Genomic DNA, 113,605 nt, shown 5'->3' with positions numbered 1-113,605 from the left:
CTCGGATGATGTCCGAGACCGCATATTGGCGGCGCCGCGAACGGCCGAGGCGCACCGCGCCCTGATGGCGCAGACACCGGCGATGAACGCGGTGCAACTGGGCGGAAACGCAACCCGGGACGTTCTGGGTGCACGTTTCTCGGCTGCGGCTTGGAATGTGGAACGTTGCCTGTTCCCCGAAGAAAGCGCAGCCCACCTGGCGGCTGTGACCCCGGACATCGTTCTGCTGTCCGAGGTGGACCACGGTATGTCCCGTACCGGTCAACGTCACACGACGGCAGAAATGGCCGACAAGCTGGGTATGGCCTACGCCTTTGGGGTCGAGTTCCACGAACTGGATCTGGGCGGCCCGACCGAGCGCGCTTTTTGCAAGGATGATTTCAACACCCTCGGGTGGCATGGGAACGCGATTCTGTCCTCGGTTCCGTTCAAACGCGTGGCCATGATCCGTCTTGACGACCATGGCCACTGGTTTGCGGCCGAGTCCGGGGCGTCGGATCCGCAACAACCGCGGCTGGGTGGCCGAATGGCAATTGCAGCAGAAGTCGCGACCGAGAACGGGCCTGTATGCGTGGTTTCCACCCATCTGGAAAGCAATGCTGCGGCGGCGCATCGCCATACGCAGTTTCAGCTTCTGCTGGATGCGCTCGATGAGTTTGCGCCTGGGATGCCGGTGCTGATCGGTGGCGATCTGAATACCGGCAACCACCTGCCACCGGATTTCGACTGGCGCCGGGAAACCCTGTTTGCTCTCGCCGAGCAGCGCGGATTTTCCTGGGAGTTCACGACCGAAGGCCACACTACCCGGCCCAGCCTGATCACGCCGCACCCGGACCGGGTGATGAAGCTGGACTGGTTCGCCGGCAAGGGGCTGATCTGCCGCGACCGGGGTCTGCTGTCGTCGCTGACCGCCGACGCCAAGCCGCTCTCGGATCATGACTGCGTCTGGTGCGCGGTTGAGGTGCCTGACGCCGGGTGACTCCGGCCTGTCCGCGATATTTGGTCACGTGGCCCAACGTCCCGTTGAGTTTCGGGGCGTTTTTTCGCGGTTCGACTGTGGAAAACGGTTTGGAAACCCCATAAGAACGAGGCCACCTATTCAACAGGCGGAAAACCAGTCCAGTGTTTGACCTCCCCGCGCAGCGCGCGCATCTTGCCGAGAAATTCGATCTGACCCCGTCGCCCGAGCTGGCCGCCAGCATGAGCGACATCTACGCCCGCATGTCGCGAGTCGTCACGCCAGCGGATTGGGCGATCTACGCGCCCTATGTCAAGGCGATCAACGATCTGAAAGCCGAACGCAACGCGGTGATCCTGGGCCACAACTACATGACGCCCGAAATCTATCACGGCATTTCGGACTTCGTCGGCGACAGCCTGCAGCTGGCCATCAAGGCGACCGAGGTCGAGGCCGACGTGATCGTGCAATGCGGTGTGCATTTCATGGCCGAGACCTCGAAGATCCTCAGCCCCGAAAAGACGGTTCTGATGCCAGACATGGAGGCCGGCTGTTCGCTGGCCGAGTCGATCACCGCCGAAGGCATTGCCGAGATGCGCCGCCGCTATCCCGGCGCGCCGGTCGTGACCTATGTGAACACCACGGCCGAGGTGAAGGCGGCATCCGACATCTGCTGCACCTCGTCCAACGCGGCGCAGATCGTGGCGGCGATGGACAGCGACACGGTCATCATGACCCCCGACCAGTACCTGGCGCAGAACGTGGCCCGCGACGTGCCGCAGAAGAACGTGGTCTGGTGGGAAGGCTCGTGCATCGTGCACGAACAGTATACGGCGCAGGACCTGCGCGAGTTCCGCGAATGGAACCCGGGCACCCGCCTGATCGCGCATCCTGAATGCCCGCCCGACGTGGTGGCCGAGGCCGACTTCTCGGGTTCGACCAGCGGCATCATCAAATACGTCACCGACGAACAGCCCGAAAAGGCGATGCTGATCACCGAGTGTTCGATGGCGTCGAACATCGCCGACGCGCTGCCGCAGGTCGATTTCGTCGGCCCCTGCAACATGTGCCCCTACATGAAGAAGATCACGCTGGAAAAGGTGCTGTATGCGTTGGACACCATGACCGGTCAGGTCGAGGTTGACCCCGACGTGGCGGAAAAAGCGCGCCTTTCGGTTCAGCGGATGATCGACCTATCGCGCAAGCTGGGAGTTTGATCGGGGCGATGCAGACGGTCTCGACCCCTCGGGTGGTCATCATCGGCGGCGGGCTGGCCGCGGTCTATACCGCGCTCAAGCTCGACCCGCACCCGGTGGTGATGATTTCGCCCGAGCCGCTGGGTTCGGGTGCCAGTTCGGCCTGGGCACAGGGCGGGGTGGCGGCCGCGATGGACCCGTCCGACAGCCCCGAAGCCCATGCCCGGGACACGATGCGCGCCGGCGCGGGGTCGGTCCTGCAGGAGGTGGCCGAGTTCGTCACCCGCGCGGCGCGGGATCACATTCTGGACCTGTCCGATCTGGGCACCGGGTTCGACCGGGACGCCGATGGCGGATTCATCCAATCGCAGGAGGCTGCGCATTCGGTGGCCCGCGTGGTGCGTGTCAAAGGCGACCAGGCCGGTGCCGAGATCATGCGCGCCCTGATCGCCGAGCTGCGGCGTCGCTCTTCGGTCCAGGTGATCGAAGGGGCGCTGGCCGTGGGGCTGGAAAGCGACGGGGCCAAGGTCTCGGGCGTATATCTGGCGCCGACAGATGCGCCGGGGGCCGAACCGGTGTTGCTGCGTGGGGCGGCACATGTACTGGCCACGGGCGGGTCGGCGGGGCTCTATGCTCGCACCACCAACCCGGCGCGCATCCGCGGGCAGGGGATCGGCATGGCCGCACGGGCCGGGGCCCGGATCGCCGATGCCGAGTTCATTCAGTTTCACCCCACCGCGATTGACGTGGGCGAAGACCCGATGCCTCTGGCCACCGAGGCTTTGCGTGGCGAGGGCGCCGTGCTGATCAACCGTCACGGCGAACGGTTCATGCAAGGCGTCCACCCCGATGCCGAGCTGGCCCCACGTGATGTCGTGGCGCGCGCCGTCTATCTGGAAACCAAGGCCGGCAACCGGCCCGCGCTGGATACGCGCGCGGCGATTGGCGTGGCGATCCGCAGTCAGTTTCCGGCGGTGACCGAGGCCTGCCTGCGCAACGGTGTCGACCCCGTAACCCAACCGATTCCGGTGGCGGCGGCGGCGCATTACCACATGGGCGGTGTGGCCACCGACCTGAACGGCCGCAGTTCTCTGACCGGGCTCTGGGCCTGTGGCGAGGCGGCCTCGACCGGGTTGCACGGGGCGAACCGGCTGGCCTCGAACGGTCTGCTCGAGGCGCTGGTCTTTGCCCGCGCCTGCGCCCGTGACATTGCGGGCACCCTGACGGTGGCCGACGCGCCCGAGGTGCGGCTGGGCCTGCCGTCCGGCGGCACCGAACCCGACCCCCAAGCCGTAGCCGAACTGCGCCAGGTCATGACTGATGGCGTGGGGGTGGTGCGCGACGCGGACGGGCTGCGCCGCGCCTTGGGCCGGATCGCCGTGTTGGAGTCGCTGCACGGCCAGTCGCACCTGTTCCGAAACATGACAGCAACCGCCACGCTGATCGCGGCAGCAGCGCTGATGCGCACCGAAAGCCGCGGCGCGCACTATCGGTCGGATTGTCCGGTTACGGCCGAAGGGCCGGGGCGGCGGTCTGATCTGACATTGGACGAGGCCGTGGCGCTGCGGTCGAAAATCTTCAAGGAAACCGCAAAATGCATCATGCCACTGTCCCCGACCTGATCCTCGAACCGATGGTCCGCGCTGCGCTGTCCGAGGATCTGGGCACCTGCGGCGACATCACCACCCGTACCGTGATCCCAGCGGACGTGACCTACGCCGCGCGGCTGAACGCGCGCGAGGATGCGGTTGTGTCGGGCATGCAGGTGGCGGCCCTGGCGTTCCGGCTGGTGGACCCGACGTTGAAGATCACGCCGCTTGTGGCCGACGGGGACCGTTGCACCAAGGGCCAGACCCTCATGGAGATCACCGGCGGCGCAGCCTCGATCCTGTCCGGCGAACGCGTGGCGCTGAACTTTGCCGGTCGTCTGACCGGGGTGGCGACCCTTACCGCCGGGCTGGTGGCGCAGACCGCCGGGACCAAGGCGCGCATCACCTGCACCCGCAAGACCACACCGGGCCTGCGAATCGTCGAGAAACTGGCCGTGTTGCATGGCGGCGGGTTCAATCACCGCCATTCGCTGTCCGACGCGATCCTGATCAAGGACAACCACATCGCTGCCGCCGGCGGGGTGCGCGCGGTGCTGGACGCGGTCAAGGCGCGTGCGTCGCACATGATGAAGGTCGAGATCGAAGTGGACCGGCTGGACCAGCTGGCCGAGGTTCTGGAAACCGGCGGCGCCGATGTCGTGTTGCTGGACAACATGACGCCCGACATGCTGGCCGAGGCCGTGGCGATGGTGGACGGACGTCTTGTGACCGAGGCGTCAGGCAATGTCACCGTGGGGACGGTGGCCGAGATCGCGGCCACTGGGGTCGATTATATCTCGTCCGGGGCGCTGACCCATTCCTATCGGACAATCGATCTGGGTCTGGATTTCTGATCATAGATCATGACGGTTTCGGCCATTTGATTGGATCCAGCCGGAAGTATTTGGACAGCTGCCCGTAGAATTCGGGCGCGGTATCCCTGAGGGCCTCGGGGCGTTCGAAGAACAGCTCGACCGTGACGGCAAAGAACTCTTCGTGTCCGGTGGCGCCATAGGGGTCGATCACCGTGCGCCGGCCTGTCTCGACCGCGTGCAGATGCGCGTCATACGCGGCCAGAAAAACACGTTCCCACTCGGCATAACTTTGATCCCTGGCCAGTACTGGCACGCCGTTGGTGCCGCCGGACAAGTCATCCAACTGATGTGCGAATTCATGAAACACGACGTTGTGTCCGTCATGATCGTTTGCTGCGCCCTGCCGGCTATGCGCCCAGGACAGGATCACCGGCCCCCGATCCCAGCTTTCGCCGGTACGGATGATCTCCTGTTCGGTCACGACATAGCCGCTGTGCCGCTGTTGGCGGGACTTGAAGGCGTTGGGGTAGATCAGGACCGTCGTCAGATTGTCGTACCATTGGTCCGAGTTGACGACCAGAAGGCAAGCTTGTGCGGCGATCGACAGACGCATCTCGTCCGTGACCTCCAGCCCGTCGCAGCCGATGAAACCGACCTGATTCAGGAACAGGTTGATCTTGCCTTCCAAAGTGGCGCGCAACTTGGCAGGCAACCGCTCGAGGATCGGCACCATCGCATGGATGGTTCGCCGCTCCTCATCGCTCAGCGGTGTTAGCAGCAGCGCGGCCTTGGCCCTGGACTTCGACCAGAAATACCAGACCACCAGACCGGCGATTGCCGCAAAAAGGCTCAGAAACAGCACCATGTGGCGACGGTATCTCTATTGCCCCACCTCGGAAAGCCGATTCATTCGGTCGAGGGTCGCGTGAAGTTCGCCAGCCAAGGCCGTTCGACATCCATGCCCTGATACAGCGCATGCAGCAGCAGATGTGCCGTCACCGGGTCCGGGGCAAGGGGGCGTCGGTCTAGTCGCCCCTCCTTGACCGCCGTATCGGCGTCGAAGATCACCGCATCCTCTTTGATGGTGGTCAGCACCCGAAGCTGGGCCAGCGTTTCGGGGTCGACCGCGGTCGGGTCATCCGAAAGGATCACGAAATCGGCCAGCTTGCCCACTTCGATCGAGCCCTTCTGATCTTCCTCGAAATGCTGCCATGCCGGCCAGATCGTCATGGCCTTGAGCGCCGTCATCACGTCGACCCGCTGGTGCGGGCCAAGGATGTCGCCCGACCTGGTGCGCCGGGTGACCGTTGCGGCCAGAACCCGCATGCTGTCGGGAAACGCCACAGGCGCGTCGTGATGGGTGCCGAACATCATGCCGCGTTCGGTCACCCAGCCGGTCGGCGAGATGTTGTCGGCATTGACCGGCCCGACCGTGTGGTCGCGGTGCCAATCGCCCCAGTAGAAGGTGTGCATCGGAAACAGCGATGGGAACACGCCCAATCGTTTGAGGCTGGCCACCTGATCCTCCCGCAGGAACTGACCATGCACCAGAACCGGCCGGTTGCCCGGATCGCCATAGGTCAGCTGCGCCTCGTCGATGGCAGCGATCAGCTTGTCCGTGGCCCCCTCGCCATTGGAGTGGGTCAGGATCTGGAGATCGTTCTCGAAACACCAGTTCACCGCATCCTGCAACTGCTCGCGCGTGATGGCGGCGTATCCGGCATAGCCGGGCGGGTAATCCCCGACCGGATCGTAGTAGGGCCGATCCCGCAGCGCGGTAAATCCTTGCGGCGAGCCGTCGATTGTCAGCTTGCACCCGCCGACTCGCACCCGGTCGGCATAGGTGCGCGAGGCGTCCGACGCGATGAAATCGCGCGATTCCAGAACGTCGGGAAAGGCCACGACGTCGATCGGAAGGTCGCCGTCCGCGGCCACCCGGCGCAGGGCCTGAACCACCGCGCCCGAGGAGCGTCCCTCTTGCGCGGTGGTGTAGCCAAAGCGCGCCCACATCCGGCTGCCGGCGCGCGCGAAAGTCTGCAGCCCGTCTTCGCCGACAGCGCCAAGCAAGGGCACCAAGGCGCCGAAGAATGCGTATTCCTCCAGCACGCCGTTCGGCTCGCCGGCCTCGTCCTTTCGGATCACACCTCCGGGCGGGTTCTCGGTTTCTCCGGTGATCCCGGCCCGTTCGAGCGCTTTGGAATTGCCGACCCCCAGATGTCCGGATTGGTGGATGATCATGATCGGAACGTCGCGCGATACCGCGTCCAGTTCGGAACGGGTGGGGTGGCGCAGCTCGGCCAGTTGCGCGTTGTCATAGCCAAAGCCGATGATCATCCCCATCGCTTCGACCGTGTCGCTATTGGCCTCGGCCCACGCGGACAACGCCGCCTGCAGGCTGTCAATGTCGGTGACCTTGCCATCCGGTGGGGCCAGCAGGTTCGCCGACAGGGCTTGCAAACCGCCCATGACCACGTGGCCGTGGCTGTCGACAAAGCCGGGCAGCATTGCGCGCCCGTCCAGGTCAAAGATCGTCGTATCGTCGCCCTGATGACTGCGCATCTCGGCCAGTTCACCTATTGCGATGATCCGCCCATCCCTGACCGCGACCGCCTGTACCGTGGGCCGGGCGTCATCGATCGTCAGAATCGGACCACCGGTATAGATCGTGTCCGCGACCTGTTGGGCAAAAGCCATGTTGCCGAAGGTCAGACCGGCAGCAACGCTCACGGCAGACAGGGATGAAAGACGCATTCCGAACCTCCAGCAGCATATGGCAATGCGATGGAGTCTAGCACGAAGTCCGCGTCTGGCCCGTGCAATATTCAGTTGTCGAACCGGCGCGCCGGCGTTTACTTGAGCGCGCGCGCGAGGAATTGCCGTGTGGCGTCCTGCTGCGGGTGGTCGAACAGCTGCTCGGGCGGGCCTTCCTCGACGATGCGGCCGTTCTGCAGGAAACACACCTTGTCTGCGGCCTGCCGGGCAAAGCCCATTTCGTGCGTGGCCATCACCATCGTCATGCCCTGCTGCTTGAGCATCAGCAGAACGTCCAGAACCTCGCCCACCAGTTGCGGGTCCAGGGCCGAGGTGATCTCGTCGAACAGCATCACCTCGGGCTGCATGGCCAATGCCCGCGCGATGGCGACGCGCTGCTGCTGTCCGCCTGACAGCTGGTCGGGATAGTTGTGCATCCGGTCGGCCAGCCCGAAGCGTTCGAACATCTCTTCGATCTGGGGCAGCAGTTCAGCGCGCGTGCGGCCGCGCACGCGGCGCGGCGCCAGCATCACGTTGTCCAGCGCGGTCATGTGCGGGAACAGGTTGAAGCTCTGGAACACGATGCCGATGCGCGCGCGCACCGATTGCGGATCCAGACCCGGCACCGAGATGTCGACCCCGTCCAGCAGGATCTCACCATCCTCGATCGGCTCGAGCAGGTTGATGCAGCGCAGAACGGTGGATTTTCCCGCCCCCGAAGCGCCGATCAGGCAGACCATCTGCCCCTCGTCCACGGTCAGGTCGATGCCGTCGCAGACGGTGCGGTCGCCAAAGCGTTTGATGACGTTGCGCAGGTTCAGTTTCGCCATCAGCGCCGCTCTCGCATTTGTCGGGCCATCAGGTGGTCGGCATAGCGCGTCGCCGGGATGGTCACGATCAGGAAGATGATCGCCGCGCCCACATAGGGCGTGAAATTGGCCAGCAGCGATTTGAACACGCCGGCCTGGCGGAAGATCTCGACCGGGCCGATGAAACTGAGAAGCGACACGTCCTTTTGCAGCGCGATCAGCATGTTCATCTGCGAGGGCACGACGTTGCGGACGGCCTGCGGCAGCACCACGTCGCGCATCACCTGGCCTTCGGTCAGGCCCAGCGACAGGGCGGCGGCGCGCTGGCTGTGATGGACGCTGTCGATGCCCGAGCGGAAAATCTCGGCCACATAGGCCGAGTAGGTCAGGATCAGCGCCAGCGATCCCCAGATATAGGGCGAGTTCCACGGCCGGGTCAGGCCCAGCCCCGGAATGCCGAAACCGATCAGATAGACGGTCAGGATCACAGGCACGCCACGGAAGATGTCGGTGAAAGCCGCGCCGAATATGCGCAACGGGAACAGCGCGGGCGATTTGGTGTCGCGGGCCAGCGCGATCAGCAGCCCCAGCACCGCGATCGCGGGCGCCGACCAGGCAAAGATCATCACGTTGATCTTGAAGGCCTCGAGCAGCTTCGGGAAGGTCTTGACCAGAACCTCGCCGTTGAAAAAGCTCTGCTGGACCTTGACCCAGCCCGGCGCCAGCGGCACCAGCACGATCAGCGCCACGACGACCAGAACGGTGCTGGTCGCGGCGATCCGGATCGACCGCCGCCGCTGCTGCGCCTCAAAAAGTTCGCGGCGGGTCGGGCCCGCCGTTCTGTTCTGTGTCATGTCACTTGATCAGCGGAACGCCCGTCGTGTCCTGCAGCCATTTGGCCTCGATCTCGGCCAGCTTGCCGCTTTCAGTCAGCGCGGCGATGGCCGCATCCACGCAGGATTTCAGCGGGTTGCCTTCCTCCATCAACATGCCGAACTGGTCGGGGTTGTCGCCTTGATCGGCAGGGAACTGGCCAATCACCTTGGACCCTTCGATCATCACCGCGCTCAGGAACAGGGCGGTAGGCAGGTCGAACAGCGCGGCGTCGATCTGGTTCGCGGTCATGGCCGCGTTCACGTCGGCATTGTCGCCATAGAGCAGCGGGTCCGCATCCGGCTGGATCACGCTGGCCAGTTTCGGCACGGCGGTGGTCGACCCGACCGCGCCCCATTGCAGGCCCTTCAGCGCCTCGAGCGTGGGCGGAGTGTCAACGGCGTTTGCGCTGACCAGAACCGCCATCGGCGCGGTGTAGTAAGGGGCCGAGAAATCAACGACCTGATCGCGTTCGGGCGTGATCGAGTATTGCTGGATGTTCACGTCAAAGTTTTTGGCGCCGGGCTGGATCGCCTCGTCAAAGGACGACCGGACCCAGACCACGTCATCTGCGGCAAAGCCCATCTCTTCGGCCACGGCATAGGCGACGGCGGCTTCAAAGCCCTGGCCAGACTCGGGCGCGTCATCCATCACCCATGGGTAATAGGCCGGGTTTCCGGTGGCCACGGTGAACTTGCCCTCGGTCAGGGTCTTGCCCGCGGCGCACTGCCCGTCCGCAAGGGCCGAAGTTGCGGTGAACGCAAGGGTTGCGGCCGCGATCGAAAGCATCTTGGACATGAGTCTGGGTCTCCTGTTGGGAATGTCGGGCCCACGGTAGTGTTGCCCGCCGACCCTGTCCAGTTGGTCGCGGTCTATGCCAAACCCCGCAAGAAGTTCAAGCCGTCACGCGGGTGGAATGTTGTGGTTCACCCGGAACAGGTTGCCGGGATCGTACCGCCCTTTGATGCGCGACAGCTGCGTGGCATTGGCCCCGTAGGCGCCGGACAAATGATCGGCCTCGTCCGCTGGCATGAAATTGACATAGGCACTGCCGGTTGCATGCGGCGTCATGCGGTCATAGAGCGCGCGTGCCCAGGCGATGCAGGTGTCATCCTTGGCCGGATCTTCCCAACGGGTGTGCACGTTCATGATGAAATGGGCCGAGCGTTGCGGATAGGCTGTCGCCGCAGCCTCGACCCGGGCCATCGCACCGCCGACATGGGCAATGAATACCTCGCAGGACGGATCCGGAAGGGTCGAGATACTGTCCAGAAGCCCTGCGATTGCATCCGCGGGCAAGGCATCAAAATCGTGACTTTTCCAATAGTTTCGCGCGCCGGGGGTCAGCAGGGGGTCAAAAGCGGCCTGCCAGTCGACGAAGGCGTGCGGCGAGATTACGTCCACGATCGGGTCCCCGAGGGCGCGCAGCGGCTCCATCGCGGCTTCGCCGTTTTCGATGGGACCTGCATAGCAGGCGGCAAAGATCAGCACCTCGCGCCCGTGCCAGTCTTCGGGAAGGAAGGGCAGGGGAGGGGCCTTGCGCATCACCGTCCAGACCGTCAACTCGTCAGGCGCAGTGTCAGCGATCCGCGCGTATTCGGGCAGCAGAGCGGGGCCCTGCTCGATCGGATGCACCACAAGGCCGGACAACACCTGCGGCCCCAGCGGGTGCAGGCGGAACTCGAACGAGGAGACCACGCCGAAATTGCCGCCACCGCCACGAATGGCCCAGAACAGGTCCGGGTGGCTGTTTTCCGATGCGGTCACGATCGAGCCATCGGCCAGCACCACCTCGGCCGAGATCAGGTTGTCGATGGTCATACCGAACTTGCGCGTGGTCCAGCCAAAGCCGCCGCCCAGTGTCAGCCCGGCGATCCCGGTGGTCGAGTTGATGCCCGTCGGAACCACCAACCCGTGCGCCTGCGTCTCTCGGTCCACGTCACCCAGAACCGCACCCGGCGCCACACGCGCGGTGCGCGCCTTCGGGTCGACATGCACCGATTTCATCTGCGACAGGTCCAGCATCACCGCATCATCGGCCACGGCATGTCCGGCGATTTGGTGCCCGCCCGAGCGGACGGACATGATCAGCCCTGCCTCGCGCACGAAATTCACGGCCTTTTGCACATCGCTGGCCCCGAGCGCCCGGATCACAAAGCCGGGTTTGCGGTTGACGATGCTGTTCCAGGTGGTGCGGGCACTATCGTATTCGGGGCTGCCGGGAAGAAAGACGGATCCACGCAGCGACGCGTCCAAAGCGTCCAGCGCGTCTTGGTCCACGGATTTGGTGCTGCCGTTCAGCGTTATCAGGTCAAACATGATCAGTCCTCCAGATCAGGTGGACAGGTTTCCTGCGGTGCTGCCTCGGGCAATGGGTTGCGCGCCCCATTCGAGAGAAGGGCGCGCAATGCAAATTTGGTCGTGTCAGGCGAAGATGCCGGGATCGATCCGATCAACTGGCGTGATGACGTCAGCCGGAATGTTCAGACGCTTGGCCGCCTTGCGCAGGCTTTCCGCGTCCGGCGCCTCGTACAGGCAATAGGTTTTTCGCTTGTCCGCGCTCAGGAACGAGAAAATCCACTCGATCCCTTCTTCGTCGTTGATTTCCTTGATCTTTACCTTGTCATCGTCGCCAAGCTCAAGCTGTTCGGCGAAGTTCCGTTCGATGATGTACCTTGGCATTATGCACCCCCCTGCGCATGTGCTCGGAGTCTAAGACGCGGATCCTTCAAGTTTTGACCTAAGGGAAACCATACCCAATTCCCGGGCAGTTGCCAACGCTTCGGCCTCAAGCGACAGGGCCGAGCGCAGATCCTGAGCGCGACCGCGACGGCGAAGAGCCCAGGCCCGCGCGGCTTGGCTGTGGGCGATCCACGGCGGCGCGGCCATCGCTGTGTCCACTTGGATCGCGGTTTCGAACAGCTCGTCGGCGGTGTCCCAATCACCCAACACGGCGGACAGAGCTCCCAGCCGCCGGGCCGCGGATCCGGTGCAGACGGTTGTCGCGCCGGCCGTGATCGTCAGGTCCCGGTAGGGCAGCAGCTTGTCGATCAGCGTTTGGGCATGGTGCGTGTTCTCGACCGCGACGCAGATATCCGCCAGATAGGACAGGGTGGTCGAGTACATCGCGTCCTGCGGCAGGTCAAAACCGGTGTCCGCGATCTCATTGAGAATACGCTCGGCGGGCTCGCGAAACCCGAGTTCGGCGGCTATCAGGCCGAAACCGGGTTTCCAGCTGGTTTCGCCGGGACTGTCGGACATGAGCCGTTTGATCACAGAGGCCACTTCATGCAACCGGGCCTGCTCGCGCCGGATGGTGAACATCTGAACGCCGTAGACACCCTCGACATGGGCGCCGTGTGTCTGCCGCCCGATTTTGACGGCTTCGCCTGCATAGGTCTCGGCGCGTTCAAAATCGCCATCCAGTATGGCTACCATTGCACGGGCGTGGATCTGAACCCAGTACAGCTGTCGGTGGTTGTCCTTGTCCGAAATCTCGGTCAGCAGTTTCAACGAGGTGTCGACCAACTGGCGATCCGCCATTTCGGCACCGACAAACAGGCTCAGGGTACGGTCGCGACCCTGATCGATGTTTCCAAGCTTTTCCGCAACTTCGTGCATGGATTCGAGGTTCTTGCGCCAGTTCAGCCGATCTTCGCCCTGGCGCGCCACGAAGGGAGCGCCGAAGCGGGTCATCATGACGGCGAACCGGGATTTGTGATCCCCCAGCCGGGCGGCCAGTTCCATGCATTGCTGGCCATATTTGGTGCCCTCGGCAAAGTCGCCGATGAACATGTAGGCGCGGGCGATCTGGGCCATCAGACGACACCGCCGAACCTCATCTGTCGGCGGCAGGCTGTCCAATGCCTCGAGGCACAGGCTGATCGCCTGGCCGTGCCTTTGGCCGGCCATCATGCATGAATCGGCGAAGTGATGTGCCGCGTCGGCAGCAAGGTCCGTCCGGCCTGAGTGCCGGGCGGCGTCCGAAGCCTCCTTCAGTTTGGCGATGCCTTCCGGCAACCTGCCTGCGCTGTCGTAGCTGCGCCCAAGCAGAAGGTTCCCAACGATCGTCTGAGGACTTTTTTCGTCGCCCAGTTTTTGCGCGGCCTTCAGGGTTTCCGTCGCATTGGCCAGGGCTTCCTGGCTGGCCGACCGTGACAGGGCCATTTCTGTCGCCGCGCGCCACCGGTCATAGGCGGCAGCCCAGTCTTCGGCCTCGGTCAGGTGCCGGGCGGCCAACTCGGGGCGTCGTTCAATCTCGGCCGACCGCAACTGCATCAGCGCGTGGGCGACATTGGCGTGTTGGGCCTTGCGTGTGCTGCTGAGCATGGACTGATAGGCGGTGTCCCTGATCAACGCATGGCGGAATACATAGTGCCCTTTGTGGTGCCCGCTTTCAAAGACCAGACCAGCGCGACACAGCTCAGCCAAACAAGTGTCGAGCTCTGGCGGGGCTTCCGGCATCGACGCGGCAAGCAGAGCCGGTTCGAACTCGCGCCCGATAACCGACGCCGCAAGAGCCGTTTGTTTGGCGTCGGGCGATACGGCGTCCAACCGGGCCATCAACGCTCCGCTCAGGGACGAGGGCACATTCACACCGACCCCGCCGGTTTCGTGTATGGCGCGTGTCAGTTCCTCGACAAAAAGCGGCACGCCGTCGGTTTTTTCGACAATCAGGTCGACCAATTCCGGATCCGGATCGCGTCCCGAGACACGTTGCACCAGATGGGCGACCTGCTCGGCATCAAGTCGCCCCAGATGCAGGGTTTGGACATGGCTGTCCCCTTCGGTCTTCTGCATTTCCCAGCCGGGGCGATGCGTGATCACGATCAGAAGGGGAAGGTCGACGCACAACGCTTTGAAACGGTCCAGCAACGCGTGGGTCGAGGCGTCGATCCAATGGGCATCCTCGACAAACAGGATGACCGGACGTTGGACGGCCCGGGCCTTTACCGTGGTGATCAGCGCTTGGATCGTCAGGTCTCGCTGTTCCTGGGGCGACAGTTGCAGGACCTGCTGGGCCAAGGTGCTGCGCGGGGCGACCAAGGCGGCGAAGGCAGGAAGAACTAGGTCCAGATCCAGTCCTTGCCGCTGGGCCAGCATGTCGTGAACACTCTCCTGCACCCTGTCGTCGTCAAAATCCGGGTCGACGCCCGCATCCTGCGAAATCCGTTCGGCAACCGGGTGAAACGGGCTGCTGGTGAGATAGGGAGAGCAGTTCAGTCTGATGATGTCGGCCTGATGGACCACGCTTTCGTCCTGCAGAAACTCCTCGATCAGGCGCGACTTGCCGATTCCCGCTTCACCTGACAGCAGGACCACTTCGCCTTTGCCGTCCTGCGCGTGTTTCCAGGATTGCAGAAGGATGCCCTTTTCAAAACTGCGGCCGATCAGGAACCCGTGGGCACCATCCCCGCGAACCGCGTGAAACCGGCTTTCGGCGCTGCGCTCAGCCACGACCTGAACCAGGTCGTGCGCGGCATCGAAGCCTTTCAAAGGCACGCTGCCCAAGGATGAAACCTCGAACACGCCATCCAGTGACCCTATCAGGTCTGTACGGGGCATGACGACGGCGTTTGCCGGGGCTTTTTCCTGCAACCTGGCGGCCAAGTTCAACACCGGTCCGGTCATGGCGCCTTCTTCGAACGAGTTTTCACCGATCGCGTCACCGACAACCACGTCGCCGCTGGCGATGCCGATGCGCACGGCGAGCGGGGTTCCGTCGGGCGTCGTCATCTGCCGGACCCTTCGCACGGCTTCGAGACCAGCTTTGACGGCCCGAATGGCGTGATCCTCATAGGCGCGGGGCCACCCGAAAAAGACCAGCAGCCCGTCGCCAAGGTATTTGGCGACATATCCTCCATACCGGCTGACGGCACCTGCGACGGAATCCTGGTATCGCTGCAACAGGATCCGCATGTCTTCGGGGTCGATCCGGTTGGTCAATTCGGTCGAGCCGACGAGATCGGCAAAAAAGACCGTCAGATGGCGCCGCTCGGCCGGAGCGCGCGACGGTTGCCCATCCGTGTCGGGCGGTATTTCGGCTGCGGCTGCTGCGATGTCAGATGTGGGTTGCTCGGGCGCCTGTTCATCAGACAGGACGCGCACGGCAGCCAGAATGACCTTGCGGTGTCCGAGGCTGACTCCAAGCTCTCGGAGATCGTCATTGGTCAGCAGAGGCAATACGCGTGCATCAACGTCATTTTCCGCAAAGGTCTCTGCGTATTGGCCCAGACCAAGATCGTTCAGCCATGTTTTGACCGTGAACCCCATTGACGGATCATGCGTGGTTGCAATTCGTCAATCAAGCGTGAGGAATAAACTTTACATAATCATGATTACGCGGCTCAGGAACCAGAACTCATTCCGCGGCCCACGTGATCCGGTCAGGCGCGGTCAGTCTTTGCCAGGCGTCATATTGCGACAGAAACACCTGACCGTTCAGGTCGTCGAGGAAATGCGACTGCTTCAGTCGGTCCATGACCGGGCCTTTGACCTCGCTCAGGTGCAGGCCGACGCCCATGTCGCGCAGGCGGTGGTTGATCGCCTCAAGGCTTTCGAGCGCCGAGAAGTCGACCTCGTTCACCGCCGAGAACATCAGCACCACGTTGCGGATCTCGCAACCCTCGGTCACGCGCGACTGGATCAGATCCTCGAGGAAGCGGGCATTCACGAAATACAGGCTTTCATCCACCCGCAACGTGACCAGCGTGGGGTCGGTCTGGACCTTGTGGCGCAGGATGTTGCGGAAGTGTTGAGTGCCCGGCACCAGCCCCAGTTCGGCCACATGTGGACGTGAAGTCTTGTAAAGATGCAGAAGGATCGAGATTGCCACGCCGCTGGCAACACCCGCTTCGACACCGGCCATCAGGGTCAGGACGATTGTGGCGGCGACAGCGGTGAAATCGGCCCGTGAATAGCCCCAGGTCTTTTTGAGGATTGAAAAATCCACCAGGCTGAGCACCGCCACGATGATCGTCGCGGCCAGCGTCGCCTTGGGCAAGAAATAGACCAGCGGGGTCAGGAAGAGTGCGGCAACCGCCAGCCCAACGGCGGTGAAGGCACCGGCTGCCGGGGTCTCGGCGCCCGCGTCGAAGTTAACGACCGAACGCGAAAACCCGCCGGTGACCGGAAAGCCCCCGGTGAACGCCGCGCCCAGATTGGCCGCGCCCAGTCCGATCAGTTCCTGATCGGGGTCGACGCGCTGGCGTTTCTTGGCCGCAAGCGTCTGCGCGACCGAGATGCTTTCGACAAAGCCGATGATCGAGATCAGGATCGCGGGCACCAGCAGCGCGCCGATCAGGTCTGAGGACAGCCCCGGCAGGGTCAGCGGCGGCAGGCTCTGGGGCACCTCGCCCACGATCTTGACGCCGCGCGCGTCCAGCCCGAAGGCCCAGACCGACACGGTCGTGACCACCACCGCCGCCACCGGCCCGGCCTTGGTCAGTACATCGGCCAAAAGCGGCGGTACGCCCATGCGCCGCAGTGCGGGTTTGAGGTTCTTGCGCACCCAGAACAGGAACGCCGTGGCCAGCACACCGATCACTACGGTTATTCCGCTGGTCTGGTCCAGATGCGCAAAGATCGAGCCCAACATCTCGGGTAAAGTATGCCCATGCGCGCTGACCCCCAGGATGTGTTTCAGCTGGCTGGTGGCGATCAGGATGCCAGAGGCGGTAATGAAGCCCGCGATCACCGGATGAGACAGGAAGTTGGCCAGAAAGCCCAGCCGGAACACGCCCAGCAACATCAGGAACCCGCCCGACAGGAAAGCCAGCGTCATTGCTGCCACAGCATAACCGGCGGTGCCCTGTTCAGCCACCTGCCCCACCGCGGATGCCGTCAGCAGCGACACCACCGCCACCGGCCCCACCGCCAGCGCCCGGCTGGTGCCGAAGATTGCATAGAGGATGATCGGCACGATCGAGGCATAGATACCCGCCTCGGGCGGCAGCCCCGCCAGCAGCGCATAGGCCAGCGATTGTGGGATCAGCATGATCGTCACGATCACCGCGGCGATCAGGTCATTGGACAGCGCCGCCCGGTCATACCGGCGGCCCCAATCCAGAATTGGCAAGTATCGCAACAGGTTGTGCATCGGTTCCACGTTCAAGAGGGCACAGGGCGGGTGTTGGATGGCGCAGGGCAAGAAGCCCTAGCGACCTATTCGGCCGCCACGTTCAGCGGCTCGGGCTTGGCCATCCATTCCTTGCCCTTCAGCATCGCCGACCAATAGACCGGCGGCAGCAGCTTTTCCTTGAGGACCCAGGCCGCGCGGCTGGGTTTGGTGCCGTCGATCAGGAACTTAGGGAAGCTGGGCTTCAGGACACCGCCATAGCCGAACTCGGCCAGCACGATCTTGCCGCGTTCCACCGTCAGCGGGCACGAGCCGTAACCGTCATAGGCCGCCACCGGGCCGCGGCCCTCGATATCGGCCACGATGTTGTCGGCCACCACCGGCGCCTGCTTGCGGGCAGCTGCCGCGGTTTTCGCGTTCGGCGCGTTCATCACGTCGCCCAGCGACCAGATGTTGTCAAAGCTCTTGTGGCGCAGCGTGGACTGATCCACATCGACCCAACCCGCCGCATCTGCCAGCGGCGATACCCGGATGAAGTCCGGCGCCACCTGCGGCGGGCAGACATGCATCATGTCGAACTCGACCGTCACCTGCTCGGGCTGCTCGTCGGGCTTGGCGACCTTGAACGTGGCGGTTTTCGCCGCCCCGTCCACCGCCACCAGATTGTGGAAGAAGTTCAGCGTGGCGTCGTATTTCCTGACATACTCCATCAGCGCCGGGACATAGTCCTTGACCCCGAACAGCACCCCGCCCGCATTCATGAACTGGATGTCGATATCCTTCAGAACCCCGCGTCGGACCCACGCATCGCCCGACAGGTACATCGCCTTTTGCGGCGCGCCCGCACATTTGATCGGCATCGGCGGCTGGGTGAACAGCGCCCGTCCCACCTTCAGCCCTTCGACCAACTGCCAGGTATAGGGCGCCAGGTCATAGCGATAGTTCGAGGTCACGCCGTTGCGGCCCAGCGTTTCCTCCAGCCCTTCGACCGCACCCCAGTCCAGCTTGAGCCCCGGAGTCACCACCAGACGGTCGTATTTGACCACTCGGCAACCATCCAGAATGACGGCGTTGTTCTGTGGCTCGAACGCGGCCACGGCGGCCTTGATCCATTTGACCCCGCGCGGGATCAGCGCGCCCATGGTCTTGGCCGTCTGTTCCGGCGTGAACACGCCGCCGCCCACCAGGGTCCAGCCGGGTTGATAATAGTGCACATCCGACGGGTCGATGATGGCAATCGACAGGTCGGATTTGCGCGCATGCAAGCTGGCGGCGGTGGCGATGCCCCCGGCCCCGCCGCCCACGATCACCACGTCAAAGGACGCGTCGCCGGTGTCGGTGGGCGTCTTGCCGCCATTGGCGATGCGGCGGGCCACGCCGCTCATGTCATATCCGGCAGCCTTGGTTGAGGTCAGGATGTCAGGCAAGGCTCGGCCCTGCGCGGCTTCGTGCAGCGACCAAAGCGTGGCCGAGCGCGTGCCCGTCCGGCAATAGGCCAGGATCGGACCTGGCAGTTCGGTCAGGGCTTGACCGAAGGCCTGCGCGTCCTCATCCCGAACCAGGCCAGTCTGGACGGGAACGTACCGGGCTTCGATGCCAAGCTTTTCTGCAGCGGCCTCGATTTCCTCGAATGTCGGTTGGTCGGACCCTTCACCGTCGGGGCGATTGCAGATGATGGCGCGGAAGCCCGCGGCCTTGATCGCCGGGATATCGGCAAGCGTTACCTGTGGCGACACCGAGAGTGCGCCCGAAATCTTTCGGATTTCCATTGTTGTCTCCTGCGGTCAGATCTTGTTGACCGGAACCTTGAGCATCTGGTTGCCGTCCTTGTCGGTCGGGATGTCACCCGCCCGGATATTGACCTGGATCGACGGGATGATCAGGGTCGGCATCGCCAGCGTCGCGTCACGCTCGGTGCGCATCTTGATGAACTCGTCCCGCGACTTGCCGCCGCCCACGTGAATGTTGTGCGCCTTTTCCTCGGCCACCGTGGTTTCCCAGCGAATGTCGCGGCCGTTGGGGCCGTAATCGTGGCACATGAACAGCCGGGTTTCGTCCGGCAGGCTCAGCACCTTCTGGATCGAGTCATAAAGCGTTCCCGCATCTCCGCCCGGAAAGTCGGCTCGGGCCGAACCACCATCGGGCATGAACAGCGTGTCACCCACAAACGCCGCATCGCCCATCACATGCACCATGCAGGCCGGTGTATGGCCCGGTGTGTGCATGGTGAAGGCGGTCATGTTGCCGATCTTGTAGGTCATGCCATCGGTGAACAGTGCATCGAACTGGCTGCCGTCACGCTGGAACTCGGTGCCTTCGTTGAAGATCTTGCCGAAGACCTCCTGCACGATCTTGATGTTCTCGCCAATGCCGATCTTGCCGCCCAGCTTTTGCTGGATGTAGGGCGCCGCCGACAGGTGATCGGCATGGGCGTGGGTCTCGATGATCCACTCCAGTTTCAGGCCCTGCTTTTCGATCTCGGCGATCAGCAGGTCGGCATGTTCGAATGTGATCCGGCCAGCGGCATAGTCGATGTCCATCACGCTGTCGATGATCGCGCAGGCGTTGGATGTCGGGTCCGAAACGATGTAGCTGATCGTCGCCGTGGCCTCGTCGTAGAAGCCCTGAACCTTGGGTTTGACGCTCAGATCAACCGGATATGCGGAAATTGGTGTCGCGATTGCGTCAGCCATTTTCTGGTTGTGGGTGTCGATTGCCTTTTGGTCGGTCATGATCGTGCCTCCTCTCTGACGCTCAGGCCTTGGCCGAACGTGTAATCAATGGTTGCCCTTGCAGAATGCGCGCCAGGGCCAGCCCGGCGGCGACCGCGCCCAGAAACAGCAGAACCTCCCACCGTCCGGTGCCCAGGGCCGGAATTGCCGCGCCCGGGCAGAATCCTGCGATGCCCCAGCCCACGCCAAACAAGGCTGAGCCGCCGACAAGCTTCATGTCGATGTGCTTTGCGCCCGGAATCTGGAACCGGTCCGCAAAAAGCGGCGCGGCGCGTCGCCATATCAGGCGATAGCCGATGAATGTCACCACCAGCGCACCGCCCATAACGAAGGCGAGGCTGGGGTCCCAGGTTCCGGCCAGATCGAAGAAGTTCAACACCTTGGCCGGGTTCATCATGCCCGAGATCGCGATGCCTGTGCCGAAGACAAGGCCGGTCAGGAACGTATGGAACAGTTTCATTGCCTCACCCTCCGAATACGTGGCGGATCACGAAAACCGTGATGGCGGCAGTTACCATGAAGGTCGGAACGGCAACCAGGGACCGGGTCGACAACCGCGACAGGCCGCATACGCCGTGACCCGAGGTGCACCCCGAGCCGAGGCTGGCGCCCAGACCGACGATGACGCCGCCGACCACGATCATCAGCGGGCTGATCGGCACCTCGATGGCCGGCATGGAGCCGGTCAGCACGTAGATCAGACCCGGCGCAACGATCATTCCGGCAACAAGCGCCAGCCGCCAGGAAAACTCGGACCCGCTGTCAGGAAAGACCAGACCGGACATGATCCCGGTGGCACCCATGATGCGGCCGAGGCCCAACATCAACAACACTGCGCCCAAGCCTATCAGCAGGCCGCCGCCAAAGGATGCAAAAGGCGTGAATACGGTTTCCATATTATCTGGTCCTGCAGGTTTTGATGCCCAAAAGCGTGTACACCGGGCAGAATTTCATGGTCGCGGTCAACAGCATGATGATGCCAATGATCACAGCGCCATATTTGAACAGTGGTGCGGCGAACAGGGCCAGCCCGCTGAAGACTGCAAGGTACAGCAGGACCAACCCAAGAGCCGCGCGCAGCGTGCGGTCGATCGTTCCGACGTTGTTGGTCATATCGCCCTCCATATTCAGGTTTCTGAATGGCATATATGACGCCAGGAGCGTCTCTTCAGTGACAATGTCACGAATGCCGAAAAGATTCCCGAAAAATCAGGTGCTGTGGGCCAAAGCCTGCAAAGCCGTTGTGTCGGTGAGCGTAATCTTGCCCCGAGATTGCGAAACCAACTCGCGTTTCTGGAAGTCGTGCAGCACCCGCGAGACAACCTCACGCGCGGTTCCCAGTTCGCTGGCCAGTTGTTGGTGTGTCGCTTGCACCTCGTTCGCGGAATCGGCCAATGCAAGCAGACGTTCCGCCAGCCGGACATCGATCCGGCCGAAGGCGACGTCATCGACCACGCGCAGAAGGTCGATCAATCGGCGGGAATAGGCCTGGAACACGAAATCGCGAAACGCGTCCTCTTCCGCGGCAAGGCGGTCGAAGGCAGGCTTGGGCAGGACGATCGCGGTGACATCTGTTTCAGCAATGCCTTCGGCGTTATAGGCCTCTTCGGCCAGCATGCATGCCGTGGTCAGCACGCAGCTTTCGCCGGCTTCGACCCGATACAAGACGATTTCGCGCCCCGTATCCGAGCTTTGTGAAACGCGGATCCGGCCTTCGTACAGAAACATGAGGCTGTCCGGCACATTGTCGGGCCCGAACACCTGGGCCCCGTTCGGGAACTTCACGATCCGCGCGGCCGCGCGCAACCGGGCGCGTACCGCATCGGGCAGGTGGCTGGTTCCGTGGAACCGCTGGGTCCAGTCAGTGATTGTCATGTGGCTGCTTGCATGGGTGGCCCAAAGCCCTCGTAGATCATTACGGTTCTGCCGTCTTTCGCCCGGCCTAGACGATACGTTCGTAACAACGCGTCCTGTGCACCTGCCGCATGGCCTAGGACAGAACCGTGGTCGCGATCAAGGGAAAGCGCCCGAAGGTGCCTCGGGTCTATCCTGTCAGTCGCGACCCAGATCCTTGAGGATCGGACAATCCGGGCGGTCATCTCCGGCGCATTCCTGGATCAGGTGCGACAGTGTTTCGCGCATGGCTTTCAAACCTTCGATCTTGGCATCGATCTCTTCGAGGTTCTGTTTGGCGATCCGCTTGACGTCCGCGCTGGCGCGGTGCTTGTCCTCGTACAGCGCCAGAAGCGAGCGGCAGTCTTCGATGGTGAACCCCAGCGACCGCGCGCGCCCGATGAACGCCAGCTTGTGCAGTTCTTTCTCGTCGAAATGGCGGTATCCATTGGTCGAGCGTCTGGGTTTGATGAAACCGATATCCTCATAATACCGGATGGTCTTGGCCGGCAAACCCGAGCGTTCGGCGACGTCCCCGATGTTCATGGCGGCTCCTTTCCTATTCGGCGGGTGTGGGTGCGTGTGCAATGGTCTGCGGTTTGCGGTCGGATCCGCTCGGCGGCCGGGCCGCCTTGACCCAACGCAGCCGCAATGCGTTTGACAAGACGAACACGCTGGACAGCGCCATGGCGCCAGCCGCCAAAACCGGGGACAGCAAGGGTCCGCCAAAGGGATAGAGAACTCCCGCGGCCACCGGGATCAGCAGCGTGTTGTAGCCAAAGGCCCAGAACAGGTTCTGCCGGATATTGCGCATGGTGCGCTGGCTGATATCGAAGGCGTTGACCACGCCGATCAGATCGCCCGACATCAGCACCACGTCTGCGGCCTCGATCGCAACGTCGGTCCCGGTGCCGATGGCAATGCCGACATCCGCGGCCGCCAGCGCCGGAGCGTCGTTGATCCCATCACCGACAAAAGCCAACTTGCCGCCGTTCACGCGCAGGTTTTCCAGTGCAGCGACTTTGCCTTCGGGCAGGACTTCGGCGACGACTGTGTCGATCCCAAGCTGTGCTGCGATGGCATCGGCCGTCGCCCTGTTGTCGCCCGTGATCATCGCCACTTTGAGCCCCAGCGCGTGCAAGGCTTCGATGGCCTCCGGTGTGCTGGGCTTGATCGGGTCGGCCACCGCGATTGCGGCGGCAGCGGTTCCGTCGATTGCGGCGTAGAGCGGTGTTCTGCCTTTGGCGGCCAGCGACGCGCCGTGATCTGACAGCGCACTGATGTCGATGCCTTCGCGCTCCATCAGACGATCGGCACCGATGAGGATGCTGTGCCCTTCGATGACCGCTTGAACCCCATAGCCGGTGATCGACTTGAAATCCTCGGGCTTCGGCAGATTCAGGCCGCGTGTCTCGGCCGCGCGCACGATGGCGGTGGCGATCGGATGTTCCGAAGTGGCCTCGACGGCTGCGACCAGGCGCAGGACGGTGTCCTCATCCAGCCCTTGGGCAACCACAAGATCAGTCAGTTCCGGGCGGCCTTCCGTCAGGGTGCCGGTCTTGTCCACCGCTACAACAGTGGTTTCCTGCAACATCTGCAGCGCGTCGCCCTTGCGGAACAGAACGCCCATTTCCGCAGCGCGCCCCGTGCCCACCATGATCGATGTCGGCGTAGCCAGACCCATTGCGCAGGGGCAGGCAATGATAAGCACCGCGACCCCGGCAACCAGAGCCATGCTGAGTGCCGGGTCCGGTCCGAACAGCAACCAAACAAGGACTGTCACGACCGCCACCGCGATCACCGCGGGAACAAACCAAAGGGTGATACGGTCAACCAAGCCCTGAATGGGCAGCTTCGCGCCCTGAGCCTGTTCGACCATCTGAATGATCTGCGCCAGCATCGTATCCGCTCCGATCTTTTCGGCGCGGACGGTCAACGCTCCGGTACCGTTCACGGTGCCGCCTACGACGGTTGCGTCAGAGGATTTCTCGACCGGAACGGGCTCACCCGTGATCATGCTTTCGTCAACATACGAACTGCCGCTCAGCACCGAGCCATCGACCGGGATCTTTTCGCCGGGCCGCACGTGAACCAGATCGCCCACTGCGATCTGATCAATAGGCAGTTCGACGATGCGGTTCTCCCGTTCGACCCGCGCGGTTTTGGCCTGCAGGCCGACCAGCTTGCGGATCGCCTCGCCGGTTCGGCCTTTGGCGCGTGCTTCAAGAAAGCGGCCCAGCAGGATCAGAACCACGATGACCGCGGCCGCCTCGTAATAGACATTGGCCGTGCCGGTCGGAAGGATTTCGGGCGCAAAGGTCGAGATCAGCGAGAACCAATAAGCCGCCGACGTGCCCAAAGCGACCAGCGAATTCATGTCTGGCGCACCCTTGGCAAGTGCTGGAAAGCCCTTGGTGTAGAATTGAAGACCGGGCCCGAACAGGACCAGTGTCGTCAAGACGAACTGAATGTAGTGGCTGGCTTGCAGACCCATGGTGCTTGCAATCAGGTGATGCATGCCGGGAATGACATGCGCGCCCATTTCAAGGATGAAAACCGGCAAGGCCAGGATTGCCGCAAACCCCGTTCGCAGTGCCAGTTTGCGGATTTCGTCAGCTTTGCGATCCTGCGCCGCTGCCTGAGCCGAGTTGCGCGGCGTCGCCGGGTACCCGGCCGCGTTGGCCAGTGCAGCAATCGCTTCGGGTGTCGTGGCGCCCGTTGCAAACTGGACGGTCGCGCTTTCCGAGGCGAGGTTGACCGACGCCGCCAGCACCCCCTGCCCGGCAAGCAAAGCCTTCTCGACCCGGCCGACGCATGAAGCACAGCTCATGCCTTGGATGTTGAGCGTGACGGTCTCGGTCACGGCTGGATAGCCCGCCGCCTCCATCGCCTGTGCGATGGATTTGACATCAGCCGGAGCATCGAAATCCACCTGGACGCTCTCATTCGCCAGGTTTACGGCAGCCGAGTCGACGCCCGGAACCGCGCTGAGCGCACGCTCAACCCGAGCCACGCAAGACGCGCAACTCATCCCCTGAACCTGAAATTTGGCATGTGAAATATTGGCCATGTCGTCACCACGATTATCCGGTCGACCCTGTACATAAGGGTTCCAGCAAGTGGAAGGTCAAGGCCCTCTGCGGAATATCCCCGCGCACCAAGCAAACCATCCCGTCAGGGCAAGAGCAGTTTGCTGCTGTGCTCCGTCGGCAACAGGGCAACGATGGATGGCGGCGGATCCTTGGTGAATTGAAGCGGGATCGCTTGGATGCGAGGGTATCACGCAAAGAGAATCACTTGGGAATCGGAAAGGTGCGGCATGACAACGAGGAAAGCATTGATTGGGCTATGCGCGCTGTCCCTGATTGCCGCCTGCACCGAGACCACGTTGATGTCCGGCGACAAAGCCCCCGGTGACCTTGCCAAAGTGCCCGAGGGCGTGGTCGAGATCGCCGCGCCGGGCCAGGACCTGACCGCCGTTCGCATCATGCCCGAAGACGGTTGTTACTGGTACCGGTACGTGGGCCCGGTCGAAACGACATACCTACCGCTGAGAACCGCCGATGGCCGCCCGATCTGCGCCCGCGCGTGACGGATCAGCTGCTGGCAGTCGCAAATCTTTCGGGTGGGTAAAGATGAGCCGTCGCGCCCGGCTGCACCCGGTCATACAGGCCAATAATATGGGCCATGACCATACGTACACAGCCTGAGCTTGCCCGCCCGCCGATAGACCGGGAATAGGGTGTTCCGTGGATGCGCAGATATGTGTCGCGATTGCCCTGAAACAGGTAGAAAGCGCGTGCGCCCAAGGGGTTGTTGGGTCCGCCGGGCATTCCGTCGGCAAACTGCGCATAGTCCTGCGGATCGCGTTTGATCATGTCTGCGGTCGGGGTCCAACGCGGCCATTTGGCTTTGCGCCGGATCGTGTAGGTCCCGGGTTCGTAGAGATTGCCACGGGCGATCGCCACGCCGTATCGCATCGCGGTTCCGCCCTCTTCGATGAAATACAGGTAGCGCGCGACCGCATCCACGTGAATGTCACCGGGCACCAGCGACCGATTGGTTTCGACCCGTTGCGGCAGAAACCGGGGATTCAACCCCCAAGGGTTCGAGGTGGCCGGGTCATAGTTGGCCGGCGTCACCTGCCTGTCCCAAGCCGCCCATTGAGATGCGGTCGACGCTTCGGCCGATGTCGCGCCAAGAATCGGTTGCGAGAAAACAGCAAGCGAAGTCGCAACAAAATGTCTTCTGGTCAGCATGTCTGCACCTCCAGTCGCCTTGCCGTGGCAGCAAGAAAAAAGATCGGACTAAACGATTCCCTGAAACAGACCCCGAGTCCATTCACTTGTTCGTTTGACGCAAAACCTTGTCGCAACTGGTGTTTTGAGGTCGTGCACAAACGGCTGCCGAAAGCCGCGCATCTGGATCAGACGAGTTTTTGAACCGCCCCGGGTGGGTTGTCATAAAACTGTTACGAAAGCGTTACATAAGCTTCGCACGCCCGGACTACTGCACTCAACAAGGCCGCAGGGGGCGGCCAAAGCTGATTCTCAGGAGTGACCATGACCACCATCAAACTGACCGCTTCGGTTCTGGCAATCACCGCGATCGCCGCGTCCGCTGCCTCGGCGCGCGACGCCATCCGTATCGTCGGATCGTCGACCGTATTCCCGTACACCCAAGCCGTGGCCGAGCAGTTCGCCAACAACACGGGCGCTGCTTCGCCCATCGTCGAATCGACCGGTACCGGCGGCGGCATGAAAATCTTCTGCGAAGGCATCGGCGAAAACACTGCCGACATCACCGGCGCATCGCGTGCCATGAAGGCCTCGGAATACGAGCTGTGCCAAAAGAACGGCGTGACCGACATCTCTGAAGCTCTGATCGGTTTCGACGGCCTGTCGATCGCCATCTCGCGCAGCAATGAACAGGATTGGGACCTGTCGCTGGCCGACATCTACATGGCTCTCGGCGCCCAGGTGCCGGTTGATGGCGAGTGGAAGGACAACCCGTACAAGACCTGGAACGAAATCAACCCCGACCTGCCGGCCGTGGAAATCCTGGCTTATGGACCGCCGCCGACCTCGGGCACCCGCGACGCGTTCGTCGAGCTGGCCATGCATGAAGGCTGCAAAGAGCTGGACTTCGTCAAGAGCGGTGATTTCGACAAGAAATGGGTCAAGGAAAACTGCTCGCGCATGCGTACCGACGGGCCCTTCGTCGAAGCGGGCGAGAATGACAACCTGATCGTTCAGCGCCTTGAGGCGGATCCGAACGCCGTGGGCATCTTCGGCTACTCGTTCCTGTACGAGAACCTGGACAAGCTGAAGCCGGTCACGATCGAAGGCGTCGAGCCGAATGCCGACACCATCGCCGACAAATCCTATCCGGTGTCCCGCCCGCTGTACTTCTATGTAAAGAATGCGCATCGCGGCGTGATCCCGAACCTGGACGAGTTCCTGGAAGAATACATGTCGGATGATGCTTTGGCATCCGACGGCTACCTGGCCGAACGTGGTCTGGTTGGTCTGTCCGACGAGCGCCGTGAAGAGCTGCAGGACGCAATTCTGGACGGCCAGAACATGGAACCCAAGTCGTAAGATTTGCAATTCACAGGGCTGTCCGGCCGCGAAACCGGGCAGCCCATTTTTGTGCCTGGGGGGCAGATGACTACTTTCGTGTTTGCGGCGCTGTTGGGCGTCAGTATCCTTGGATATTTGCTGAACAGACGGGCCGCGGCCGGTCTGCGCGCAGATGGGACGTCCCTGCACTCCCTGCCCGGCTATCACGGGCTGTTTTCTTTTCTGTCCACGCTGGTTCCGGTCTTTGTGCTGATCGTACTGTGGCTGATCTTGCAGGGCCCGATGATCGACCATGTGGTCATGTCGGGCCTGCCTGCGGGCAGCCTTGACGGATTGGACACTGGAGGGCGTCAACTGGTGTTGGCCGAGATCAAGTCGATCTCGCGCGGGCAGATCTTCGGCGAGCCTGAACAGTGGAAGATGGACGCGGCCCAGCGGTATCTTGAGCTGCATCAGATGTCGGGATGGGTGCTGCTGTCTATCGTTGTCATTCTGTCACTGGCCATCGTGGCATTTGCCCGGTCGCGTGTCGGTGTCGAATTCCGCGCCCGCCACAGTGTGGAACGCATCGTTTCCGGCCTGATGATCTTCTGTTCGACCGTCGCCATCTTTACGACCGTCGGCATCATTGCCGCGCTGCTGTTCGAATCCATCCGCTTTTTCGAGATGGTGCCGATCACCGAGTTCTTCTTCGGCCTGAACTGGGAACCGCAGATTCCTCTGCGCGAGGACCAGATTGCCGCCGAAGGTGCTTTCGGCTGGCTTCCGGTCATCCTCGGCACGATCGTCATTACCGTTGTCGCGTTGTTCCTGGCGGTTCCGGTGGGACTGTTGTCGGCCATCTACCTGAATGAATTCGCGCCCCACCGCTTGCGGGCGGTGGCCAAGCCAGTGCTGGAGATCCTGGCCGGCGTGCCGACCGTGGTCTATGGCTTCTTCGCGATCCTGGTCGTGGCCCCGGCCATGCGCAGTTTCGGCGCTTCGCTGGGCATTCCCGTGTCACCCAACACGGCGCTGGCCGCAGGCAGCGTGATGGGCATCATGTTGATCCCGTTCATCTCGTCCTTTACCGACGACGCCCTGTCAGCCGTTCCGAAATCTCTGCGCGACGGAGCGCTGGCTTTGGGGGCGACACGGGCCGAGACGGTTCTGAACGTGCTGTTCCCCGCTGCCATTCCCGGCATCGTCGGTGGCATCCTGTTGGCCGTCAGCCGCGCGATCGGGGAAACCATGATCGTGGTGATGGCGGCCGGTCTGATCGCCTCGCTGACCATCAACCCGCTGGACAGCGTGACCACGGTGACCGTGCAGATCGTCACGCTTCTGATCGGCGACACCTCGTTCGACAACCCCAAGACGCTGGCAGCCTTTGCCTTGGGCATGATGCTGTTCGTCGTCACCCTGATCATCAACGTCTTCGCGCTGCGCATCGTGCGCAAGTACCGCGAAGCCTATGACTGAGGCCAAGAATCATGGCTGACCTGACCGCAGGACAAAACAATTCGCCCAAAGGCGGAGACACCGCCGACGCCGTGCGCGCCAGCCTGGCCCGCCGCAATCGTAAACAGAAGATACTACAGGGCCTTGGCCTGGGCGCCATCGGGTTTGCATTTCTGATGCTGTTCATCTTGGTGGCCTCGCTGGTGTCATCCGGATACCAGGCGTTCACCCAGACCAAGATCACGCTCGAGGTCTATGTCGACCCCGAGGAGATCGAGCCCGAAAAACTGCCGCGGGGCGGTTTCAAGGACGTGTTGCAAGCCTCGCTGTCCGAGTTGCTGCCCGAGGTGGACACCAGCGATCGGGCTACCCGAAAGGCCCTGTCGGGCATTCTGTCCAACGGAGCGCAGTTTGATCTGCGCGACCGGGTGGTGGCCGACCCAGCGCTGATCGGGCAGACCATCACGATGACCGTGCCGGTATCTGACCCATATGACCAGCTGAACAAGGGCACCATCGACCGCGACACGCCCGAGCAGAACCGCCGCTTGAACGATGCCGAGATCGCGTGGTTCGATCAGCTCAAGGCCGAAGGCGTGATCAGCAAGCCGCTGAACACTGGCCTGGTCACCAATGCCGACAGCCGGTTCCCCGAATTGGCGGGCCTAAAGGGCGCGCTGATCGGGTCGTTCTGGGCGCTGTTCGTGTGTTTCGTGATTTCCTTCCCGCTGGGCATCGGCGCGGCGATCTACCTTGAGGAATTCGCGCCCAAGAACAAGGTCAGTGACTTCATCGAGGTCAACATCAACAACCTGGCCGCGGTGCCGTCGGTCGTTTTCGGCCTGTTGGCGCTGGCGGTGTTCATCGGCTGGTTCGGGCTGCCGCGCTCGGCCCCGTTCGTGGGTGGCATGACGCTGGCGCTGATGACCATGCCGACGATCATCATCGCCACCCGCGCGGCGCTGAAGGCCGTGCCGCCGTCGATCCGCGAGGCGGCCCTGGGCATCGGTGCGTCCAAGCACCAGGTGGTGTTCGGTCATGTGCTACCGCTGGCGATGCCCGGCATCCTGACCGGTACGATCATCGGGCTGGCGCAGGCCTTGGGGGAAACTGCTCCGTTGCTGCTGATCGGGATGAACGCGTTCATCACCTCGGCCCCGGCTGGCCCGTTCGACAGTGCCACCGCCCTACCCACGCAGATCTTCATCTGGGCTGACAGCCCCGAGCGCGGCTTCGTCAGCCGGACCTCGGCCGCGATCCTGGTGCTGCTGGGGTTCCTGGTCACGATGAATGCAATCGCGATCTATCTTCGCAACAAATTCGAGCGCAGCTGGTAAGCGCAAAGGGGTCATCATGATGAACGACATGAGCAAGATCGAGCCGAGTGCCGCCGTCGACGCCATCAAAATTCAGGCGAAGGGCGTCCAGGTCTTTTATGGCGACAACCAGGCAATCAAGGACGTATCGGTCGACATTCTCGACAAAACGGTAACCGCTTTCATCGGCCCGTCCGGATGCGGCAAGTCCACGTTCCTGCGCTGCCTGAACCGGATGAACGACACGATTGACGTCTGCCGGGTCGAAGGCGACATCCGGATCGACAACGAAGACATCTACGACAAACGGATCGACCCGGTGCAGCTGCGTGCCAAGGTGGGTATGGTGTTCCAAAAGCCGAACCCGTTCCCCAAGTCGATCTACGACAACGTAGCCTATGGTCCCCGGATCCACGGACTGGCCAGAACAAAAGCCGATCTGGATGAGATCGTTGAGAAATCCCTGCGCCGTGGCGCCATCTGGGATGAGGTGAAGGATCGCCTGCACGAGCCCGGCACCGGCTTGTCCGGCGGTCAGCAGCAGCGCCTTTGCATCGCGCGCGCGGTTGCCACTGAACCCGAGGTCCTGTTGATGGACGAACCGTGCTCGGCTTTGGATCCGATCGCGACCGCCCAGGTCGAGGAACTGATTGACGAGTTGAAGCTGAACTTCTCGGTGGTAATCGTCACGCACTCGATGCAGCAGGCGGCTCGGGTCAGCCAGAAAACGGCGTTCTTCCACCTCGGCAGCTTGGTGGAATACGGGGACACGGGGCACATCTTCACCAATCCCGAAGACCCGCGCACGGAATCCTACATCACCGGGAGAATCGGATGACCCAGGACGCCATGAAGGACAAGCACATCGTCCGATCTTTTGATCAGGAACTCGAGTCTGTTCAGGCGCATCTGATGCGCATGGGTGGGTTGGTCGAGAGCTGCCTGTCGGACGCGATCCGGGCACTGTGCGACAAGGATGTCGAACTCGCCGCGCGCACCGTCAAGGCCGATCGCGCCATCGACGAGTTGGAAGAGATGGTCAAGAACGACAGCGCCAACATCATCGCGCGGCGCGCGCCTACGGCCATCGACCTGCGCGTGGTCCTGGCGACCTTCACCATCGCCAACCAGCTCGAGCGCAGTGGGGACCATGCAAAAAACATCGCCAAGCGTGCCGTGACCCTGGCGGACTCGGCGAGTTTGGACGAAGTCAAATCGGCCATAGCGCGTCAGGCCCAGCTGGTGCAGAGCATGATTGCGGATGCCCTGGATTGCTTCATCCAGCGGGACGCGGACAAGGCCCAGGCCATCCGTGAACGTGACGCTGATGTGGATGCGATGTACAATAACGTGTTTCGCGCTCTGCTGACCCATATGATGGAGAACCCGGGCAATATCACCCCGGGCATGCATCTGCATTTCGTGGCCAAAAACCTCGAGCGGATCGGCGATCATGCTACCGGGATCGCGGAGCAGACCATCTACCTTGTCAGTGGGCAGTTGCCTGATGATGACCGCCCGCGCCTCGACAAGACACCAACGGAAACCACCGAGGTCCTGTGATGCCAACGCCATCGATCCTTGTCGTCGAAGACGAGCCCGCGCAGCGCGAGATCATCTGCTACAACCTCGAGGCCGAAGGCTTTGACGTGCGCCAGGCCGAAACCGGTGACGAGGCGCTGTTGCAGATCAAGGAAGTGCCGCCCGATCTGATCCTGCTGGACTGGATGCTGCCCGGCGTTTCCGGGATCGAAATTTGCCGCCAACTGAAGATGACGGCCGCGACCCGTGCCATTCCGGTGATCATGCTCTCGGCAAAATCCGAAGAGGTCGACAAGGTGCGCGGGCTGGAGACAGGTGCCGACGACTATGTCACCAAGCCCTATTCGGTGATCGAGCTGATGGCCCGAGTCAAATCCCAGTTCCGCCGGACCCGCCCCGCAGCCGTGGGCGAGCGGTTGGAATACGATGACATCGTCCTGGATGCCGAAACGCACCGCGTGACCCGCGCGGACGAGGACATCAAGCTGGGTCCGACCGAGTTTCGGCTGCTGTCGACCTTCATGGAAAAGCCAGGCCGGGTCTGGAGTCGCGAACAATTGCTCGACCGGGTCTGGGGGCGCGACATCTATGTGGATACCCGGACCGTCGACGTGCATATCGGGCGTTTGCGTAAAGCTTTGACGGTGCGTGGGGGGGATGACCCGATCCGCACCGTGCGCGGGGCCGGTTACGCGCTCGGCTGAGCACCGGTCCCTGTCATTTCGCGCAGGTGGCACCCCAGCATCAGCAGCGCAGGCCAGAGCAGATAGGCCTCGATCTCGATATTTTCGCCGAAGGTCAGCAGCAGCAGGGTCATCAGCAGGCCCAGCGGCAAGCGTCCGCGCGCCGAGCGGACCGCGTCGGTGATCACCACGCCGAAATGCACGGCGAAGGGGACAATAAAAGCCACGAAGCCGGTGATGCCCTTGACGAACAGAAGCCCGTACCAAGTGTGGTGGCTTCCGATGGGCATGTACTCGACCAAATGCGCACCGGGCTGAACCGTTCCGTGACCAAATAGCACCGCGTCGGATTGCCAGCGCTCATAGGCGATGCGTTGAAGGGTTTCGCGCACGCGGGTGCTGTCGGCGCGGGCCGATTTGAAATTCTGCAGCGCCTGGTTGCCCAGATCGATCACGGCGGCCCCCCACGCCGCGGACGCCGTCGCCACGGCCGACACCAGAAACCATCCGATGCTGCGCGCCACCAGCGGCAAAAGGCGCGGCCCCAGCGTGCAGGCCACCAGCCCGACCAGCCCCATGCGGGATTTCGACGCCAGGATCATGAGAATACCCGCGCTCAGACCGACGGCCATCCATCCCCGGTGCCGTTCTTCGAGCGCGAACAGGACCATGCATACCCCCAGCAAGGCGGCAAATGGTGACCACGGCGCGAAGAACTGCCACCGGGGCGTCCAACTGGCCGGGTCGATTGTGTAGAGATAGACCGAGAAATACTCGGGGCCCGGCCCACCGACCGCCTTGAGCGGTGAGGTGAAGATCTGGCTGGGCAGGCCCAGATAAGGCGCAGCCAACAGCGGGGGCGCAAGGCACAAGGTCCACAGTCCCAGCTTGCACTGGCCCCGCACCAGAACCTCGCGCCGGATCGGCAGCACGGCCCCGGCCAGAATGAACAATGGAATAAGCGCCCAGCCCTTGGCCCAGCCGATCGAGGACTTGATGGTCTTGCCCAGCCCCAGCCCCCAATCCAGATGGCCGGCCCACAATGCAAACAGCATCAACAACATGCCGGCCATCCACAGCCCCGCCAGCGCCGGAACCGGCCCCGTGGCCCGCAGATCCGGACGGATCGCCGGCCCCAGATACAAGGCCAGCGCCGCCAACCCAGCCAGCATCCAGCACAGCACTGGCCCAACGACATAGAGCGCGCCGATGGCATAGAACGGCCATGTCCAGACCAGCGCGTGCCAGACAAGCCGCTCGGCCGGGTTCTGCGGCGCGGCCTGGCTCATGCCTTGTTCTCGCCTGTGTCTTTCAACAGCCGCGAGATCAGCGGGTTGCGGACCCATGCCAGCGTCAGCCCGATCAGAAGCATCAACGTGGCGGCAATCCCTGCCGCGATCGACAGCTTCTTGTTGGGTGAAGACGGCCGTTCCGGCAGCGACGGATTTTCCAGCACCTGGATCAGCGGGTACGAGGCGTAGACATCGGTCTTTTTCGATTCCGACCGGGCGATGGCCGAGGCAAAGACGGCTTCGGCCACGGCAAAATCCCTTTGGCGGTCTTCAAGTTCAGCCGCCATCGACGCCAGCGCGGACAGGCGCGCAGTTTCGGCCGCGACCTGTGCGGCGAGGGTTTTTACGTGCTTTTCCTGCCCCGCGCGCAGGGCGTTTTCGCGGACAAGCTCGCTCAGCAACTGCGCACGCTCTCCCTCGGGGGCGCGGTCCAGACCCGAGAGCTGCTCGACCGACAGGCCAGTCACCTCGGCCGCGCGTTGGACGGCAACCTTCCGTGCGCCTTCATATTCGTCCCGCGCTGCGCGATAGACCGGATGGCGCGGCCCGTAATTGGCATCGGCCTGCGCCAGCTTGGCCGCGCCGGCCGAAACATCCTTGAGCAATGACATGTATTGCGCGTCGGCGTACAGCTTCAGCGTGACCGCGGCGGCATCCGGCGGCAGATCAAGCGCGACCTCAAGCGCCGCGACCCGCTCGGCCTGCCGGGCCAGCGTGCTTTCCTCGGCCCGCAGCGTTTGGCGCGCGCGGTCATTCGCGGCCACCTGCTCACGGTATTGGGCGGCCGAGAGCAGCCCACTCTGCCGCTGCAACTGCTCGATCGCAGCGCGGGTTTCACGAACCGAGCGCTGATAGGCGTCGATTGCGCCGCTGTTGCTGGCCTCGCGCGTGGCGATCTCGTCCGCGCGCAAGGCGTCAATCTCGGCAAAGAACGCAGCGACAAGGGCATCGCCGTGGCGTTGCGCGTCCCCCGGGCTGGCGGCCTCCATTTCGATATGGATCAAGCTGGTCTGGTCCACCAGGCGGATGCGCGGCTTGCCGAACGCATCGCGCTCAGCCCCGACGGCGCGTGCGGCCGCATCCAGAATGCGATCGGCCGATAACAGCCGCTTGTAGGTTTCGGTGGGGCTGATCGACCCGTTGGCAAAGGCCGAATTGGCGTAGGACGAGGCCTGCCCGATATTGGCCAGATTGACCGAGGCCGACGCGCCCGACCCCGGCAGGATCAACGAGGCGTGGGATGCGTATTTGACCGGCGCGGTTGCCAGATACCCGCTGATCGGGGCCCAGATGCAGCTGGATCCCAGAAGAAACAACGCAACGTATCGCGGCAGCCGTCCCGCATCGGTCAGCCGCCCGCCCTTGAGAACGCGGCGCCATCCCAGCGACCGGATGTCCGTGCGGCTGATGCGCGCCCAGTCCCAAGGGCGGTTTGGCGCAAGCGTTTGTTGGTTGTCGGAAATCTGGTTCGGCATATCAAATCCTCTCTTACAGGATTGATATACGGATGCGGCTTGGGCTGTCCGCTGCGCAAGGGGTTAGGCCGGGGCGGGTTGGGACAGGCCCCCTATCCGAAAGGATGGGCGCGGGTCAGAACAGGCCGGCCTCGCGCGCGGCCATCGCGGCCTGAGTACGGTTGCTGACACCCACTTTGCGGTACAGCGTTTTCACATGCAGCTTGATCGTGGGCTCGGACAGGTCCAGATCGCGGGCGATCTCCTTGTTCGACTTGCCCTCGGTCAGACCTTTGAGGACCTGGCGCTCGCGCTCGGTCAGTTTCTTGGCCATCGGGTGGGTGTCGTTCGGTTGCTCGGCGCTCATGAAACCGACGGGCAGATATTGCTCACCCATTGCCATGAAACGGATGGCGTTTACCAGAGACTTGGCCGGCAGGGTCTTGGGCACGAACCCGGCTGCCCCCAGCTCGAGCGCACGTTCAGCCAGATCGCGCGAGGCATCGCCGGTGAACAGCGCCACATGCCGCGCGCGATCCATGCCAATGCAGGTTTCCAACCCGCTCAGCCCGTTCATGCCGGGCATGTTCAGATCCAGCAGAACCAGATCAAATGGACCTTCGGATTCGATCTTGGCTTTTGCCGTCGCAAAATCCGGCGCGGTGGTGGGTTCGATCCCGCCCGCGGCCTCGATGAAGGCGACGAGCGTGTCCAGAACCAGTTCGTGATCGTCGGCGATAAGAACTTTCATCAATGAACTCCATGTGCCTCCACCCAGACCTGAAAAGGTTAATAAACCATTGATGATTGGCGGTGAAGCCTACCGAACGGACAGGCCGATACCCGATCGGATAGGAGCAACTGGCCCGATTTCCACGCGGTGCCGCATCCGGGCCGTGTCAGTCAGCCGATTTCTCCGCGTGCTCTCCCGATGCTCGTCTGTTGCGGTCCCGGCACAGCGGGCAGGTTCAGAGCAACAGTTCAGTTCATGTTCGGAGAGTTCCATGCACTTTCAAGCCGCTCACGCCCTTTTCGACGGCGCACACACCACGCCCGGCACCGCGCTGCCGATCACCGAAATCCTCGGGCAACCGGTGGTGAATGCAGAATCCGGGCCGGTCATCACCACGCTTTTGGATGGTCACCGCCGGACCGTCTTTTTCCTGAACGCCCATTGCGCAAATGTCCGGGCAAAGAATGACCAATATCGAGCAGCCCTGACGCAAGCCGACCTCGTCCTGCCCGACGGGATCGGGGTCGAGCTTGCCGCCGCGATGCAGGGCGAACACCTGGCCGAGAACTTGAACGGAACCGACTTTGTCCCGCGCCTGGTCCGGCGCGCGGCCAAGCTGGGCCAGACGGTCTATCTGCTGGGCGGAATGCCCGGCACCGCACAGGCCGCGGCAGCGCGCCTGCAAGACATGGCGCCCGGCCTGGGGATTGCCGGTTGCCGCGACGGGTTTGGGGGCATCGAACGGACGGACGAAGCCTTGGACGAGATCAACCAGTCCGGCGCAGACATCCTGCTGGTGGCCATGGGCGTTCCGTTGCAAGAACTGTGGATTGCGCGGCACCGCGCACGGCTGAACCCGAACCTGGTGCTGGGTGTCGGCGCGTTGTTCGACTTTCTGGCGGGCAACGTCCGGCGGGCGCCCGGGATCGTACGGCGGGTTCGGATGGAATGGGCGTGGCGGTTGGCGATGGAGCCACGCCGCATGGCCCGCCGCTATCTGATCGGAAATTTCGAATTTCTGGGACGGTGCGTCGCCCAGGTTCTTGGCGGGCTGAAGCCCAGCCGTATTCTTGACCTGACCGTTGCGCTGGCGGCCATGACGGTTCTGGCCCTGCCGATGCTGGCCATTGCCGCCCTTGTCCGGCTGGACAGCCGCGGCCCGGCCCTGTTCCGGCAGACGCGGGTGGGCAGGAACGGGGTGCCTTTCACCGTCTACAAGTTCCGCTCGATGACCACAGACGCCGAAGCGCAAAGGGCAAGCCTCCTGGCGCAGTCCGACCGCGCAGGCGTGTGCTTCAAGGCCCGTCACGATCCGCGTGTCACACGGGTGGGCAAGGTTCTGCGCCGCTTTTCGCTGGATGAGCTGCCGCAGATCCTCAACGTGTTGAAGGGCGACATGTCGATCGTCGGACCGCGGCCTGCCCTGCCCGAGGAGGTCGCCAAATACCCGCCCCGCGCGCTTGAACGCCTGGCCGTCCGCCCCGGGATCACCGGCCTCTGGCAGGTGTCGGGCCGGGCTGCCATCGACTTTGACCGGATGATCGACCTGGACACGGCCTATGTGCGGTCCCGCTCGGCCCTTCTGGATCTGATGCTGATTGCCATGACCGTGCGGGCCGTCGTGTCCGGTCGCGGCGCCTACTGAGAAAACCCAAGGAGAATTGATATGACCAAGATTCGCAAAGCCGTCTTTCCCGTCGCCGGACTGGGCACAAGGTTTCTGCCCGCGACCAAGACCGTGGCCAAGGAGATGCTGCCCCTGATCGACCGCCCTCTGATCCAATATGCCGTCGACGAGGCGCGCGCGGCCGGTATCGAAGAGTTCATCTTCATCACGTCACCCGAGAAAACCGCGCTCGAGGCCTATTTCGGGCGGAATACGGTGCTTGAACGCAAGTTGAAGGATGGTGGCAAGACCGAGTTGTTGAACAACCTGCGCTGCGCCGATCTGGAGGATGGCAAATACTGCTTTGTCCGGCAGGACGCGCCCCGTGGATTGGGCCATGCTGTATCGCTGGCGCGCGAGTGTGTGGGCAACGAGCCGTTTGCGGTGATCCTGCCCGATGACGTCATCAGCGCCCGACGCCCGGCCCTGTCACAGATGGTCCAAAGCTATTGTGACCAAAGCGGCCACATGGTTGCGACCCAATCCGTGCCGTCCGACAGGATCGAGTCCTACGGGGTGGTCGATATCGCCCTGCAGGCCGGGCGTGTGCAAAAACTGCGCGGCCTGGTCGAAAAGCCCAGCCCCGAACAGGCGCCGTCGAACTACGGCATCGTCGGGCGGTATATCCTGCAGCCGTCGATCTTTGATCGTCTGGCCGGCCAGGCACCGGGTGCGGGAAATGAAATCCAGCTGACCGACGCCATCGCTGCCGATATCGAAACCGCTGGCTGCTCGGGCTACGCCTTCGCGGGTGAACGGTTCGACTGCGGCTCGGTCGCCGGATATCTTGAGGCCACCGCGGTCTTTGCCTTGCAGCGGTCAGAGCTGCGCGAAGGGTTTGAGCGGATCATGGTACAGCGCATGGGCCACCTGCGCCCGGCCGCGTAACGGTGGGCACCTATCCGTTCGGATAGGTGCTTATCCCGATGCCCGTCTGTTGCCCGGTCACGCTTTCTGATCTTGTGCAGTTGGACACTAGGAGAATGACATGCGGATTTTACTTGCAGCCCTAGCAATGGTTCTGACTTTGGGCCAGGCACAGGCCCAGGATCTGGCCGAACCCACCGGAGAGGTGGTTCTGACGATCACCGGCAACCTGACCCAGTCCGGAGCCGAGGATGGAGCGCGGTTCGACATGGACATGTTGAAAGCCTTGCTCGCGCGGACATTTGCGACCTCGACGATCTGGACCGAAGGTGAAAACACCTTTGTCGGTGTGCCGTTGTCGGTGGTGCTGGCGGCAGTCGGTGCCGATGGAAGCATGATCCGCGCCACGGCGATCAACGACTATGCGGTCGAAATCCCCATGGACTCGGTCACCGAAAGCGACCCGATCGTGGCCTACGAGATGGACGGCGCCGAGATGTCGCGCCGGCAGAAGGGCCCGCTATGGATCGTCTACCCCTATGACAGCGACCCGAAATACCAGACCGAGGTGACCTATTCGCGCAGCATCTGGCAACTCGATCGTCTTGAGGTCGTTAAATAGCTTGCAACCGGAATGAGTGCAGTAATGAGTAAAGCGCAGTGATCAATCGATGAGGCTCGGATTGAGCGATACCGAAACGCAGGTTTTGCGCCGCCGATGGGTCTTCGGGCTCATCGGCTTCGGCGTTTTGTTGGGTCTGGTCGCGGTGGCGTGGTTGTCGGCGCAGGTGTTTACCGATTTCAACGACCGGCGAGCGGCGCCTTCGGACAATGTCCAATGGACGCTGTCGCAGGTCGAGGTCGACTATCTGTCCTACCTGAACGCTCTGGAAACCGCGTCGGCGGCGCCGGAGGCGGAGAATGGCACGTTGGATCTGGTGCGCCGGCGGTTCGATCTGTTTTACAGCCGTGTTGATACGCTGGCCCAATCCCGCGTGTTCCAGCCGTTGCGCCAGGATGACCGGTTCCGCCTGCCGTTGGAGCGGGTGACCCGGCACCTGAACGCCGCAATCCCCTTGATCGACGCGCCGGATGCCGAGCTGTCCGAACAACTGGACGATCTGAAACGCGTGGCCCTTGAGATCGGTCCGCATGTCCGCACGTTGGCCGTTTCGGGCATCTCGTATTTTGCCACCGAGTCAGACCAGCAGCGCACCCAGACGGCGGCAAACCTGCTGCGGTTGGCGGTTCTGTCGGGGGCCTTGCTTCTGACCCTGGGCGCCGTCAGCGCCTATCTTCTGGTGGTCAACCGGCGCGCCACGCGGCGCGGGCGGGCGCTGCGGCAGGCGAATGAACGGATGAACACGATCCTCTCCACCTCGTTGGACGGGGTGATCGTGGTCGATGCCAAGGGCGACGTGATCGAGTTCAACCCAGCCGCCGAGGCAATATTCGGCTATACAGCGGATCAGGCCCGGGGGCGCTCGATCGGTGACCTGATCGTGCCGCCGCATCTGCGTGAGGCACATCGCGCCGGCATGGTGCGCATGCAGTCTGGTGGAGAACGTCATGTCGTCGGCAAAGGCCGTGTCCAGTTGGAAGCGATGCGTGCGGATGGCGAGCAGTTCCCGGTCGAACTGGCGCTGCAGTCGGCCCGGGCGGGCGATCAGGAAATCGTCATCGGCTTTGTCCGCGATATCTCGCAGCAGGTGGCGGCGCAGCAGGAACTGATCCATGCCCGCGACCAGGCCCTTGCCGGCGAAAAGGCCAAGGCCGATTTCCTGACCGTGATGAGCCACGAGATCCGAACGCCGCTGAACGGGCTGCTGGGCAACCTCACGCTGTTGAAAAACACCCGCACGACCCGGGAACAGGCACGGTTTGTCGAGAACATGGAAATCTCGGGCCAGATCCTCCTGAGCCACGTTGACACCGTTCTGGACATCGCCCGGTTCGAGGCCGGGAAACTGTCGGTGGCGCTGCAGCCCTCAAACCTGAACGACATCCTGCAAGAGATTGTGGACGGTCAAAGCGGCAACGCTGCCTCGCGTGGGAACTCCATCTCGTGGCAATGGCTGGGCGAGGCGCGCCCCTGCGTTGCCGCCGATGCCCAAAGGTTGCGGCAGATTCTTCTGAACCTTGTGGGCAATGCCATCAAGTTCACCGAAAACGGCCGGATCTCGATCGAGGTCGAAATGACCGAGCCCGGCCCCGCTGCAGGCGTCAACATCTTCGAATTCCGCATCATCGACACGGGTATCGGTATCGGCCCGGATGAGGTCGACGTCATCTTTGATGATTTTCACACCAGCGATCCAAGCATCGGTCGGGCCACCGGGGGTACCGGTCTGGGCCTGGGCATCGCACGTCGGTTTGCTTGGGCCATGGGCGGCGAGATCGGCGTTGAAAGCACACCCGGCGAGGGCAGTGTATTCTGGGTTCGTCTGCCGCTCAAGGACGCCGAATTGGACGCCAACGTTGACAGCGACCAGCCAGAGGTTCAGCACGCCCAGCCGTTGGACGTGCTGGTGGTCGAAGACAACGAGATCAACCGCGAGGTGATCTGCAACATGCTGAAACTGGACGGTCACGGGGTGACGGTTGCCGAGAACGGCCAACTGGGCGTGGACGCGGCGGCTGCGCATCGGTTCGACGTGATCCTGATGGATATCAGCATGCCGGTCATGGACGGTCCGACGGCCACGCGCCACATCCGCAGCGGGGGCGGGCCTTCGGCGGAGATTCCGATCATTGCCGTTTCAGCCAACGTGCTGCCTGATGCGGTCGACGCGTTCCGCGCCGCCGGTATGACCGCCTTTGTCGGCAAACCGATCGCCCTGGGTGCCTTGCGCAAGGCCTTGTCGGTGGTCACCGGCCCCGGAGCTTCGACCCGGTCCGAGGACGAAACGGATCATATCGGCGATCTGCGCGCCAGCCTCGGCGCCGACGTCTTTGACCGGCTGCTTGGCAAGTACCTGTCCGAAGGGGATGCCGTCGTCGCGCAGCTTGCCCAGTTGGAGGCCGGTGAAGCAGATCTGGACCAGGTCGCGCAGGAGTGTCACAGGCTGGCGGGAAGCGCGGCGACCTTTGGTGCGATGGGGTTCCGCGATGCGCTGATTGCGATCGAGATGGCCGCAAAATCAGCAGAACGTCAGCAGGTCGCCCTTCTGTTGAACGGTCTGCCCGAGGTTTGGGAGCGGGCAAAGGCTGTGTTGCCCGCCCCCGGTGCGATCAAGGGATGAGCAGCGCGGCGGCCCCGACGATGCCCAGCGACCGGGCGATTTCGGTCACTCCGGTGACCTTGCTGTCGTAACAGGCCACGGCATCACCTGGCAGAACATAGGGGTCGAAGTCGTCACGGTCTCCGCGCCGCAGCAGCTTCTCGATATTGCGCTCGATCACGACCGAGGATCCGGTCACTGGGTTGCGCGTGAACAACACTGCGCTGCGGTTGGCGTTTGTCGTCTTCGACCCGCCGACGCAGTTGCTGTCGACCACGGCCTGCAGGAAACGGGTGCCATAAGGCACTTCACGCACGTCGCGCCCGATGGCGGATTCTGCATTGCCCGCAGCGGGTTGGGTCAGGTTCGACATATACAGTGTCACGCCGGGCGGGCTGATCGGGCTGGGGCGCATCAGCGCGTCTTGGAAACACCCGCGGCTGTTGACCACGATCTGGTCGCCGGTCAGCAGCATGATGTCGGTTGGGTCCGATCCTTCGAACACACCACGCAGATCCATGCGATAGATGCGCCCCTGGCGGTGCAGCTCGACCGCTGACAAGTCGGCATCCGGCCGCACCCCGCCTGCGGCCCGCAGCGCCACCGACAGGTTGCGCCCCTCGGTCGAGGCCCCCAGCGCGCCCTGGCGCCGACGGTCGAGGGAATCGCCCGGAACGCCGCCGATCTCGACCGAGTGCGGCTCGAACACCGCGCCGCGGACACCCACGGTCACCGACGCGAAATCGCTGACCCGCACGGTCACGCGGGGTTCGGCGTTATAGAACTGGGCCGCAACCAGAACGCGGGCCACCTCTTGTTCGACCTGCTCGGTGGTGCGGCCCTGGGCGCGCACGGGCGGCAGGTAGGGCAGCTTGAGGTCTCCGTCACGCGAAACGACATAAGCGTCGCTCAGCAGGTCGTCCCCCTCGATGGTGATCTGGACCATGTCGTTGCGCGACAGTTTCTCGCCCAGCAAGGGGCTGAGCGCCGGTTGCGTCCATTTCGCATATGCATTTGCGCCCTGATCGCCGGCCTGCGGCATGCAGCTCTGGCCGTTCATCGCGGCGGCCTGCAGCAATGGCGTGTCGCCCCGCCGACGTCCGGGTTCGCGGTATTGCGCCTGATAACTTTCGCCGCGCGATACGGCTTCGATGTTGCGCGGGGTCTGCATGCTGCTGCACCCCAGCAGGGTCGAGGCGCTGACGGCCGTAATAAGGAAGGTCTTGAAATTCATGGTCATTTTCATCTCCTGATCTGTCACAGAAGATAAACCGTGCCGCGCGCCCTGCGTCAGCCCGGCATCGGGATGGCGGCTTGTCCCATTCGGATAGGTCCCTCTCCGAACGGTCCCCTGCCCCGTCCGACCGCGTCCGGGACACAGACCCTGGCCACCCGTACAACAGAACCAACAACTGTTTTTCGGGATAACGGCGTCATGACGCACAGCTTTGCACGATCAGGCTTCCTACAGCATCTTTTGGCCTACACCGCGTCCGAAGTGGCGGCCAAGGCGTCGCGCCTAATCGTCGTGGTGGCCGTTGCCCGCACCCTCAGCCCCGAAGCGATCGGTCTGGCCGCAGCGGCCCTGGCGGCGGGCGACATCCTCAAGGCGCTGACCGAGAACGGGGTGAACCAGCGTATCATTCAGGCCCCGTCGGAGGAGCTGGCGCAGCGGTGCAACACGGCGCACCGCATCTTCTGGGTCTGGTGCTTGGGGCTGTGCCTGCTGCAACTGGCGGTCGCGGCGGTGCTGTTCGTCATGGGCCATACGATGCTGGCGATGCTGATGGCGGTGCTGGCCGGCGAATACCTGTTCATGCCGGCGGGCCTGGTTCAGGCCGCACTGGCAATGCGCGAGGGCAAGCTGCAGCAGACCGCCGCGATCGCCGGCGGGCAAGTCGTGGGGGCCAATGCCCTGACGGCGCTGCTGGCGGTGGTCTGGGCCTCGCCTCTGGCGCTGGTCCTTCCGCGCCTGCTGACTGCACCTGTCTGGCTGGTGCTGATGCGCCGCCTGCGTCGGTGGTCGCCTGATCGTCGGGCCGGGTTTGCAGCCTTGAAACCTTTCGTGGTCTACGGCTGGGCCGTTCTGGGCGTCGAACTGGTCAAGGTTCTGCGCCTGCAGGCCGACAAGCTGGTGGTGGGGGCCATGATGGGCGCCGAGGCGCTTGGCATCTATTTCATGGCTTTCAATGCGGGGCTTGGGCTGGCCACTTCGTTCACCCAAGCCTTCTCGGTCGTTCTGTTCCCGCATCTGTGCGCGGCCGAAGACAAGCATGGGGCGCTGCGCCATGGGCTGGGCCTGTCGCTGCTGATCCTGACGCCGCTGGTTCTGCTGCAGGCGGCGCTGGCCCCGGTCTATGTGCCGCTGCTGCTGGGACAGAGCTGGGCCGAGATCGCCCCGGTGGTGTCGGTTCTGTGCCTGGCGGCCCTGCCGACGGTGATCTGGTCGGCGGTCGCCGGGTGGCTGCGGTCGGAGAACCGCCCCGTCACCGAACTGCGGGTCAGCACGGTTCTGGCCGTGGGCCTGATCGCCAACACGACCCTGATGGCGCCGCTGGGCCTGATGCCCGTCGCCGTCGGGTATGTCTGCACCTGCAGCGCCATCATGCTGGCCGCATCCTGGGCGCTGCTGCCGCGGGGGTCTGCAATCACTCAGGAGGCGCGCGCCCAATGACCCGGTTTTCCATCATCGTTCCCTTCCACAATGACGCGGCAACCATTGCCGCCACCCTGAATAGCCTGCTGGGGCAGAGCTTTGCGGATTTCGAACTCATCTGCGTGGGCGACAAGCCCTCGCGCCAGACGACCGAAGTTGTCCGGCAATTTTGCGCGCGCGACGCCCGGGTGCGGGTCGAGGCCAACCCCAATCGCGGCCCCAGCTCTGCGCGCAACTATGGTGCAACTGTGGCCACCGGCGACATACTCGCGTTCTGCGACGCGGATGACCTGTGGGTCACCGACAAGCTGGCCCAACTGGACCGGTTGTTTGCAGATACCAGCATTGATGCGGCCTTTGGCCAGATCGGGTTCTTTTCCGAAACCCCCGGCGATTGTCCGACGCGCTCAACGGTTCCCACCGATCCCCTGACCATTCCAGACCTGCTGGCGGAAAATGCGGTGTGCACGATGTCGAACCTTGCAGTGCGCCGCCTGGTGTTCGCTGCTGTCGGCGGGCTGAACCCGGCTGCGGTCCACAACGAAGATCTCGAGCTGCTGATCCGCTTGGCGGGCGAAGGCCACGTGATCATCGGGGTTGACCGCCTGCAGGTCTGGTACCGGACCAGCGGCAGCGGTCTGTCTTCGGACCTCGAGGCGATGCGGGTCGGGCGCGCTCGGGCGGTTGCAACGGCGGCCCGCTACGGCGTCGCGCCGTCGCGCGCATCCGAGGCGATCTACATGCGGTATCTGGCCCGGCGCGCACTGCGTCTGGGCGCGGAACCGTCGATGGCCCGCGCCTATGCCCGCGCCGGTCTGGCGCTGAGCGCGCGCAGCTTTCTCAACCCAATCCGCCGCGGTGTGCCCACTGCACTTGGCGCGGCACTGGCCCCCGCCCTGCCCCGCCCGATCCGTCGGGCGCTGTTTGCCCGCTGATTCCAACCAGGAGACCCAAAATGCCCCAAGCATCCATCATCGTTCCCGCCTACAATACCGCCGCGACCCTGGCGGAGACTCTGGCCTCGCTTCTGTCGCAGACCCATGACGATTTCGAGATCATCATCGTGGATGACGGCTCGCAGGACGAAACCCCCGCCATTGCCCGCGCCCATGCGACCGACCCAAAAGTGCGGGTGATCCGGCAGGAAAACCGCGGCCTCGCCGGGGCGCGCAATACCGGCATCGCGGCCGCGCGGGGAGATTTCGTCGGCTTCTGTGACGCCGACGATTTGTGGCTGCCCGAAAAGCTGGCCACCCATGTGCGCCACCTGCAGGCCGAACCTGACGTTGCGATCAGCTATTCCGGCAGTGCCATGATTGACGAGGGTGGTCGGTTGATGCGCGTCCGCCAGTCGCCGCGTCTGCGGGACGTGACGGCGGCGCATGTCCTGAAACGCAACCCGATCGGCAATGGATCAGCAGCGGTAATGCGCAAATCCGCCTTGCTCGATCTGGCCTACCGCCCGGCGTTCGAAACCAAGCGCGACTGGGTCTTTGACGAGACCTTTCGCCAGTCCGAGGACATCGAATGCTGGCTGCGGCTGATGCTGACGACGGATTGGCAAATCGCGGGCGTGCCGGGGCTGCTGACCCGCTACCGGATCCATGCGACCGGCCTGTCGGCGGCCTTGGACCGGCAGTTGCAGGCGTGGGAGCGGATGGTTGACAAGCTGCGTCCGCTGAACCCCGAATTCTTTGCCCGGCACGAGGCGGCGGCGCGCGCCTATCAGCTGCGTTATCTTGCGCGCCGCGCGGTCAGCAATCTGGATGCGCACCAGGCTTGGGAGCTTGCGCAGCGGTCGGTTTCGACCAGCGCCCGGCCCCTGATCGAAGAACCCGGCAAAACGTTGACCACCATCATCGCGGCCGCAGCCCTGTGCGCGGTCGGGCCGGCGCCTGTTGTTCAAGCCGGTCGCCTCATGCGCCGCCAGACTTCCATCTGAACCGAGGTTTCCAAATGTCCAAGATCACCGTTCTTCACCTTGTTGATGATACCACGGCCGGTGGGGTCATGCGTATGCTCGACCATCTTGCGCAGCTGCCCGAGCTGGCCAACGAAGTCCACCAAGAGGTTCGCCCGGTCAAGCGGACCGCCTTCAGCTGGGGCAGTTTCGACGCCGATGTCATCGTATGCCACATCGCCCCCGGCTGGCGTTGCCTGCCGGCCTTCTCGGCCCTGCGGGCGATGCATCCTACCAGGCGGCTGGTGCTTGTCGAACACAGCTATACCCGGTCTTTTACCGCCTTGAACGTGCCGCACAAGCGGCGGTTCTTTGCGATGCTGCGCGTGACCTATTCGTTGTTCGATCAGGTCATCGCCGTCAGCAAGGCGCAGGCCGCCTGGATGGCCGAACGTCGGTTGGCCCCCGCATCCAAGCTGAGCGTGATCTCGCCCCAGGTTGACCTGAGCGCGGTTGCCCGCGCAGCCGGGCCGGTCGAGGCGGCCCGGGTCATCGGTGCGATCGGACGGCTCGAGCCGCAGAAAGGCTTCGATTTGCTGATCGAAGGGTTTCGCATGTGCCCCAACCCCGATGCACGGCTTGTGATCTTCGGCGAAGGCAGCCAGCGCGACCGCCTTGCAGCCTTGGCCGCAGGCGACCGGCGGATCGAGTTTCGAGGCCACGCCGACGACCCGGCCGAGGCCTACCGGGCCGTGGACGTGGTGGCGATGCCCTCGCGGTGGGAGGCCTACGGGCTGGTGGCGGATGAGGCGCGCGCGGCGCGGCGTCCGGTCATCGTCAGCATGGTCGACGGTCTGCGTGACCGGATCGGGGCAAGCGGTGTGATCCCGTGCGGGTCCGATCCCAAGGCGTGGCGCAAATCGATCGAGGCAGTTCTGGCGGGTACGCCTCCGGTGGTTCCCGTCCTTGCTCCCAAGGCTGATGGATCCCGCTATGCACAGCGGTGGCAGCAGGTGTTCGATCCGGCCAAACGGTTGTGAGGGCGGCGTGGCCACGGCTACGGCAAGGGGCGCCACAAGAACCAGCGGCAATGTCCGGGCGGGTTTTGTGTGTGCGTGTTGGCCAGGCGACCAAAGGGCTCGAAGCCCGAAGCCTGATAGAACCGTGTGGCGGCCGGGTTGGATGTGTCCAGCCACGCAGAATGACACCCGCGTCGGCGCGCCTCGTCAAAGGCGTGGTCCAGCAACTGCCGACCCAAACCGCGGCGTCGATGGGCCGGGTCGATCCATAAGGTCTTGATCAGCAGCCACCCATAGGAGGTTGCGCCATGCAGGCCGCCCACCCGGCCCGCACCGTCCTGCGCAATCAGCGTGATGCTGGCATTGACCCCTTGCGGCGCGGTTGTTCGCAATTCCGCAAGAAGGGCTTGCTCGACCCAGTCTTCCTGACCGGGGGCGTGAACAATGGATGGGCTCGCCATCGGTCAGGCCTGTATCCATCGGGCGGGGACCGGTGCCGCGCGGCTCATGCCGGGGCGGTTTCCGCGTTCAGGATCTCGATCACCATCGCGGCCGTCCAAGTAAAGCTGCTGCCGCCGCAGGGTTCGGCGGTGACCGGGTCGTAATACTCGGCAAAGCCGCTTTGTTCGATCAGGCGCAGGCTGTCGTCGACGATCCGCTGCACGATCCGGGTCTGGCCCGCGCGTTTCAGACCATCGGCGATCATGTAGTTCACGATCAGCCAGACCGGCCCGCGCCAGTACCTCAGTCCGTCGAATTCAGGGGCCGCCGGGTCATGGCTGGGCACCAGATACGGGACTGCGGCACCGATGGCGTCCAACCGCTGCGCGATGGCCTGCGCGCGGCGCTCGGGGATGGGACAGAACGCCGCCAACAAGCCGCCGATCGAGGGGCTGTCGATCAGCGCGCCGGTGGCCCGGTCAAGGCACAGATATTGCCCGCGGGTCTCACTCCAAAGGGCGTCCATCGCCGCGATGCCCGCCTGCGCAAAGGCGCGTGAGGCGCTTGCGATCTCGGCTTCGCCCAAGTCGTCGGCCAGCGCGGCAAGGTCGAGGCACGAGCGGATCAGGATCGCGTTGAACCCCGGATCGACGACCCGGAACGGCGAGGCGTCATGCAGCCTGGAATTGTCCCAGCCAAGGTCGCGGAAATGTTGCACCAGCCAGATATAGCGGCGGTATTCTTCATCGGTCGGCCTGTGGGCCGGGTTGGCATGGGCTACGTCGCGACGCTGGAACGGGCCCACGCCTTCGGTCGGGACCCGGGCCAGCGCCGCGTCCCAATCGACTGAGTTGTCGCGTCCCGATTCCCACGGGTGTATGATGGCGACCAGACCGGTACCCTCCGGGTCGCGGTTCGTGTAGAACCATTGATGCCAGGCGTGGATTTTGGGCAGCAGGGCGCGGGCCTGCGCATCGGCCAGCGCCCGGTTTTTCGCCCGCGCATGGATCCGCCGCACGGCGAACCCAGCCACCGCCGGCTGCGTGATGCCCGAGGTGGGAACCGCGCGGCCCGTGGCCCAGACATCCGGCCCTGGGAAATAGCCGTCATTCAACTCGTGGAAGATGATATGCGGCACCATGCCATCATCCCACTGATGCCGGAACAAGGTCTCGATCTCGCGCCAGGCGCGGGCCTCGTCGAAATGCGAGAACCCAAGGGCGCTGAGCGCGCTGTCCCAGTTCCACTGGAACGGATAGAGGCCGTGGGTGGGCACCGTGTAGTCGCCCCGGTCGTTTCGGGCCAGAACGGCGCGGGCCTGTTCGATCAGATCCTGTTTCATTGCGCGCTCCTCAGGCCACGGCCAGGGTTGTTTCGGGGTCGAACCAGCGCACCCGGTCGGGCTGTGGGGCCAGGGTCAGGGTGTCGCCGCGGCGGACGGTCAGATCGCTGTCCAGAACCGCGCGGAACAAGGCGCCATCCACGCTGCAGGTGACCAGAAGGTGCGCGCCCAACGGTTCGACCACCTTGACCGTGGCGGCCAGGCCCGTGTCGGCCGGGCGCAGATCCTCGGGGCGGATGGCGAAATGTAGCGGCGTGGTCCGGGACGGCCCGTCGAGGATCTGGCCCGCGACTGTCCATTTGCCGTCTCTGGTCGGAGTGGCGGGCAGGAAGTTCATCGGCGGATTGCCGATGAATCCGGCCACGAACTCGGCCGCCGGGTTGCGGTAGACCTCGATCGGCGAGGCCGCCTGAACGATCTTGCCCTGATGCATCACGCTGATCCGGTCGGCCATGCTCATGGCTTCGACCTGGTCGTGGGTGACATAGATGGCGGTGGTGTTGCTTTCGGCCAGAACGCCTTTGAGCTCGGCCCGCATCTCCATCCGCAGCAGCGCGTCCAGGTTCGACAGGGGCTCGTCCATCAGGATCACGTCGGGCTCCATCGCCAGGGCGCGGGCCACGGCGACGCGCTGGCGCTGACCGCCGGACAGCTCGCCCGAATAGCGCCCCAGCAGCTGGTCGATATGCATCAGGCCCGCAGTGCGCTCGACCCGGCGCTTGACCTCGTCATTGGGCAGTTTCTGCATCCGCAAGCCGAACCCGATGTTTTCGAACACGGTCAGGTGCGGGAATACGGCATAGTTCTGGAACACCATGGCGATGCCCCGATCCTTGGGCGGCAGGTGATCCACCCGGCGCCCCCCGATCCAGACCTCGCCCTCGGTCGCGGTCTCCAGCCCAGCGATGATCCGCAGCAGCGTGGTCTTGCCGCAGCCCGAGGCCCCCAGCAGAACCATGAATTCCTGGTCTTGGATGGTCAGGTTGATGTCGTGCAAGGCTTGGTAACTGCCAAAGCGTTTCGCAACATTTTTGATTTGAATTTCTGCCATTATTCCAACTCCTTGGGGCTGTCAGCGGTTGGCGATGCCCCACATGGCGAACAGGTATTTGCGCACGGCGAAGATGAAGATCAGTGCCGGAACGACAAGGATGAAACCGCCCGCGAATTTCAGATGCAGCGGCGAGGTGTCGAGGTTCTGCAGCAAAAAGGCCGTCAGGGTCCGGTTCTCGATCGTCAGGACGGCGGCGGCGAACACCTCGTTCCACGAGATCACGAAGGCGAAGATGGCCGAGGCCGTGATCCCCGGCAGGATCAACGGCAGCACCACCTTGGTGAAGGCGGTCAGCCGGGTGCAGCCCAGCGTCCAGGCGGCCTCTTCCAGTTCCAGCGGGATGCCGGAAAACAGCGAGAACGTGATCAGCACCGCAAACGGGATGGCCAGCGTGGTGTGCACCAGAGACAGGCCGAATACCGTGTCATCCAGTCCGGTCTGGATGAACATCACCGCCAAGGGCAGCGCCAGAAGCGGCAGCGGAAAGGCCCGGGTCAGCAGGATCAGCAGGCGGAACGCCTCTTTCCCGCGAAAGTCGAACCGGGACAGGGCATAGCCTGCCGGCGCGCCGATCAGGATCGACATGATCATCGTCAGTCCCGCCACCAGGATCGAGTTCTTGAGTGCGGTCAGGATGCCCGCGAAGCCTGCAAAGAACCCCAGGCTGCCCAGGTCGAATTCGGGGATGAAGGGCTTGGGGAAGCTGTTCACCGTTTCCGGCGAGGACAAGGTGTTGATCAGCAGGAAATACAGCGGCACCAGCACCCAGGCGCACAGCAGCACCACCGCGGCGATGTAGACATATCGTCCGGCCCGGCGTGTATCGGGCGCGGCGACATCGGTCGTGACGGTCGTCATATCGTGGCTCCTTTCGGGACACGCAGGGCGCGCAGGATGATCAGGGTGAACCCGATCGAGATGGCGAGGATGATCAGAGCCATCGCCGCCGCTGCGCCGCTGTCAAGCAGGTCGAATTGATAGGCGTAGGTTTCGCTCATGAGGACGGGGAACAGGGTGCCGCCCAGGGCCAGCACCACGGCGAAGACCTCGAAGGCCAGGATCACGCGCAGCACCAGTGCCGTCTGCAGCGACGGGCGCAGCAGCGGCAGCGTGATGCGGGTGAAGCGTTTCCAGGGTGAGGCGCCAAAGACCTCGGCCGCCTCGTAGTATTCCTTGGGGATCAGGCCGATCCCGGCCACCAGGATTACCAGCATGATCGCCGTAGCGCGCCAGATCTCGGCCAGGGCGATGGCCAGGAACACCACGCCGGGGTGCTGATAGCTGAGGAAATTCACCGGCCGGTCCACTACGCCCAGCCCAGAAAGCATGGAGTTCAGGAAGCCCGACTGTTCGAAGATCGCCAGCCAGATGATGCCCGCGGCCAGATCCGAGATACCCAGTGGGATGGTCCAGACATACAGCACCAGGTCGCGCCCTCGCTGCATCTTGTTGACCATCGTGGCCATCAGCAGCGCCAGCGCCAGTTGCACCGGAACCACCGCCGCCGCCAGCAGCAGCGTATTCTGCAGCGAGATCGGGAATTTCCAGTACCCGACCACCTGCCGGAAATTGTCCAGCGTGAATCCGTCGCCGGTGTTGAAAGCCTGCTTGGCTACCAGGACGAAAGGATACAGAAAAAACAGGCACAGAAACGCCGTCACAGGCAGGATCAGCACATAGGGCAACACACGAGCGTTCATCAGATCGCTCCTTTCCTTGCGGAAGTTCCGGTGGTTTCGGGCAGAGAGTTCGGGGACACCGGGCCTGCATCAGGCCCGGTGTCAGGATCAGGTCAGACCCTTATTCGACAGGGCACGGACCGTCCGAGGGTGCATCCGGAGCCCAGCAGGGCGCGCCGGTCTCCTGCATGATCGCCTGCAACGCGCCTTTCTGATCGTCCAGCACGGTGCGGATGTCCTGACCGCCCAGTACGATCCGCTCGAACGCATCGGTATAAACACGGTTGAAGTCACCGCCCTTGTCGCCCAGTCCCGCGGGCAGCAGCCCGGGGTTGGCATCGGCTGAGCCACTCATCTTGGCGACCGCGTCGCCTGCGGCCTTGACGGCCGGCGGCAGGTCGGCAGGAAGGTCAACCGCGACGACCGGGAAGAAGTTCGTCGCGCGCAGCGTGGCGATCTGGGTTTCCGGCTTCATCATGTAGGCGACCAGAGCTTTGGACGCTTCCATGTCCGGTGCGGTTTTGGGGATTGCAACCCCAGCCAGAACCGGCATGAAGCCGCGCCCGGTCGGGCCCGCCGGGGCCGGGAAAGCCACGAAGTCATCAGGCCGCTCGTTGAAGGCCTGCGCCAGACGCGAGGTGTGGTCGAACACGATCCAGGCATCGCCCGAAAGCAGCTGTTCCTGCATGAACGAGAAATTGGTCGAAGCCGGGTTGGTGTGGGTCCACAGCTCGCGGAATTTTTCCCACGCGGTCACGGCATCGTCGCTGGCAAAGGTCCGCACCACGCCGTTCGTATAGGACGGATACAGATAGCCTTGGAAGAAGCGGTGCTTCAGGCCCTTGGGCCCGGCCGGGAAGCCGAATTTCGGCTCGCCTGCAGCCTCATGCGCGTTGGCGGCCCATTCGATCAGCTGGTCATAGGTCAGTGCATTGATGTCGGCGCCTTCGGGCAGGTACTGCAGCGCCTCTTTGTTGGCCGCCATGATATAGCTGGCCTGCATCCAGGGGATGTATTGCAGGCTGCCTGCTCCCAGCGTCGCCAGTTCGTTGAACGTGTCCGAGGCCGAGGCGAAGCCCAGATCGTCCAGGTCGACCAGGTCATCGGGGTTCATGGCCGAGAAATCACCATGCAGCGCGCCCAGAACGCCGATCGTGCCCGAACCGGCCTGCAATTCGGCCTGCAGACGCGTCAGCCAGGGGCCGCCGTCATTGGGCTGGTAGTCCACGCCACCCTCGAAGCCCGAAAGGACCTGTTCGCGCATGGCCTGCGCCTCTTCGACCGGCTTGGCCTGTGTCGACCAGAACAGAACCTCGGCCTGCGCCACGTTTGTGACCAGGGCCAGAACAAGGCCGGATGCGGCACCGACCAGCTTGGATTGAATTGACATGGACTCCTCCCAGAGTTTCGATTGGGCCTTTTGCCCGTTCTGCCCGGTGGGGTCGGTTTGCTGTGCGTGTCGTGCGACGACTCACCCCAGGCGATGCCATTAGCATGGTATAACGATATATCTTGCGTCAACGAATATTTTCCAATCGGTTGGTCTGAACTTCAGAAAATAGTAGGAATTGCTCGTTGCAATACCGCTGCGGGTTGGGCATTTTGATGATGCAACGATATATCAGAAGTCCGAGAAATGCCCGCCAAACCCACCCTCGCCAGTGTCGCCAAAGCCGCCGGAGTCTCGATTCCGACGGTCAGTCAGGTGATGCGCGGCACTGGCCGGATTTCCGAGCAGACCCGCAAAAAAGTGCTGCAGGCGGCCGAGGACCTGCACTATGTCACGGACTCGCGCGCGGCGTCTATGCGGTCGGGCGAGAACCGGGAAATCGGGTTCGTTCTGAACCAGTTCGCAAACCCGTTCAACGCCGAAGTGGTCAGCGGCGCGGTCGAGTTGCTGGAGGCCGAGGGGTATCTGGTTTCGATCTTGGACACGCGCGACGACGCGGACCGGCAGGGCAGGCAATTGCGGGATTTCATCCGCAACGGACGCGGCGGCCTGCTGTGGGTTCCCGCGCTGGAGACCACGGCGGAAACCCTTCAACTGTTGCGCACGCATGGTTTGCCCACGGTGACCTTTCTGCGCCATGTCAACCCCGATTTTGATCATGTGGGTATCAGAAATGCCGAAGCGACCGCGACCGCGACCAATCACCTGGCGGAGCTGGGCCACAGGCACATCGCGTTTTTTGGCGGCATCGGCATGAACCCCGTTCGAAAGCAGCGCATAGCCGGGTATGAGCGTACGCTGCAGGACTTGTCTTTGGGGCCGCCGATCATCTGGCCCTCACCTGACACCAAGCGTGCGGGTATGAAGGAGATGCTGAAATTGCATGACGCCCATCCAGAGGTCACGGCGGTGGTCTGCAATGGCGACATGGTCGCTTTGGGGGCGTGTTTCGGCCTGATGCGGGCTGGGTTGCAGCCGGGGCGGGATGTTTCGATTGTTGGATTTGACGATACCGAGGATGCCTCGGTCGCAATTCCCGCGCTCAGTACCATGGCGGTTTCGCCAAAGCGGTTGGGCCGCAAGCTCGCACGTACTCTGCTGGACAGGATAAAAGACCCTGACACGCCGGTAATCGTGTCCGAAGTTTCAGCCCGGTTCATCGCACGGGAAACCACGGGGCCGCTGCAGAAGGACCGCTGACGGGTCAGGCGCGCGTATCCGGCAAGGTCTCGCTCCACTTCCGCAGCTCGTCCAGAAAACCCAGCGCGGTGCGTCCACGGTCGGTCACGGAGTACTGCACCGAAACCGGTGAGGTTTCGAGCACTTGGCGGTGCACCAGGCCCTGTTGCTCCAATTGGCGCAAGCGTTCGGCGATCATCTTTTTGCTGGCGCCACCGATCATCCGGGCCAGGTCATTGAATCGTACCGGCTCGTCTTTTAGATGCCATAGGATCGACCCGGTCCACTTGCCACCGATGATACGCATGCCGCGTTCGATGGGGCATGGTTCGCCGCACGCATCCACCGCTTGCCGCTTGCCTTGGTCGTCCTGTTCGATACGGGCACGCATCGCCTTCTCCAGTCCAGTATTAGGTTACAAAAAGTAAACTGGTTGCAATTCATCACTACCGTTCTCAAGTTCGGTTTCACCCCGGTCGAAGTCAAGGGGCAAGCAGTTTCAAAACCAAGGATATGGACATGAGCAAGATCCTGATCGTGAACGGTACGCAGCCATACGAGTTCGCACCTGGCCGCCTGAATGCGTCGCTGGTACAACGCGCGCAGGACGCGCTGACCGGCATGGGCCACGAGGTGCGCGTGACCACGGTTGCCGAAGAATACGACATCAATGCCGAGATCGACGCCCATGTCTGGGCGGATGTGGTCATCATGCAATTTCCGGTGAATTGGATGGGCGTACCGTGGGTGTTCAAGAAGTATCTCGACGAGGTCTATACCGCGGGCATGGACGGCCGGTTGCTGGCCGGCGATGGCCGGACCGCCGAGGCGCCCGAGGCCAATTACGGCACCGGTGGCCTTCTGCATGGAACGAAATACATGCTGTCGGTCACCTTCAACGCTCCGCGCGAGGCGTTCGACAACCCGACCGAGCCGTTCTTTGCCGGGGCCAGCGTCGATGACCTGCTGTGGCCCATGCACCTGAACGCCAAGTTTCTGGCGATGCAGCCCCTGCCTACCTTCGCGGCTTTCGACGTGATGAAGAACCCCCGGATCGAACAGGATTTCCAGCGGTTCGACGCACATCTGAAACAGCATTTCGAGGAGATCGCGCATGTCGCAGCCTGACATTCATCTCTACACCGCGGCCACGATGAATGGCTACAAACCGGTGATCTTCCTGGAAGAGGCAGGCGTACCCTACGACCTGACCCCCATCGACTTTTCCAAACAGGAACAAAAGACGCCGGCGTTCTTGTCGCTGAACCCCAACGGGAAGATCCCGGTGATCGAGGACCGGGCCGAAGGTCGCGCGATTTTCGAAAGCGGCGCAATCCTGTGGCACCTCGCGCAGAAATACGGTCAGTTCCTGCCCTCAGATCCGGTGCAGCAGTCCGAGGTGATGCAGTGGATGCTGTTCCAGGTCGGGCATGTGGGTCCGATGATGGGCCAGGCCATGTATTTCCAGCACATTGCCGCCCCCAATGGCCATACCGAACCGTTCTCGATCCGCCGCTACGTGGACGAAAGCCGCCGCCTTATGGAGGTGATGAATGATCGCCTGAATGGGCGTGACTGGATTGCGGCAGGGCAATACACGATCGCGGACATGATGCTGTACCCTTGGGCGCGGGCCTATGTCTGGGCGCGGGTTCAGGTCGATGACCTTCCGCATCTGAACGCATGGTTCGACCGCATCGATGCCCGCCCCGCAGTGCAGAAGGCGCTGACCATTCCCAAGGCCAATCCGCAGTTCTGGGATGCCACGGCTGATGCCAGCGCCTTTGCGCGGGAAAACGCCGCGCGGTTTGCCGGTGACGTGAAAAAGGACTGAGGCCGCGGCCCGGGCTCCCCAGCCCGGGCCCGCCCAACAGCACCTTGGGCGCCGCATGGCCCAAGCGCGGGTCAATGGCCGGGAGGACGCTTTACTCGGGTGTCAAAAGCGGTCAGTCTGAACCATCGGCGCGCCGGGTGATCCCCTCGGGCCGCGCTGTCACATCATTGTCGTCATAAACGTTCAGATGATGCGTCGACCAATTTATTTCGAGAGGTGCCTCATGACCCTATCCAGCAAATTCGCGATGTCGCGGCGTCAATTTCTGGCCACCACCACGGCCGGCGTCGCCATGGTTTCCCTGCACCCGTTCTCCGCCGCCGCCGCAAGCAACCAGGCGCATCTGCGGATCATGGAAACGACCGACATTCACGTTCACGTCTTTCCCTATGACTACTACGCCGACAAGCCGCGCGATACGGTGGGGCTGTCGCGCGCGGCCTCGATCATAAACCAGATCCGGGCCGAGGCCACCAACTCGATGCTGGTCGACAATGGCGACTTTCTTCAGGGCAACCCGATGGGCGACTACATCGCCTACGAGCGTGGCATGAACGACGGCGACACCCACCCGATCATCAATGCGTTCAACACGTTGGGCTATGATGCCGCGACGCTGGGCAACCACGAGTTCAACTATGGTCTGAGCTTTCTGGAAAAATCGCTAGCCGGGGCGCAGTTCCCGATCGTGCTGGCCAATATCGCCAAGGAACAGGGCGCCAATCCGCGCGCGGACAAGACGTTGGTGCAGCCCTATGTCATCCTCGACCGCGAGATCGAGCTGGGCGATGGCAGCAAGCAACCGATCCGCATCGGCGTCATCGGCTTCACCCCGCCGCAGATCATGAACTGGGACCGCCGCCACCTGGAAGGCAACGTGCAGGCCCGCGACATCGTCGAGACCGCCAAAGCCTTTGTGCCCGAGATGAAAGAGCAGGGCTGCGATCTGATCCTGGCCCTGTCGCATTCGGGCATCGGCGCGGCCGATCACGCGGACGGGATGGAGAACGCCTCGGTCCCGCTGGCCGGGGTCGATAGCATCGATGCGCTGGTGACCGGGCACAACCACCTGGTCTTCCCCTCGCCCACCTTCGCCGACCGTGCCGGCGTTGACGTGGACAAGGGCACGCTGATGGGCAAGCCGGCCGTCATGGGCGGGTTCTGGGGGTCGCATCTGGGCGTGCTTGACCTGCTGCTGGAACGCGACGGCAACGAATGGCGCGTGGTCACCACCACCTCCGAGGCGCGGCCGATCTCGAAGCGCAACGAAGACCGCTCGATCAACGCGCTGGTCGAGGACGACCCCAAGGTGCTGGCCTCGGTCGCGCAGGATCACGAAGAAACGCTGGCCTATGTGCGCCGCGCGGTGGGCAAGACCTCGGCCCCGCTGCACAGCTATTTCGCGCTGGTGGCCGATGATCCGTCGGTCCAGATCGTGTCGATCGCGCAGAAATGGTATGTCGAAGAGATGCTGAAAGGCACCGAGCATGAGGGCCTGCCGATCCTGTCGGCCGCGGCGCCGTTCAAGGCCGGTGGCCGGGGCGGCCCCGAATACTATACCGACGTGCCGGTGGGCGATGTGGCGATCAAGAACGTGGCCGACCTGTATCTTTATCCCAACACCGTGCGCGCGGTTCGCGTGAACGGCGCGCAATTGCGCGGCTGGCTGGAGCGTTCGGCCGGGATGTTCAACCAGATCGAGCCGGGCGCCGAGGATGCGCTGCTGCTGAATCCCGAATTCCCGTCCTACAATTTCGACGTGATCGACGGCGTAACCTATCAGATCGACCTCGCGCAGCCCTCGCGTTTTGGCCCGAAGGGCGAAGAGATCAACCCCGATGCGGCGCGCATCGTGAACCTGCAGTTCAACGGTGCCCCGGTGACCGACGACATGGAATTCGTCATCGCCACCAACAACTACCGCGCTTCGGGCGGCGGATCGTTCCCGGGCGCGATGGGCGACACCATCGTTTTCGAGGCCCCCGACACCAACCGCGACGTGATCGTGCGCTATATCGTCGAACAGGGCACGATCGACCCCAAGGCCGACGGCAACTGGTCCTTCGCACCGCTGGGCGACACCACCGTTCTGTTCGAAACCGGCCCCAAGGCGCGTGATTACATCAGCGACGTCAAAGGGTTGGCGCTGGAAGATGCAGGCGACGGGGCCGACGGCTTCGCGGCCTTCCGCATCACGCTCTGACCGGCGACAGACATCGGATCGGGCGGCCAAACTGGCCGCCCTTTTCTTTTGGTTTGGAGTCGAGAGCCGGATCATCACACGCATTGGTGGGATGCCTATTTTTCGGGCGATCGGGGTAATAATGCCCATAAAGTGGGCGGACAAGTATTCTGACTCAATTGCCTCAGCCGGGCTGCGCTGACTCGAGGAAAAGGCTGTGGTGCTTTCGCATCCGACAGTCCTCTCGCCCGGAGCCACCAATAACCTCTTTGTCCGCAATAACTCCCGCGCAAGCGATCGCCGCGCCTCCCCGTGCTGTCGGGCGGGGTAATGTGTCCGTGGTTGGCCGCGCGGGCCGGACCGAGTTGCAGGGACTGCGCCAGCAGGGGTCGCTGAAGCTGCTGTTTCCTCGGCGTGATGGCGCGGACATGCAAGCGGTGCTGATCAACACCGCCGGCGGCGTCACCGGCGGAGACAGTTTTGACCTTTCCGCCACCGCTCAGGCAGATGCACATCTGACCCTGACCACGCAGGCGGCCGAGCGCGCCTATCGCGCGTCCGGAGCAGTTCCGGGCCGGATTCGGACAGATCTGACCGTGGCGGCAGGCGGCCAGTTGAACTGGCTGCCTCAGGAGACCATCCTGTTTGATGGTTGCGCGATCGATCGCCGCTTGCGTGTCGATCTGGCCCCCGACGCCGGCGTGCTGCTGGTGGAATCGCTGATCTTCGGACGCGCCGCAATGGGCGAGCTGATTACTGCGGCCCACTTCCAAGACCGCATCGAAATCTGGCGCGCGGGCCGGTTGGCCCATCTGGACGCGCTGCGTCTGACCGGTGATCTGGCGGCGGAAATGGCCCGGCCGGGCGTTGGCGACGGCGCAGGCGCGCTCAGCAGCCTGATACTGATCCGCCCTGATGCCGCTGCGCATTTGGACCCGATCCGCGCGGCCTTGCCCGACACCGGCGGCGTCAGCCTTGTGGGTGACGACATGCTGTTGATGCGCCTGCTGGCGCCCGACGGTTTCACGCTGCGCCAGACCCTTGTGCCGTTACTGAACCGGCTGACCCGCAATTCCCTGCCAAGACCCTGGATGATCTGACATGCAACTCTCGCCGCGTGAAAAAGACAAACTGCTGATCGCCATGGCCGCCGAGGTGGCGCGCAAGCGCCTGGCTCGGGGCGTGCGCCTGAACTACCCCGAGGCCATCGCGCTGATCACCGATGCCGTGGTCGAGGGTGCCCGCGACGGCCGCTCGGTCGCCGACATGATGGAGGCCGGCGCGCAGGTTATCACCCGCGATCAGTGCATGGACGGCATCCCCGAGATGATCCACGAGGTGCAGGTCGAGGCGACGTTCCCCGACGGCACCAAGCTGGTCACCGTCCACAACCCCATCCGCTGAAGGAGATGACGATGAGAAACCTGGCTTCCCTGCCCTTCGCCATGATGGCCGCCCCCGCGCTGGCGCATGACGGGCCGCACCTGCACCCGCATGACTCGGGCACCTGGCTGGTGCTGGTCCTGCTGCTGGCGATCGGCGGCGTCGCGATCTGGCTGAAGGCGCGCAAATGATCCCCGGAGAGGTCATCACCGCCCCCGGCGAGATCGAGCTGAACGCGGGCGCGACGGCGATCACCCTGATGGTGGCCAATACCGGTGACCGGCCCGTGCAGGTGGGCTCGCACTATCATTTCGCCGAAACCAACCCGGCGCTGGATTTCGACCGGGCCGCCGCCCACGGCATGCGGCTGGACATCGCCGCGGGAACCGCCGTGCGGTTCGAGCCCGGCCAAAGGCGCGAGGTGCAGCTGATCCCGATCGCCGGCGCGCGGCGCGTCTTCGGGTTCAACGGCGCAGTCATGGGGGACCTCTGATGCCAGCCCAGATCAAGCGATCCGACTATGCCGCGATGTACGGCCCCACCACGGGTGACAAGGTGCGGCTGGCCGATACCGACCTGATCATCGAGGTCGAGCGCGACCTGACCATCTATGGCGAAGAGGTCAAGTTCGGTGGCGGCAAGGTGATCCGCGACGGCATGGGCCAGTCTCAGGCCACCCGCGCTGAAGGGGCGGTGGACACCGTCATCACCAATGCGCTGATCGTCGACTGGACGGGCATCTACAAGGCGGATGTGGGCCTGAAGGACGGGCGCATCGCCCGGATCGGCAAGGCGGGCAACCCCGACACGCAGCCCGGCGTGGATATCATAGTCGGTCCCGGCACCGAGGCCATCGCCGGCGAGGGCCGCATCCTGACCGCCGGCGGGTTCGACAGCCACATCCATTTTATCTGCCCGCAACAGATCGAGGATGCGCTGCATTCCGGCCTGACCACCATGCTGGGCGGCGGCACCGGCCCGGCGCATGGCACGCTGGCCACCACCTGCACGCCCGGCCCCTGGCATATCGGGCGCATGCTGCAGGCGGCCGATGCCTTTCCGATGAACTTGGCCTTTGCGGGCAAGGGCAACGCCTCGCGGCCCGCGGCCCTGCGCGAACAGGTCCTGGCCGGGGCCTGCGCCCTGAAACTGCACGAGGACTGGGGCACCACCCCGGCGGCCATCGATTGCTGCCTGACGGTGGCCGACGAGATGGACGTGCAGGTGATGATCCACACCGACACGCTGAACGAAAGCGGGTTCGTCGAAAACACCGTGGCCGCCATGAAAGGCCGCACGATCCACGCCTTCCACACCGAAGGCGCAGGCGGCGGCCACGCCCCCGACATCATTAAGATCTGCGGTGAGGCGCATGTGCTGCCCTCCTCGACCAACCCGACCCGGCCTTTTACCGTGAACACGGTCGAAGAGCATCTGGACATGCTGATGGTCTGCCATCACCTCGACAAATCCATCCCCGAGGACGTGGCCTTTGCCGAAAGCCGCATCCGGCGCGAGACCATCGCGGCCGAGGACATTCTGCACGACATGGGCGCCTTCAGCATCATCGCCTCCGACAGCCAGGCGATGGGCCGCGTGGGCGAGGTGCTGATCCGCACATGGCAGACCGCCGACAAGATGAAAAAACAACGCGGGCGCCTGCCTGAAGAGATGGGCGAAAACGACAATTTCCGCGTGCGCCGCTATATCGCGAAATACACGATCAACCCGGCCATCGCGCACGGGCTCGGCACCCATATCGGCAGCATCGAAGAGGGCAAACGCGCCGATCTGGTGCTGTGGAACCCCGCCTTTTTCGGCGTGAAGCCCGAGATGGTGCTGTTGGGCGGCACCATCGCCTGTGCGCAGATGGGCGATCCGAACGCCTCGATCCCCACGCCTCAGCCGGTCTATTCCCGGCCGATGTGGGGGGCCTATGGCCGCTCGGTCGAACAGGGCGCGGTGACCTTCGTGTCGGAAGCCGCGCAAGAAGACGGCATCGCCGCGCGTCTGGGCCTGGCCAAGCAGACTGTCGCCGTGCGCAACACACGCGCAATCGGCAAGCGTGATCTGCGGCTGAACGATGCCCTGCCCGAGATCGAGGTGAACCCCGAAACCTACGAGGTGCGCGCCGACGGCGAATTGCTGACCTGCCAGCCCGCCGAAACCCTGCCCATGGCGCAACGCTATTTCCTGTTTTGAAAAGGGATACCTCCGATGCTTGCCACATCACAGAAAATCCGCCGCAACGGTCAGTGGGACGAAACCCATGGCACCGTGACGCTGAACTACGAAGACCGCTTTCTGCGCCGCCGGATGCTGCGCACCGCACAGAATGAAGAGTTCCTGGTGGATCTGTCGCAGACGACCTCGCTGGACGGGGGGGATGCGTTCGAACTGGCCGATGGCCGCCTGATCGAGGTGGTTGCCGCCGAAGAGGGCCTGTTCGCCGTCACCGGCCCCGATCTGACCCGGCTGGCCTGGCATATCGGCAACCGCCACACCCCTTGCCAGATCGAGCCCGACCGGCTGGTGATCCGCCGCGACCATGTGATCCGCGACATGCTGCTGAAACTTGGTGCGACGGTGCAAGACATCCGCGCACCCTTCAGCCCCGAAGGCGGCGCCTATGGGCACGGACGGACCCATGGCCACAGCCACTGACCTTGATGTGCTGACGCTGACGCAATGGCTGTCACCCGCCTACCCGGTCGGGGCGTTTGCCTATTCGCATGGGCTGGAACGCTTGGTCCAATCGGGCGCGGTGCACGATGCGGCCAGCCTGCGGGACTGGCTGCAGGACGTGCTGGAACACGGTGCCGGATGGTCGGATGCCCTGTTTCTGACCGCCGCTTGGCGGGCTAAATCCGAGTTGGCCGTGGCCGAACTTGACGATATGGCCCGCGCCTTCGCCGGCCCCTTCGAGCGCAGATTCGAGACCGCGCAACAGGGCGCGGCCTTCTGCGGTGTGACGGCTGCAGTCTGGGGCATCGAACTGACGGATCTGGCCTATCCCGTCGCTGTCGGCTGCGCGGCGCGCCACGCCGGTTTGCAGGTGGAGCCGACCGCGCGACTGTATCTGCATGCGTTCATCAGCAATCTTGTTTCAGCCGCGCAGCGGCTGATGCCCCTGGGCCAGACCGCTGCCCAAGGAGTCGTCCGAGACATGGCCCCCTTGTGCGCACATCAGGCGCACGCCGCAGTGGAGGACGATCTGTCGGCCCTGTCCGGCACCGCCTTTCTGGCCGAGATTTCGGCCATGCAACATGAAACCCAACAACCAAGGATTTTCCGCACATGAGCAGCATGAACGGCCCTCTGCGGGTGGGCATCGGCGGCCCGGTCGGTGCGGGCAAGACCAGCCTGACCGCCGCCCTCGCCCGCGCGCTGCGCGACACCCATTCGATCGGGGTGATCACCAATGACATCTACACGCAGGAAGACGCCGAGGCGCTGATGCGCATGCAGATCCTGCCGCAGGACCGGGTGATCGGCGTGGAAACCGGAGGTTGCCCGCATACGGCGATCCGAGAGGATGCCTCGATCAATCTGGCCGCCGTGGCCGAGATGGTGCGCCGTCATCCCGAGGTCGAGATCGTTCTGATCGAATCCGGCGGTGACAACCTGTCGGCTACCTTCAGCCCGGAACTGGCGGATGTGACGATCTATGTGATCGACGTGGCCGCGGGCGAAGAGATCCCCCGCAAGGGTGGCCCCGCGATCACTCGGTCAGACATCCTGATCATCAACAAGATCGACCTTGCTCCGCATGTCGGAGCGGACCTGTCGGTGATGCAGCGCGATGCGGCCCGAATGCGCGGTGATCGACCATTCGTATTCGCCAACCTGCGGAGCGGCAGCGGAACGAGCGAAATCATCGACCTGTTGGATAAGATTGCCGGCATCGACGCCGGACGACGTGCAACGGCGTAAGACCCACAACCCGACTTTGGGCGTTTCCGGTTCCAGAATTTGGAACCTTGCGCCTGCAAGGCAATCCGATGTAACCGGATTCGACCACCGACGCTGTCCTTGCGATAGCCCGGTGCGAGAAAGTTGCAGCCGGGCCGATCCTTCTTGGGGCCGCCCCATCACCTGAGGACCGCCGGTGAGCCCATTCGTCGTCGCGATCATTCTGTCGGCTGCCATCCTGCACGCCGTCTGGAACGCCATCGTCAAAACCGCGGGCGACCGGACGACCACGCTGGGCCTTGTGGCCTTCGGGCATGTGATCCCGGCCAGCGTCATGATCCTTGTCCTGCCCTTTCCGGGGGGTGAAAGTTTTGTCTACATTCTTTTGTCCACCGTGGTGCATTTCGGATATTACTTCATGCTGGGCAAAGCCTATCAGCATGGAGACCTCAGCGTGGTCTACCCGATCGCCCGAGGCATCGTTCCGGCGTTGGTGGCGCTTTGGGCCTATCTGTTGCTGGATGAGGTTCTGCCCCTGCAAGCCTGGATCGGCATCGGCCTTATCGCGTTCGGCATCCAACTCAGCAGTTGGAGCTCGCTCCGGCAAGGCGTCGGCGGCGCGGCGCTGGGGTTTGCGGTGGGAACCGGACTTTGCATCTCGGTCTATTCGGTTGTAGACGGCATCGGGGTGCGGCTGTCTGGAAACACGCTAAGCTACTGGGCTTGGGGGGCGTTTCTGCACCTGTTCATTGCTGGATTCGTGGGCCTGCGACGGCGGCAGGTTCTAACACAGCTTCCGGCGCGCACCTGGGCGATCGGCATCCTGGGCGGTTTCGTGTCGATGCTGGCTTATGGGCTGGTGCTCTATGCCAAGAATTTCGCGCCGCTGGGGGCGGTCTCGGCGTTGCGGGAAACCTCAGTGATTTTTGCGGCCCTGATCGGGTTCGTCTTCCTGCACGAAGGCTATTGGGTGCGCAGGCTGGGGGCCGCCATCCTGATGGCGGGGGGCGTGGCGCTGGTTGGACTTTCGGGCTGAGCCGGTCCGTCAAGTGCTATAACGCGCCATGAACATGTCAACGGCGTTGGTGGCCACTTCGTCGATTTCCTCGTCCGAGAACCGGGTTTGGATCCCCAAAGCCGCCAGCGTCCACAGGCGCACCTTGCACAATTCCGAGAACTGTTCGGCGGCAAAATGCACGTCGTCAATCGCCAGCTCACCTTTGGCCACGGCTTTTTCCAGATACTCGGCCATCTGGCGCTGACCGTTGGCGGGGCCGGCTTCGTAGAACGCTTTGCCCAGTTCCGGGAACCTGTCACGCTCGGCCACGCAGATGCGGAACACCTGCTGCGCAAAATCCGAAACCAGAAACCGGGTCAGATGCGTGGCGGTGATCATCAACGCCTCGCGCACTGGCTTGGTTTCGTCGATCATGGACAACACGTTTTCCGCCATGCGGCAGCACTCGGTCTGCGCCACCTCGGAAAACAGAAGTCGTTTGTCCGGGAAATAGCTGTAGAGCGTTGCCTTCGACACACCCGCCGCGCGCGCGATGTCATCGACGCTGGCGCCTTCGAACCCATCCGCCATGAAAACCTCTCGGGCGCCGTTCAGAACCTGGTCGAATTTCCGTCCGGTACGCACGATGGTTGCGGCTTGGGTCATGGTGTCTCCTTGGCTGAGTGCTGCGTCAAATCTATAAACCAGTCAGTTCAGTTTCAACGGTTTTCAATTCGGCTTGAAAGTTCCGTTACGCGGCGTAGATTAGAATAATTCTAAAACGAGGGTGGCAATGCGGTTTTTCACTCAGCGCAAACACTTCAGAGATCTGACCGAGCAGGAAGTCATCGCGCTTGCGATTTCGTCCGAGGAAGACGACGCACGGATCTATAGGTCATATGCCGAAATGCTGCGCGCCGACTATCCGGCGACGGCCAAAATCTTCGATGGCATGGCTGCCGAGGAAGACGAGCACCGCCGTCGCCTGATCGCTCTGCACGAGGATCGGTTCGGCCCGGTGATCCCTCTGATCCGGCGCGAGCATGTCGCCGGTTACTACGCCCGCCGTCCGATCTGGCTGGTCGAGAATCTCGGAATCGAGCGAATCCGCGAAGAAGCCGAGATGATGGAGCGCGATGCGGAGCGCTTCTATCTGGCGGCTGCTGGTCGTACGACCGATGCAGCAACACGCAAACTTTTGGGCGACCTGGCTGCGGCCGAAGCAGGGCATCAAGCCGCGGCTGCCGAATTGGAAGAAGCCCACCTGGATCACGATGAAAAAGAAGCTGAAAAGGTGATTTCGCACCGGCAATTCATCTTGACCTGGGTCCAGCCGGGATTGGCCGGGCTGATGGACGGGTCGGTGTCGACCTTGGCGCCGATCTTCGCGACGGCCTTTGCCACGCACGACCCTTGGACGACCTTTCTTGTGGGCCTTGCAGCGTCAGTGGGCGCAGGTATTTCCATGGGCTTCACCGAAGCGGCATCGGACGATGGCGAGCTGTCGGGCCGTGGATCACCGGTCAAGCGGGGTTTGGCGTCCGGCGTGATGACAACGGTCGGCGGATTGGGCCATGCCCTGCCCTATCTGATCCCGGAATTCTGGACGGCCACGATCATTGCCTTCATCGTGGTGTTTTTTGAATTGTGGGCGATCGCGTGGATTCAGAACCGCTATATGGAAACTCCGTTCTTCCGCGCGGCTTTTCAGGTCGTTTTGGGCGGAGCGCTGGTGCTGGCAGCCGGGATATTGATCGGCAGCGGGTGATGAGCCTGCTTGCGATGTGGTAATTCTATGTTACCAATCTGCGCATGGTCGATATCTTTCTGCGCACCCTGCCCTTCTTTGCGATCATCGGCCTGGGATACTGGGCCGGGCGCAGCCGGTTCTTCACCGAAGACGCCACGGCCTATCTGACCAAGTTCGTGTTCTATTTCGCGTTGTCGGCGATGCTTTTCCGCTTTGCCGCCACGCTGCCCTTTGCCGAGATCTTCAACGCGCGGCTGATGCTGGGCTATCTGATCGGCACCGCCGGCGTATACGCGCTGGCCACGTTGGTTGCCTATCTGCGAGGGCTCGACATCCCCACCGCGGCGGTCGAGGCGCAATGCGCCGCCATCGGAAATGTGGGCTTTCTGGGTCTGCCAATGTTGGCCCTGCTGTTTTCCGAAGCCGCAATCGGACCGGTCATGCTGGTTCTGACGGTCGATCTGGTGGTGTTTTCCTCGCTGATCGTGATCCTGATCAACGGCGGGCGGGATGGAAAGCTGACGGTTGGGACGCTGCGGCTCATCGGAGTCGGGCTGCTGAAAAACCCCATGATCGTCTCGATCTCGGCCGGGTTGATCTGGTCGGCCCTGCAGATGCCGGTGCCTGACCCGTTGAACGATTTTCTGACCATTCTAGGCGGCGCCGCCACGCCGGGGGCGCTGTTCGCAATCGGCGCCTCGCTGGCCAGCAAATCAGCCGAGCGGGTTCAGATCGCGCTGTGGCTCAGCTTTTGCAAACTGGCCTTGCATCCGGCCTGTGTGGCAGTGGTGCTACTGTGGCTGCTGCCGACTGATCCTTTTGCCGCGGCGGTAGCGATCTCCGCCGCCGCCCTGCCAGTGGCCGGCAATGTCTATATGCTGGCGGCCCACTATGGGGTGGCGCCGCACCGGGCATCTGCCGCCATTCTGCTGTCGACCATTGTCAGCATTCTGACCGTGCCGGTGGTCATCGCGTGGGTTGCCGCATTCTGACGCGGCGACTTCAAAATGCGTGCGAACATTGGTGCCCGGACTTTACGCCGGGGCCTTCGCCCGTTAGCCATGGCACGAACCCAACGTAAGGATGATGCCAGATGGAAACCCTTTCCGAAAACGCCTGTTTCGGTGGCGCGCAGGGCGTTTACCGCCACGCCTCGGCGGCGTGCCAGTGCGACATGACCTTTGGCCTGTTCCTGCCGGCCGAGGCCAAGGACGGCCCGGTTCCGGTCCTGTGGTATCTGTCGGGCCTGACCTGCACTCATGAAAACGCGATGGTCAAGGCGGGCGCGCAGGGCTGGGCCGCCGAACAGGGCATCGCGCTGGTGTTTCCTGACACCTCGCCGCGTGGCGAAGGGGTCGCCGATCATGAGGATTACGACCTGGGCCAGGGCGCCGGGTTCTACGTCAACGCCACGCAATCACCGTGGGCGCCGCATTTCAACATGTGGGACTATGTGGCTGACGAACTGCCCGCGCTGCTGGTCGAAAACTTCGCCATCGACGGCGACCGGCAGGCCATCACCGGCCATTCGATGGGCGGCCACGGCGCGCTGACGCTGGCGATGAACCTGCCGGGCAGGTTCCGTTCGGTCTCGGCCTTTGCGCCGATCTCGAACCCCACGGCCAGCGACTGGGGCCGCAAGCAACTGGGCGCCTACCTGGGCGACGACCCGGCCGCCTGGGCCAAACATGATGCGACGCTGATGATGAAGGAAAAGGGCTTTGACGGCCCGATCCTGATCGACACCGGCACCAACGACCAGTTCATCGACCTGCTGCGCCCCGAGGCTCTGGCCCAGGCCATCGCCGAACGCCGCCAGCAGGCCACGAACCGGTTGCAGCCCGGCTATGACCATTCCTACTTCTTCGTGTCCACCTTCATGGAGGACCACGTCACCTTCCACGCCGAAGCCCTGTACGGAGACTGAGGGATGAGCAAATACGACTATGACCTGATCATCATCGGCTCGGGCCCATCGGGCCGCGCGGCGGCGATTCAGGCGGGCAAGCTGAAACGCAAGGTTCTGGTGGTTGACCGCCGTGACCGGTTGGGCGGCGTATCGGTGCACACGGGCACGATCCCGTCGAAGACACTCCGCGAAACGGTGCTGAACCTGTCGGGCTGGCGCGAGCGCAGCTTTTACGGCCGTTCGTACCGGGTCAAGGATCAGATCCGCGCCGAGGACCTCAAGGCCCGGCTGCACATGACGCTGGATTACGAGGTTGACGTTCTGGAACACCAGTTCAACCGTAACCACGTTGAAACCATGGACGGCGTAGCCCGCTTTGTCGGCCCGCACGAGATCGAGGTCACCGCCGATGCGGGCGACACCACCCGCCTGACGGCCGCGAAATTCCTGATCTCGACCGGGACCAAAACCTATCGCCCCGATTACGTGCCGTTCAACGGCAAGACCATCGTCGACGGGGACGAGTTCCTGGAAATGGCCGAGATCCCGCGCTCGCTCTGCGTGATCGGCGCGGGTGTGATCGGGGTCGAGTATGCCACGATGTTCTCGGCGCTGGATGTGCGGGTGACGCTGATTGAGCCGCGCGAGACCTTTCTGGATTTCATCGACAAGACCCTGATCCAGGAATTCACCCACCAGATCCGCGAAAACGGAGTGGACCTGCGCCTGGGCTCGGCCGTGGAAAAGATCGAGGATGCCGGCAAGCATGTCGAGATCACCATGTCAAACGGCCGCCATGTCCGGGCCGAGATGCTGCTGTTCGCGGCGGGCCGCATGGGCAACACCTCGGCGCTGAATCTGGGTGCGGTTGGGATCGAAACCGACCACCGCAACCGCATTTCGGTGGACCGCAAGACCTATCAGACCTCGGTACCGCATATCTATGCCACCGGCGACGTGATCGGGCATCCCTCGCTGGCCTCGACCTCGATGCAGCAGGGCCGCGTGGCCGCCTGCCACGCGCTCGAGACCCCCACCCTGCCCGAAAGCCCTTGGTTCCCTTATGGCATCTACTCGGTGCCCGAAATCTCGACCTGCGGCATGTCCGAGGAAGAGCTGCAGGAACGTGGCATTCCCTACGAGGTGGGCGTGGCCCGGTTCCGCGAGACCTCTCGCGGGCATATCATGGGGCTCGAGCACGGGATGCTGAAGATGCTGTTCTCGCTTAAAACCCGCCGGGTGCTGGGCGTGCAGATCGTCGGCGAAGGCGCGACCGAGCTGATCCACATCGCCCAGGCGGTGCTGAACCTGAAGGGCACGGTGGACTATTTCGTGCAGAACACCTTCAACTATCCGACCCTGGCAGAGGCCTACAAGATAGCCGGGCTCGACGCCTTCAACCGGATGCCGATCCCGGACGAGTTCAAGGTGCGCAAGTCCGAAGCGCCCGAGCCAGCAAAATTGGCGCCCAAGAAGGCCAAGCAGGCGTGACGACCCTGTATGTCGATGGCGACGCCTGCCCGGTCAAGGCCGAGGCCGAACGCGTCGCCACGCGGCACAAGGTGCCGATGGTCGTGGTCGCAAATGGCGGGCTGCGCCCCTCGGCCAACCCGCTGGTTCAGATCGTGACCGTAGCGCAAGGCGCGGACGAGGCCGACAAGTGGATCGCCGAGCGGTGTGGCTCGGGCGACATCGTCATCACCTCGGACATCCCGTTGGCCGCCAAATGCGTCGAGGCCGGCGCGCGCGTGTTGCGTTCCAACGGTGAAGCCTTCACCGCCGCAAATATCGGCCAGCAACTTGCGATGCGCGATCTGATGGCGGATCTGCGCGCCGCCAATCCGCTGGGTGCCGGGGGCGGTGGCAAACCGTTTTCCAAGGCCGACCGATCGCGGTTTCTGGACGCGCTCGAGCGCGAGATGCGCGCCGCCTTGCGCGGCTGAGATTGGCCTTGCATCCCGCCCGGCGGGTTGGTTCAGTCAGCCCCGAACGCAACACAAGAGAACAGGAACCCCCATGCCCGTAGAAGCGGTCGTTTTTGACATCGGCAACGTTCTGATCGAATGGCAGCCCGAGCGGTATTATGACCACGTGATCGGCGAGGACCGGCGCCGCGAGATGTTCTCGACCGTCGACCTGCACGGCATGAATGACTTGGTCGATCAGGGGCATCACTTCACCGACACGATCTATGCCTGGGCCGAGAAATACCCCGAATGGCGCAATGAGATCCGCATGTGGCACGACAATTGGATCGAACTGGCCGCGCCGGAGATTCCGCATTCGGTCCGGCTGCAGCGCGCGCTTCGGGCCAAGGGTGTGCCGGTCTTTGCGCTGACCAATTTCGGGGTGCAAAATTTCGACTATGCCACAACCGCCTATCCGTTCCTGAACGAGTTCGACCGGCATTATGTCTCGGGGCGGATGAAGATGGTGAAACCGCATGAGCCGATCTACCAGATGGTCGAACAGGATTGCGGTCTGCCACCCGAGAAGCTGCTGTTCACTGACGACCGGATCGACAACATCGAAACCGCCCGTGCGCGTGGATGGCAGACCCACCATTTCGACGGCCCGCAGGGCTGGGCCGAAAGGCTGGTGGCCGAAGGTCTGCTCTCCCCGGACGAGGCCGCCTGATCCTAGGCGGCAGCGGGCTGCACGGGGCGATTCTCGCGGATTGGGAGGTGCACGATCGCGCTGAAGGCGCCGATGGCCACGCCGATCCACCAGACAACTGTGTAATCGCCATAAAGGTCATACATGCGGCCGCCCAGCCAGATGCCCAGGAAACTGCCGACCTGATGGCTGAAGAAGATGATGCCATACAGCGTGCCCATGTAGCGCAGGCCGTAAAGATGCGCGACGAGGCCCGAGGTCAACGGGATCGTCGCCAGCCACAGTGACCCCATGACCAGCGAGAACAGGATCACGGTCAAAGGCGTGATGGGAAACAGGATGAACGCCGCGGCCGCGATCGTGCGCCCGGTGTAGACTGCTGCCAGAAGGTATTTCTTGGGGAAGTGATTGCCCGCCCATCCGGCCAGAAGGGTGCCTCCGATATTGGCGAGCCCGATCAACGAGATCGCCAGGGCACCCAAGGCAGACGTTGTGGTGATGCCCATCGCATGCAGGACACCGCCGGGTTGGATCGGGCCGCACATCTCGGTCACGAAGGCCGGGAAATGCGCGGTGACGAAGCCCAGTTGATAGCCGCAGCTGAAAAAACCCAAGAATATCAGCGCATAGGACGGGTCGCGGAAGGCGCGGCCCAGGATCTGGCCCATGCTTTCTTCCAATTCGGCCTTGCTGACCTGCGCGGGCGCGCGCATGAAAGGCAGCGTCAGCACAAGGGCCAGAATGGCAATGGCGAAGATGATGAACACCTGCTGCCACGGCAGGAAAGTCAGCATCCATTCAGCCGTTGGCGCACCGATCACTTGCCCGAAGCTGCCCGCCGCTGTCACGATCGCCAGTGACATCGAGCGGTTCTGATCCGTTGAGGCCCGCCCGACCACCGCCAGCACGACGCCAAAGCCCGTGCCCGCGATACCAAAGCCCACCAGCCACGCATAAAGCTGATGCCCGAAGGGCGTGACGGACCAAGCCGACAGAACCATCCCCGCCGCATAGGTCAGCGCACCAAGAATGATCGCCCGCCGGTCGCCCATCTTTTCGGCGATGGCGGCAAAGATCGGCTGGCCGATGCCCCAGGCCAGGTTCTGGATCGCGATGGCCAGCGAAAAATCGGTGCGCAGCCAGCCGAACTCCTCGGCGATCGGAATCTGGAACACTCCGAACGAGGCGCGCACGGCGAAGCTGACCGTGATGATCACGCATCCGACGATCAGCACCGGGTTGAGCAGACGGGCGGTTGGGGTCATGTGGCCTCCGATTTCAGCCCGCCGACAGTATCCGCTTGGGCCCGCTCGTCAATTCAGGAGTTTTGCGGTCACGATTAACCAAAATTGATGCGTGCCGGAGGATGCCTTCTTTTCAACGGCGCGGGCGGGCGCTATGGCTCGGGCCATGACCGACATGATCTCGTTGTACGAGGCCCGCGTTGCCGATGGCACCCTGAACCGCGACGACGCGCAAGAGGCCGTTCTGCCCCAGTTCGAGCGTATCCGGGCGGCTCTGGCCGCGCCGGTGAAACGCGGGCTGTTCCGCAAGGCGCCGCCGCCGCCCAAGGGCTTGTACCTGTGGGGCGGCGTGGGGCGCGGCAAGTCCATGTTGATGGACATGTTCGTCGAAACGCTGGGCGAAGTTCCGGCCCGGCGCGTCCATTTCCATGCCTTCATGCAGGAAATCCACGCCGGCATGCATCAGGCGCGCGAAACCGGCGTGCAGGATGCACTGGCGCCGGTGGCGGCCTCGGTCGTTAAATCCGTGCGCCTGCTGGCCTTTGACGAGATGCAGATCACCGACATCACCGACGCGATGATCGTCGGGCGGCTGTTCGACCTGCTTCATGCGGGGGGCGTCGTCGTTGTGACCACCTCGAACCGTCATCCCGACGACCTGTACAAGGATGGCCTGAACCGGCAGCTGTTCCTGCCCTTCATCCACCACATCAAGCAGCAGCTCGAAGTGTGGGAACTGACGTCGCCCACGGATTACCGGCAAAACCGGCTCGAGGGCTCGCCGGTCTATTTCACGCCCATCGGACCTGAGGCGCGGGAGAAGATCCGGGCCGTGTGGGCCGACCTGTCCGGTGGGCCGGCCGAACCCCTGACCCTGCACGTCAAGGGACGCGAGGTGGTGTTGCCCGCGTTTCGCAATGGTGTGGCACGGGCCTCGTTCTACGATCTGTGCGGCCGGATGCTGGGGCCGGGGGACTATCTGGCCATTGCTGATGCGGTAAAAGTGCTGGTGCTCGAGGACATACCGCGCCTGTCGCGCAACAACTTCAACGAGGCGAAGCGGTTCGTCACGTTGATCGATGCGCTGTATGAGGCGAAGGTGAGGTTGATCTGTTCAGCGGCCGCCGAGCCTGAGATGCTGTATGTCGAGGGGGAAGGTGTTTTCGAGTTCGAGCGCACAGCCTCGCGCCTGCGGGAGATGCAGGCACAGGACTGGGGACAATAGCGAGCGTTGCCTCCAGCGTAGCTGTGACTCAATGAATGGTCAGCCGTTTTCGCGCAGGATGTTGCCCGCGAGGTAGAGCGAGCCGCAGATCAGCACGCGCGCCTGTGGGTCGGCTTTGATGATGGTGTCGAGGGCTTGGGACACACTGCTGGCGGTCGTCGCGGGCAGGTTCACCGATTTGGCGGCGGCGGCGGTTTCTTCGGCGCTCAGCGTGTTGGTCTCGCCCGGTATGGAAACGGCGGTCAGGCTGGCAGCTTTCTGGGCCAGTGGGGAGAGGTAGCCGGTTACGTCCTTGGTGTTGAGCATGCCGCAAATCAGGTGTGTGGGTCGCGGGGGCAGCTTGGCCAAGACGTCCGCCAACGCGACGCCGGCGGCGGCGTTGTGGCCGCCGTCCAGCCAGAGTTCGGCCTGGGGCGCCTGTTCGACGAGCGGGCCGGTCTTCAGGCGCTGCATCCGGGCGGGCCATTCGGCGCGGGTGACTGCGGCCTCATAGGCGGCATCGCCCAGGTTGAGATGGCGCAGGACCGCCAGTGCGGCGCCGGCGTTCTGGATCTGGTGGGCGCCCAGCAGGTTTGGCAGCGGCAGATCGCGCAGCCCGGTTTCGTCCTGATAGATCAGGCGGCCATGTTCCTCGTGGACGTGCCAGTGCTGTCCGTGGGCCAGCAAGGGTGCGCCGAGGCGGGCGGCGGTGGCCTCGATGACCTCCATCGCCTCTTCCGGCTGCGGGCCGACGATGCAGGGCACGCCGCGCTTGATGATGCCGGCCTTTTCGGCGGCGATCTTGGCCAGCGTGTTGCCCAGGAACTGTTCATGGTCGATCGAGACCGGGGTGATGACCGTGACCGCGGGCTTTACGATCACGTTGGTGGCGTCGAGCCGCCCACCAAGCCCCACCTCGAGCAGCGTGTAGTCGGCGGGCACGCGGGAAAAGGCCAGCAGGGCCGCGCAGGTGGTGATCTCGAAATAGGTGATGTTCTCGCCGCCATTGGCGGTGTAGCACTCATCCAGAACGGCGGTCAGGTCGGGTTCAGAGATCAGCTTGCCCGCCAGGCGGATGCGCTCGTGAAAGCGTGCCAGATGCGGCGAGGTGTATGCATGGGCCGTCAGCCCGGCCCCTTCCAGCCCGGCACGGATCATCGCCTGGGTCGAGCCCTTGCCGTTGGTGCCGGCGATGTGGATCACCGGCGGCAGCTTGTCCTGCGGATTACCCAAAGCTTCGAGCAGACGCCAGACACGGTCCAAGGTCAGGTCGATGATCTTGGGGTGCAGCGCCATCATCCGATCAAGGATGATGTCGGATGTAGGCGCGGTCATTTCTTGGGCTGGTCTTCGGCAGGCTGGGCCTGCGCGTCAGGCTGTTCGGCTTCGCCCCCTTTCGGGGCGGGCAGATCGCCTTTGACCGCCGGGGGCAGACCCATCAGCATCCGGGTGATGGTGATCAGCTCGTCCCGCAACTCGGTCCGTTTGGTGACGCGGTCCAGCATGCCGTGATCCAGCAGGTATTCGGCGCGCTGGAAGCCGTCGGGCAGTTTCTCACGGATCGTCTGCTCGATCACGCGGGGGCCGGCGAAACAGATCAGCGCGTTCGGCTCGGCAATATGCACGTCGCCCAGCATCGCATAGGACGCCGTCACACCGCCGGTAGTGGGATGGGTCAGAACGACGATATAGGGCAGGCCCGCCTCTTTCAGCATCTCCACCGCGACGGTAGTGCGCGGCATCTGCATCAGGCTGAGGATGCCTTCTTGCATCCGGGCGCCGCCGGCGGCGGAGAACAGGATCAACGGGCGCTTGAGCTTTACCGCCTCTTGTGCGGCGGCGATGATGGCGTTGCCCACATACATACCCATCGAACCGCCCATGAACGAGAAATCCTGCGCCGCGGCCACGATCGGCGTGCGGCCGATCTCGCCGGTGGCAACCAGCATCGCTTCTTTCTCGCCGGTCTTTTTCTGCGCTGCCTTCATGCGGTCGGGGTATTTCTTCTGATCGCGGAACTGCAGCGGGTCTTCCTTGGGCGCGGGCACTGCGACTTCGGTGAAAATACCGCCGTCGAACAGGTGCTTGAACCGCTCGCGCGGGGTGATCAGCATGTGGTGTCCGCACTGGGTACAAACGTTCTGGTTGTCCGCCAGTTCACGGTGGAACAGCATCGTTCCGCACTCGTCGCATTTGTGCCAGAGATTCTCGGGCACCTCACGGCGGGAGAAGATCGAGTTGATCCGGGGGCGGACGTAGTTTGTGATCCAGTTCATGTCGGAACCTTGCTGATGCGGGTTGCAGTCAAATAAGACGCTACGGAAGGAAATGCAATCAGCGCCTGAGCGCAAGTCGCGCAACCAGCCAGCTGACGATCATCACCGCGAAATCCACGACAAGCCACTGGCGCAGGATACCGGTGTCCGATGTTTCGAACGGAAGATGATAGAGGGCCAGCCCACCCAGGCCGTCAGGCAACGATACGATCAGCAGAGCCGTTACATTGTTGGCAAAATGCATGGCGATTGCGGGTCCCAGCGTTCCTGCTCTGGCGGTGATGTCGGCACTAAGCAGGCCAAAGACAAAGGCCCAACCTGCGATCAGGATCGCATTGTCACCGGCCGCAAGTGGTGCGTAGTGCCCGGCTGCAAAAATCAGGGAGGGTACACCCATCCAAATCCACGGGGCCCTGAACCGCGCGGCCAGCGATTGTTGCAGGAACCCGCGGAATAGAATCTCTTCGGCGCTGACCTGTATAAGGACAGCCACTAGCGCCAGCGGCAACAGCAGCAGCCACCTGAAAACCGGCAGGTTTGGCTCCAACGGCGGTCCCATATCGTATGGCGGCAGAACAAAAAGCAAGGCGCCCAACACGACCAGCGCCCGCAAAACCCGCCAGAATTGCCGTGCAGTCAGAATCGGCGGCCCGACCACGGAGATCAGTTTCCGGTGCTGCACCTGTCGTACGGCCAATCCGACGCCTAATGTGGCAAAGGCGAAACTGGAAAGGATGACCAGCAGCGCCAGGGCCGATGACCCGTCTTCGAAACCGGACACCAGTTCGGCCGAACCAAAGGCGGTTACAGCGGCCAGGAGAACCAGATTCAGTGCCAGCACGACGACCGTGATGATCGCGAACCCCAGCAGCAGCCGCCAGAGTTCGGGAAAAGCCCTGGTCGGCGCCACCAGGATTTCGTGCGGGGCATAGGCCGGGTGTGGCTGCGGGTCACGCATTCTTAACCGCCCGCCCCGGTCTCGGCTTCGGGTGTCAACGGGGTGTTCGACAGCAGCAGTCGTTCTGAGACGGTTGTCAGATACCCGGCAACCGTTTCCAGAAGGCGCATCGAAACAGCCGCGTCACCTTCTACCACGGCGCGCAGCTCTTCCGCGCCGATCCGCAGGAACGAACAGTCGGTCATAGCAACGAGGTCAAGTTGCCGAGGCGCGCCGGTGATGATCGACAGGTCTCCGATCAGGCGGCCTGGCTCGACGATGGAGATGTTGCGCTTTTCGCCGTCCGGCATCGTCCATTCCAGGCTCGCCTGTCCGGAGATGCACAGATAAGCTGCGTCGGGCGTTTGCCCGCGTGAGAATATGGTCTGCCCCGCCGCGGCGTCGTACCATTGCGCCGAAAAGGCCAGCAGACGCTGGTGCTTTCCGTCAAGCCTCGAAAACAGTTCGGTTGCCGAAATGATCTTGAGTTTTCGGCTGAAGTCTTCGGGTTGTTCGTCATCCGCCTCGGCCTTGGAACGCGATACACCGTCGATTCGGCCGTCCTTGATTTCTACGTACATGTCATAGGCTTCGGGATGGCCAAAATGATCTTCCATGAAAATCATGACCGAGTCGGGCAGCAACTCACGCAGCTTGAGGCGCGTGCGCAGACGGCTTTCCGAATCGTGGCTGGCAAGGACCTTGTCCAGGATCAGGATGTCGGGCCGCTTGATGGCTGCCCGTGAAAACGCGGCGCGTTCCTGGAAAACCGTGGGCAAGTTGGCCCCGCCAAGACCGGTCGGCAGATCGTAGATGATAGCCGCCAATCGACGAGTCAGCCCTGCCTCGATCAGGACTTCGGCTACGGCATCCTCGATTTCTTCGGCATGTGCCCCAGCCATCAGCGACACGCGGCCATACAGGGCATTTTCCATGACGGTCAGGCGCGGAACATAGGTTTCGGGTGCCACGGGAATGAACAGCCCGTCGAAAGATGCATGCAGATTTGGGGCCTGCGTGCGCCGGATCGACAGGATCTTTTCCTTGTATTCCTCGGGGAAACTGGGGCCGATCTGTTCGGCGGTCAGCATGAACGGTACCGTCAGCAACAGTGCCATTTCACGTTCGGACAGGGTTGCCTCACCTTTCGACATGCGGCGTTCGTCGATGTCGAGCAGTCGGTGGTACATGTCCTTGGACATGCCCAAGCGCAGGAACAGCGGGTGATCCGTCCCTTCGCGGCCGAATGTTTTGCGCAGCGTGCTGAGAACCGCCGTCGCGATGCTCTTGGCATCCTTATCCAGATCATGGGCCCTTAGCATGGCAAGAAAACGAGCGTCCCCGGCAAGGATGTCCGGTGAGATGTTGCGCGACGGTGAGGCAAACAGAAGGTTGCCCCCCAAAGGTACGGCCGGGTTGAACCGGTCCGGATCGAACCGGTAAACGTATTTGTCCAAGCCCTTTTCCTTGAGACGCGCTGCAACCTTATCGCGCGCATCCACGATCGCCTTGGCCAGATGGGGGTGCAATTCGGGATCGAATTGCGACCGTAACGTACGCCGGAACATGAACTCGTCGATGCCCATCGCCTCGACCAGTTCGAACCACCAATCGCGGATCTCGTCGATGCTCTGCAGCCCGGCAAGGCGTGGGTCGACCCATTCGTCCTCCAGCAGGTCCGGTGAGTTGCCGGCGCGCACGGCTTCGACCTGATAACGTGATGGGGCCTTCAGAGCCTCGGCCTCGTGGTGGGGATGGGGACGCAAAGGCATCAGCAGGTTGTCACCAAGCGTGCCGTTGAACAAGTAGGGTCGCGAGTGGGCATAGCCGACACGGGCGGCGATCACCGCCTGATGGAGTTCCCGAAGGTTGTGGCCAGACAGAAGGACCTCGCCCTGAACAGGCAGGATCTCGCGGATCAGCAACTGGGCCAGCGCCTGTCTTTCCGAGTCGTGCGAGGCCTTGATGGCGACCCGAGCGCCCTTTGGGATCGTCAGGTCGATGTCTTCAAGGATCAACTTGCCGTCTTCGTCACGCACCGTGACATTGCGCAATTCGATGTCGCCTTGCAGGTGCGGGATGCTCTCCGGTTCGCCATAGAACAGTTCTTCGGGGATCATGTTCTCGGGTGCAAACCGTTCGGTGACGACCTGCCAGCGCAACGACATGTCCTGAACCTGATTGTAATAGGTCAGCAGATCGCGCCAAGGGCCACTGAGGTCCTTGTACGCCCCCAGCGCCGCAACCAGCGCACCGACTGTCACTTCGCCCGTGATAGCGAGATAGCCACCGACCGAATAGAACAGGAACGGCGTCATCTGCGTGATCAGGTTGTTGAGGAACTTCATGAAGAATTTCTTGTTGTAGATCCGGACCCGGATATCGAACAAGGTTCCCAGACGATGACTGAACTGCGCCAGCCGATAGCGCCAACCACCGTTCGCGCGCAGGTCGCTGATACCGGCGGCGGTTTCGCCGATCTCGGTGCTCAGGTGACGGATCTCCTGAATACGGTCCTTGTTCAAAAGGTTGATCTGACGCTGCAGGCGCGGGATCAGCCAGGCTTGCAGCGGGATCAGCGCGATCGAGGCCAGCCCGAACCAGACGCTCTGCATGAACAAGAAAGTGACAATCGTCATCATCTGACCGAACTGAAAAACCGGCTGGGCGATCGCGTCGCCCATCAGTCCACCCATCGGTTCCGCTTCGGACGATATCATCGACACCAGCTCGCCCTGGCTTGTGGTCGAGAAATACGGTTTGGGGAAGCGCAGCATCCGGCTGATCAGGGTGAATCTGAGCCGACGCAACATGCGTTCGGCCAGGATCCCCTTCATGGTGTTGATGCGCATCTTCATGAGGCCGCCAGCCAGGACGGTTCCCAAGAACGCAAAACACAGGATCAGCAGGTATTGGACCTGGGTCACCTTCGTGCCGAACAGCGTTACCGTGTTTCCGGTCGCGCCGATGGCGTCGTTGATGATCTGCTTGGGCAATTCAAGCGAGGCATAGAGAAACGGAAACGAAAGTACGGTCAACAGCAGAAGAATGAACTGCTGTTTCTTGGAATGTTTCCAGATGAACGCGAATAGGGTGGGTTCCATGCCCCGGCCTCGTCTTGTTTTTTGGACTGCGGCCCGTTGCGGAGGATCCACGGCGACCGGGTGACTGACGGTAAGCTTTGCCCCGTGCTATTTCAAGAACGTGCCCCGGCGTGATCTTGCAAAAATCCGGCCGGCACGACCGGCGTCGTTCACAATTCGGAAATTTTGCAGTGCTATCTGTCGAAGGCGGGTTTATTCCGCCCGCGGAATCCGACTAAAGAGGTGCAGTTTCAAGCACTGGGCACATGAGCAGACTTCTGGATCGGTATTTCAGCCGCAAGGCAGTTGGGCACTGGAAACGGACGGCGCAGAACGCGCCGCACGAAGACCTGCCCCTGCTTCGCCAGCAGCGTGATCAGGCGCGAGTGCTTCGCGCCCAACTTGATCGGCTGATTCAGATTGCGGACGGGCGCCTGACCCGCCCGCATATCGGCACCCAGAATTTCCCCAGACCGCTTGGCACGGATTGGGCCTGGCGCCCGGATTTGTGGGGCAGCCCCCTGCCCGTTACGGGCCTGGTATCATTGTCTCGCAAGGCGCAACTTGATGACAGCGTGGCGCTTTTCCATGACTGTCCGCTGGCCGAGATTGCAGTCCGGCAAATGCGCAACAGCGGGGAAAAGGACCTGGCGCCTTTCAGCCTGGCGATCGACGTATTCAGCTTTCAAGGCTCGTTCCTCTCCGTGTCTGTCGAACTTCCGGGCAGCGCCGCCGAGGGTCTGACGCGGCAACACCTGGTCCGGACCCATGTGACGGTCGACAGTGAACGCCCGGCCGAGGTCTTTGCCAGGCTGAATATCCAGAATGGACCGAATACCGAGCAGGTGCTGCGAAAGCTGGAACCGAAAGATGCGACATCCGACATCGATTTTGATCTTGCGCATCTGTCCTTGAACGAACGTCGCATCGAGAAGATGTGGCTGGACCTTATCATCCAGGATCCTGGTATGAACCGTGTGGTGCTGCGGGATTTGACCCTGTGCCGCCATCATCGCGCTGACTTGTGAAAGGAAAGGCCATGGTGGAAACAAAACTCGTCCCGATCCGGTTCGAAGACGGCGTATGGGAAGGCCACTTTTCAGGAAGTACCGCACCCCAACTTGAAGCCCGGTACCGGGATCAGGTCCTGCAAGGTATCGAGGTTTCCGAGGCCGAAGGTGGCTGGCATGTTCGGGTTCCCGTACCAACGGTCCTGTTGTCCGAAGGTGTCCACAGTGTGATTATCCTCGACAGCGCTTCACAGGAAAAAGTGGGCGACATCACCGTAATCGCGGGCGCGCCGGCCGTAGGCGATATCCGAGCCGAGATGGACCTGCTGCGCGCCGAACTTGATCTTCTGAAGCGCGTGGTGCGTCGGTTGAGCGCTGGTCAGGGTTGATCGGCCAAAAGCCTGCAGGATCTACGTAATCGAAACCTGCTTGGACGCATTCCTATCTTTTTTGCTGAATTCATGCATGATTGAGCCGCCAAGGAAACTCAGGGGGCCGAATGGAACGTGACAGCATTATCAAGGTCATAGCGCTGATGGTAACGGCGTTTGGCATCGGCATAGACTTTACCGGTGCGCTGATGCTGGTTCCGGCGATCGAAAACTCGTTTGATGCCGATATCACGAGTACTCAGTGGGTGTTGAACATCTACGCGCTGTTCTTCGCCATGACGATGGTCGCAGGCGGCCGGCTGGGCGATATGTACGGTCATCGCAAGATCATGATCATCGGATTGTCGCTGTTTCTTTTCGCCTCGGTCATGTGTTTCGTATCTCCCAGCCTTGATTTCCTGATCGGCGCACGCGCGCTTCAAGGTATCGGCGCGGGATGCGTGTGGCCGTGCACGCTGGCCTTCGGGGCAACGAGGGTATCCCGTGAGGAACACCGTGCGATGGTCATGGGGTTGATCCTTGCCGGTGTCACGACGGGCAACGTATTTGGTCCGATGATCAGCGGGTTTGTCGTCAATCTTGGGGATTGGCGCCTGTTCTTTCTGGCGAATGTCGTCTTCTCGTGCATCTCGATGGCCACGGCAGTCCTGCTGATGCAGCGTGACAAGACCCACAAGACGGGTGAGCACATCGACTTTGCCGGAATGGGTGTCCTTTCTTTTGCTGTCCTGCTGCTGCTGTACGCGCTTGATGTCGGGTCGGACTGGGGCTGGCTGTCGGTTCCGCTGATGTTTCTGTTTTTCCTCAGCGCGTCGCTGTTTCTGTTGTTCCCACGCGTGGAAAAACGGGTGAAAGAACCGCTATTGCTGCCGCAGATGATGCAAAATCCGCAATTTCGCATCACCTTGGGGCTGAACATGTTCAACGTCTCGGCGGCCTTTGTGGGATTGCTGTATTTTCCGCAATATATGCAAAAGGTTCTTGGTTGGTCAGTGTTTGAATCCGCTCTGGGCCTTGCACCGCTGACCGTTCTTTTGGCGGTCGGGTCGATCGTCTCTGGCACCTTGTACAATGATTTCGGACCCAAGCGCCTGCTGTTCTGGGGGTATCTCTGCGCTACGATAGGCGCGGCCAGTGTCGTCGTGATGCCGGCCGGGCTGGGGTATTTCCATATTCTTCCGGGGATGGCTCTGATCGGGTTGGGAGCGACACTGACGGTTGGCCCGTCGGGTACCGCCGCCGTTTGCGCCGTTAAGCCCGAACGCGCCGGCCTGGTTGGCGGTCTGAGCTTCATGGTGCACTTGGTCTATGGCGCCATTTCGGTCGCCTGCGCGACGGCCATCATGTACATGGTCAGTCTGTCCAGCTTCCGCGAACACCTTGCCAAGGCCGGCATCGACATGTCCCTGGCCGATCAAAAAGCCATCAATGGCGGTACTTTGACGACCAAGACCGCGCAGGCTGTCATGCAGAAATTCAGCGCGGCCGAGGCCGAAAAGATCAAATCCGCGTTGTCGATGGCTTTTGACAGCGGGATGGACATGGCTTTTGTCTTTTCAACGCTGTCGGTGTCGATCGGCCTGGTTCTGGCGCTGATGCTGGACGAAAAGAAACTGCACAAAATCGAGAGCTGAGCCAAAAGAAAAGGCCGCGGAAAACCGCGGCCCTTCGGTCACTGTTTGCGCAGCTTACTGCGATGCCCGCTCTGTCGGATTGAAGGCGGACAGGCCTTTGAGAATGTCGATCGCATAGGCCAACTGGTAGTCTTCGTTGCGCAGTTCGGCGGTTTCTTCCGCTTTGGTGCGGTCTTCCTCAATCTGGCGGATTTCATCCTCAGTCAAGCTGTCATTGTTCAGGCTGCCCCGCAGGTCGGCCTCGGACCGGGTGCGGGCGTTGCTTTCTTCCTCTTCTTCAGCCTCGGGGCGGACGCGGGGCTGTTCCACGATGATGTCGGGGCTGACACCCAAAGCCTGGATCGACCGACCCGACGGGGTGTAGTAGCGCGAGGTGGTCAGACGCATCGCCCCGTCGCCACGCAGCGGCATCACGGTCTGAACCGATCCTTTGCCGAAGCTTTTGGTGCCGACGACGATCGCGCGGTGGTGATCCTTCAATGCACCGGCAACAATTTCGGATGCCGAGGCCGATCCGCCGTTGATCAGCACTACGATCGGCTTGCCTTGGGCAAGATCACCCGGGGTTGCGTTGAACCGTTCACCATCTTCGGGATTGCGCCCACGGGTCGAGACGATCTCGCCCTCGTTCAGGAATGCGTCCGATACCTTGATGGCTTGGGTCAACAGCCCGCCGGGGTTGTTGCGCAGGTCCAGAACAAAGCCGTTCACCTTGTCGATGCCGCCAGCTTCGGCGATCTGCTTTTCCATCCCCTCTTTCAGGTTCGGGAAGGTCTGATCGTTGAAGGTGGTCACACGAAGCACCACGCTGGTGCCTTCGGTGCGGGCGCGAACGGCGGTCAGTTTGATCGTGTCGCGGATGATGGTCACATCGAATGGGTCGGGTTCGCCTTCCCGCACGACGGTGATCACGATTTCCGAACCGACCGGGCCGCGCATCAGGTCGACGGCCTTGTCCAGCGTCAGGCCCAGGATGCTTTCGCCGTCCACATGGGTAATGAAATCGCCGGCCTCGATGCCCGCTTCGTCCGCAGGCGTGCCGTCAATTGGCGAGACGACTTTGACGAACCCATCCTCTTGGGTGACCTCGATGCCCAGCCCACCGAATTCACCGCGCGTCTGCACGCGCATCTGCTCAGCGTCGTCCGGGGAAAGATAGCTTGAATGCGGATCCAGCGACGTCAACATGCCGTCGATCGCAGCCTCGATCAGTTCTTCGGGGGCGACTTCCTCAACATACTGGGCGCGGATCCGTTCGAAGATGTCTCCGAACAGGTCAAGTTGTTCATAGACTCCGGCCTTGTTTTCGGCCTCTTGCGCCAGCAGTGGCCCAGCGATCTGGGTGGTCGCAATAATCCCTGCCACGGTGCCGGCCAGACCGGCCATCACAAATCTCTTCATACTCGTCTATCCATCCTTGTCTGTCCGGAACCATGATTCCGGATCCACGGGGCTATTGTTCTCTCTTACCTCTATATAGAGCGTTTCTGGACGATCAGTTCCAGTGCCATCACCGCTTGTTGACAAAATCGCGCCGATTTCTGGTGTTTGACCGGGCATCAGGCCCACTGGTGTTCCTTCGGGGATCACCTGACCGGGGTCCCCATACACCTCCTGAAGGCCGGAGAAGACAAAAAGCAAACCGGGCTGCGGTTCCAGGATCACAAGGTTTCCAAGGTCCAGAAGCGGCCCTCTGTATCGGATAGTGGCCGCTGTCGGCGACAGCACCAATGCACGTGGTCTGGTTCCCAGTACAAGCCCCGGACGCGTGACCCCTGCGGCGTCCGTTTCGCCGGAACGATGGAGTATGACGCCTTGGGTCGGCAGCGGAATCTGTCCTTTCAGTTGGGACACATCCGCGTTCGAGGCTAAGATTTCTCCATCCGATATCTCAGATAGACCGCTGGCGAAGCCATCCAGAGTCTCCGTTGATGAGATCAGGATGGCTGTCCGTACCGGGTCTTCGATGAAGCGGCGCGGCAGGTCGGTACGGTCCGCTATGGCCTCGCTCAGCTTCGTCCTGGCGTTCTGCACGCCTTCCAACCCTTCGGTCAGCGTGTCCGCAGCGCTTTGTTGCAATCGGCGCAGGGTCTGCACCTCGTCCAGATCCCGGGCCAGCGCCTGGGCCCTGGTGTTCAGGCCAGGGGTGACTTCGGACAGCATCATCCCGGTGCGCGCCGCCCCCAGCGGCCCGGCCGGGTGCAGCATCAGAACCGGTGGCGCCGTGGTTTCGATGGTTTGCAGTACGCCCAGCAACTGGCGGATTTCGCGTTCGCGCGCGTTCAACTCGGCGGTCAGCTGGCTTTCGCGCAAAGCCGCCCGGCGCAGCCCGTCGCGCATGGCGGCCAGCCCGGCCTCGTAGGCCTGGATCGTCTCGGTCAGGGCGCGCACGCGGTCGCGGGCGGTTTCGGCCTCGGTCAGCGCGATCGAGGCCTGTTCCAGCATCTGCGCCGCCTCCAGCGCCGCCTGCGCGGGGTCCGGCGCGGCCCGGGCCGCCTGCCCCGCCATCAGGGCCGCCAGAAGAAGCGCGCGCAGCCTCATGACAGCAGGCTCTGACCCGTCATTTCCGGTGGCTTGGGCAGGCCCATCAGGTCCAGAACCGTAGGCGCCAGATCGGACAGGCGACCTTCGCGCAGGGTTGCGCCCTCGGGTTCGCCAACCAGCGCCACGGGCACCGGGTTCAGCGTGTGGGCGGTATGCGGCCCGCCTGTTTCGGGGTCGATCATGGTTTCGCAATTGCCGTGATCGGCCGTTACGATCATCGCCCCGCCCTCTTTTTCCAGCGCGGCGACCACGCGGGACAGGCCCTGATCCACGGCCTCGCAGGCCTTGATCGCGGCCTGCAGGTCACCGGTATGGCCCACCATGTCCGGATTCGCGTAGTTGGTAACGATCAGGTCATAGCCGGCCTCGATCGCCTCGACGAACTTGTCCGTGACCTCGGCGGCCGACATCTCGGGCTGCAGATCATAGGTTGCAACCTTGGGCGACGGGGCCATATAGCGGTCCTCGCCGGGCTCGGGCGTTTCCTTGCCGCCGTTCAAGAAGAACGTGACATGGGGGTATTTCTCGGTTTCGGCCAGGCGGAACTGGCGCAGGCCCTGCTTGGCGACCCATTCGCCCAGCGTGTTCACGATCTCGCGCTTGGGAAACACTGTGGTCATGTAGGCGTTGTGGCCGTCGGAATATTCCACCATGCCCAGCAGCGCCGACAGGTGCGGGCGCGGGCCGGTGTCGAATTCGGCGAAATCAGGTTCGGCAATGGCGCGCAGGATTTCGCGGGCGCGGTCGGCGCGGAAATTGAGGCAGAAGAAGCCGTGACCGTCGCGGACGCCGTCGTAGCCGGGCAGAACCGTGGGCGCGATGAACTCGTCCGTCTCGCCCCGGTCGTAGGCGGCCTGAATCGCGGCGCTTGCGGTATCAGCCGGCGCGCCTTCACCTTTGATGATGGCATCATAGGCGCGGCCGACCCGTTCCCACCGGTTGTCGCGGTCCATGGCATAGTACCGCCCCGAGACGGTGACGACGCGCGCGTTCGCAGGCAGGCGGCGCTCCAGCTCGGCCAGGAAGTCCAGCGCCGATTTCGGGGCCACGTCTCGCCCGTCGGTGATGGCGTGCAGAGCCACCGGAACGCCTGCATCGGTGATTGCCTTTGCGGCGGCGACGATATGGTTCAGGTGCCCATGCACCCCGCCATCCGAGACCAGCCCCATCAGATGCGCGGTCCCACCCGCCGCCTTCACCTTGGCGACAAAGTCCTGCAGCGCAGCGTTTTCGAAGAACGAGCCGTCTTCGATTGCAAGATCGATCTGGCCCAGATCCATGGCCACGACCCGCCCGGCCCCGATATTGGTATGGCCGACCTCGGAATTACCCATCTGGCCGCTGGGCAGGCCCACATCAGGGCCATGGGTGATCAGCCGCGCGTGCGGACCCTTGGTCATGATCGCGTCGAATGTGGGCGTGTGGGCCAGATAGGGCGCATTGGCCTGCGTGTCGTCGGACAGGCCCCAGCCATCGAGGATGCACAGGACGACGGGTTTGGGTGCGCTCATGTCGGGTCTCCGATAACTGCTCTTGTCCGTTCTTCTATCCCCTGCCCGCCGCATCGTGAACCGCCTTTTGCGGCGATACGACCCGCGTCGGGCTATTTCCTGATCTGATGCCAGGGCCGGGCCTTGCGGCCGCGATACTTGACCGTCAGTTCGGGCGGGGCGTCGCGTTCGTCATAAGCGCCCAGGATCACGCCCTTGCCGCGACTTTTGGTGCGCATCTCGACCAGCTCGGCCGCCGAGCGGGTGGTGCGCTGCGACGGACGCCGGGCCCAGTCGAACAGGTGGTCGTACATTTGCGCGATCACATCCGCATAGGCCGCACTGTCGCCCAGATCGGTCAGTTCGTCGGGGTCGTTTTCCAGATCGAACAGGATCGGGCGGAACCCGCCTTCGCAATGGATCAGCTTCCATTTTTTCGTGGCCACCATGAACATCGCCGCATCACGCACCGACACGCCCAGCGTTTCCGCGATGGGCGAGGCCGAATAGTCGTATTCGCAGATCACGAATTTGCGCGGGGTCTCGTCCGCCTGCCCGTGCAGGATTGGCAGCAGCGAGTGGCCTTCTAGGATATGATCAGGCACCGCACCGCCCGCGACCTCGACGAAAGTGGGGGCCAGGTCGATCGACTCGACCAGCGCGTCGCAGGCGGTGCCGCGCGTGGCATCGGCCTGTTCGGACGGGTCGTAGATGATCAGCGGCACCTTGGTCGAAGCGTCGTGGAAGAACGTCTTTTCGCCCATCCAGTGATCGCCCAGAAAATCGCCATGGTCCGAGGTCAGCACGATCATCGTGTCGTCCATGCGGCCGGTCTGGTCCATCCAGTCCAGCAACCGCCCGATCTGGTCATCGGCCTGCTTGATCAGGCCCATATAGGAGGGGATCACGGCCTCGCGCACATCCTGCCGCCAGAAGGTCTGACCGATCTTGGTATGCATGAAGGCGCTCAGCACGGGATGCGCGTCGGCCCGTTCAGCCTCCGACCGGTTGGGGGGCAGAACATGCTCGGGCCCGTACATCGAGGCATAGGGCTCGGGGACGATATAGGGCCAGTGCGGTTTGATGTAGCTCAGGTGGCAGCACCACGGGCCGTCATGGGTTTCCATGAATTCGATGCCGCGCGTGGTCAGATAGGGGGTCTCGCTATCTTCTTCGGCGATGTTCGCGGCCTGCGGCGCGTTTTTCAGAAACCAGCCCGACAGCACGTTGCCGTCCTCGTCCAGCCCGGAATTGGCAAAGTCGTGCCAGGGGTTGTCGCCGTCATAGCCCTTGTCGGCCAGCCACGCGTTGTAGGCGCGGGCCCCGTCGGGGTCATAGAACCCGTCAGGGCCTTCGGGGCGCATCCCGTCGTCGCGCTCGAACACGTCGAAACCGCATTCGGCCACGCGCGCGCCGATCAGGCTGTCGGGTTCCAAGCCCAGCCGCGCCATGCCCTCGGCGTCGGCGCGCATATGGGTCTTGCCGACCAGCCAGCAGTCCATCCCCGCCTTGCGCAGATGGTCGCCCATGGTCTGTTCGCCCACCTTCAACGGAATGCCGTTCCACGAGGCGCCATGTGACTGCACATAGCGCCCGGTATAGGTGGACATGCGCGAACTGCCGCAGATCGGCGACTGGATATAGGCCCGCGTGAACCGCACGCCGCGCGCGGCCAGCCGGTCGATATTGGGCGTGTGCAGATGTGGATGGCCGTAACAGCTCAGGTAATCCCAGCGAAGCTGGTCGAACATGATGAACAGGATGTTGCGGGCCTTGGCCATTCAGTGCTGCGCGCCCTGGCTTTCCATCTGCTCCACCATCCGGCGGGCGCGCTTGCAATGCAGCTTGTCACGCAGCGGGCTGTTGGGGTCCACGTCCTTTTGGCACACCACGCATTTGTCGGCCCCCGAAATCGCGTTCAATCCGCCGCAACTGCCTTTGATGGTCTTGCCCATCAGCATCACGCCCAGCGACATGCCGACCATGATGATCAGCAGCAGAACAAACGCGAGGATAAAGGTGCTCATCGGCCGGCCCGCCCTTCAGTTCGATCCCAGCGCATCCTTGAACGCGCTGCTTTGTACCGTGATATAGGCATCTTCGCCGCCTGTCACATCCCGCGAGATGAAAAACACCGCCAAACCCAGCTGATCGGCCAGTTTCAGCCCCCGTTCCTGCCCCAGCGCCAGCATCGCGGTGGCCCAGGCATCGGCCAGCATCGCATTTTCGGCCAGAACCGTGACCGAGGTCGTCCGATGGGTGATCGGGCACCCGGTGGTCGGGTCGATGATATGCGAATAGCGTATGCCATCCTGCTCGAAGAAGTTCTTGTAGTCGCCTGAGGTCGCCATGCCGCGGTTGTCCAGCGGCACGATGAACTGGATGGTCTGCGACCCGGTTTCGGGCTTTTCGATGCCGATGCGCCAGGCCTCGCCCTTGTCGTTCTGACCGCGCGCCACCAGGTCGCCGCCGATCTCGACCATGTAGTTCTCGATGCCTGCTTCTCGCAGCGTGTCAGCCACGGCGTCGATCCCGTAGCCCTTGGCGATGGCCGAAAGGTTGATCCCCACGCCCGGTTGCGCCTTGGCCAGCGTCCCGGCCTGTGCATCCAGCGTCAGCAGGCGCGCCTGCCCCACCTGTTCCAGCGCCGCCGCGATCTCGGCATCCGACGGCACCGGGTCTTCGGGCTTGCGCGGGCCGAAGCCCCACAGCTCGATCAATGGGCCAAGGGTCACGTCGAACACGCCGCCGCTTTGGTCGTGCACTTGGTTGGCCGCCGCGATCACATAGGCGAATTCCTGTGACACCGGCATCGGGTCGGTGCTGGCCGAGGCGGAAAAGACCGAGACTTCGGAATTCGGGTCCCAGTTGGACATCTTGGCATTCACCTGCGCCAGCGTTTCCTCCACGGAGGTGGACAGGGCAGCCTCGTCCAGATCCTCGCCGATTGCGGTGATGTGATAGGTCGTGCCCATGGTTTCGCCGGACAGACGGACAATCTCGGGCTCCTCGTCGAACAGACAGCCAGAAACAACAAGCGGCAGGGCCAGAGCAAGCAGTCGGCGCATGGGGCGATCTCCTGGAAATGCGTTGCCCGGCATATGCCAGCGGCCCCACCCAGAGTCAAACCTGCGTCAAGGCGCCAGCGGCAGGAAGCCCAGGACCAGCAGCCCGGCCGCAGCGGGCACACCAAACAGCCACGCGCGTTTCTGCCAACCCGGGGGCTGTTCTTTCCACAGTTTGCGAAAATTATGTCCGCAGATCACGACCAGAAGGAAGATCAGGGCGGCAACCGCAGGAGACAGATGGAGTTGGGTCACGGGGTCCGGTTTTTCCTTGCGACCCGGCGCGGTTGCGCCGGTTTTTGAATTTGCACCCTATACAGGTTTCTCTGCTGCGATAAGGTGGTGAGGACAGCCTGTAGCGTTGAAGGAGGAGACCGCCCATGGCCCCAAGCTCTTACCAGCCCCCGACACGTGGCGACAAGGCCGGGTCAAGCACTTACAGCCAATCCGCCGAGTCGAATTTGTCACATACTCAGACCACTGTCGCCAAATTGCTGGAAGGAAAAGGTGATGCGGTGTTTTCGGTTCGGCCGAATGACACCATCCATTCGGTGGTCGAAATTCTAAAGGAGAAACGCATCGGGGCGGTTGTCGTCACCGATCAGAACGGCGCACTGCAGGGGATCCTGTCCGAGCGGGATATCGTTCGCCGCATGGCGGATACTCCGGGTCAGACGCTGCCACAATCGGTCGAGGCGCTGATGACACGCGATGTGCGGACCTGCGCGCCGGACGACCTGCTGATGGACGTGCTGAGGACGATGACCGAGGGGCGTTTCCGCCACATGCCGGTTCTTCGCGACGGCAAGCTTTGCGGCATGATCACCATCGGAGATGTCGTGCATTTCCGCCTGAAAGAGCTGGAATACGAAGCCCTGCGCATGAAGCAGATGATTGTCGGCTAGATAGTCACACGTTGTAGTAACGGGCATAGGCCCCATAAGGCTGCCCACCTGTCTTGGTCTGCTTTCGGGCAGACCCCAGGTCCAAGATGACCAGCACGGTGACCTGCAAGTTCACGCTGGAAAACTCGTGCAGCACTTGTGCCAACTGGGCGCAGGAGGTGATGGTCGGTGCAAACTACAGAAGGATCGCGTCACAGGCCTGCCCGATTGCCCGGGCGTCAGGAACGGCCAAAACCGGTGGGCCGTCGATCAAAATATTGTCATAGTCTGCCCGCAACCTCTGCATGAGGTCATGAAAGCGCGAAGACAAAAAATATCCGCGGCGCTGCGTGTGCTGCGCTCGCCCATCAGAACATTGACCGACAACCGGGTGTCGGTACGTAGAAGGTTGCCCAAGGGTGTCCCTCCGGTCAGCGCTGTGACCAGCCCACCGTTCGGGTTGTCTGGAAAATACTACCTGAAAGACAGGCTCCGGATGTCGGCTTCGACCAGCAGAACAGATCGACCGAGCCCCGCCAGGCTTTGCGCGAGGGCAATCGACATCGTGATCTTACCCTCATCCGGTACCGACGAGGTGCACAGAATGACTTGTGGTTGAGCGTCCGAATTTGGTGACAGCACAGACGTTCGCAGGTTTCTAGCCGCCTCCAAGAGCGGCGACGTCGGATATGTGGACAGGTACCCGACCAACTGACTGCGCTGGCGGATCGGCGCCAATGGCAGACGGCCCAGAACCGGTACGCTGGTGGCCAGCTCCAGATCGGCCCCAATCGGAACCGCGGATTGCCGGATTTGCTGGACAAGAATGATGCCCTGCCCCAAAGCCGCTCTGGCGAAAACCCTAGGAAACATGATCAGACCAGAACGCGGTGCAACCTGTTTGCCCGGAGTGGCCGCCGATATTATGCGGCTGTCTGGCGTTTGTGCGCCCTGTTGGACGGCGGCTTCCTCCAGTCTGGAAATAAAGGTTTCGTGCAGCAACCGGGTTACACGGGCGTCGCGCTCGAACTGGCGCAGTTCGGCTGTCACACTGGCATTCTGGGCGATCAATTCTGAAACACGTTCGGCGAGAGCTATCCTTGCTGCTGCGTCCCTCGTGGCAACCTGCCTTGAAAGGCTGGTGGGAAGGCGACCATGAATGACTTCCTGAACCTCGCCTTTGAAGGGTTCGGGGTCCAAGTCAACAAGTGTCTGGTCCAGTTGGTCAAGCTCTTGAAGACGGCTTTGCAGATTGGCCAACCTTGTTCGGGTTTCGAAAAGGTGCGCGGCCAGTGCTTCGGGGCTGGCGCCCGCAGGACCTTGATGGCGTCCTCCTGCCGGGCGATTTCCTGCTCCAGCCCGGCCACCCGGTCCGACAACCATGAAACAGTTTCGGTTAGTCCTTTGGCTTTTGCATTGATTTGATCCCGAACAAAAAGCTGGGCCAAGGTATCCGCAATCTCAGCCGACTTCTGAGGGCGGTTGGTTGTTGCGCCGATCCGGATGACATCTGAATTCCGGACGTTTTCGATAGATACCACCTGTGTGACGTTTTCCGCGACAATGCCCAGGGCTTCGCTGTCCGACCGGTTCGCCGGATTTTGCCAAAGCCCGGTCCAACTCGATGCGAGGATGGCTGGATTGAACTCTGGATCATCCTGGAGGTTTTGCTCCAGCGCCGGGCTATGCATCAAACGAGCAGAGCCAAGGATTTCGACTTGGGTATTGATGGCGGAGATGTCGACACCTAGCCCGTCATGGCTTGCGACGGCACGTCGGAATAGCCCGCAGAGCGTGTCAGAACCAACGTCGTTTCGGACCGGAAGCGGGGTTCTATCGCAAAGGGCGAGATCCCAAATCCCAGCAAAAGACCGAGACCCGCGCAGCCGGCGATTGTGTATCTGTCCGGCCATCACAGCCGGGCAAAGGCCAGCAGAACCAAACCGTCCACGGTTTTCTCGCGCCTGTTCGCGCCATGAGGTTTTTCGTCGGTCATGTTAGGCCTTTGCAAGTGCTTGTATTCTGTCACCGTTTCTTGGCGTCAATTGCCCTTGAACTCTGCAACCGCCTGCAGCGTCCGCCAAATAATCCAAAATTCGAATGCAAGGCTCGGATTATTGATGTAGTAGTGGTCGGTCCAAAATTTTTCCGAATATCTTCAAGACTTTGTGCGTGCCCGACTTCGGTATGGGCATAGCCGCTGATTCCGGGGCGGACGCCAAGCCGGGCGCGGTAACCGGGCCATAGGGGCCCCCTGATCTTACCGTGACCAGGCTTCATTGAACGGAATTTGTAGGCGACAAACGCTCTTCCTCCTCTGCCCATGCGGATCTGGCAGAACAACAGGGGCCCTCGGTTTAGAATGTGGTTCATGACGAGCAACAGGACTGCGCAAACCGCCAGGAGTGGCAACAGGGCCAGAGAAACAGCAACATCCATGAAGCGTTTGGTGATACTGAATGTCAGACCTACGCGCGGCGCGGCAAAACCGGAAAAAGCTGCCTGGGAACCAACAATATCGATGCTCATCCATCCCCCTCCTGAGCGCCTGTTGTTTCGTAGGCTCAGCGGGAGTTTCGCTGCGGAATGGTAAATACCGAGCTAATGTTAATAGAGTATTTCGAGATCATCATTTGACTATGGCCGTCATGCCCGACCGGCGGTGTCCGAGGCTTCATTCTCGGGGGCCGTTGATACGAAATTGACGATGCCCGGGCTGATGTCTGCCGCTGTGAGCCGACCGGTCGCAAACGCGCCGGTATCGATCGAAATCACCCGGCCACTGACCTTTGGATCTGGGACGATGGTATGCCCGTGCACGACCCATTGGCCATCCGTTCGAGCGGTGGACGGGAAATTGGGGTGCCCCCATAAACAGACATGGCGCGGTTGGACATCGATTGGCAAGGCGGGATCTAGGGCCGCGTGGACGATCGAGACATTCCCGCTTGACCAGGTCAGTGGCCGGTTTTCGAGCCAAGTCAGAACCGGGTCGCCGATCACAGACCGCATATGATGCGAGATTTGGACGGCATCTTCGCCCAATGTCGTTTCGGTTATTCCCGTCAGGCCGAACGACGCGAGTGTCTGAAGCCCACCGTTTCCCAGCCACAAGCGACTGGTCCGCTTGGGTTCCTCGATAAATCGAAGCAGCATCTCTTCATGATTGCCCAGCAGACAAATCACTTCACGCTCGCCGTTTTCCGAAAGATGCCGCAGGTGATGCAAAACCTGAGCACTGTAATCTCCACGGTCGACATAGTCCCCAACAAATACCAGAGGAATGTCCGGATCGAGACGGGTCAGCAGTTGCTGCAACAGGTCCAGCCGTCCGTGAATGTCACCAACGACATAGAACCGCCGATCGGGTGCCAGGGTCTCCAGCAGCGATTCCTGCTCAGGCTCGTTCGTGCCTCGCCTGAGTTTTTTGATCCACGATCCTATCATCAGACCTGTTCCCTATCGCGCTGTGGCCCAGGCAGCAATGGCGGACACGGCCGGCTGACGCGACTGCCGTAGTTGTGAACAACAGGTTATTGAGGCGGGCGCGCAACGCAAGGGTCCTCGGCACTAGAGTGGCCGCCGAAAAACAACAGGAGCTTTCCATGCATTCGATGACTTACAAACCGGCCGCGCAGTGGTCTGTCGAAAACCGCCACGATGCGGCCGCGGACCAAGATATTCTTCTCAGAAACGTGGGTGGTGCATCGATCCGGTTTGAAATCACCGCTGACGATGCCGTCGCTGAATTGGAAGCGGCTTTGAGTCACACGGTTCAAACGGGACGGTCTTTTGCATTGCAGATGAAAGCTGGCGAGCGTCTGTTTGACACGCTCCGAGGGCCGCGCGGGCACGATGTGCGTGCAATTGAGGTCGGTTCTGGCGATGACGCGGACTATCGCCCTTGTGCAGGTTCTGACGGTCTGCACCCCGGATGGTGATGACCCGCGTTCGGTTTTGACGCGCGCGATGCTGGATCGTCAGGGCCAGTCCTCATTGCTGGCCGAGCTGCCCAAATTGTCGGTCAGCGCAACGATGGCCCTGTTCGGTGGCAACGGTGACGTTCAAACCGGGAAGTAAACGGACGGTGTGTCGCTTTCCTTTCTGGATGGAGTTTTGGTCTCAAGCCGGGGATTGGGCGCGGACTTGATGTCGGCGGTTGTGAGTGGAACACGCGCCATGCAGGCCGGGGACGACTCGGCGCGCCATATCCGCCTGCACAGCTATCTGGACGGCGAATACCAACCCAGCTTTCGCGCATCTCCAACCAACTGGACAGCGTCGCTCTGCGAGAAGTACCTTTGACGGCTCAGACGGTGCTCATGGAAAACGGGACGACACCCTATCGGCCACGCAGCCTCCCGCAGTCCTTCTATGAAACCGCAGGCACCGGGCCGGCCCACTCTCGATTGGTTGCGCTGCCGGATGGTCCTTCCGTTCCGGATTTCACCCCCGAGCCCCTTGAGTCGCGCGCGCCTCCGCGTGTGAAGGCTCCACCTTTCCACCTGGGACCGGGTGATGTGGTGGCGATCATACGCCCCGCACGGGTTGCCGAACTTGCTGGCGCGGGCGCTCAGCCGGATGCCTTCACCTTGCGCGATGACGGCACGATCTCGATCCTCGACGCCGATCGTGGTCCCGCTGACCGTCGCTTCATTGACACTCGGTCAGGCGATTGCCGCGGCCGGAGGCCTGACGATCTGGGATCGAGAGCTGGGCGCGATCCGCTTCTACCGCAGTTGGGATTTGTATCGGATTCCGTTGCGCGGCTATCAGGCCCGACCGGAGTTCCGGCAACTGGTTCTTTTGAGCGGAGACGCGGTGTTTGCCGATACCAGCTATGACCTGGACCGGACTCTTGCGTTTTATCGCGATCAGATCGACATCATCAGCCTGAACCGTCAGGCTAAGGGGGCTGCCTTGGCCGAACTTGAACAGGAGGTCGGTCTGCGCCGCGCCGAACTGACGGAGTCACGCGGAAATTTCACGGTTCGCAGCCAACTGGGTGCCGTACAGCGCGGCATTTTCGATCGCGGCCCGTATGGAACTGCGGCCCTACGATATTGTTTTCATCCAGGAGCAGCCGATCACGACCTGGGGTCGGGCGCTGGATCAGTTTCTACCCTCGCTGGTCAATGCGTGGTTGGACGCGGCAAATGGTTGACGCGCCCCGCCCTGCATCGGATATGAGGCCCCACCGGCCGATAATCCCCTTGACCTTGGCGGGTCGAAAGGGTCCCTGATGGTCGGGATTGTTGATTTGCGTTCGAGGGTTTCATGCAACGGGTATTGATTACGGGCACTGCGGGCTTCATCGGGTTCCACCTGGCCAAGCTGCTGTTGTCCGAAGGATTTCAGGTCCATGGCTATGACGGGATGACGGATTACTACGACGTCACACTCAAACAGCGCCGCCATCAGATGCTCTTGCAGACGCCCGGCTTCTCGGCAACCGAGGATCTGTTGGAAAACTACGAACGCCTCATGCAGGTTGCAGACGAATTCCAGCCCGAGGTTATCGTTCACCTCGCCGCCCAGGCGGGTGTGCGTTACAGCCTTGAACACCCGCGCAGCTATATCGATTCAAACGTTGTGGGTACGTTCAACGTGATGGAGGTGGCCCGTCAGCACAAGGTCGGTCACCTGCTCATGGCATCTACCTCTTCGGTTTATGGGGCAAACGAAGACATGCCCTTTACCGAGGTGGAAAAGGCCGACACCCAATTGACGATCTATTCTGCCACCAAGAAGGCGAACGAAGCGATGGGACATTCCTATGCCCATCTCTGGGATCTGCCCACGACCATGTTCCGGTTCTTCACCGTATACGGCACCTGGGGCCGTCCAGACCTGGCCCTATACAAATTTGTCGATGCAATTCTGGATGGGCGCCCGATCGACATCTACAATCACGGCGAAATGTATCGCGACTTCACCAATGTGAACGACCTGGTGCGCGGGATCCGGTTGTTGATCGATGCGGTCCCCGTGCGTCCGGACAGCCCCGGGGATATCGAGGAGGGTGACAGCCTGTCGCCGGTCGCGCCCTATCGTGTGGTCAACATCGGGAATGGTGACAAGGTGCGTCTGATGGATTTCGTCGAAGCAATCGAGGAAGCCGTGGGCAAGAAGGCGATCCGGAATTACATGCCCATGCAGATGGGTGATGTTCCGGCGACATGGGCCAATACCGACCTGCTGCAACGCCTGACCGGGTATCGTCCGCAGACCGATTTCAAGGATGGAATCGCTCAGTTCGTCGAATGGTTCCGCGAATACCACGGCAAATGATATAGTGACCCGGACCTGACGTATGCTTGAAACGAACCCCAATTCCCGTCGGATCGCCGTGATCGGTTTGGGCTATGTCGGCCTGCCGCTGGCCGCCGCCTTTGGCAAGATCGGACCGGTTCTGGGCTTTGACATCAATCCCACGCGCATCGACGCGTTGCGACAGGGCAAAGACGCCACGCATGAGGTCAGCGAAGACGAGCTGTCCGCCGCCGGGGGTCTTAGGTTTACCACTGACCCCGCCGATCTGGCTGACTGTAACACGTATATCGTAACGGTGCCCACACCGATCACGGCACAAAAACAGCCAGACCTTGCACCGTTGCTGCGCGCCTCAGAAACGGTTGGACGGGTGTTGAAGCCTGGTGATCTGGTCATCTATGAATCAACCGTCTACCCCGGCGCGACCGAGGAAGACTGCGTCCCGATCCTGGAGCGGGAATCCGGCTTGCGTTTCAACGTGGATTTCTTTGCCGGGTACAGTCCCGAAAGGATCAATCCCGGCGACAAGGCGCATCGCATCGCCGATATCTGCAAGGTCACGTCCGGATCGACGCCTATGGCCGCCGATCTGGTGGACGCGCTTTATGCGCGGATCATCACGGCGGGGACGCACAAGGCCGAAAGCATCCGCGTGGCCGAGGCTGCGAAGGTGATCGAGAACACACAGCGCGATCTGAATATCGCCCTGGTGAACGAACTTGCCATGATCTTCGGGCGCCTCGGCATCGACACCGATGCGGTGCTGCGGGCGGCGGGCACCAAATGGAATTTCCTGCCCTTCCGCCCCGGCCTTGTCGGTGGGCATTGCATCGGGGTCGACCCATACTACCTGACCCACAAGGCCGAGGCCGTTGGCCATCATCCTCAGGTCATTCTGGCGGGGCGGCGCCTGAACGATGGAATGGGCGCATATGTCGTGTCCCAGTTGGTCAAGCGGATGATCCGCGAGCGGATCGAGATGACGGACGCCCGGGTCCTGGTCATGGGGCTGACCTTCAAGGAAAACTGCCCTGATCTGCGAAACACCCGGGTCGTGGACATCGTTCACGAGTTGCAGAGCTACGGCGTGACCGTGGACGTTCACGATCCCCATGCCGACCCGCAAGCCGCACGTGACGAGTATGGGATCGACCTGCTGGAGCAGCCCAAGCCCGGCACCTATGACGGTATCGTCCTTGCCGTTGCCCATGACGCATATCTTGCGATGGATCCGGCCGAAATCCGAGCGTTCGGAAAGGCCCGGAATGTCCTGTTCGACGTCAAATCCTGCCTGCCGCGCCGCGTCAGTGATCTGCGGCTCTGACCCGCGCAGCACACTGAAATGAGAGACATTTTCTGACTGTGAAACCACTGTCCGCAAGGTCCCAGGCCCTGTGGGTTGCCGCCGGCCTGTTCAGTCTTCTGACTGGCGTGCTGGTGCTTGGACCGCTGTGCTCTGCGTCCTTGCTTTTGTGTCCACGCTGAATGGCGCAGCGACCACCGCGCTGATTGCGATGGGGAATGCAGCACGTTCTCGTCGGGTGGGCTCAGGGCCGGAGCCTATTTCCTGTTGCGATACGTGATCTGGCTGGGATTTTTGGATAGCCGCCAAGGGCGGCGTTTTCCCCGGCTACGGGGTCTTTGGCATCGACGTCGAGCCGACCGGACGTTGGCGTTGGTAGAACGCTGCATGCGGAGCAACCGCGTTGAACCACCAACGGCAATACGCGGCGTTTTGGGTCTTGATGCTACAAAATGAAACCGGCGCAATTTAGCGCCGGTTTTTTTCTTAACCGCCAAAGTCGTCCAGCATGATGTCTTCGCGATCAACACCCAGATCCAGCAGCATGTTGATGACTGACTGGTTCATGATTGGCGGACCGCACATGTAGAATTCGCAGTCTTCGGGCGCCGGGTGGTTCTTGAGGTATTCCTCGAACAGAACGTTGTGGATGAACCCTGTGTAGCCATCCCAATCGTCGCCCGGTTGCGGGTCGGACAAAGCAACGTGCCACTCGAAATTTTCGTTCTCGGCGGCCAGCTGGTCGAAATCTTCAACATAGAACATCTCGCGGCGCGACCGCGCACCATACCAGAAGGTGATCTTGCGTTTGGTGTTCAGACGCTTGAGCTGGTCGAAGATGTGGCTGCGCATCGGGGCCATACCTGCGCCACCACCGACGAACACCATCTCCTTGTCGGTGTCGCGCGCGAAGAACTCGCCGAACGGACCCGAGATCGTAACCTTGTCACCCGGCTTCAGGTTGAAGATGTAGGACGACATCTGCCCGGGCGGAATGCCTTCGGACCCCGGCGGGGGCGAGGCGATCCGCACGTTGAGCATGATGATGCCTTTTTCGTTGGGGTAGTTGGCCATCGAATAGGCGCGCTCGATCGGTTCGGTAACCGTGGATTTGTACTGCCACAGGTTGAACTTGTCCCAATCCTCACGGTATTCCTCGGCGACGTCGAAATCGCTGTAGTCGACCTTGTGCGCCGGGGCGGCGATCTGGATGTACCCGCCCGCGCGGAAATTCACATCCTCGCCTTCGGGAAGTTCCAGCACCAGTTCCTTGATGAAGGTCGCCACGTTGTCATTCGACCGGACGGTGCATTCCCATTTCTTGACGCCAAAGACCTCTTCGGGAACTTCGATCTTCATGTCCTGCTTGACGGCCACCTGGCACGACAGACGGTCACCGCAGGTGGCCTCGCGCTTGGTGATGTGGCTTTCTTCGGTTGGCAGGATCGACCCGCCGCCCTCCAGCACTCGCACCCGGCACTGCGCGCAGGTACCGCCCCCGCCGCAAGCCGACGGAACGAACAGCTTTTCGGCTGCCAGCGTCTGCAGCAGCTTGCCGCCGGCAGGAACCGAGATGGTTTTCTCACCGTTGATGGTGATGTTGACGTTGCCCGATGAAACCAGCCGAGACCGGGCCGCCATGATAAGCGCGACCAGAGCCAGAACGATCAGGGTGAAAAGGACAACGCCGAGCGAGAAAGTTTCCATGCCCCTGCCCCTTTACAGTTTGACGCCCGAGAAGGACATGAAGGCCATCGCCATCAGACCTGCGGTGACGAAGGTGATGCCGAGGCCCTGCAGTCCGTCCGGAATGTCGGAATATTTCAGTTTTTCGCGCACGCCCGCCATGGCGGTGATCGCCAGCGCCCAACCAAAGCCGGAGGACAGGCCATAGGTTGCGGCCTCGGCAAAGTTGTAGTCGCGCTCGACCATGAACAGCGAGCCGCCCAGGATGGCGCAGTTCACCGTGATCAGCGGCAGGAAGATACCCAGCGCGTTGTAAAGCGGCGGGAAATACTTGTCCAAAACCATCTCGAGGATCTGCACCATCGCCGCGATCACGCCGATATATGAAATCAGGCCGAGAAAGGTCAGGTCCACATCCGGGAACCCGGCCCACGCCAGCGCACCCGGCTTGAGCAGGTAGTTCAGCAACAGGTTGTTGGCCGGAACGGTGATGGCCTGCACGACCATGACCGAGATCCCGAGCCCCAGCGCCGTTGAGATTTTTTTCGACACGGCGATGAAGGTACACATGCCCAGGAAAAAGCTGAGCGCGAGGTTTTCGACGAAGATGGCCTTTACGGCCAGTGAGATGAGACCTTCCATCAGTGCGCCTCTACCTGCTGGATCTTGTATTCACGTTCCTCGACCTGGTTCGGCTTCCACGTGCGGAAGGCCCAGATGATCAGGCCGATGATGAAAAAGGCCGACGGCGGCAGCAGCAGCAAGCCGTTGGGCACGTACCAGCCGCCATTGTTCACGGTTTCCAGGATGGTCACCCCGAACAGAGAGCCCGAGCCGAACAGCTCGCGGACGACGCCGACCAGCATCAGGATCAGGCCATAACCCATGCCGTTGCCCAAGCCGTCGATGAAGGACGCCACGGGCGGGTTCTTCATGGCAAAGGCCTCGGCTCGACCCATCACGATGCAGTTGGTGATGATGAGGCCCACGAAGACCGACAGCGTCTTTGAGATCTCGAAGGCATAGGCCTTGAGGATCTGGTCGACCAGGATCACCAGCGACGCGATGATGACCATCTGAACGATAATCCGGATCGAGCCGGGGATCTGGTTGCGCAGGCATGAGATGAAAAAGGACGAAAACGCCGTCACGAACATCACCGCCAGCGACATCACGAAGGCCACTTGCAGCGACGAAGTTACCGCCAGCGCCGAGCAGATGCCCAGCACCTGCAACGTGATCGGGTTGTTGTCGACAAGCGGGTCGACCAGCAGATCTTTCTTGGTCTGTGACATCAGATCTCTCCTGCTTGCAGCTTGGCCAGGAACGGAGCATAGCCCGCGTCCCCCATCCAGAATTTCACCAGGTTGTCGACGCCGACCGTCGTCAGGGTCGCGCCAGCCAGCGCATCGATGTAGAAGTCGGGCCCTGCGGCGGGCATGGTTTTGGCAACCGTGATCTGCAGATCACCCGCATCGTCACGCAGCTTCTTGCCGCTCCAGAGGGCTTTCCAGCGCGGGTTGTCCACCTCGGCCCCCAAGCCCGGCGTTTCCCCGTGCTGATAGAATTGCAGCCCGAAGATGTCGTTGCCATTCGCTTCGAGCGCGATGAAGCCATAGAGCGTAGACCACAGCCCATAGCCGTGGACCGGCAGGATCACCTTGTCCAACGCGCCGTTTTCGTCGCGCAGCAGGTAGATCACGCGGTATTTCGCCTTGCGGCCGATGCCGGCAGGGTCGTCGGCAAGCGGCTCGCTCAACTCGGGGTCACTGGCGGCGGCAATATCGTCGAACGTGGCTGGGTCGAACTGGTCGTCGACGAATTCACCCGTCGCCAGTTCCAGCACATGCGGTTCGAAAGCGGCAAAAGCCTCGGCCACGTCGATGCCCGCCTCATAGACGCCCGCGACCTGCAGAACGTTGATCTGCTTGTCCTTGAGCTTGTTGGCCTCTTGCACCGGGCGCAGGCTGACCGCCGCGGCCGACACGATCATCGAAGCGACCAGGCACACGGCGACCGCGATGAAGATCGTCTTGCCAACCGAGTCCGGCGAGGCCGCCAGGAACCGGGCGATGGCGCCTTTGGGTTCAGGGGATTGCGTATCAGACATGGCGACGCGCCCTCCGTTTGATGTTTGCCTGAACGACGAAATGGTCGATCAGCGGCGCAAAGACGTTGCCGAACAGGATGGCCAGCATCATGCCTTCGGGGAAGGCCGGGTTCACCACCCGGATCATCACGACCATGACCCCGATCAGCGCGCCATATATATAGCGGCCCATATTGGTATGGCTGGCCGAAACCGGCTCGGTCACCATGAAGGCCAGACCGAACGCATAACCGCCCAGTACGACGTGCCAGTACCAAGGCATCGCGAACATCGGGTTGGTGTCCGATCCGATCAGGTTCAGCAGCAGGGTAAAGCCGATGGTCCCTGCCAGACAGCCCACGATCAGGCGGTAGTTGGCAATCTTGGTCATCAGCAGGAAGGCCAGCCCGACTATGCAGGCCAGGGTCGATGTCTCACCAAAGCTGCCCTGGATCGAGCCGAAGAAGGCGTTCCACCATGTGATGCCCTCGGCCGCCAGAGCCTGGTAGCCGTCAGCGGCCGATACCGCCAGCGCCGTCGCGCCGGAAAAACCGTCAACCGGGGTCCAGACCGCGTCACCCGACATGGATGCGGGATAGGCGAAATACAGGAAGGCGCGCCCCACCAGCGCGGGGTTGAGGAAGTTCTTGCCGGTGCCCCCGAACACTTCCTTGCCGATGACCACACCAAAGATGATCCCCAGCGCCACCTGCCACAACGGCGCGGTGGCCGGCATGATCAGCGTGTAAAGCATCGAGGTGACGAGAAAGCCCTCGTTCACTTCATGCCCGCGCACGGTGGCAAAGATCACCTCGAAGGTGCCGCCCGCGACCAGGGTCACGATATAGATCGGCAGAAAATACATCAGCCCGTGCATCACGTTGGCAAAGATGCTGGAGGGATCCAGAGAAATGCCCAGGGCCTGCAGGATGGCGATGCGCCAACCGGTTGCCGACTCCGGGCCCAGCGTCGCGATGGCCGAGTTGGCCTGGAACCCGGTATTGTACATGCCCCATAGGATGCAGGGGATGGTGGCGATCACGACATAGGTCATGATCCGCTTCATATCCACGTAGGACCGCGCGTGCGGCGCAACGGATGTTACGGTTTTCGGAGTGTAGATGAAGCTTTCCACCATCTCATAGATGGGGAAGAACTTCTCGTACTTGCCGCCCTTGGTGAAGTTCGGCTCGATCCGGTCAAAGAAGCTGCGCAAACCCATGTGGATCAGCCCTCCTTTTCAATCTTGGTCAGGCAGTCGCGCAGCGCCAGCCCGTATTCATACTTGGCCGGACAGGCAAAGCCCACAAGGCCCAAATCCTCTTCGTCCAGCTCCAGCGCGCCCAGGGCCTGCGCCGTGTCGGTATCCATCACCAATAGCGCCCGCAGCAGTTGCGTCGGCAGATAATCCTGCGGCATGAGCTCTTCGAAGGTGCCGGTGGGCACCATGGCGCGGCGACCGCCGTTCAGGTTCGACGTGAAGGCGAACAGCTTTTTGGCAAATGCCGAACCCAGAACCGGCTGCACCGCGTATTTCGACGGCATCGGACGGATCCAACCCATCGGGATCTGGTCGTGATCCTCGCGGATGATGCAGATCTGGCGCGCGAAGCGTCCCAGATAGGCGAACGGCCCGGTGGCTTGACGACCCGAAAGGACCGAACCCGAAATGACCCGTGCTTCGCCATCAACATTGATCTCGTCACGGGTCAGATCCTCGGTCGAGGCGCCCATGACGGTGCGGATCAGACGCGGTTGACGCGCGCCGGGACCGGTCAGAGCAACCACCACGTTCGGGTCCAGATGGCCCGACTGCAGCAGCCGCCCGATGGCAATCACGTCCTGATAGCCGACGGTCCAGACGGTTTTCTCGGCGGTCACGGGTTCGAGGAAATGGATATGTGTCCCGGCCAATCCCGCAGGATGGGGGCCGCTGAAGGCCGCGGCCTCGACGCCCGGCAGATCAGTGCCGGGGATCGTGTCGCCATCCTTCTGGCATAGATAGGTCTTGCCTTCGGTCAGCTTGGCCACGGCGGCCAGACCGGCGGCAAAGGCCTCGGCCGCGTCATTGATGATCAGCGCGACATCGGCGGCCAGCGGCTCGCTGTCCATGGCGGTGACGAAAACCGCGGCGGGCTGGGTGCCCGGCTGCGGCATCTTGGAATAGGGCCGCGTGCGGAACGCGGTCCACAGGCCGGCGGCGCACAGTTTGGCGGTGAGGCCCTGCGCGGTCTCGGCATCGCCCACGCCCGAGAAATCGACACCGGGGTCGTTGGGGTCCGACACTTCGATGACGACGCTCTGCAACACGCGCCGCGCGCCGCGGTTGATGGCCACGACCTTGCCGGTCAGCGGCGCCACCATCATCGCCTCGGGTGCGTCCTTGTGGCAGAACAGCGGCGTGCCGCGCTGGACGAGGTCGCCTTCCTGCACCAGCATCCGCGGTTTGAGACCGATATAGTCTCCACCCAGCACGCCAACCGAAGAATATGCTGGCCCAGGCTGAATGACCTGTTCAGGCGATCCCTCAATCGGAAGGTCCAGTCCCTTTTTCAGTTTGAAAGTTTGCATGTCGCTACGTTCTTCCAAGCCTTTTTCTTGCGCCCGTCATACAGGGCCCTTTGCTTTGGGCACTGAATAGCGCGGAGTTTCGTCAAGCCCGTCATAAAAACGACGAGGACCGGCCGAAATCCGCGGGCGTCTCTCTGATTACGGCCCCTTTACGCGGCGAAGCGGCCAAACGCAAACCTGTTACCGCCCAAATCGCGCGCCGTGTAGCTATTTTTACCCGAAACCACTGGCGGAGTACCAAAAACTTGGTAGGAAATTTCGTGTCGCACGGATGGTCCTGCTGATATAAGCAGCCGGAATGGAAAATACCGATCTTGAGATTTTTCTGGTCGCGACACCCGGTCTGGAGGCTCCCCTCCTCGCCGAAGCGCAGGAGGCCGGATTCGCAGAGGCCCGGCTCGCCCCCGGAGGTGTCACGGTTAATGGCAACCTGCGCGAGGTATGGCGTGCCAATCTCCAGTTGCGCGGGGCCAACAAGGTGTTGGTTCGGGTGGGTTCGTTCCCGGCTGTGCATCTGGCTCAGCTGGACAAGCGGGCACGAAAGTTTCCGTGGGGAGATTTTCTGAAACCCGATGTCCCGGTTCGGGTTGAGGCCACTAGCCGAAAATCCCGCATCTATCATGCCGGCGCCGCACGGCAACGGATTGAAGGCGCAATCTCTGACACGTTGGGGGCTCCGATCTCGTCCGAGGCGACGGTCCGTGTTCTGCTGCGAATCGAGAAAGACATCTGCACACTTTCCCTCGACAGTTCCGGAGAGGCGCTGCACAAGCGCGGGCACAAGGAAGCGGTGGCCAAGGCCCCCATGCGCGAAACGATGGCGGCGATGTTTCTGCGCAATTGCGGTTTTGACGGATCTGAGCCGGTGCTGGACCCGATGTGCGGCTCAGGCACTTTCGTGATCGAAGCCGCCCAGATCGCTCTGGGCCTGCCGCCCGGCCGCGACAGAGCCTTTGCCTTTCAGGACTTTGCCGGATTCGACCCCAAGGCATGGGCAGAACTCCGCGCCGACTGGGTCGCGACGCAGACAGATACCGCGTTTTATGGCTCGGACCGGAATGACGGGGCGATCGCGGCCGCGCAGGCAAATGCCTGCCGCGCCGGGGTGGACGGCGCGACGCAATTCCAAAAACGCGCAGTCGCTGACCTGAAACCGCCCATGGGCGGGCCGGGCCTGGTAGTCGTCAACCCACCGTATGGGGCACGCATCGGCGACGAAAAACGCCTGCGGTCGCTGTATGGCAGCTTTGGCAAAGTGATGTTGTCCAGGTTTTCAGGCTGGCGTGTCGGCGTCGTCACCAGCAACCAGTCTCTGGCGCGCGCCACCCGCCTGCCGTTGCTCCCGCCGGGTCCGATCGTCGATCATGGCGGCACGAAGATCCGCCTCTATCAAACCGAGGCCCTGCCCTGACCGGCCAATTCCTGCGGGTCCAAGCGGCAGAGTCAGTTCGGACAAAAAGCACACAGAATCCCTCTTGCGCATCAAATCCACTGGGTATAGATCACGCGCCACGGTCGGAGTGTAGCTCAGCCTGGTAGAGCACTGTCTTCGGGAGGCAGGGGTCGGAGGTTCGAATCCTCTCACTCCGACCAATAAAACAAGGCGCCCTGTGGCGCCTTTTTTTTGGTTGGTCGTATCTCCAAACATGTCCGGGGCAGCAACGTGATGAATTATTCGGCATCCGCGCACGATCTGCCATCTGGATAGGCGCTTCCCAGGGAATTGAGCGCAGCGCTCCGAGGGTGGCATTGCCTCGCTCTGCCTGCTTGGTCAGTTCGATGTTATGAACCAAACGTTGACCGTTGTTGTAGTCGAACAGAACCCGGACCGCGCCGATGCGATCCTCGAGGCCCTGAAAGCGGCGGGGAGCGTCGAGGCGCACGTGATCGATGGCGTGTCTGAATTGCCGCGCAAGATTGCTGTCCACAATCCCGATGTCGTTCTGATCGACATCGACAATCCATCTCGGGACATGCTTGAAGAACTGACAACCGCCTCCGGCCCGATGGAGCGGCCGGTTGCCATGTTCGTATCCGGGGCTGCAGGCGGCCTGTCCAAAGCTGCGGTCGAAGCAGGTGTCTCGGCCTATGTCGTCGACGGTCTGCATCCCGAAAGGGTCAAGCCCATCATCGACACCGCCATCGCCCGTTTCCAAGTACTGCGCCAAATGCGGACCGAGTTGGCCGAAACGAGACGCGCATTGGAAGAGCGCAAGGTGATCGACCGCGCGAAAGGGCTGTTGATGAAAGCAAAGGGCATTCAGGAAGATGAAGCTTATGCCCTGCTGCGCAAGACCGCCATGAATCAGAACCGCCGGGTGGCCGATGTGGCCGAGGCATTGGTGACCGCTTCGGGGCTGTTGTCATGAGGGCGGTCTCGCTCCGAGCGGCCTATATGCCGTTGGTCGATGCAGCCCCCCTGATCGTGGCGCACGAGATGGGATATGATCAGGCCGAAGGCATCTCTTTGGACCTGCGCCCTGCCCCGTCCTGGTCCTCGTTGCGGGACATGCTGGCCTTCGGACATGTTGATGCGGCGCATCTGCTGTCCCCTGTCCCGGTGGCCATGGCGCTGGGGCTTGGGGGGATCGTCACGCCCCTTTCGGCCGTATCGGTCCTGTCGGTAAATGGAAACGTGATCGGCGTCGGCCGCCAACTGGAAGCGCGGCTACGCGAAAATGGCTATGCCTTCGATTTCAGCGATGCTTTTGCGGCCGGAGCGGCCTTGGCAAAGGCGGCCGGTGGAACGCTGACCTTCGGGGTTCCGTTTCCGTTTTCCATGCATGTGGAACTGCTGCGATATTGGGTCAGCGGTACGGAACTCGCCTCGACCCAGGTTGAGATCCGCACCGTTCCCCCACCGTTGATGGCCCAGGCCCTGGCCGCCGGTGAGATCGATGCTTTCTGCGTGGGTGAGCCGTGGGGGTCGTTTTCCGTCGACGACCGGGTGGGTGCGCTTCTGCTGCCGGGGAACGCGATCTGGTCCTGTGCCCCGGAAAAGGTATTGGCCGTGCGAACGGATTGGGCACAGACGGAACCACATCTGACGGGCGCGCTGCTGCGGGCGATCTGGCGGGCGGGCCGGTGGCTTTCAAATCCCGAGAGCCTGACCACGGCGTCGGAGATGCTGGCGCAAAGGCTCTATCTGGATGTTCCCGCGGACCTGGTCGACCGGGCATTGACCGGTCAATTTGCGATTTCAGCGCGCGGAGACCAGCGTCAGGTCGACCGGTTTGTCACTTTTCATGAAGGCGCAACGGGCTTTCCTTGGCGCAGTCAGGCCAAATGGATCGCGCATCACATGGCGCGAAGATATGGACTGGATCCGTCAGATGCCGAGCGTACGGCAGCCGATGTGTTCCAAAGTGACCTGTATCGGCGCGAGCTGCAGGGAATCGGTGTTGTCATGCCCGCCGATTCTGAAAAGCCCGAGGGTGCCGGCAACGACCCGACGCTAGTGTCCGGCCCGGGTGGAAAGTTGATGTTGCCGCAAAACGTCTTTTTCGACAGTCGGATTTTTGAGCCTTCCCAGTAAGTGCGCCTAATTTTTTTGCACTGCAGCGTCAAATTATGCTGCGTTGCAGAATTTTCACCTGATGGCCGTCAATTTCGGATGACTCATCTGCTCACCGGTGCCTTTATCAGGACAACGGCAGGCAACGTCGCCCACCGTAGGAATTCGCCTGATGTCTTGGGCAAAACTTCTGAGCAAAGCCGCTCGACCAACCGCCTTCTCCTTCCGGCGGTGTGTGTCGGCGGCTTTTTTTTGGCCCGAACGTTGCTCGGGTCGCCACCCAGCCCGGTTTGGGCCGGACCGAAAGGAACAAAGATGAAAAAACTCATTCTGAGTCTTGTTGCGACGACAGCCCTTGTTGCGCCGGCCACCGCAGAAATGCTGGAGCTGGAAAAGGACGAACTGACCTTCGGCTTCATCAAGCTGACCGACATGGCGCCGCTGGCCGTTGCCTATGAGCAGGGGTATTTCCTGGACGAGGGCCTGTTCGTGACGCTCGAGGCGCAGGCCAACTGGAAGGTTCTGCTGGACGGCGTGATCGGCGGCCAGCTGGACGGTGCGCATATGCTGGCCGGTCAACCGCTGGCGGCGACCATCGGCTATGGAACCGAGGCGCATATCATCACGCCTTTTTCGATGGACCTGAACGGCAACGGCATCACGGTATCCAACGAGGTCTGGGCAGAGATGAAACCCAACATCCCGGTAATGGACGATGGCCGCCCGCAGCACCCGATCAGCGCCGAGGCACTGGCTCCGGTGGTCGAGAAGTACAATGCCGAGGGCAAGCCCTTCAACATGGGCATGGTGTTCCCGGTTTCGACCCACAATTACGAGCTGCGCTACTGGCTGGCCGCCGGGGGCCTGAACCCGGGCTATTACAGCCCTGAAAACGTGACCGGCCAGATCGGCGCGGACGTGTTCCTGTCGGTCACACCGCCGCCGCAGATGCCCGCCACGCTCGAGGCCGGCACGATCCATGGCTATTGCGTGGGCGAGCCGTGGAACCAGCAGGCGGTGTTCAAGGGCATCGGCGTTCCGGTCATCACCGATTACGAGCTGTGGAAGAACAACCCTGAAAAGGTATTCGGCATCACCGCCGAATTCGCCGAGCAATACCCGAACACGACCTTGGCCGTGACCAAGGCGCTGATCCGTGCGGCGATGTGGCTGGACGAGAACGACAATGCCAACCGTCCCGAGGCGGTCGAGATCCTCAGCCGCCCGGAATATGTGGGGGCCGATTACGAGGTGATCGCCAACTCGATGACCGGCACGTTCGAATACGAAAAGGGCGACAAGCGCGAGGTGCCCGATTTCAACGTGTTCTTCCGGTACAACGCGACCTATCCGTTCTATTCCGACGCGGTCTGGTACCTGACCCAGATGCGCCGCTGGGGGCAGATCCCCGAAGCCAAGGCAGACAGCTGGTATGATGAGGTCGCCAAGTCGGTCTACAAGCCCGGGATCTACCTGCAGGCCGCGCGCCTTCTGGTCGAGGAAGGCCTGGCGGACGAGGCCGACTTTCCCTGGGACAGCGACGGCTACAAGGCGCCCACTCCGGCTGAGGACATCATCGACGGCATTCCCTTCGATGGCCGCGCGCCGAACGCCTATCTCGAAAGCTTGCCGATCGGCCTGAAAGGCGACCAGAAGGTCGTCGGGACCGAAGTCCAAGGCTGACCCCGAACCGCCCTGCCCGGCTGCGGTCGGGCAGGGCCCCTGAAACGCTCCGCCATCGCAAGGACGCATCAGATGACAACGGTCGATCCGGAATTCAACGCAGACGCCGCACGGGACGCGCGCCGCGCCCGTCTATTCACCCGCATCAACGCCGCCGACAAATGGTTCCAGGTGCTGGGTCTCAGCTGGGCCACCCCGGTTCTGAAGGCCGCCGCCGGCGACAATCCCCGCGCCCAGATGGCCGAGATCTGGCGGCTGCTGATCGTGCCAATCCTGTCGATCTGCGCCTTTCTTCTGCTGTGGGCGACGCTGGCGCCCAAGGTGCAGACCTCGCTTGGGGCGGTACCCGGCCCGGCGCAGGTCTGGGAGGAAATGGTCAACCTGAATCAGGACGCTCAGGCCAAGGCCGCCAAACGCGCCAAGTTCGAGGCGATGGTCGAAAAGCGGAACCAGAAGTTGATCGAGGCCGGACGCGCGGACGAGGCCAAGCAGGTCGCCTATACCGGCGCGCCGTCCTACTACCAGCAGATCTGGACCTCGATCAAAACCGTGTTCTTCGGCTTTCTGATCGCCACGGTCGTGGCGGTGCCGCTAGGCATCGCGGCGGGGCTGTCGCCTACCGCAAACGCAGCGCTGAACCCGTTGATCCAAGTGTTCAAGCCGGTCTCGCCGCTGGCCTGGCTGCCGATCGTGACGATGATCGTCTCGGCCGTCTATGTCACCAATGACGGCTGGTTCGCGAAATCCTTCCTGATCTCGGCCATCACGGTGACTCTGTGTTCGCTGTGGCCCACGCTGATCAACACCTCGTTGGGCGTGGCCTCGATCGACAAGGATCTGGTGAACGTGTCCAAGGTTCTGAAGATGAACACCTGGACCAAGATCACCAAGCTGGTGCTGCCCTCGGCGCTGCCGCTGATCTTCACCGGGCTGCGCCTGTCGCTGGGCGTGGGTTGGATGGTCCTGATCGCGGCCGAGATGTTGGCGCAGAACCCGGGCCTGGGCAAATTCGTCTGGGACGAGTTTCAGAACGGCTCGTCCAGCTCGCTGGCCCGGATCATGGTGGCGGTCTTTACCATCGGCATCATCGGCTTCCTGCTGGACCGGGTGATGTACGCGCTGCAGTCCCTGTTTACCTTTACCAACAACCGGTGAGCGTGATGAGCATCCTCAGTTTCGAAAACGTCTCGAAATCCTTCGGCGAAGGCACCGGGCGCACCGACGTTCTGAACGGTATCGACCTGCAGGTGCAGGAGGGCGAGTTCCTGGTGATCCTGGGCTTTTCCGGCACCGGCAAGACCACGCTGATCAACCTGATGGCCGGGCTGGACATGCCTAGCCGCGGGCAGGTCACCTTCAAGGGCGCGCCGATCAAGGGGCCGGGGCCGGAACGCGGCGTGATCTTTCAGAACTACTCGCTGATGCCGTGGCTGACGGTCAGCGGCAATGTCGGGCTGGCGGTCGATACGGTCTTTCCGGGCCTGCCCAAGGCCGAGAAGGCCGCGAAGGTAGCCCATTTCGTCAAGATGGTCGGCCTCAGCCACGCGGCGTCGCGCCGGCCGGCCGAATTGTCGGGGGGGATGCGCCAGCGGGTCAACGTGGCCCGGGCGCTGGCTATGAACCCCGAGGTCTTGTTGCTGGACGAGCCGTTGTCGGCGCTGGACGCGCTGACCCGCGCCAACCTGGCCGACGAGATCGAGCGCATCTGGGAAGCTGACCGCAAGACCTGCGTGCTGATCACCAATGACGTGGACGAGGCAATCATCCTGGCCGACCGGATCATCGCCCTGAACCCCGACGGCACGCTGGGGCAGGAGTTCCGCGTCACGATCCCGCGCCCGCGCGACCGGGCGGCGATGAACACCGATGAAACCTTCAAGCGCCTGCGCGCCGAGGTCACCAAATACCTGATGGATGTGGGGATCGAGGCCAAGGTCGAAGGCACCCGCATTCTGCCCGAGGTCACGCCGATCCACGGCGTGCCCGCCGCCGTGACCGAGGCACAGAAGGGCATGATCGACAGCCGTTTTTTAGATTTCTCGCAACTGCACAAGGTCTATCCCACGCCCAAGGGGCCGCTGACCGTGGTCGAGGATTTCGACCTGAAGATCGACAAGGGCGAGTTCATCTCGCTGATCGGCCATTCGGGCTGTGGCAAATCCACGGTGCTGACCATGGCGGCGGGGCTGAACGAGATTTCCAAGGGCGCGATCAAGCTGGATGGCCGCCACGTCGAAGGCGCCGACCCTGAACGCGCGGTGGTGTTCCAGTCGCCCAACCTGTTCCCGTGGCTGTCCGCGAAAGAGAACGTGGCGATCGGGGTCGACAAGGTCTATCCGAACGCCAGCCAGGCCGAGCGGCAGGACGTGGTGGAATACTACCTGGAACGCGTCGGTCTGGCCGATGCGATGGACAAGCAGGCCAGCGACCTGTCAAACGGCATGAGACAGCGCGTCGGCATCGCCCGCGCCTTTGCCCTGTCGCCCAAGCTGCTGCTGCTGGATGAACCTTTCGGGATGCTCGACAGCCTGACCCGCTGGGAGCTGCAGGAGGTGCTGATGGAGGTCTGGTCGCGCACCAAGGTCACCGCGATCTGCGTCACCCATGACGTGGACGAGGCGATCCTGCTGGCCGACCGGGTGGTGATGATGACCAACGGCCCGCAGGCCACGATCGGCAAGATCACCCGCGTGGACCTGCCCCGCCCGCGCACCCGCAAGGCGTTGCTCGAACATCCCGACTATTACGCCTACCGGCAGGAAGTGCTGGATTTCCTCGAAGAATACGAACACGGCGCCAAGCCGAAATCGCCCGCCCCCAAGGCCATTGCAGCGGAGTGACCCCATGAAACAGAAACTTGTCGTGATCGGTGCCGGGATGGCGTCGGGCCGCGTGCTTGAACATCTGACCGAGACCGCGCCCGATGCGTTCGACATCACCCTGTTCAACGCTGAACCGCGCGGAAACTACAACCGCATCATGCTCAGCCCGGTTCTGTCGGGCGAGAAGACCTATGAGGACATCGTCACCCATGACGGCGACTGGTACGCGCAGCGGGGCATCTCTTGCCGCTTTGGCGAGCATGTGGTGAAGATCGACCGCGAGACGAAGGTGGTCGAGGGCGAAAACGGCCATGTCCCTTATGACAAGCTGCTGATTGCCACCGGCTCTGCCCCGTTCATCATTCCGGTTCCGGGCAAGGACCTGCCCGGCGTCATCTCCTATCGCGATCTGGACGACACCAACGCGATGATCGACGCGGCCGCCAAGGGTGGCAACGCGGTGGTGATTGGCGGCGGGCTTCTGGGGCTCGAGGCCGCGGCGGGGCTGGCCGAGCGCGGCATGACCGTCACCGTGGTGCACCTGATGGGCCACCTGATGGAACGGCAGCTGGACGAGGCCGCCGGATACCTGCTGCGCAAGGATCTGGAAAGGCGGGGGATCACCGTGCGGACCCAGGCCTCGACCAAGGCCATTCTGGGCGAAGGGCGTGCCGAGGCGGTGCTGCTGGAAAGCGGCGAGACGCTGCCCGCCGATCTGGTGGTGATGGCCGTCGGCATCCGCCCCGAAACCCGGCTGGCCACCGATGCCGGGCTGGACGTGGCCCGCGGGATCGAGGTGAACGCGCAGATGCAGAGCTCGGATCCGGATGTGCTGGCCGTGGGCGAATGCGTCGAATTCGACGGCCACCTGTTCGGCCTGGTGGCGCCGCTTTACGATCAGGCCAAGGTCGTGGCCAATACCCTGCTGGGCCAGCCCGATGCCTTCGTGGTCAAGGAACTGGCCACCAAGCTGAAGGTCACCGGCTGCGATCTGTTCAGCGCCGGAGACTTCGCCGACGGCGAGGGACGCGAGGACATCGTGTTCCGCGATCCGGCGCGCGGGGTCTACAAGCGGCTGGTGATCGAAGACGACCGCCTGATCGGCGCGG

108 protein-coding genes and 1 tRNA gene (2 of these 109 cut by a window edge) are annotated in these 113,605 nt (G+C 62.5%); 56 read left to right on the top strand and 53 right to left on the bottom strand.

Annotated features, from left to right (window positions below; translation table 11 throughout):
- The 4 genes from ACR0JC_RS14590 to nadC all read left to right on the top strand — a co-directional run.
- On the top strand, window positions 1–979 hold the 3' portion of the coding sequence (locus ACR0JC_RS14590) for an endonuclease/exonuclease/phosphatase family protein (protein ID WP_170341799.1). It extends 32 nt beyond the left edge of the window; only the last 979 of its 1,011 coding nucleotides appear in the window; its start codon lies beyond the left edge, outside the window; its stop codon occupies window positions 977–979.
- A 143-nt stretch (window positions 980–1,122) separates the two neighbouring features.
- Entirely contained in the window at window positions 1,123–2,175 is a 1,053-nt protein-coding gene (nadA, locus tag ACR0JC_RS14585; RefSeq protein ID WP_170341650.1) for a quinolinate synthase NadA, read from the top strand.
- An 8-nt stretch (window positions 2,176–2,183) separates the two neighbouring features.
- Window positions 2,184–3,776, top strand: a complete 1,593-nt coding sequence (locus ACR0JC_RS14580; protein ID WP_170341648.1) for an L-aspartate oxidase — start codon at window positions 2,184–2,186, stop codon at window positions 3,774–3,776.
- A complete protein-coding gene (nadC, locus tag ACR0JC_RS14575; RefSeq protein ID WP_170341647.1) occupies window positions 3,749–4,597 on the top strand; it encodes a carboxylating nicotinate-nucleotide diphosphorylase in 849 nt (282 codons plus the stop codon). Before ACR0JC_RS14580 ends, nadC begins: the two co-directional genes overlap by 28 nt.
- A gap of 7 nt (window positions 4,598–4,604) precedes the next feature.
- Here the strand turns inward: nadC and ACR0JC_RS14570 are convergent, their stop codons facing one another.
- From ACR0JC_RS14570 to ACR0JC_RS14490, 17 genes are all read right to left on the bottom strand, one after another.
- Window positions 4,605–5,423 carry a M90 family metallopeptidase gene (locus tag ACR0JC_RS14570; protein WP_170341644.1) on the bottom strand — a complete coding sequence of 273 codons (819 nt, stop codon included), beginning with the start codon at window positions 5,421–5,423 and terminating at the stop codon, window positions 4,605–4,607.
- Window positions 5,424–5,464: 41 nt separating this feature from the next.
- Window positions 5,465–7,309: an amidohydrolase gene (locus tag ACR0JC_RS14565; protein WP_480763980.1), complete on the bottom strand. Its 1,845-nt coding sequence runs from the start codon at window positions 7,307–7,309 to the stop codon at window positions 5,465–5,467.
- A 98-nt stretch (window positions 7,310–7,407) separates the two neighbouring features.
- The gene (locus ACR0JC_RS14560) at window positions 7,408–8,139 is read right to left on the bottom strand and encodes an amino acid ABC transporter ATP-binding protein (protein WP_170341604.1); all 732 of its coding nucleotides are present in this window, start codon (window positions 8,137–8,139) and stop codon (window positions 7,408–7,410) included.
- Window positions 8,139–8,972: an amino acid ABC transporter permease gene (locus ACR0JC_RS14555; RefSeq protein WP_170341640.1), complete on the bottom strand. Its 834-nt coding sequence runs from the start codon at window positions 8,970–8,972 to the stop codon at window positions 8,139–8,141. The genes ACR0JC_RS14560 and ACR0JC_RS14555 overlap by 1 nt, the downstream gene beginning before the upstream one ends.
- A 1-nt stretch (window position 8,973) precedes the next feature.
- A complete protein-coding gene (locus ACR0JC_RS14550) occupies window positions 8,974–9,789 on the bottom strand; it encodes an ABC transporter substrate-binding protein (protein WP_170341637.1) in 816 nt (271 codons plus the stop codon).
- A 105-nt stretch (window positions 9,790–9,894) separates the two neighbouring features.
- Window positions 9,895–11,310 carry an FAD-binding oxidoreductase gene (locus ACR0JC_RS14545; RefSeq protein ID WP_170341636.1) on the bottom strand — a complete coding sequence of 472 codons (1,416 nt, stop codon included), beginning with the start codon at window positions 11,308–11,310 and terminating at the stop codon, window positions 9,895–9,897.
- Window positions 11,311–11,415: 105 nt separating this feature from the next.
- Window positions 11,416–11,673, bottom strand: coding sequence for a DUF4242 domain-containing protein (locus ACR0JC_RS14540; RefSeq protein WP_093963294.1), 258 nt, complete (start codon window positions 11,671–11,673; stop codon window positions 11,416–11,418).
- A gap of 30 nt (window positions 11,674–11,703) precedes the next feature.
- A complete protein-coding gene (locus ACR0JC_RS14535; RefSeq protein ID WP_170341632.1) occupies window positions 11,704–15,264 on the bottom strand; it encodes an AAA family ATPase in 3,561 nt (1,186 codons plus the stop codon).
- Between the two features lie 88 nt (window positions 15,265–15,352).
- Window positions 15,353–17,089: a SulP family inorganic anion transporter gene (locus ACR0JC_RS14530; RefSeq protein WP_170341796.1), complete on the bottom strand. Its 1,737-nt coding sequence runs from the start codon at window positions 17,087–17,089 to the stop codon at window positions 15,353–15,355.
- Between the two features lie 65 nt (window positions 17,090–17,154).
- Window positions 17,155–18,837 carry a bifunctional protein tyrosine phosphatase family protein/NAD(P)/FAD-dependent oxidoreductase gene (locus tag ACR0JC_RS14525; RefSeq protein WP_170341630.1) on the bottom strand — a complete coding sequence of 561 codons (1,683 nt, stop codon included), beginning with the start codon at window positions 18,835–18,837 and terminating at the stop codon, window positions 17,155–17,157.
- Between the two features lie 15 nt (window positions 18,838–18,852).
- Window positions 18,853–19,737 (bottom strand): MBL fold metallo-hydrolase, encoded by an 885-nt coding sequence (locus ACR0JC_RS14520; protein ID WP_170341794.1) that lies wholly within the window; start codon window positions 19,735–19,737, stop codon window positions 18,853–18,855.
- A gap of 85 nt (window positions 19,738–19,822) precedes the next feature.
- Window positions 19,823–20,260: a DUF6691 family protein gene (locus tag ACR0JC_RS14515; RefSeq protein ID WP_170341628.1), complete on the bottom strand. Its 438-nt coding sequence runs from the start codon at window positions 20,258–20,260 to the stop codon at window positions 19,823–19,825.
- Window positions 20,261–20,264: 4 nt separating this feature from the next.
- Entirely contained in the window at window positions 20,265–20,696 is a 432-nt protein-coding gene (locus tag ACR0JC_RS14510) for a YeeE/YedE family protein (protein WP_170341626.1), read from the bottom strand.
- A 1-nt stretch (window position 20,697) separates the two neighbouring features.
- The gene (locus ACR0JC_RS14505) at window positions 20,698–20,913 is read right to left on the bottom strand and encodes a YgaP family membrane protein (RefSeq protein ID WP_170341624.1); all 216 of its coding nucleotides are present in this window, start codon (window positions 20,911–20,913) and stop codon (window positions 20,698–20,700) included.
- A gap of 96 nt (window positions 20,914–21,009) precedes the next feature.
- The gene (locus ACR0JC_RS14500) at window positions 21,010–21,675 is read right to left on the bottom strand and encodes a Crp/Fnr family transcriptional regulator (protein ID WP_170341623.1); all 666 of its coding nucleotides are present in this window, start codon (window positions 21,673–21,675) and stop codon (window positions 21,010–21,012) included.
- Window positions 21,676–21,852: 177 nt separating this feature from the next.
- Complete coding sequence (gene cueR, locus ACR0JC_RS14495; protein ID WP_093963300.1) at window positions 21,853–22,239, bottom strand: Cu(I)-responsive transcriptional regulator; 387 nt, start codon at window positions 22,237–22,239, stop codon at window positions 21,853–21,855.
- A gap of 13 nt (window positions 22,240–22,252) precedes the next feature.
- Window positions 22,253–24,763, bottom strand: coding sequence for a heavy metal translocating P-type ATPase (locus tag ACR0JC_RS14490; protein ID WP_170341621.1), 2,511 nt, complete (start codon window positions 24,761–24,763; stop codon window positions 22,253–22,255).
- 249 nt (window positions 24,764–25,012) lie between these two features.
- On the opposite strand from ACR0JC_RS14490, the gene ACR0JC_RS14485 reads away from it, so the two are divergent.
- Window positions 25,013–25,285: a hypothetical protein gene (locus ACR0JC_RS14485; RefSeq protein WP_170341619.1), complete on the top strand. Its 273-nt coding sequence runs from the start codon at window positions 25,013–25,015 to the stop codon at window positions 25,283–25,285.
- Window positions 25,286–25,289: 4 nt separating this feature from the next.
- Here the strand turns inward: ACR0JC_RS14485 and ACR0JC_RS14480 are convergent, their stop codons facing one another.
- Complete coding sequence (locus ACR0JC_RS14480) at window positions 25,290–25,952, bottom strand: L,D-transpeptidase (RefSeq protein WP_093963303.1); 663 nt, start codon at window positions 25,950–25,952, stop codon at window positions 25,290–25,292.
- A 303-nt stretch (window positions 25,953–26,255) separates the two neighbouring features.
- Between ACR0JC_RS14480 and ACR0JC_RS14475 the strand changes: the two genes are divergently transcribed.
- From ACR0JC_RS14475 to phoB, 6 genes are all read left to right on the top strand, one after another.
- Window positions 26,256–27,293: a substrate-binding domain-containing protein gene (locus ACR0JC_RS14475; RefSeq protein WP_093963304.1), complete on the top strand. Its 1,038-nt coding sequence runs from the start codon at window positions 26,256–26,258 to the stop codon at window positions 27,291–27,293.
- 66 nt (window positions 27,294–27,359) lie between these two features.
- A complete protein-coding gene (gene pstC, locus ACR0JC_RS14470) occupies window positions 27,360–28,736 on the top strand; it encodes a phosphate ABC transporter permease subunit PstC (RefSeq protein ID WP_480763979.1) in 1,377 nt (458 codons plus the stop codon).
- Between the two features lie 11 nt (window positions 28,737–28,747).
- A complete protein-coding gene (gene pstA, locus ACR0JC_RS14465) occupies window positions 28,748–30,052 on the top strand; it encodes a phosphate ABC transporter permease PstA (protein WP_170341613.1) in 1,305 nt (434 codons plus the stop codon).
- A gap of 19 nt (window positions 30,053–30,071) precedes the next feature.
- A complete protein-coding gene (gene pstB, locus ACR0JC_RS14460; RefSeq protein WP_170341609.1) occupies window positions 30,072–30,869 on the top strand; it encodes a phosphate ABC transporter ATP-binding protein PstB in 798 nt (265 codons plus the stop codon).
- Window positions 30,866–31,594: a phosphate signaling complex protein PhoU gene (gene phoU, locus ACR0JC_RS14455; protein ID WP_244952437.1), complete on the top strand. Its 729-nt coding sequence runs from the start codon at window positions 30,866–30,868 to the stop codon at window positions 31,592–31,594. Before pstB ends, phoU begins: the two co-directional genes overlap by 4 nt.
- Complete coding sequence (gene phoB / locus ACR0JC_RS14450) at window positions 31,594–32,277, top strand: phosphate regulon transcriptional regulator PhoB (RefSeq protein WP_170341606.1); 684 nt, start codon at window positions 31,594–31,596, stop codon at window positions 32,275–32,277. Before phoU ends, phoB begins: the two co-directional genes overlap by 1 nt.
- Here phoB and ACR0JC_RS14445 read toward each other — a convergent pair.
- From ACR0JC_RS14445 to ACR0JC_RS14435, 3 genes are all read right to left on the bottom strand, one after another.
- Window positions 32,262–33,545 (bottom strand): O-antigen ligase domain-containing protein, encoded by a 1,284-nt coding sequence (locus ACR0JC_RS14445; protein ID WP_170341602.1) that lies wholly within the window; start codon window positions 33,543–33,545, stop codon window positions 32,262–32,264. The two genes, phoB and ACR0JC_RS14445, sit on opposite strands and share 16 nt — an antisense overlap.
- Complete coding sequence (locus tag ACR0JC_RS14440) at window positions 33,542–35,023, bottom strand: GumC family protein (protein ID WP_170341598.1); 1,482 nt, start codon at window positions 35,021–35,023, stop codon at window positions 33,542–33,544. The genes ACR0JC_RS14445 and ACR0JC_RS14440 overlap by 4 nt, the downstream gene beginning before the upstream one ends.
- 115 nt (window positions 35,024–35,138) lie before the next feature.
- Window positions 35,139–35,753: a response regulator transcription factor gene (locus ACR0JC_RS14435; RefSeq protein WP_170341595.1), complete on the bottom strand. Its 615-nt coding sequence runs from the start codon at window positions 35,751–35,753 to the stop codon at window positions 35,139–35,141.
- 253 nt (window positions 35,754–36,006) lie between these two features.
- On the opposite strand from ACR0JC_RS14435, the gene ACR0JC_RS14430 reads away from it, so the two are divergent.
- The 4 genes from ACR0JC_RS14430 (at window position 36,007) to ACR0JC_RS14415 (ending at window position 41,510) form a co-directional block, all read left to right on the top strand.
- Window positions 36,007–37,380, top strand: a complete 1,374-nt coding sequence (locus ACR0JC_RS14430) for a sugar transferase (protein ID WP_170341593.1) — start codon at window positions 36,007–36,009, stop codon at window positions 37,378–37,380.
- A gap of 21 nt (window positions 37,381–37,401) precedes the next feature.
- Window positions 37,402–38,289, top strand: a complete 888-nt coding sequence (locus ACR0JC_RS14425; RefSeq protein WP_170341590.1) for a UTP--glucose-1-phosphate uridylyltransferase — start codon at window positions 37,402–37,404, stop codon at window positions 38,287–38,289.
- Window positions 38,290–38,389: 100 nt separating this feature from the next.
- The gene (locus ACR0JC_RS14420; RefSeq protein WP_254430774.1) at window positions 38,390–38,890 is read left to right on the top strand and encodes a putative pterin-binding protein; all 501 of its coding nucleotides are present in this window, start codon (window positions 38,390–38,392) and stop codon (window positions 38,888–38,890) included.
- Between the two features lie 61 nt (window positions 38,891–38,951).
- Window positions 38,952–41,510, top strand: a complete 2,559-nt coding sequence (locus ACR0JC_RS14415) for a hybrid sensor histidine kinase/response regulator (RefSeq protein ID WP_170341588.1) — start codon at window positions 38,952–38,954, stop codon at window positions 41,508–41,510.
- Here ACR0JC_RS14415 and ACR0JC_RS14410 read toward each other — a convergent pair.
- Window positions 41,500–42,729: a polysaccharide biosynthesis/export family protein gene (locus tag ACR0JC_RS14410; protein WP_170341586.1), complete on the bottom strand. Its 1,230-nt coding sequence runs from the start codon at window positions 42,727–42,729 to the stop codon at window positions 41,500–41,502. The genes ACR0JC_RS14415 and ACR0JC_RS14410 overlap by 11 nt on opposite strands.
- Before the next feature lie 195 nt (window positions 42,730–42,924).
- On the opposite strand from ACR0JC_RS14410, the gene ACR0JC_RS14405 reads away from it, so the two are divergent.
- From ACR0JC_RS14405 to ACR0JC_RS14390, 4 genes are read left to right on the top strand one after another with little or no spacing between them, the layout of a single operon-like run.
- The gene (locus ACR0JC_RS14405) at window positions 42,925–44,163 is read left to right on the top strand and encodes an oligosaccharide flippase family protein (RefSeq protein WP_170341584.1); all 1,239 of its coding nucleotides are present in this window, start codon (window positions 42,925–42,927) and stop codon (window positions 44,161–44,163) included.
- On the top strand, window positions 44,160–45,080 hold the full coding sequence (locus ACR0JC_RS14400) for a glycosyltransferase family 2 protein (protein ID WP_170341582.1): 921 nt from the start codon (window positions 44,160–44,162) through the stop codon (window positions 45,078–45,080). Before ACR0JC_RS14405 ends, ACR0JC_RS14400 begins: the two co-directional genes overlap by 4 nt.
- A 20-nt stretch (window positions 45,081–45,100) precedes the next feature.
- Window positions 45,101–46,087 (top strand): glycosyltransferase family 2 protein, encoded by a 987-nt coding sequence (locus ACR0JC_RS14395; protein ID WP_170341580.1) that lies wholly within the window; start codon window positions 45,101–45,103, stop codon window positions 46,085–46,087.
- Between the two features lie 14 nt (window positions 46,088–46,101).
- Entirely contained in the window at window positions 46,102–47,085 is a 984-nt protein-coding gene (locus ACR0JC_RS14390; RefSeq protein WP_170341578.1) for a glycosyltransferase family 4 protein, read from the top strand.
- Between the two features lie 17 nt (window positions 47,086–47,102).
- Here the strand turns inward: ACR0JC_RS14390 and ACR0JC_RS14385 are convergent, their stop codons facing one another.
- The 6 genes from ACR0JC_RS14385 to ACR0JC_RS14360 form a co-directional block, all read right to left on the bottom strand.
- Window positions 47,103–47,525 (bottom strand): GNAT family N-acetyltransferase, encoded by a 423-nt coding sequence (locus ACR0JC_RS14385; RefSeq protein WP_170341575.1) that lies wholly within the window; start codon window positions 47,523–47,525, stop codon window positions 47,103–47,105.
- Between the two features lie 44 nt (window positions 47,526–47,569).
- Window positions 47,570–48,847 carry an amylo-alpha-1,6-glucosidase gene (locus ACR0JC_RS14380; RefSeq protein WP_170341573.1) on the bottom strand — a complete coding sequence of 426 codons (1,278 nt, stop codon included), beginning with the start codon at window positions 48,845–48,847 and terminating at the stop codon, window positions 47,570–47,572.
- Window positions 48,848–48,857: 10 nt separating this feature from the next.
- Window positions 48,858–49,898, bottom strand: a complete 1,041-nt coding sequence (locus ACR0JC_RS14375) for an ABC transporter ATP-binding protein (protein ID WP_170341571.1) — start codon at window positions 49,896–49,898, stop codon at window positions 48,858–48,860.
- 21 nt (window positions 49,899–49,919) lie between these two features.
- Window positions 49,920–50,759: a carbohydrate ABC transporter permease gene (locus tag ACR0JC_RS14370; protein ID WP_170341552.1), complete on the bottom strand. Its 840-nt coding sequence runs from the start codon at window positions 50,757–50,759 to the stop codon at window positions 49,920–49,922.
- Complete coding sequence (locus ACR0JC_RS14365; protein ID WP_170341551.1) at window positions 50,756–51,601, bottom strand: carbohydrate ABC transporter permease; 846 nt, start codon at window positions 51,599–51,601, stop codon at window positions 50,756–50,758. The genes ACR0JC_RS14370 and ACR0JC_RS14365 overlap by 4 nt, the downstream gene beginning before the upstream one ends.
- A 100-nt stretch (window positions 51,602–51,701) precedes the next feature.
- Window positions 51,702–52,970, bottom strand: a complete 1,269-nt coding sequence (locus ACR0JC_RS14360) for an ABC transporter substrate-binding protein (RefSeq protein WP_170341568.1) — start codon at window positions 52,968–52,970, stop codon at window positions 51,702–51,704.
- Window positions 52,971–53,216: 246 nt separating this feature from the next.
- On the opposite strand from ACR0JC_RS14360, the gene ACR0JC_RS14355 reads away from it, so the two are divergent.
- A complete protein-coding gene (locus ACR0JC_RS14355; RefSeq protein ID WP_170341565.1) occupies window positions 53,217–54,230 on the top strand; it encodes a LacI family DNA-binding transcriptional regulator in 1,014 nt (337 codons plus the stop codon).
- A 4-nt stretch (window positions 54,231–54,234) separates the two neighbouring features.
- Here the strand turns inward: ACR0JC_RS14355 and ACR0JC_RS14350 are convergent, their stop codons facing one another.
- Complete coding sequence (locus ACR0JC_RS14350) at window positions 54,235–54,600, bottom strand: winged helix-turn-helix transcriptional regulator (protein WP_170341563.1); 366 nt, start codon at window positions 54,598–54,600, stop codon at window positions 54,235–54,237.
- A 128-nt stretch (window positions 54,601–54,728) separates the two neighbouring features.
- Here ACR0JC_RS14350 and ACR0JC_RS14345 point away from each other — a divergent pair, with 128 nt between their 5' ends.
- The 12 genes from ACR0JC_RS14345 to ACR0JC_RS14290 all read left to right on the top strand — a co-directional run bounded on the left by ACR0JC_RS14345 (window position 54,729) and on the right by ACR0JC_RS14290 (window position 64,556).
- Window positions 54,729–55,337, top strand: coding sequence for an NAD(P)H-dependent oxidoreductase (locus ACR0JC_RS14345; protein ID WP_170341561.1), 609 nt, complete (start codon window positions 54,729–54,731; stop codon window positions 55,335–55,337).
- Window positions 55,324–56,043, top strand: a complete 720-nt coding sequence (locus tag ACR0JC_RS14340) for a glutathione S-transferase family protein (protein WP_170341559.1) — start codon at window positions 55,324–55,326, stop codon at window positions 56,041–56,043. The genes ACR0JC_RS14345 and ACR0JC_RS14340 overlap by 14 nt, the downstream gene beginning before the upstream one ends.
- A gap of 223 nt (window positions 56,044–56,266) precedes the next feature.
- Complete coding sequence (locus ACR0JC_RS14335; RefSeq protein WP_437342836.1) at window positions 56,267–58,246, top strand: bifunctional 2',3'-cyclic-nucleotide 2'-phosphodiesterase/3'-nucleotidase; 1,980 nt, start codon at window positions 56,267–56,269, stop codon at window positions 58,244–58,246.
- 311 nt (window positions 58,247–58,557) lie between these two features.
- A complete protein-coding gene (locus ACR0JC_RS14330; RefSeq protein WP_367647275.1) occupies window positions 58,558–59,325 on the top strand; it encodes an urease accessory protein UreD in 768 nt (255 codons plus the stop codon).
- Between the two features lies 1 nt (window position 59,326).
- Complete coding sequence (locus tag ACR0JC_RS14325) at window positions 59,327–59,629, top strand: urease subunit gamma (protein ID WP_005976933.1); 303 nt, start codon at window positions 59,327–59,329, stop codon at window positions 59,627–59,629.
- Window positions 59,630–59,640: 11 nt separating this feature from the next.
- Entirely contained in the window at window positions 59,641–59,799 is a 159-nt protein-coding gene (locus ACR0JC_RS14320; protein WP_170341557.1) for a hypothetical protein, read from the top strand.
- A complete protein-coding gene (locus ACR0JC_RS14315) occupies window positions 59,796–60,101 on the top strand; it encodes an urease subunit beta (protein WP_170341555.1) in 306 nt (101 codons plus the stop codon). The genes ACR0JC_RS14320 and ACR0JC_RS14315 overlap by 4 nt, the downstream gene beginning before the upstream one ends.
- On the top strand, window positions 60,101–61,810 hold the full coding sequence (ureC, locus tag ACR0JC_RS14310) for an urease subunit alpha (protein WP_170341544.1): 1,710 nt from the start codon (window positions 60,101–60,103) through the stop codon (window positions 61,808–61,810). Before ACR0JC_RS14315 ends, ureC begins: the two co-directional genes overlap by 1 nt.
- 15 nt (window positions 61,811–61,825) lie before the next feature.
- Window positions 61,826–62,272, top strand: coding sequence for an urease accessory protein UreE (locus tag ACR0JC_RS14305; protein WP_170341543.1), 447 nt, complete (start codon window positions 61,826–61,828; stop codon window positions 62,270–62,272).
- On the top strand, window positions 62,256–62,909 hold the full coding sequence (locus ACR0JC_RS14300) for an urease accessory protein UreF (RefSeq protein ID WP_254430773.1): 654 nt from the start codon (window positions 62,256–62,258) through the stop codon (window positions 62,907–62,909). The genes ACR0JC_RS14305 and ACR0JC_RS14300 overlap by 17 nt, the downstream gene beginning before the upstream one ends.
- Window positions 62,906–63,541 carry an urease accessory protein UreG gene (ureG, locus tag ACR0JC_RS14295; RefSeq protein ID WP_170341539.1) on the top strand — a complete coding sequence of 212 codons (636 nt, stop codon included), beginning with the start codon at window positions 62,906–62,908 and terminating at the stop codon, window positions 63,539–63,541. The genes ACR0JC_RS14300 and ureG overlap by 4 nt, the downstream gene beginning before the upstream one ends.
- Window positions 63,542–63,716: 175 nt before the next feature.
- Window positions 63,717–64,556 carry an EamA family transporter gene (locus tag ACR0JC_RS14290; protein ID WP_170341536.1) on the top strand — a complete coding sequence of 280 codons (840 nt, stop codon included), beginning with the start codon at window positions 63,717–63,719 and terminating at the stop codon, window positions 64,554–64,556.
- Between the two features lie 9 nt (window positions 64,557–64,565).
- Here ACR0JC_RS14290 and ACR0JC_RS14285 read toward each other — a convergent pair whose 3' ends face one another.
- Window positions 64,566–65,183, bottom strand: a complete 618-nt coding sequence (locus ACR0JC_RS14285; RefSeq protein WP_170341534.1) for a TetR/AcrR family transcriptional regulator — start codon at window positions 65,181–65,183, stop codon at window positions 64,566–64,568.
- 127 nt (window positions 65,184–65,310) lie between these two features.
- On the opposite strand from ACR0JC_RS14285, the gene mbfA reads away from it, so the two are divergent.
- The 6 genes from mbfA to ACR0JC_RS14255 all read left to right on the top strand — a co-directional run bounded on the left by mbfA (window position 65,311) and on the right by ACR0JC_RS14255 (window position 70,813).
- The gene (mbfA, locus tag ACR0JC_RS14280; RefSeq protein ID WP_170341532.1) at window positions 65,311–66,285 is read left to right on the top strand and encodes an iron exporter MbfA; all 975 of its coding nucleotides are present in this window, start codon (window positions 65,311–65,313) and stop codon (window positions 66,283–66,285) included.
- A 44-nt stretch (window positions 66,286–66,329) separates the two neighbouring features.
- Window positions 66,330–67,259: an AEC family transporter gene (locus ACR0JC_RS14275; protein ID WP_170341530.1), complete on the top strand. Its 930-nt coding sequence runs from the start codon at window positions 66,330–66,332 to the stop codon at window positions 67,257–67,259.
- Between the two features lie 101 nt (window positions 67,260–67,360).
- Entirely contained in the window at window positions 67,361–68,194 is an 834-nt protein-coding gene (gene fghA / locus ACR0JC_RS14270) for an S-formylglutathione hydrolase (RefSeq protein ID WP_170341528.1), read from the top strand.
- A 3-nt stretch (window positions 68,195–68,197) separates the two neighbouring features.
- On the top strand, window positions 68,198–69,667 hold the full coding sequence (sthA, locus tag ACR0JC_RS14265) for a Si-specific NAD(P)(+) transhydrogenase (RefSeq protein WP_170341526.1): 1,470 nt from the start codon (window positions 68,198–68,200) through the stop codon (window positions 69,665–69,667).
- Window positions 69,664–70,119 carry a YaiI/YqxD family protein gene (locus ACR0JC_RS14260; RefSeq protein WP_170341523.1) on the top strand — a complete coding sequence of 152 codons (456 nt, stop codon included), beginning with the start codon at window positions 69,664–69,666 and terminating at the stop codon, window positions 70,117–70,119. Before sthA ends, ACR0JC_RS14260 begins: the two co-directional genes overlap by 4 nt.
- Window positions 70,120–70,192: 73 nt before the next feature.
- The gene (locus ACR0JC_RS14255; RefSeq protein WP_170341521.1) at window positions 70,193–70,813 is read left to right on the top strand and encodes an HAD family hydrolase; all 621 of its coding nucleotides are present in this window, start codon (window positions 70,193–70,195) and stop codon (window positions 70,811–70,813) included.
- A 2-nt stretch (window positions 70,814–70,815) separates the two neighbouring features.
- Here the strand turns inward: ACR0JC_RS14255 and ACR0JC_RS14250 are convergent, their stop codons facing one another.
- On the bottom strand, window positions 70,816–72,057 hold the full coding sequence (locus tag ACR0JC_RS14250; protein ID WP_170341519.1) for an MFS transporter: 1,242 nt from the start codon (window positions 72,055–72,057) through the stop codon (window positions 70,816–70,818).
- Between the two features lie 145 nt (window positions 72,058–72,202).
- Here ACR0JC_RS14250 and zapE point away from each other — a divergent pair, with 145 nt between their 5' ends.
- Window positions 72,203–73,261, top strand: coding sequence for a cell division protein ZapE (zapE, locus tag ACR0JC_RS14245; protein WP_170341516.1), 1,059 nt, complete (start codon window positions 72,203–72,205; stop codon window positions 73,259–73,261).
- 39 nt (window positions 73,262–73,300) lie between these two features.
- On the opposite strand, the gene ACR0JC_RS14240 is transcribed toward zapE, so the two are convergent.
- The 4 genes from ACR0JC_RS14240 to ACR0JC_RS14225 are packed head-to-tail and all read right to left on the bottom strand — an operon-like array spanning window position 73,301 to window position 79,557.
- Window positions 73,301–74,575, bottom strand: a complete 1,275-nt coding sequence (locus ACR0JC_RS14240; protein ID WP_170341513.1) for a bifunctional folylpolyglutamate synthase/dihydrofolate synthase — start codon at window positions 74,573–74,575, stop codon at window positions 73,301–73,303.
- Window positions 74,572–75,516, bottom strand: coding sequence for an acetyl-CoA carboxylase, carboxyltransferase subunit beta (gene accD / locus ACR0JC_RS14235; protein ID WP_170341511.1), 945 nt, complete (start codon window positions 75,514–75,516; stop codon window positions 74,572–74,574). The genes ACR0JC_RS14240 and accD overlap by 4 nt, the downstream gene beginning before the upstream one ends.
- A 58-nt stretch (window positions 75,517–75,574) precedes the next feature.
- Window positions 75,575–76,474, bottom strand: coding sequence for a CPBP family intramembrane glutamic endopeptidase (locus tag ACR0JC_RS14230; protein WP_170341508.1), 900 nt, complete (start codon window positions 76,472–76,474; stop codon window positions 75,575–75,577).
- Between the two features lie 2 nt (window positions 76,475–76,476).
- Window positions 76,477–79,557 (bottom strand): ABC transporter transmembrane domain-containing protein, encoded by a 3,081-nt coding sequence (locus tag ACR0JC_RS14225; RefSeq protein ID WP_170341504.1) that lies wholly within the window; start codon window positions 79,555–79,557, stop codon window positions 76,477–76,479.
- 245 nt (window positions 79,558–79,802) lie between these two features.
- On the opposite strand from ACR0JC_RS14225, the gene ACR0JC_RS14220 reads away from it, so the two are divergent.
- The 3 genes from ACR0JC_RS14220 (at window position 79,803) to ACR0JC_RS14210 (ending at window position 82,572) form a co-directional block, all read left to right on the top strand.
- Window positions 79,803–80,564 carry a DUF6478 family protein gene (locus ACR0JC_RS14220; RefSeq protein ID WP_170341501.1) on the top strand — a complete coding sequence of 254 codons (762 nt, stop codon included), beginning with the start codon at window positions 79,803–79,805 and terminating at the stop codon, window positions 80,562–80,564.
- An 11-nt stretch (window positions 80,565–80,575) separates the two neighbouring features.
- Window positions 80,576–80,935 carry a hypothetical protein gene (locus ACR0JC_RS14215; protein ID WP_170341499.1) on the top strand — a complete coding sequence of 120 codons (360 nt, stop codon included), beginning with the start codon at window positions 80,576–80,578 and terminating at the stop codon, window positions 80,933–80,935.
- Window positions 80,936–81,045: 110 nt separating this feature from the next.
- Entirely contained in the window at window positions 81,046–82,572 is a 1,527-nt protein-coding gene (locus tag ACR0JC_RS14210) for an MFS transporter (protein ID WP_170341497.1), read from the top strand.
- Between the two features lie 54 nt (window positions 82,573–82,626).
- Here ACR0JC_RS14210 and ACR0JC_RS14205 read toward each other — a convergent pair whose 3' ends face one another.
- The 7 genes from ACR0JC_RS14205 to ACR0JC_RS14175 form a co-directional block, all read right to left on the bottom strand.
- Window positions 82,627–83,973 (bottom strand): S41 family peptidase, encoded by a 1,347-nt coding sequence (locus ACR0JC_RS14205; protein ID WP_170341494.1) that lies wholly within the window; start codon window positions 83,971–83,973, stop codon window positions 82,627–82,629.
- Window positions 83,974–83,979: 6 nt separating this feature from the next.
- A complete protein-coding gene (locus ACR0JC_RS14200) occupies window positions 83,980–85,113 on the bottom strand; it encodes a murein hydrolase activator EnvC family protein (RefSeq protein ID WP_170341492.1) in 1,134 nt (377 codons plus the stop codon).
- A complete protein-coding gene (gene gpmI / locus ACR0JC_RS14195; RefSeq protein WP_170341490.1) occupies window positions 85,110–86,627 on the bottom strand; it encodes a 2,3-bisphosphoglycerate-independent phosphoglycerate mutase in 1,518 nt (505 codons plus the stop codon). The genes ACR0JC_RS14200 and gpmI overlap by 4 nt, the downstream gene beginning before the upstream one ends.
- Before the next feature lie 92 nt (window positions 86,628–86,719).
- Window positions 86,720–88,387: a sulfatase-like hydrolase/transferase gene (locus tag ACR0JC_RS14190; protein ID WP_170341488.1), complete on the bottom strand. Its 1,668-nt coding sequence runs from the start codon at window positions 88,385–88,387 to the stop codon at window positions 86,720–86,722.
- Window positions 88,388–88,633 carry a (Na+)-NQR maturation NqrM gene (gene nqrM, locus ACR0JC_RS14185; RefSeq protein WP_170341485.1) on the bottom strand — a complete coding sequence of 82 codons (246 nt, stop codon included), beginning with the start codon at window positions 88,631–88,633 and terminating at the stop codon, window positions 88,388–88,390.
- A 15-nt stretch (window positions 88,634–88,648) separates the two neighbouring features.
- Window positions 88,649–89,674, bottom strand: coding sequence for an FAD:protein FMN transferase (locus ACR0JC_RS14180; protein WP_170341482.1), 1,026 nt, complete (start codon window positions 89,672–89,674; stop codon window positions 88,649–88,651).
- 66 nt (window positions 89,675–89,740) lie between these two features.
- Window positions 89,741–89,926, bottom strand: coding sequence for a hypothetical protein (locus ACR0JC_RS14175; protein ID WP_170341480.1), 186 nt, complete (start codon window positions 89,924–89,926; stop codon window positions 89,741–89,743).
- A 125-nt stretch (window positions 89,927–90,051) separates the two neighbouring features.
- Between ACR0JC_RS14175 and ACR0JC_RS14170 the strand changes: the two genes are divergently transcribed.
- A complete protein-coding gene (locus ACR0JC_RS14170; protein WP_170341478.1) occupies window positions 90,052–90,576 on the top strand; it encodes a CBS domain-containing protein in 525 nt (174 codons plus the stop codon).
- Window positions 90,577–90,580: 4 nt separating this feature from the next.
- On the opposite strand, the gene ACR0JC_RS14165 is transcribed toward ACR0JC_RS14170, so the two are convergent.
- The 5 genes from ACR0JC_RS14165 to ACR0JC_RS14145 form a co-directional block, all read right to left on the bottom strand.
- Window positions 90,581–90,721, bottom strand: a complete 141-nt coding sequence (locus ACR0JC_RS14165) for a hypothetical protein (protein ID WP_170341476.1) — start codon at window positions 90,719–90,721, stop codon at window positions 90,581–90,583.
- A gap of 308 nt (window positions 90,722–91,029) precedes the next feature.
- Window positions 91,030–91,605 (bottom strand): hypothetical protein, encoded by a 576-nt coding sequence (locus ACR0JC_RS14160; RefSeq protein WP_170341474.1) that lies wholly within the window; start codon window positions 91,603–91,605, stop codon window positions 91,030–91,032.
- Window positions 91,606–91,649: 44 nt separating this feature from the next.
- A complete protein-coding gene (locus ACR0JC_RS14155) occupies window positions 91,650–92,468 on the bottom strand; it encodes a hypothetical protein (RefSeq protein WP_170341472.1) in 819 nt (272 codons plus the stop codon).
- Between the two features lie 112 nt (window positions 92,469–92,580).
- On the bottom strand, window positions 92,581–93,084 hold the full coding sequence (locus ACR0JC_RS14150; RefSeq protein WP_170341471.1) for a sugar transferase: 504 nt from the start codon (window positions 93,082–93,084) through the stop codon (window positions 92,581–92,583).
- 117 nt (window positions 93,085–93,201) lie between these two features.
- Entirely contained in the window at window positions 93,202–94,002 is an 801-nt protein-coding gene (locus ACR0JC_RS14145) for a metallophosphoesterase family protein (RefSeq protein ID WP_170341470.1), read from the bottom strand.
- 378 nt (window positions 94,003–94,380) lie between these two features.
- Here ACR0JC_RS14145 and ACR0JC_RS14140 point away from each other — a divergent pair, with 378 nt between their 5' ends.
- From ACR0JC_RS14140 to tviB, 5 genes are all read left to right on the top strand, one after another.
- Window positions 94,381–94,635, top strand: coding sequence for a hypothetical protein (locus tag ACR0JC_RS14140; protein ID WP_480763978.1), 255 nt, complete (start codon window positions 94,381–94,383; stop codon window positions 94,633–94,635).
- An 81-nt stretch (window positions 94,636–94,716) separates the two neighbouring features.
- A complete protein-coding gene (locus ACR0JC_RS14135; protein WP_170509862.1) occupies window positions 94,717–94,860 on the top strand; it encodes a hypothetical protein in 144 nt (47 codons plus the stop codon).
- A gap of 294 nt (window positions 94,861–95,154) precedes the next feature.
- Window positions 95,155–95,745: a hypothetical protein gene (locus ACR0JC_RS14130; protein WP_480763977.1), complete on the top strand. Its 591-nt coding sequence runs from the start codon at window positions 95,155–95,157 to the stop codon at window positions 95,743–95,745.
- An 87-nt stretch (window positions 95,746–95,832) separates the two neighbouring features.
- Entirely contained in the window at window positions 95,833–96,846 is a 1,014-nt protein-coding gene (locus ACR0JC_RS14125; RefSeq protein ID WP_170341462.1) for a GDP-mannose 4,6-dehydratase, read from the top strand.
- Between the two features lie 22 nt (window positions 96,847–96,868).
- The gene (gene tviB, locus ACR0JC_RS14120; protein ID WP_170341460.1) at window positions 96,869–98,152 is read left to right on the top strand and encodes a Vi polysaccharide biosynthesis UDP-N-acetylglucosamine C-6 dehydrogenase TviB; all 1,284 of its coding nucleotides are present in this window, start codon (window positions 96,869–96,871) and stop codon (window positions 98,150–98,152) included.
- Window positions 98,153–98,617: 465 nt separating this feature from the next.
- On the opposite strand, the gene nqrF is transcribed toward tviB, so the two are convergent.
- From nqrF to ACR0JC_RS14090, 6 genes are read right to left on the bottom strand one after another with little or no spacing between them, the layout of a single operon-like run.
- The gene (gene nqrF / locus ACR0JC_RS14115; RefSeq protein WP_170341458.1) at window positions 98,618–99,838 is read right to left on the bottom strand and encodes an NADH:ubiquinone reductase (Na(+)-transporting) subunit F; all 1,221 of its coding nucleotides are present in this window, start codon (window positions 99,836–99,838) and stop codon (window positions 98,618–98,620) included.
- 12 nt (window positions 99,839–99,850) lie between these two features.
- Window positions 99,851–100,459, bottom strand: a complete 609-nt coding sequence (gene nqrE, locus ACR0JC_RS14110; protein WP_480763976.1) for an NADH:ubiquinone reductase (Na(+)-transporting) subunit E — start codon at window positions 100,457–100,459, stop codon at window positions 99,851–99,853.
- Window positions 100,459–101,112: an NADH:ubiquinone reductase (Na(+)-transporting) subunit D gene (locus ACR0JC_RS14105; RefSeq protein WP_170341437.1), complete on the bottom strand. Its 654-nt coding sequence runs from the start codon at window positions 101,110–101,112 to the stop codon at window positions 100,459–100,461. The genes nqrE and ACR0JC_RS14105 overlap by 1 nt, the downstream gene beginning before the upstream one ends.
- On the bottom strand, window positions 101,112–101,927 hold the full coding sequence (locus ACR0JC_RS14100) for a Na(+)-translocating NADH-quinone reductase subunit C (RefSeq protein WP_170341429.1): 816 nt from the start codon (window positions 101,925–101,927) through the stop codon (window positions 101,112–101,114). The genes ACR0JC_RS14105 and ACR0JC_RS14100 overlap by 1 nt, the downstream gene beginning before the upstream one ends.
- Entirely contained in the window at window positions 101,920–103,128 is a 1,209-nt protein-coding gene (locus ACR0JC_RS14095) for an NADH:ubiquinone reductase (Na(+)-transporting) subunit B (protein ID WP_093963368.1), read from the bottom strand. Before ACR0JC_RS14095 ends, ACR0JC_RS14100 begins: the two co-directional genes overlap by 8 nt.
- Before the next feature lie 5 nt (window positions 103,129–103,133).
- Entirely contained in the window at window positions 103,134–104,477 is a 1,344-nt protein-coding gene (locus ACR0JC_RS14090; protein WP_170341428.1) for a Na(+)-translocating NADH-quinone reductase subunit A, read from the bottom strand.
- A 298-nt stretch (window positions 104,478–104,775) separates the two neighbouring features.
- Between ACR0JC_RS14090 and ACR0JC_RS14085 the strand changes: the two genes are divergently transcribed.
- The 8 genes from ACR0JC_RS14085 to nirB all read left to right on the top strand — a co-directional run.
- On the top strand, window positions 104,776–105,888 hold the full coding sequence (locus ACR0JC_RS14085; protein WP_170341426.1) for a THUMP domain-containing class I SAM-dependent RNA methyltransferase: 1,113 nt from the start codon (window positions 104,776–104,778) through the stop codon (window positions 105,886–105,888).
- 105 nt (window positions 105,889–105,993) lie between these two features.
- A tRNA-Pro gene (locus ACR0JC_RS14080) sits at window positions 105,994–106,070 on the top strand.
- A gap of 191 nt (window positions 106,071–106,261) precedes the next feature.
- The gene (locus ACR0JC_RS14075; RefSeq protein WP_170341425.1) at window positions 106,262–106,846 is read left to right on the top strand and encodes an ANTAR domain-containing response regulator; all 585 of its coding nucleotides are present in this window, start codon (window positions 106,262–106,264) and stop codon (window positions 106,844–106,846) included.
- Window positions 106,843–108,012 carry an ABC transporter substrate-binding protein gene (locus ACR0JC_RS14070; protein ID WP_170341423.1) on the top strand — a complete coding sequence of 390 codons (1,170 nt, stop codon included), beginning with the start codon at window positions 106,843–106,845 and terminating at the stop codon, window positions 108,010–108,012. The genes ACR0JC_RS14075 and ACR0JC_RS14070 overlap by 4 nt, the downstream gene beginning before the upstream one ends.
- Before the next feature lie 294 nt (window positions 108,013–108,306).
- Window positions 108,307–109,674: a CmpA/NrtA family ABC transporter substrate-binding protein gene (locus ACR0JC_RS14065; RefSeq protein ID WP_170341421.1), complete on the top strand. Its 1,368-nt coding sequence runs from the start codon at window positions 108,307–108,309 to the stop codon at window positions 109,672–109,674.
- A 72-nt stretch (window positions 109,675–109,746) separates the two neighbouring features.
- Window positions 109,747–110,829 carry an ABC transporter permease gene (locus tag ACR0JC_RS14060; RefSeq protein WP_170341419.1) on the top strand — a complete coding sequence of 361 codons (1,083 nt, stop codon included), beginning with the start codon at window positions 109,747–109,749 and terminating at the stop codon, window positions 110,827–110,829.
- A 5-nt stretch (window positions 110,830–110,834) separates the two neighbouring features.
- Window positions 110,835–112,514: an ABC transporter ATP-binding protein gene (locus ACR0JC_RS14055; RefSeq protein WP_170341417.1), complete on the top strand. Its 1,680-nt coding sequence runs from the start codon at window positions 110,835–110,837 to the stop codon at window positions 112,512–112,514.
- Window positions 112,515–112,518: 4 nt separating this feature from the next.
- Window positions 112,519–113,605: the 5' portion of a nitrite reductase large subunit NirB gene (nirB, locus tag ACR0JC_RS14050; protein WP_480763975.1), read on the top strand. Its footprint extends 1,349 nt past the window's final position; only the first 1,087 of its 2,436 coding nucleotides appear in the window; its start codon is at window positions 112,519–112,521; its stop codon lies beyond the right edge, outside the window.

This window comes from Ruegeria sp. CH5 (assembly GCF_056537025.1).
The sequence above is the reverse complement of the archived record's forward strand: the minus strand, read 5'-3'. Positions and strand labels throughout refer to the sequence as shown.

Bases quoted from the DNA above. Each gene is read 5' to 3' on its own strand.
- ACR0JC_RS14580 (WP_170341648.1), top strand. From the start codon at position 2,184: ATGCAGACGGTCTCGACCCCTCGGGTGGTCATCATCGGCGGCGGGCTG.
- nadC (WP_170341647.1), top strand. From the start codon at position 3,749: ATGCATCATGCCACTGTCCCCGACCTGATCCTCGAACCGATGGTCCGC.
- ACR0JC_RS14570 (WP_170341644.1), bottom strand. From the start codon at position 5,423: ATGGTGCTGTTTCTGAGCCTTTTTGCGGCAATCGCCGGTCTGGTGGTC.
- ACR0JC_RS14565 (WP_480763980.1), bottom strand. From the start codon at position 7,309: ATGCGTCTTTCATCCCTGTCTGCCGTGAGCGTTGCTGCCGGTCTGACC.
- ACR0JC_RS14560 (WP_170341604.1), bottom strand. From the start codon at position 8,139: ATGGCGAAACTGAACCTGCGCAACGTCATCAAACGCTTTGGCGACCGC.
- ACR0JC_RS14555 (WP_170341640.1), bottom strand. From the start codon at position 8,972: ATGACACAGAACAGAACGGCGGGCCCGACCCGCCGCGAACTTTTTGAG.
- ACR0JC_RS14550 (WP_170341637.1), bottom strand. From the start codon at position 9,789: ATGTCCAAGATGCTTTCGATCGCGGCCGCAACCCTTGCGTTCACCGCA.
- ACR0JC_RS14545 (WP_170341636.1), bottom strand. From the start codon at position 11,310: ATGTTTGACCTGATAACGCTGAACGGCAGCACCAAATCCGTGGACCAA.
- ACR0JC_RS14540 (WP_093963294.1), bottom strand. From the start codon at position 11,673: ATGCCAAGGTACATCATCGAACGGAACTTCGCCGAACAGCTTGAGCTT.
- ACR0JC_RS14535 (WP_170341632.1), bottom strand. From the start codon at position 15,264: ATGGGGTTCACGGTCAAAACATGGCTGAACGATCTTGGTCTGGGCCAA.
- ACR0JC_RS14530 (WP_170341796.1), bottom strand. From the start codon at position 17,089: ATGCACAACCTGTTGCGATACTTGCCAATTCTGGATTGGGGCCGCCGG.
- ACR0JC_RS14525 (WP_170341630.1), bottom strand. From the start codon at position 18,837: ATGGAAATCCGAAAGATTTCGGGCGCACTCTCGGTGTCGCCACAGGTA.
- ACR0JC_RS14515 (WP_170341628.1), bottom strand. From the start codon at position 20,260: ATGAAACTGTTCCATACGTTCCTGACCGGCCTTGTCTTCGGCACAGGC.
- ACR0JC_RS14510 (WP_170341626.1), bottom strand. From the start codon at position 20,696: ATGGAAACCGTATTCACGCCTTTTGCATCCTTTGGCGGCGGCCTGCTG.
- ACR0JC_RS14505 (WP_170341624.1), bottom strand. From the start codon at position 20,913: ATGACCAACAACGTCGGAACGATCGACCGCACGCTGCGCGCGGCTCTT.
- ACR0JC_RS14500 (WP_170341623.1), bottom strand. From the start codon at position 21,675: ATGACAATCACTGACTGGACCCAGCGGTTCCACGGAACCAGCCACCTG.
- cueR (WP_093963300.1), bottom strand. From the start codon at position 22,239: ATGAACATCGGGGACGTCGCCGAACGCTCGGGTTTGCCGGCCAAGACC.
- ACR0JC_RS14490 (WP_170341621.1), bottom strand. From the start codon at position 24,763: ATGGCCAATATTTCACATGCCAAATTTCAGGTTCAGGGGATGAGTTGC.
- ACR0JC_RS14485 (WP_170341619.1), top strand. From the start codon at position 25,013: ATGACAACGAGGAAAGCATTGATTGGGCTATGCGCGCTGTCCCTGATT.
- ACR0JC_RS14480 (WP_093963303.1), bottom strand. From the start codon at position 25,952: ATGCTGACCAGAAGACATTTTGTTGCGACTTCGCTTGCTGTTTTCTCG.
- ACR0JC_RS14475 (WP_093963304.1), top strand. From the start codon at position 26,256: ATGACCACCATCAAACTGACCGCTTCGGTTCTGGCAATCACCGCGATC.
- pstC (WP_480763979.1), top strand. From the start codon at position 27,360: ATGACTACTTTCGTGTTTGCGGCGCTGTTGGGCGTCAGTATCCTTGGA.
- pstA (WP_170341613.1), top strand. From the start codon at position 28,748: ATGGCTGACCTGACCGCAGGACAAAACAATTCGCCCAAAGGCGGAGAC.
- pstB (WP_170341609.1), top strand. From the start codon at position 30,072: ATGAACGACATGAGCAAGATCGAGCCGAGTGCCGCCGTCGACGCCATC.
- phoU (WP_244952437.1), top strand. From the start codon at position 30,866: ATGACCCAGGACGCCATGAAGGACAAGCACATCGTCCGATCTTTTGAT.
- phoB (WP_170341606.1), top strand. From the start codon at position 31,594: ATGCCAACGCCATCGATCCTTGTCGTCGAAGACGAGCCCGCGCAGCGC.
- ACR0JC_RS14445 (WP_170341602.1), bottom strand. From the start codon at position 33,545: ATGAGCCAGGCCGCGCCGCAGAACCCGGCCGAGCGGCTTGTCTGGCAC.
- ACR0JC_RS14440 (WP_170341598.1), bottom strand. From the start codon at position 35,023: ATGCCGAACCAGATTTCCGACAACCAACAAACGCTTGCGCCAAACCGC.
- ACR0JC_RS14435 (WP_170341595.1), bottom strand. From the start codon at position 35,753: ATGAAAGTTCTTATCGCCGACGATCACGAACTGGTTCTGGACACGCTC.
- ACR0JC_RS14430 (WP_170341593.1), top strand. From the start codon at position 36,007: ATGCACTTTCAAGCCGCTCACGCCCTTTTCGACGGCGCACACACCACG.
- ACR0JC_RS14425 (WP_170341590.1), top strand. From the start codon at position 37,402: ATGACCAAGATTCGCAAAGCCGTCTTTCCCGTCGCCGGACTGGGCACA.
- ACR0JC_RS14420 (WP_254430774.1), top strand. From the start codon at position 38,390: ATGCGGATTTTACTTGCAGCCCTAGCAATGGTTCTGACTTTGGGCCAG.
- ACR0JC_RS14410 (WP_170341586.1), bottom strand. From the start codon at position 42,729: ATGACCATGAATTTCAAGACCTTCCTTATTACGGCCGTCAGCGCCTCG.
- ACR0JC_RS14405 (WP_170341584.1), top strand. From the start codon at position 42,925: ATGACGCACAGCTTTGCACGATCAGGCTTCCTACAGCATCTTTTGGCC.
- ACR0JC_RS14400 (WP_170341582.1), top strand. From the start codon at position 44,160: ATGACCCGGTTTTCCATCATCGTTCCCTTCCACAATGACGCGGCAACC.
- ACR0JC_RS14395 (WP_170341580.1), top strand. From the start codon at position 45,101: ATGCCCCAAGCATCCATCATCGTTCCCGCCTACAATACCGCCGCGACC.
- ACR0JC_RS14390 (WP_170341578.1), top strand. From the start codon at position 46,102: ATGTCCAAGATCACCGTTCTTCACCTTGTTGATGATACCACGGCCGGT.
- ACR0JC_RS14385 (WP_170341575.1), bottom strand. From the start codon at position 47,525: ATGGCGAGCCCATCCATTGTTCACGCCCCCGGTCAGGAAGACTGGGTC.
- ACR0JC_RS14380 (WP_170341573.1), bottom strand. From the start codon at position 48,847: ATGAAACAGGATCTGATCGAACAGGCCCGCGCCGTTCTGGCCCGAAAC.
- ACR0JC_RS14375 (WP_170341571.1), bottom strand. From the start codon at position 49,898: ATGGCAGAAATTCAAATCAAAAATGTTGCGAAACGCTTTGGCAGTTAC.
- ACR0JC_RS14370 (WP_170341552.1), bottom strand. From the start codon at position 50,759: ATGACGACCGTCACGACCGATGTCGCCGCGCCCGATACACGCCGGGCC.
- ACR0JC_RS14365 (WP_170341551.1), bottom strand. From the start codon at position 51,601: ATGAACGCTCGTGTGTTGCCCTATGTGCTGATCCTGCCTGTGACGGCG.
- ACR0JC_RS14360 (WP_170341568.1), bottom strand. From the start codon at position 52,970: ATGTCAATTCAATCCAAGCTGGTCGGTGCCGCATCCGGCCTTGTTCTG.
- ACR0JC_RS14355 (WP_170341565.1), top strand. From the start codon at position 53,217: ATGCCCGCCAAACCCACCCTCGCCAGTGTCGCCAAAGCCGCCGGAGTC.
- ACR0JC_RS14350 (WP_170341563.1), bottom strand. From the start codon at position 54,600: ATGCGTGCCCGTATCGAACAGGACGACCAAGGCAAGCGGCAAGCGGTG.
- ACR0JC_RS14345 (WP_170341561.1), top strand. From the start codon at position 54,729: ATGAGCAAGATCCTGATCGTGAACGGTACGCAGCCATACGAGTTCGCA.
- ACR0JC_RS14340 (WP_170341559.1), top strand. From the start codon at position 55,324: ATGTCGCAGCCTGACATTCATCTCTACACCGCGGCCACGATGAATGGC.
- ACR0JC_RS14335 (WP_437342836.1), top strand. From the start codon at position 56,267: ATGACCCTATCCAGCAAATTCGCGATGTCGCGGCGTCAATTTCTGGCC.
- ACR0JC_RS14325 (WP_005976933.1), top strand. From the start codon at position 59,327: ATGCAACTCTCGCCGCGTGAAAAAGACAAACTGCTGATCGCCATGGCC.
- ACR0JC_RS14320 (WP_170341557.1), top strand. From the start codon at position 59,641: ATGAGAAACCTGGCTTCCCTGCCCTTCGCCATGATGGCCGCCCCCGCG.
- ACR0JC_RS14315 (WP_170341555.1), top strand. From the start codon at position 59,796: ATGATCCCCGGAGAGGTCATCACCGCCCCCGGCGAGATCGAGCTGAAC.
- ureC (WP_170341544.1), top strand. From the start codon at position 60,101: ATGCCAGCCCAGATCAAGCGATCCGACTATGCCGCGATGTACGGCCCC.
- ACR0JC_RS14305 (WP_170341543.1), top strand. From the start codon at position 61,826: ATGCTTGCCACATCACAGAAAATCCGCCGCAACGGTCAGTGGGACGAA.
- ACR0JC_RS14300 (WP_254430773.1), top strand. From the start codon at position 62,256: ATGGCCACAGCCACTGACCTTGATGTGCTGACGCTGACGCAATGGCTG.
- ureG (WP_170341539.1), top strand. From the start codon at position 62,906: ATGAGCAGCATGAACGGCCCTCTGCGGGTGGGCATCGGCGGCCCGGTC.
- ACR0JC_RS14285 (WP_170341534.1), bottom strand. From the start codon at position 65,183: ATGACCCAAGCCGCAACCATCGTGCGTACCGGACGGAAATTCGACCAG.
- mbfA (WP_170341532.1), top strand. From the start codon at position 65,311: ATGCGGTTTTTCACTCAGCGCAAACACTTCAGAGATCTGACCGAGCAG.
- ACR0JC_RS14275 (WP_170341530.1), top strand. From the start codon at position 66,330: ATGGTCGATATCTTTCTGCGCACCCTGCCCTTCTTTGCGATCATCGGC.
- fghA (WP_170341528.1), top strand. From the start codon at position 67,361: ATGGAAACCCTTTCCGAAAACGCCTGTTTCGGTGGCGCGCAGGGCGTT.
- sthA (WP_170341526.1), top strand. From the start codon at position 68,198: ATGAGCAAATACGACTATGACCTGATCATCATCGGCTCGGGCCCATCG.
- ACR0JC_RS14255 (WP_170341521.1), top strand. From the start codon at position 70,193: ATGCCCGTAGAAGCGGTCGTTTTTGACATCGGCAACGTTCTGATCGAA.
- ACR0JC_RS14250 (WP_170341519.1), bottom strand. From the start codon at position 72,057: ATGACCCCAACCGCCCGTCTGCTCAACCCGGTGCTGATCGTCGGATGC.
- zapE (WP_170341516.1), top strand. From the start codon at position 72,203: ATGACCGACATGATCTCGTTGTACGAGGCCCGCGTTGCCGATGGCACC.
- ACR0JC_RS14240 (WP_170341513.1), bottom strand. From the start codon at position 74,575: ATGACCGCGCCTACATCCGACATCATCCTTGATCGGATGATGGCGCTG.
- accD (WP_170341511.1), bottom strand. From the start codon at position 75,516: ATGAACTGGATCACAAACTACGTCCGCCCCCGGATCAACTCGATCTTC.
- ACR0JC_RS14230 (WP_170341508.1), bottom strand. From the start codon at position 76,474: ATGCGTGACCCGCAGCCACACCCGGCCTATGCCCCGCACGAAATCCTG.
- ACR0JC_RS14225 (WP_170341504.1), bottom strand. From the start codon at position 79,557: ATGGAACCCACCCTATTCGCGTTCATCTGGAAACATTCCAAGAAACAG.
- ACR0JC_RS14220 (WP_170341501.1), top strand. From the start codon at position 79,803: ATGAGCAGACTTCTGGATCGGTATTTCAGCCGCAAGGCAGTTGGGCAC.
- ACR0JC_RS14215 (WP_170341499.1), top strand. From the start codon at position 80,576: ATGGTGGAAACAAAACTCGTCCCGATCCGGTTCGAAGACGGCGTATGG.
- ACR0JC_RS14210 (WP_170341497.1), top strand. From the start codon at position 81,046: ATGGAACGTGACAGCATTATCAAGGTCATAGCGCTGATGGTAACGGCG.
- ACR0JC_RS14205 (WP_170341494.1), bottom strand. From the start codon at position 83,973: ATGAAGAGATTTGTGATGGCCGGTCTGGCCGGCACCGTGGCAGGGATT.
- ACR0JC_RS14200 (WP_170341492.1), bottom strand. From the start codon at position 85,113: ATGAGGCTGCGCGCGCTTCTTCTGGCGGCCCTGATGGCGGGGCAGGCG.
- gpmI (WP_170341490.1), bottom strand. From the start codon at position 86,627: ATGAGCGCACCCAAACCCGTCGTCCTGTGCATCCTCGATGGCTGGGGC.
- ACR0JC_RS14190 (WP_170341488.1), bottom strand. From the start codon at position 88,387: ATGGCCAAGGCCCGCAACATCCTGTTCATCATGTTCGACCAGCTTCGC.
- nqrM (WP_170341485.1), bottom strand. From the start codon at position 88,633: ATGAGCACCTTTATCCTCGCGTTTGTTCTGCTGCTGATCATCATGGTC.
- ACR0JC_RS14180 (WP_170341482.1), bottom strand. From the start codon at position 89,674: ATGCGCCGACTGCTTGCTCTGGCCCTGCCGCTTGTTGTTTCTGGCTGT.
- ACR0JC_RS14170 (WP_170341478.1), top strand. From the start codon at position 90,052: ATGGCCCCAAGCTCTTACCAGCCCCCGACACGTGGCGACAAGGCCGGG.
- ACR0JC_RS14155 (WP_170341472.1), bottom strand. From the start codon at position 92,468: ATGGCCGGACAGATACACAATCGCCGGCTGCGCGGGTCTCGGTCTTTT.
- ACR0JC_RS14150 (WP_170341471.1), bottom strand. From the start codon at position 93,084: ATGAGCATCGATATTGTTGGTTCCCAGGCAGCTTTTTCCGGTTTTGCC.
- ACR0JC_RS14145 (WP_170341470.1), bottom strand. From the start codon at position 94,002: ATGATAGGATCGTGGATCAAAAAACTCAGGCGAGGCACGAACGAGCCT.
- ACR0JC_RS14130 (WP_480763977.1), top strand. From the start codon at position 95,155: ATGACGGCACGATCTCGATCCTCGACGCCGATCGTGGTCCCGCTGACC.
- ACR0JC_RS14125 (WP_170341462.1), top strand. From the start codon at position 95,833: ATGCAACGGGTATTGATTACGGGCACTGCGGGCTTCATCGGGTTCCAC.
- tviB (WP_170341460.1), top strand. From the start codon at position 96,869: ATGCTTGAAACGAACCCCAATTCCCGTCGGATCGCCGTGATCGGTTTG.
- nqrF (WP_170341458.1), bottom strand. From the start codon at position 99,838: ATGGAAACTTTCTCGCTCGGCGTTGTCCTTTTCACCCTGATCGTTCTG.
- nqrE (WP_480763976.1), bottom strand. From the start codon at position 100,459: ATGGAAGGTCTCATCTCACTGGCCGTAAAGGCCATCTTCGTCGAAAAC.
- ACR0JC_RS14105 (WP_170341437.1), bottom strand. From the start codon at position 101,112: ATGTCACAGACCAAGAAAGATCTGCTGGTCGACCCGCTTGTCGACAAC.
- ACR0JC_RS14100 (WP_170341429.1), bottom strand. From the start codon at position 101,927: ATGTCTGATACGCAATCCCCTGAACCCAAAGGCGCCATCGCCCGGTTC.
- ACR0JC_RS14095 (WP_093963368.1), bottom strand. From the start codon at position 103,128: ATGGGTTTGCGCAGCTTCTTTGACCGGATCGAGCCGAACTTCACCAAG.
- ACR0JC_RS14090 (WP_170341428.1), bottom strand. From the start codon at position 104,477: ATGCAAACTTTCAAACTGAAAAAGGGACTGGACCTTCCGATTGAGGGA.
- ACR0JC_RS14085 (WP_170341426.1), top strand. From the start codon at position 104,776: ATGGAAAATACCGATCTTGAGATTTTTCTGGTCGCGACACCCGGTCTG.
- ACR0JC_RS14075 (WP_170341425.1), top strand. From the start codon at position 106,262: ATGAACCAAACGTTGACCGTTGTTGTAGTCGAACAGAACCCGGACCGC.
- ACR0JC_RS14070 (WP_170341423.1), top strand. From the start codon at position 106,843: ATGAGGGCGGTCTCGCTCCGAGCGGCCTATATGCCGTTGGTCGATGCA.
- ACR0JC_RS14065 (WP_170341421.1), top strand. From the start codon at position 108,307: ATGAAAAAACTCATTCTGAGTCTTGTTGCGACGACAGCCCTTGTTGCG.
- ACR0JC_RS14060 (WP_170341419.1), top strand. From the start codon at position 109,747: ATGACAACGGTCGATCCGGAATTCAACGCAGACGCCGCACGGGACGCG.
- ACR0JC_RS14055 (WP_170341417.1), top strand. From the start codon at position 110,835: ATGAGCATCCTCAGTTTCGAAAACGTCTCGAAATCCTTCGGCGAAGGC.